Origin of the sequence: Arthrobacter sp. efr-133-TYG-118 (assembly GCF_030209755.1) — a bacterium.
Taxonomy (GTDB): Bacteria; Actinomycetota; Actinomycetes; order Actinomycetales; family Micrococcaceae; genus Arthrobacter.
The window spans coordinates 1-112,169 of record NZ_JARVRH010000002.1; the positions used below are offsets into that span (position 1 = coordinate 1).

113 protein-coding genes, 1 pseudogene and 1 riboswitch (1 of these 115 running past the window's edge) are annotated in these 112,169 nt (G+C 63.3%); of the genes and pseudogenes, 43 read left to right on the forward strand and 71 right to left on the reverse strand.

What is annotated here, in order from left to right:
• Positions 1 to 84 precede the first annotated feature (84 nt).
• Positions 85 to 1,077 carry an SDR family NAD(P)-dependent oxidoreductase gene (locus QRN59_RS00825; protein ID WP_284980655.1) on the reverse strand — a complete coding sequence of 331 codons (993 nt, stop codon included), beginning with the start codon at positions 1,075 to 1,077 and terminating at the stop codon, positions 85 to 87.
• A gap of 48 nt (positions 1,078 to 1,125) precedes the next feature.
• Positions 1,126 to 2,337 carry a molybdopterin-synthase adenylyltransferase MoeB gene (gene moeB / locus QRN59_RS00830; protein WP_284980657.1) on the reverse strand — a complete coding sequence of 404 codons (1,212 nt, stop codon included), beginning with the start codon at positions 2,335 to 2,337 and terminating at the stop codon, positions 1,126 to 1,128.
• A gap of 85 nt (positions 2,338 to 2,422) precedes the next feature.
• Between moeB and QRN59_RS00835 the strand changes: the two genes are divergently transcribed.
• From QRN59_RS00835 to QRN59_RS00845, 3 genes are read left to right on the forward strand one after another with little or no spacing between them, the layout of a single operon-like run.
• Entirely contained in the window at positions 2,423 to 3,079 is a 657-nt protein-coding gene (locus QRN59_RS00835; RefSeq protein ID WP_502871003.1) for a TetR/AcrR family transcriptional regulator, read from the forward strand.
• Positions 3,080 to 3,129: 50 nt separating this feature from the next.
• Positions 3,130 to 3,354 (forward strand): DUF3107 domain-containing protein, encoded by a 225-nt coding sequence (locus QRN59_RS00840; protein WP_059387503.1) that lies wholly within the window; start codon positions 3,130 to 3,132, stop codon positions 3,352 to 3,354.
• A gap of 36 nt (positions 3,355 to 3,390) precedes the next feature.
• The gene (locus tag QRN59_RS00845; protein ID WP_284980658.1) at positions 3,391 to 3,693 is read left to right on the forward strand and encodes a hypothetical protein; all 303 of its coding nucleotides are present in this window, start codon (positions 3,391 to 3,393) and stop codon (positions 3,691 to 3,693) included.
• Between the two features lie 49 nt (positions 3,694 to 3,742).
• Here the strand turns inward: QRN59_RS00845 and QRN59_RS00850 are convergent, their stop codons facing one another.
• The 4 genes from QRN59_RS00850 to thiO all read right to left on the reverse strand — a co-directional run bounded on the left by QRN59_RS00850 (position 3,743) and on the right by thiO (position 6,489).
• Complete coding sequence (locus QRN59_RS00850; protein ID WP_284980660.1) at positions 3,743 to 4,075, reverse strand: 4a-hydroxytetrahydrobiopterin dehydratase; 333 nt, start codon at positions 4,073 to 4,075, stop codon at positions 3,743 to 3,745.
• A 60-nt stretch (positions 4,076 to 4,135) separates the two neighbouring features.
• Entirely contained in the window at positions 4,136 to 4,942 is an 807-nt protein-coding gene (locus QRN59_RS00855; protein WP_284980662.1) for a thiazole synthase, read from the reverse strand.
• Positions 4,943 to 4,945: 3 nt separating this feature from the next.
• Positions 4,946 to 5,182 carry a sulfur carrier protein ThiS gene (thiS, locus tag QRN59_RS00860; RefSeq protein WP_269992862.1) on the reverse strand — a complete coding sequence of 79 codons (237 nt, stop codon included), beginning with the start codon at positions 5,180 to 5,182 and terminating at the stop codon, positions 4,946 to 4,948.
• Positions 5,179 to 6,489, reverse strand: coding sequence for a glycine oxidase ThiO (gene thiO / locus QRN59_RS00865; RefSeq protein WP_284980664.1), 1,311 nt, complete (start codon positions 6,487 to 6,489; stop codon positions 5,179 to 5,181). Before thiO ends, thiS begins: the two co-directional genes overlap by 4 nt.
• A riboswitch (TPP riboswitch) is annotated at positions 6,481 to 6,600 on the reverse strand. (Overlaps the previous gene by 9 nt.)
• A 26-nt stretch (positions 6,601 to 6,626) precedes the next feature.
• Here thiO and thiE point away from each other — a divergent pair.
• The 4 genes from thiE to QRN59_RS00885 all read left to right on the forward strand — a co-directional run bounded on the left by thiE (position 6,627) and on the right by QRN59_RS00885 (position 11,750).
• Complete coding sequence (thiE, locus tag QRN59_RS00870; RefSeq protein ID WP_284980666.1) at positions 6,627 to 7,316, forward strand: thiamine phosphate synthase; 690 nt, start codon at positions 6,627 to 6,629, stop codon at positions 7,314 to 7,316.
• 37 nt (positions 7,317 to 7,353) lie between these two features.
• On the forward strand, positions 7,354 to 8,868 hold the full coding sequence (locus QRN59_RS00875) for an RNB domain-containing ribonuclease (protein WP_284980668.1): 1,515 nt from the start codon (positions 7,354 to 7,356) through the stop codon (positions 8,866 to 8,868).
• Between the two features lie 288 nt (positions 8,869 to 9,156).
• Positions 9,157 to 10,878 carry a DEAD/DEAH box helicase gene (locus tag QRN59_RS00880; protein ID WP_284980670.1) on the forward strand — a complete coding sequence of 574 codons (1,722 nt, stop codon included), beginning with the start codon at positions 9,157 to 9,159 and terminating at the stop codon, positions 10,876 to 10,878.
• Positions 10,879 to 10,886: 8 nt separating this feature from the next.
• On the forward strand, positions 10,887 to 11,750 hold the full coding sequence (locus tag QRN59_RS00885; protein ID WP_284980671.1) for a DNA-methyltransferase: 864 nt from the start codon (positions 10,887 to 10,889) through the stop codon (positions 11,748 to 11,750).
• On the opposite strand, the gene QRN59_RS00890 is transcribed toward QRN59_RS00885, so the two are convergent.
• Positions 11,747 to 12,592 carry a PHP domain-containing protein gene (locus QRN59_RS00890; protein ID WP_284980673.1) on the reverse strand — a complete coding sequence of 282 codons (846 nt, stop codon included), beginning with the start codon at positions 12,590 to 12,592 and terminating at the stop codon, positions 11,747 to 11,749. The two genes, QRN59_RS00885 and QRN59_RS00890, sit on opposite strands and share 4 nt — an antisense overlap.
• Positions 12,593 to 12,672: 80 nt before the next feature.
• Here QRN59_RS00890 and QRN59_RS00895 point away from each other — a divergent pair, with 80 nt between their 5' ends.
• A complete protein-coding gene (locus tag QRN59_RS00895; protein ID WP_284980675.1) occupies positions 12,673 to 14,256 on the forward strand; it encodes an aminopeptidase P family protein in 1,584 nt (527 codons plus the stop codon).
• 85 nt (positions 14,257 to 14,341) lie between these two features.
• Here QRN59_RS00895 and QRN59_RS00900 read toward each other — a convergent pair whose 3' ends face one another.
• Complete coding sequence (locus QRN59_RS00900; protein ID WP_284980677.1) at positions 14,342 to 15,187, reverse strand: YflT domain-containing protein; 846 nt, start codon at positions 15,185 to 15,187, stop codon at positions 14,342 to 14,344.
• Positions 15,188 to 15,263: 76 nt separating this feature from the next.
• Here QRN59_RS00900 and QRN59_RS00905 point away from each other — a divergent pair, with 76 nt between their 5' ends.
• Genes QRN59_RS00905 through QRN59_RS00915 form a run of 3 tightly spaced genes read left to right on the forward strand, consistent with a single transcriptional unit; the run spans position 15,264 to position 18,374 of the window.
• Positions 15,264 to 16,547: a magnesium transporter MgtE N-terminal domain-containing protein gene (locus QRN59_RS00905; RefSeq protein WP_284980679.1), complete on the forward strand. Its 1,284-nt coding sequence runs from the start codon at positions 15,264 to 15,266 to the stop codon at positions 16,545 to 16,547.
• Between the two features lie 49 nt (positions 16,548 to 16,596).
• Positions 16,597 to 17,235: a DUF1003 domain-containing protein gene (locus tag QRN59_RS00910; RefSeq protein ID WP_284980828.1), complete on the forward strand. Its 639-nt coding sequence runs from the start codon at positions 16,597 to 16,599 to the stop codon at positions 17,233 to 17,235.
• A gap of 11 nt (positions 17,236 to 17,246) precedes the next feature.
• A complete protein-coding gene (locus tag QRN59_RS00915; RefSeq protein ID WP_284980680.1) occupies positions 17,247 to 18,374 on the forward strand; it encodes an Mrp/NBP35 family ATP-binding protein in 1,128 nt (375 codons plus the stop codon).
• A gap of 3 nt (positions 18,375 to 18,377) precedes the next feature.
• Here QRN59_RS00915 and QRN59_RS00920 read toward each other — a convergent pair whose 3' ends face one another.
• The 3 genes from QRN59_RS00920 to sigE are packed head-to-tail and all read right to left on the reverse strand — an operon-like array spanning position 18,378 to position 20,355.
• Complete coding sequence (locus tag QRN59_RS00920; RefSeq protein WP_059387493.1) at positions 18,378 to 18,761, reverse strand: twin-arginine translocase TatA/TatE family subunit; 384 nt, start codon at positions 18,759 to 18,761, stop codon at positions 18,378 to 18,380.
• A gap of 31 nt (positions 18,762 to 18,792) precedes the next feature.
• Complete coding sequence (locus tag QRN59_RS00925) at positions 18,793 to 19,674, reverse strand: hypothetical protein (RefSeq protein ID WP_284980682.1); 882 nt, start codon at positions 19,672 to 19,674, stop codon at positions 18,793 to 18,795.
• 36 nt (positions 19,675 to 19,710) lie between these two features.
• Entirely contained in the window at positions 19,711 to 20,355 is a 645-nt protein-coding gene (gene sigE, locus QRN59_RS00930; RefSeq protein WP_234748318.1) for an RNA polymerase sigma factor SigE, read from the reverse strand.
• Between the two features lie 259 nt (positions 20,356 to 20,614).
• Between sigE and QRN59_RS00935 the strand changes: the two genes are divergently transcribed.
• Positions 20,615 to 21,247, forward strand: a complete 633-nt coding sequence (locus tag QRN59_RS00935) for an O-methyltransferase (protein ID WP_028264931.1) — start codon at positions 20,615 to 20,617, stop codon at positions 21,245 to 21,247.
• Positions 21,248 to 21,322: 75 nt separating this feature from the next.
• Here QRN59_RS00935 and QRN59_RS00940 read toward each other — a convergent pair whose 3' ends face one another.
• The 4 genes from QRN59_RS00940 to QRN59_RS00955 all read right to left on the reverse strand — a co-directional run bounded on the left by QRN59_RS00940 (position 21,323) and on the right by QRN59_RS00955 (position 24,201).
• Positions 21,323 to 21,490 (reverse strand): DUF3117 domain-containing protein, encoded by a 168-nt coding sequence (locus tag QRN59_RS00940; RefSeq protein ID WP_009357720.1) that lies wholly within the window; start codon positions 21,488 to 21,490, stop codon positions 21,323 to 21,325.
• A 230-nt stretch (positions 21,491 to 21,720) separates the two neighbouring features.
• Positions 21,721 to 22,992: a putative hexosyltransferase gene (locus tag QRN59_RS00945; protein WP_284980829.1), complete on the reverse strand. Its 1,272-nt coding sequence runs from the start codon at positions 22,990 to 22,992 to the stop codon at positions 21,721 to 21,723.
• 35 nt (positions 22,993 to 23,027) lie between these two features.
• Positions 23,028 to 23,363: a DivIVA domain-containing protein gene (locus QRN59_RS00950; RefSeq protein ID WP_284980684.1), complete on the reverse strand. Its 336-nt coding sequence runs from the start codon at positions 23,361 to 23,363 to the stop codon at positions 23,028 to 23,030.
• A gap of 37 nt (positions 23,364 to 23,400) precedes the next feature.
• Positions 23,401 to 24,201 (reverse strand): LOG family protein, encoded by an 801-nt coding sequence (locus QRN59_RS00955; RefSeq protein ID WP_059387487.1) that lies wholly within the window; start codon positions 24,199 to 24,201, stop codon positions 23,401 to 23,403.
• A 235-nt stretch (positions 24,202 to 24,436) separates the two neighbouring features.
• Between QRN59_RS00955 and QRN59_RS00960 the strand changes: the two genes are divergently transcribed.
• The 4 genes from QRN59_RS00960 to QRN59_RS00975 all read left to right on the forward strand — a co-directional run bounded on the left by QRN59_RS00960 (position 24,437) and on the right by QRN59_RS00975 (position 27,709).
• Complete coding sequence (locus QRN59_RS00960; protein ID WP_284980686.1) at positions 24,437 to 25,192, forward strand: amino acid ABC transporter ATP-binding protein; 756 nt, start codon at positions 24,437 to 24,439, stop codon at positions 25,190 to 25,192.
• A gap of 50 nt (positions 25,193 to 25,242) precedes the next feature.
• Complete coding sequence (locus tag QRN59_RS00965; RefSeq protein ID WP_284980687.1) at positions 25,243 to 26,148, forward strand: glutamate ABC transporter substrate-binding protein; 906 nt, start codon at positions 25,243 to 25,245, stop codon at positions 26,146 to 26,148.
• Positions 26,149 to 26,210: 62 nt separating this feature from the next.
• Complete coding sequence (locus QRN59_RS00970; RefSeq protein WP_284980688.1) at positions 26,211 to 26,858, forward strand: amino acid ABC transporter permease; 648 nt, start codon at positions 26,211 to 26,213, stop codon at positions 26,856 to 26,858.
• Positions 26,855 to 27,709 carry an amino acid ABC transporter permease gene (locus tag QRN59_RS00975; RefSeq protein ID WP_284980689.1) on the forward strand — a complete coding sequence of 285 codons (855 nt, stop codon included), beginning with the start codon at positions 26,855 to 26,857 and terminating at the stop codon, positions 27,707 to 27,709. Before QRN59_RS00970 ends, QRN59_RS00975 begins: the two co-directional genes overlap by 4 nt.
• A gap of 105 nt (positions 27,710 to 27,814) precedes the next feature.
• Here the strand turns inward: QRN59_RS00975 and dapE are convergent, their stop codons facing one another.
• Complete coding sequence (gene dapE, locus QRN59_RS00980) at positions 27,815 to 28,939, reverse strand: succinyl-diaminopimelate desuccinylase (protein WP_284980690.1); 1,125 nt, start codon at positions 28,937 to 28,939, stop codon at positions 27,815 to 27,817.
• Between the two features lie 85 nt (positions 28,940 to 29,024).
• Here dapE and dapD point away from each other — a divergent pair, with 85 nt between their 5' ends.
• Together dapD and QRN59_RS00990 are read left to right on the forward strand one after the other, a co-directional pair.
• On the forward strand, positions 29,025 to 30,050 hold the full coding sequence (gene dapD / locus QRN59_RS00985; protein ID WP_284980691.1) for a 2,3,4,5-tetrahydropyridine-2,6-dicarboxylate N-succinyltransferase: 1,026 nt from the start codon (positions 29,025 to 29,027) through the stop codon (positions 30,048 to 30,050).
• Positions 30,051 to 30,061: 11 nt separating this feature from the next.
• Positions 30,062 to 30,904, forward strand: coding sequence for a transglycosylase SLT domain-containing protein (locus QRN59_RS00990; protein WP_284980692.1), 843 nt, complete (start codon positions 30,062 to 30,064; stop codon positions 30,902 to 30,904).
• Between the two features lie 41 nt (positions 30,905 to 30,945).
• Here the strand turns inward: QRN59_RS00990 and QRN59_RS00995 are convergent, their stop codons facing one another.
• Positions 30,946 to 31,557, reverse strand: a complete 612-nt coding sequence (locus QRN59_RS00995) for a hypothetical protein (protein ID WP_284980693.1) — start codon at positions 31,555 to 31,557, stop codon at positions 30,946 to 30,948.
• Positions 31,558 to 31,620: 63 nt separating this feature from the next.
• Positions 31,621 to 32,247, reverse strand: a complete 627-nt coding sequence (locus tag QRN59_RS01000) for a TetR/AcrR family transcriptional regulator (protein ID WP_284980694.1) — start codon at positions 32,245 to 32,247, stop codon at positions 31,621 to 31,623.
• Positions 32,248 to 32,361: 114 nt separating this feature from the next.
• Between QRN59_RS01000 and galE the strand changes: the two genes are divergently transcribed.
• The gene (gene galE / locus QRN59_RS01005) at positions 32,362 to 33,375 is read left to right on the forward strand and encodes a UDP-glucose 4-epimerase GalE (RefSeq protein WP_284980695.1); all 1,014 of its coding nucleotides are present in this window, start codon (positions 32,362 to 32,364) and stop codon (positions 33,373 to 33,375) included.
• A gap of 67 nt (positions 33,376 to 33,442) precedes the next feature.
• Here galE and QRN59_RS01010 read toward each other — a convergent pair whose 3' ends face one another.
• The 3 genes from QRN59_RS01010 to fdxA all read right to left on the reverse strand — a co-directional run bounded on the left by QRN59_RS01010 (position 33,443) and on the right by fdxA (position 36,447).
• Positions 33,443 to 34,726: a citrate synthase gene (locus QRN59_RS01010; protein ID WP_284980696.1), complete on the reverse strand. Its 1,284-nt coding sequence runs from the start codon at positions 34,724 to 34,726 to the stop codon at positions 33,443 to 33,445.
• A 230-nt stretch (positions 34,727 to 34,956) separates the two neighbouring features.
• Complete coding sequence (gene dapC, locus QRN59_RS01015) at positions 34,957 to 36,105, reverse strand: succinyldiaminopimelate transaminase (protein WP_284980697.1); 1,149 nt, start codon at positions 36,103 to 36,105, stop codon at positions 34,957 to 34,959.
• A gap of 15 nt (positions 36,106 to 36,120) precedes the next feature.
• A complete protein-coding gene (gene fdxA / locus QRN59_RS01020) occupies positions 36,121 to 36,447 on the reverse strand; it encodes a ferredoxin (protein ID WP_018776555.1) in 327 nt (108 codons plus the stop codon).
• Positions 36,448 to 36,583: 136 nt separating this feature from the next.
• Here fdxA and QRN59_RS01025 point away from each other — a divergent pair, with 136 nt between their 5' ends.
• Positions 36,584 to 36,826, forward strand: coding sequence for a putative acetyltransferase (locus tag QRN59_RS01025; RefSeq protein ID WP_350225207.1), 243 nt, complete (start codon positions 36,584 to 36,586; stop codon positions 36,824 to 36,826).
• A gap of 238 nt (positions 36,827 to 37,064) precedes the next feature.
• On the opposite strand, the gene QRN59_RS01030 is transcribed toward QRN59_RS01025, so the two are convergent.
• Together QRN59_RS01030 and QRN59_RS01035 are read right to left on the reverse strand one after the other, a co-directional pair.
• Positions 37,065 to 37,874, reverse strand: coding sequence for a type IV toxin-antitoxin system AbiEi family antitoxin domain-containing protein (locus QRN59_RS01030; RefSeq protein ID WP_284980698.1), 810 nt, complete (start codon positions 37,872 to 37,874; stop codon positions 37,065 to 37,067).
• 202 nt (positions 37,875 to 38,076) lie between these two features.
• On the reverse strand, positions 38,077 to 39,414 hold the full coding sequence (locus QRN59_RS01035; RefSeq protein WP_284980699.1) for an MFS transporter: 1,338 nt from the start codon (positions 39,412 to 39,414) through the stop codon (positions 38,077 to 38,079).
• Positions 39,415 to 39,438: 24 nt separating this feature from the next.
• On the opposite strand from QRN59_RS01035, the gene QRN59_RS01040 reads away from it, so the two are divergent.
• Entirely contained in the window at positions 39,439 to 39,945 is a 507-nt protein-coding gene (locus tag QRN59_RS01040) for a helix-turn-helix domain-containing protein (RefSeq protein ID WP_284980700.1), read from the forward strand.
• 1 nt (position 39,946) lies between these two features.
• Here the strand turns inward: QRN59_RS01040 and QRN59_RS01045 are convergent, their stop codons facing one another.
• The 7 genes from QRN59_RS01045 to QRN59_RS01075 form a co-directional block, all read right to left on the reverse strand.
• A complete protein-coding gene (locus QRN59_RS01045; protein WP_284980701.1) occupies positions 39,947 to 40,327 on the reverse strand; it encodes a hypothetical protein in 381 nt (126 codons plus the stop codon).
• Positions 40,328 to 40,362: 35 nt separating this feature from the next.
• On the reverse strand, positions 40,363 to 42,291 hold the full coding sequence (typA, locus tag QRN59_RS01050) for a translational GTPase TypA (RefSeq protein WP_284980702.1): 1,929 nt from the start codon (positions 42,289 to 42,291) through the stop codon (positions 40,363 to 40,365).
• A 295-nt stretch (positions 42,292 to 42,586) separates the two neighbouring features.
• Positions 42,587 to 44,299: a dipeptide ABC transporter ATP-binding protein gene (locus QRN59_RS01055; RefSeq protein ID WP_284980703.1), complete on the reverse strand. Its 1,713-nt coding sequence runs from the start codon at positions 44,297 to 44,299 to the stop codon at positions 42,587 to 42,589.
• 11 nt (positions 44,300 to 44,310) lie between these two features.
• Complete coding sequence (locus QRN59_RS01060) at positions 44,311 to 45,261, reverse strand: ABC transporter permease (protein ID WP_284980704.1); 951 nt, start codon at positions 45,259 to 45,261, stop codon at positions 44,311 to 44,313.
• Positions 45,262 to 45,268: 7 nt separating this feature from the next.
• Entirely contained in the window at positions 45,269 to 46,198 is a 930-nt protein-coding gene (locus QRN59_RS01065) for an ABC transporter permease (protein WP_284980705.1), read from the reverse strand.
• 133 nt (positions 46,199 to 46,331) lie between these two features.
• On the reverse strand, positions 46,332 to 48,014 hold the full coding sequence (locus tag QRN59_RS01070; RefSeq protein WP_284980706.1) for a peptide ABC transporter substrate-binding protein: 1,683 nt from the start codon (positions 48,012 to 48,014) through the stop codon (positions 46,332 to 46,334).
• Between the two features lie 424 nt (positions 48,015 to 48,438).
• Positions 48,439 to 50,286, reverse strand: coding sequence for an ABC transporter ATP-binding protein (locus QRN59_RS01075; RefSeq protein WP_284980707.1), 1,848 nt, complete (start codon positions 50,284 to 50,286; stop codon positions 48,439 to 48,441).
• 79 nt (positions 50,287 to 50,365) lie between these two features.
• On the opposite strand from QRN59_RS01075, the gene QRN59_RS01080 reads away from it, so the two are divergent.
• Positions 50,366 to 50,992, forward strand: a complete 627-nt coding sequence (locus QRN59_RS01080; RefSeq protein ID WP_284980708.1) for a PH domain-containing protein — start codon at positions 50,366 to 50,368, stop codon at positions 50,990 to 50,992.
• A gap of 24 nt (positions 50,993 to 51,016) precedes the next feature.
• Here QRN59_RS01080 and QRN59_RS01085 read toward each other — a convergent pair whose 3' ends face one another.
• The 4 genes from QRN59_RS01085 to QRN59_RS01100 form a co-directional block, all read right to left on the reverse strand.
• Complete coding sequence (locus QRN59_RS01085) at positions 51,017 to 52,111, reverse strand: ABC transporter permease (RefSeq protein ID WP_284980709.1); 1,095 nt, start codon at positions 52,109 to 52,111, stop codon at positions 51,017 to 51,019.
• Positions 52,108 to 53,649, reverse strand: a complete 1,542-nt coding sequence (locus QRN59_RS01090; protein ID WP_284980710.1) for an ABC transporter permease — start codon at positions 53,647 to 53,649, stop codon at positions 52,108 to 52,110. The genes QRN59_RS01085 and QRN59_RS01090 overlap by 4 nt, the downstream gene beginning before the upstream one ends.
• A gap of 176 nt (positions 53,650 to 53,825) precedes the next feature.
• Positions 53,826 to 55,601: an ABC transporter family substrate-binding protein gene (locus QRN59_RS01095; RefSeq protein ID WP_284980711.1), complete on the reverse strand. Its 1,776-nt coding sequence runs from the start codon at positions 55,599 to 55,601 to the stop codon at positions 53,826 to 53,828.
• 577 nt (positions 55,602 to 56,178) lie between these two features.
• Positions 56,179 to 57,945 (reverse strand): GNAT family N-acetyltransferase, encoded by a 1,767-nt coding sequence (locus QRN59_RS01100; protein WP_284980712.1) that lies wholly within the window; start codon positions 57,943 to 57,945, stop codon positions 56,179 to 56,181.
• An 84-nt stretch (positions 57,946 to 58,029) separates the two neighbouring features.
• Between QRN59_RS01100 and QRN59_RS01105 the strand changes: the two genes are divergently transcribed.
• The 4 genes from QRN59_RS01105 to QRN59_RS01120 all read left to right on the forward strand — a co-directional run bounded on the left by QRN59_RS01105 (position 58,030) and on the right by QRN59_RS01120 (position 60,940).
• The gene (locus QRN59_RS01105; protein WP_284980713.1) at positions 58,030 to 58,809 is read left to right on the forward strand and encodes an alpha/beta fold hydrolase; all 780 of its coding nucleotides are present in this window, start codon (positions 58,030 to 58,032) and stop codon (positions 58,807 to 58,809) included.
• A 92-nt stretch (positions 58,810 to 58,901) separates the two neighbouring features.
• The gene (locus QRN59_RS01110; RefSeq protein WP_284980714.1) at positions 58,902 to 59,594 is read left to right on the forward strand and encodes a histidine phosphatase family protein; all 693 of its coding nucleotides are present in this window, start codon (positions 58,902 to 58,904) and stop codon (positions 59,592 to 59,594) included.
• A gap of 24 nt (positions 59,595 to 59,618) precedes the next feature.
• Positions 59,619 to 60,173, forward strand: coding sequence for a DUF3090 domain-containing protein (locus QRN59_RS01115; RefSeq protein WP_284980715.1), 555 nt, complete (start codon positions 59,619 to 59,621; stop codon positions 60,171 to 60,173).
• Positions 60,173 to 60,940, forward strand: coding sequence for an SCO1664 family protein (locus QRN59_RS01120; protein ID WP_284980716.1), 768 nt, complete (start codon positions 60,173 to 60,175; stop codon positions 60,938 to 60,940). The genes QRN59_RS01115 and QRN59_RS01120 overlap by 1 nt, the downstream gene beginning before the upstream one ends.
• 60 nt (positions 60,941 to 61,000) lie before the next feature.
• Here QRN59_RS01120 and ychF read toward each other — a convergent pair whose 3' ends face one another.
• On the reverse strand, positions 61,001 to 62,086 hold the full coding sequence (gene ychF, locus QRN59_RS01125; RefSeq protein WP_284980717.1) for a redox-regulated ATPase YchF: 1,086 nt from the start codon (positions 62,084 to 62,086) through the stop codon (positions 61,001 to 61,003).
• A 122-nt stretch (positions 62,087 to 62,208) separates the two neighbouring features.
• On the opposite strand from ychF, the gene QRN59_RS01130 reads away from it, so the two are divergent.
• Entirely contained in the window at positions 62,209 to 63,426 is a 1,218-nt protein-coding gene (locus QRN59_RS01130) for a DNA recombination protein RmuC (protein WP_284980718.1), read from the forward strand.
• Positions 63,427 to 63,480: 54 nt separating this feature from the next.
• On the opposite strand, the gene QRN59_RS01135 is transcribed toward QRN59_RS01130, so the two are convergent.
• Entirely contained in the window at positions 63,481 to 64,566 is a 1,086-nt protein-coding gene (locus QRN59_RS01135; protein WP_284980719.1) for a 4-hydroxy-3-methylbut-2-enyl diphosphate reductase, read from the reverse strand.
• Positions 64,563 to 65,441 carry a hypothetical protein gene (locus QRN59_RS01140; RefSeq protein WP_284980720.1) on the reverse strand — a complete coding sequence of 293 codons (879 nt, stop codon included), beginning with the start codon at positions 65,439 to 65,441 and terminating at the stop codon, positions 64,563 to 64,565. The genes QRN59_RS01135 and QRN59_RS01140 overlap by 4 nt, the downstream gene beginning before the upstream one ends.
• Positions 65,442 to 65,798: 357 nt before the next feature.
• On the opposite strand from QRN59_RS01140, the gene xseA reads away from it, so the two are divergent.
• Both xseA and QRN59_RS01150 read left to right on the forward strand, forming a co-directional pair.
• Positions 65,799 to 67,073: an exodeoxyribonuclease VII large subunit gene (xseA, locus tag QRN59_RS01145; RefSeq protein ID WP_284980831.1), complete on the forward strand. Its 1,275-nt coding sequence runs from the start codon at positions 65,799 to 65,801 to the stop codon at positions 67,071 to 67,073.
• 3 nt (positions 67,074 to 67,076) lie between these two features.
• Entirely contained in the window at positions 67,077 to 67,319 is a 243-nt protein-coding gene (locus QRN59_RS01150; protein ID WP_284980721.1) for an exodeoxyribonuclease VII small subunit, read from the forward strand.
• A 20-nt stretch (positions 67,320 to 67,339) separates the two neighbouring features.
• Here the strand turns inward: QRN59_RS01150 and QRN59_RS01155 are convergent, their stop codons facing one another.
• The 7 genes from QRN59_RS01155 to QRN59_RS01185 all read right to left on the reverse strand — a co-directional run bounded on the left by QRN59_RS01155 (position 67,340) and on the right by QRN59_RS01185 (position 73,712).
• On the reverse strand, positions 67,340 to 68,194 hold the full coding sequence (locus tag QRN59_RS01155; protein WP_284980722.1) for a polyphosphate kinase 2 family protein: 855 nt from the start codon (positions 68,192 to 68,194) through the stop codon (positions 67,340 to 67,342).
• A 50-nt stretch (positions 68,195 to 68,244) separates the two neighbouring features.
• The gene (locus QRN59_RS01160; protein WP_059387460.1) at positions 68,245 to 69,465 is read right to left on the reverse strand and encodes a pyridoxal phosphate-dependent aminotransferase; all 1,221 of its coding nucleotides are present in this window, start codon (positions 69,463 to 69,465) and stop codon (positions 68,245 to 68,247) included.
• 171 nt (positions 69,466 to 69,636) lie between these two features.
• Positions 69,637 to 70,581, reverse strand: a complete 945-nt coding sequence (locus QRN59_RS01165; RefSeq protein ID WP_284980723.1) for an ABC transporter substrate-binding protein — start codon at positions 70,579 to 70,581, stop codon at positions 69,637 to 69,639.
• Complete coding sequence (locus QRN59_RS01170) at positions 70,578 to 71,324, reverse strand: ABC transporter permease (protein WP_284980724.1); 747 nt, start codon at positions 71,322 to 71,324, stop codon at positions 70,578 to 70,580. The genes QRN59_RS01165 and QRN59_RS01170 overlap by 4 nt, the downstream gene beginning before the upstream one ends.
• On the reverse strand, positions 71,321 to 72,031 hold the full coding sequence (locus QRN59_RS01175; RefSeq protein ID WP_284980725.1) for an ABC transporter permease: 711 nt from the start codon (positions 72,029 to 72,031) through the stop codon (positions 71,321 to 71,323). The genes QRN59_RS01170 and QRN59_RS01175 overlap by 4 nt, the downstream gene beginning before the upstream one ends.
• Positions 72,031 to 73,116, reverse strand: coding sequence for an ABC transporter ATP-binding protein (locus QRN59_RS01180; RefSeq protein WP_284980726.1), 1,086 nt, complete (start codon positions 73,114 to 73,116; stop codon positions 72,031 to 72,033). Before QRN59_RS01180 ends, QRN59_RS01175 begins: the two co-directional genes overlap by 1 nt.
• A 137-nt stretch (positions 73,117 to 73,253) precedes the next feature.
• Entirely contained in the window at positions 73,254 to 73,712 is a 459-nt protein-coding gene (locus QRN59_RS01185) for an NUDIX hydrolase (RefSeq protein WP_284980727.1), read from the reverse strand.
• A gap of 56 nt (positions 73,713 to 73,768) precedes the next feature.
• On the opposite strand from QRN59_RS01185, the gene QRN59_RS01190 reads away from it, so the two are divergent.
• Entirely contained in the window at positions 73,769 to 74,812 is a 1,044-nt protein-coding gene (locus QRN59_RS01190; RefSeq protein ID WP_284980728.1) for a pirin family protein, read from the forward strand.
• Positions 74,813 to 74,924: 112 nt separating this feature from the next.
• Here the strand turns inward: QRN59_RS01190 and QRN59_RS01195 are convergent, their stop codons facing one another.
• Both QRN59_RS01195 and QRN59_RS01200 read right to left on the reverse strand, forming a co-directional pair.
• Entirely contained in the window at positions 74,925 to 75,827 is a 903-nt protein-coding gene (locus tag QRN59_RS01195; RefSeq protein WP_284980832.1) for an N-acetylglucosamine kinase, read from the reverse strand.
• Positions 75,828 to 75,942: 115 nt separating this feature from the next.
• Positions 75,943 to 76,917: a LysR substrate-binding domain-containing protein gene (locus tag QRN59_RS01200; RefSeq protein WP_284980729.1), complete on the reverse strand. Its 975-nt coding sequence runs from the start codon at positions 76,915 to 76,917 to the stop codon at positions 75,943 to 75,945.
• A 65-nt stretch (positions 76,918 to 76,982) separates the two neighbouring features.
• Here QRN59_RS01200 and QRN59_RS01205 point away from each other — a divergent pair, with 65 nt between their 5' ends.
• Positions 76,983 to 78,299: an MFS transporter gene (locus tag QRN59_RS01205; protein ID WP_502871004.1), complete on the forward strand. Its 1,317-nt coding sequence runs from the start codon at positions 76,983 to 76,985 to the stop codon at positions 78,297 to 78,299.
• A 6-nt stretch (positions 78,300 to 78,305) separates the two neighbouring features.
• Here QRN59_RS01205 and QRN59_RS01210 read toward each other — a convergent pair whose 3' ends face one another.
• A complete protein-coding gene (locus QRN59_RS01210) occupies positions 78,306 to 79,469 on the reverse strand; it encodes a trans-sulfuration enzyme family protein (RefSeq protein WP_284980731.1) in 1,164 nt (387 codons plus the stop codon).
• Positions 79,470 to 79,600: 131 nt separating this feature from the next.
• Between QRN59_RS01210 and QRN59_RS01215 the strand changes: the two genes are divergently transcribed.
• Entirely contained in the window at positions 79,601 to 80,104 is a 504-nt protein-coding gene (locus tag QRN59_RS01215) for an Lrp/AsnC family transcriptional regulator (RefSeq protein ID WP_284980732.1), read from the forward strand.
• Positions 80,105 to 80,134: 30 nt separating this feature from the next.
• Here the strand turns inward: QRN59_RS01215 and QRN59_RS01220 are convergent, their stop codons facing one another.
• The 3 genes from QRN59_RS01220 to QRN59_RS01230 all read right to left on the reverse strand — a co-directional run bounded on the left by QRN59_RS01220 (position 80,135) and on the right by QRN59_RS01230 (position 82,354).
• A complete protein-coding gene (locus QRN59_RS01220; RefSeq protein WP_284980733.1) occupies positions 80,135 to 80,362 on the reverse strand; it encodes a 2-nitropropane dioxygenase in 228 nt (75 codons plus the stop codon).
• Positions 80,359 to 81,024, reverse strand: a complete 666-nt coding sequence (locus QRN59_RS01225) for an ArsR/SmtB family transcription factor (protein WP_284980734.1) — start codon at positions 81,022 to 81,024, stop codon at positions 80,359 to 80,361. Before QRN59_RS01225 ends, QRN59_RS01220 begins: the two co-directional genes overlap by 4 nt.
• A 91-nt stretch (positions 81,025 to 81,115) precedes the next feature.
• On the reverse strand, positions 81,116 to 82,354 hold the full coding sequence (locus QRN59_RS01230) for an MFS transporter (RefSeq protein ID WP_284980735.1): 1,239 nt from the start codon (positions 82,352 to 82,354) through the stop codon (positions 81,116 to 81,118).
• A 168-nt stretch (positions 82,355 to 82,522) separates the two neighbouring features.
• Between QRN59_RS01230 and QRN59_RS01235 the strand changes: the two genes are divergently transcribed.
• From QRN59_RS01235 to zapE, 4 genes are read left to right on the forward strand one after another with little or no spacing between them, the layout of a single operon-like run.
• On the forward strand, positions 82,523 to 83,083 hold the full coding sequence (locus QRN59_RS01235) for an Lrp/AsnC family transcriptional regulator (protein ID WP_284980736.1): 561 nt from the start codon (positions 82,523 to 82,525) through the stop codon (positions 83,081 to 83,083).
• A 9-nt stretch (positions 83,084 to 83,092) separates the two neighbouring features.
• Positions 83,093 to 83,518 carry a DUF1761 domain-containing protein gene (locus QRN59_RS01240; protein WP_284980737.1) on the forward strand — a complete coding sequence of 142 codons (426 nt, stop codon included), beginning with the start codon at positions 83,093 to 83,095 and terminating at the stop codon, positions 83,516 to 83,518.
• Between the two features lie 18 nt (positions 83,519 to 83,536).
• A complete protein-coding gene (gene corA, locus QRN59_RS01245) occupies positions 83,537 to 84,532 on the forward strand; it encodes a magnesium/cobalt transporter CorA (protein ID WP_284980738.1) in 996 nt (331 codons plus the stop codon).
• Complete coding sequence (zapE, locus tag QRN59_RS01250) at positions 84,532 to 85,062, forward strand: AFG1/ZapE family ATPase (protein ID WP_284980739.1); 531 nt, start codon at positions 84,532 to 84,534, stop codon at positions 85,060 to 85,062. Before corA ends, zapE begins: the two co-directional genes overlap by 1 nt.
• A gap of 83 nt (positions 85,063 to 85,145) precedes the next feature.
• Here the strand turns inward: zapE and QRN59_RS01255 are convergent, their stop codons facing one another.
• Positions 85,146 to 85,292, reverse strand: coding sequence for a lmo0937 family membrane protein (locus QRN59_RS01255; protein ID WP_284980740.1), 147 nt, complete (start codon positions 85,290 to 85,292; stop codon positions 85,146 to 85,148).
• A gap of 116 nt (positions 85,293 to 85,408) precedes the next feature.
• On the opposite strand from QRN59_RS01255, the pseudogene QRN59_RS01260 reads away from it, so the two are divergent.
• Positions 85,409 to 86,002: pseudogene (locus QRN59_RS01260) on the forward strand (TetR/AcrR family transcriptional regulator C-terminal domain-containing protein); the annotation flags it as partial.
• Between the two features lie 32 nt (positions 86,003 to 86,034).
• On the opposite strand, the gene QRN59_RS01265 reads toward QRN59_RS01260, so the two are convergent.
• The 5 genes from QRN59_RS01265 to QRN59_RS01285 form a co-directional block, all read right to left on the reverse strand.
• Entirely contained in the window at positions 86,035 to 86,541 is a 507-nt protein-coding gene (locus tag QRN59_RS01265) for a hypothetical protein (RefSeq protein ID WP_284980741.1), read from the reverse strand.
• A gap of 215 nt (positions 86,542 to 86,756) precedes the next feature.
• A complete protein-coding gene (locus QRN59_RS01270) occupies positions 86,757 to 87,287 on the reverse strand; it encodes a ferritin (protein WP_284980742.1) in 531 nt (176 codons plus the stop codon).
• A 41-nt stretch (positions 87,288 to 87,328) separates the two neighbouring features.
• Positions 87,329 to 87,697, reverse strand: coding sequence for a fluoride efflux transporter CrcB (crcB, locus tag QRN59_RS01275; RefSeq protein ID WP_284980743.1), 369 nt, complete (start codon positions 87,695 to 87,697; stop codon positions 87,329 to 87,331).
• A complete protein-coding gene (locus tag QRN59_RS01280; RefSeq protein WP_284980744.1) occupies positions 87,694 to 88,194 on the reverse strand; it encodes a fluoride efflux transporter FluC in 501 nt (166 codons plus the stop codon). The genes crcB and QRN59_RS01280 overlap by 4 nt, the downstream gene beginning before the upstream one ends.
• Complete coding sequence (locus tag QRN59_RS01285; RefSeq protein WP_284980745.1) at positions 88,191 to 88,727, reverse strand: universal stress protein; 537 nt, start codon at positions 88,725 to 88,727, stop codon at positions 88,191 to 88,193. Before QRN59_RS01285 ends, QRN59_RS01280 begins: the two co-directional genes overlap by 4 nt.
• A gap of 106 nt (positions 88,728 to 88,833) precedes the next feature.
• On the opposite strand from QRN59_RS01285, the gene QRN59_RS01290 reads away from it, so the two are divergent.
• Entirely contained in the window at positions 88,834 to 89,568 is a 735-nt protein-coding gene (locus tag QRN59_RS01290) for an SOS response-associated peptidase (protein ID WP_284980746.1), read from the forward strand.
• 1 nt (position 89,569) lies between these two features.
• Here QRN59_RS01290 and QRN59_RS01295 read toward each other — a convergent pair whose 3' ends face one another.
• The 12 genes from QRN59_RS01295 to QRN59_RS01350 all read right to left on the reverse strand — a co-directional run bounded on the left by QRN59_RS01295 (position 89,570) and on the right by QRN59_RS01350 (position 103,564).
• Positions 89,570 to 89,839, reverse strand: coding sequence for a hypothetical protein (locus QRN59_RS01295; protein WP_139359719.1), 270 nt, complete (start codon positions 89,837 to 89,839; stop codon positions 89,570 to 89,572).
• A 128-nt stretch (positions 89,840 to 89,967) separates the two neighbouring features.
• Positions 89,968 to 90,108, reverse strand: coding sequence for a hypothetical protein (locus QRN59_RS24595; protein WP_284980747.1), 141 nt, complete (start codon positions 90,106 to 90,108; stop codon positions 89,968 to 89,970).
• 11 nt (positions 90,109 to 90,119) lie between these two features.
• A complete protein-coding gene (locus QRN59_RS01305) occupies positions 90,120 to 92,315 on the reverse strand; it encodes a gluconokinase, GntK/IdnK-type (RefSeq protein WP_284980748.1) in 2,196 nt (731 codons plus the stop codon).
• Complete coding sequence (manD, locus tag QRN59_RS01310) at positions 92,305 to 93,534, reverse strand: D-mannonate dehydratase ManD (RefSeq protein ID WP_059387443.1); 1,230 nt, start codon at positions 93,532 to 93,534, stop codon at positions 92,305 to 92,307. The genes QRN59_RS01305 and manD overlap by 11 nt, the downstream gene beginning before the upstream one ends.
• Before the next feature lie 118 nt (positions 93,535 to 93,652).
• The gene (uidB, locus tag QRN59_RS01315; RefSeq protein ID WP_284980749.1) at positions 93,653 to 95,110 is read right to left on the reverse strand and encodes a glucuronide transporter; all 1,458 of its coding nucleotides are present in this window, start codon (positions 95,108 to 95,110) and stop codon (positions 93,653 to 93,655) included.
• A 388-nt stretch (positions 95,111 to 95,498) separates the two neighbouring features.
• On the reverse strand, positions 95,499 to 96,821 hold the full coding sequence (locus tag QRN59_RS01320) for a mannitol dehydrogenase family protein (RefSeq protein ID WP_284980833.1): 1,323 nt from the start codon (positions 96,819 to 96,821) through the stop codon (positions 95,499 to 95,501).
• Between the two features lie 86 nt (positions 96,822 to 96,907).
• A complete protein-coding gene (uxaC, locus tag QRN59_RS01325; RefSeq protein ID WP_284980750.1) occupies positions 96,908 to 98,314 on the reverse strand; it encodes a glucuronate isomerase in 1,407 nt (468 codons plus the stop codon).
• 88 nt (positions 98,315 to 98,402) lie between these two features.
• Positions 98,403 to 99,449 carry a LacI family DNA-binding transcriptional regulator gene (locus QRN59_RS01330; protein WP_284980751.1) on the reverse strand — a complete coding sequence of 349 codons (1,047 nt, stop codon included), beginning with the start codon at positions 99,447 to 99,449 and terminating at the stop codon, positions 98,403 to 98,405.
• Positions 99,450 to 99,576: 127 nt separating this feature from the next.
• Positions 99,577 to 100,743, reverse strand: a complete 1,167-nt coding sequence (locus QRN59_RS01335; protein WP_284980752.1) for a Gfo/Idh/MocA family protein — start codon at positions 100,741 to 100,743, stop codon at positions 99,577 to 99,579.
• 24 nt (positions 100,744 to 100,767) lie between these two features.
• Positions 100,768 to 101,628, reverse strand: coding sequence for a sugar phosphate isomerase/epimerase family protein (locus tag QRN59_RS01340; RefSeq protein ID WP_284980753.1), 861 nt, complete (start codon positions 101,626 to 101,628; stop codon positions 100,768 to 100,770).
• Between the two features lie 40 nt (positions 101,629 to 101,668).
• A complete protein-coding gene (locus QRN59_RS01345) occupies positions 101,669 to 102,676 on the reverse strand; it encodes a Gfo/Idh/MocA family protein (protein WP_284980754.1) in 1,008 nt (335 codons plus the stop codon).
• Positions 102,677 to 102,718: 42 nt separating this feature from the next.
• Positions 102,719 to 103,564: a sugar phosphate isomerase/epimerase family protein gene (locus QRN59_RS01350; protein ID WP_502871005.1), complete on the reverse strand. Its 846-nt coding sequence runs from the start codon at positions 103,562 to 103,564 to the stop codon at positions 102,719 to 102,721.
• A gap of 222 nt (positions 103,565 to 103,786) precedes the next feature.
• Between QRN59_RS01350 and QRN59_RS01355 the strand changes: the two genes are divergently transcribed.
• The 3 genes from QRN59_RS01355 (at position 103,787) to QRN59_RS01365 (ending at position 106,979) form a co-directional block, all read left to right on the forward strand.
• A complete protein-coding gene (locus QRN59_RS01355) occupies positions 103,787 to 104,743 on the forward strand; it encodes an MFS transporter (protein WP_284980756.1) in 957 nt (318 codons plus the stop codon).
• Positions 104,744 to 104,907: 164 nt separating this feature from the next.
• Entirely contained in the window at positions 104,908 to 105,471 is a 564-nt protein-coding gene (locus QRN59_RS01360; RefSeq protein ID WP_284980757.1) for a gluconokinase, read from the forward strand.
• A gap of 62 nt (positions 105,472 to 105,533) precedes the next feature.
• Complete coding sequence (locus tag QRN59_RS01365) at positions 105,534 to 106,979, forward strand: GntT/GntP/DsdX family permease (RefSeq protein ID WP_284980834.1); 1,446 nt, start codon at positions 105,534 to 105,536, stop codon at positions 106,977 to 106,979.
• Positions 106,980 to 106,991: 12 nt separating this feature from the next.
• On the opposite strand, the gene QRN59_RS01370 is transcribed toward QRN59_RS01365, so the two are convergent.
• A complete protein-coding gene (locus QRN59_RS01370) occupies positions 106,992 to 107,636 on the reverse strand; it encodes an NADPH-dependent F420 reductase (protein ID WP_284980758.1) in 645 nt (214 codons plus the stop codon).
• 93 nt (positions 107,637 to 107,729) lie between these two features.
• Positions 107,730 to 108,869 carry an App1 family protein phosphatidate phosphatase gene (locus QRN59_RS01375; protein WP_284980759.1) on the reverse strand — a complete coding sequence of 380 codons (1,140 nt, stop codon included), beginning with the start codon at positions 108,867 to 108,869 and terminating at the stop codon, positions 107,730 to 107,732.
• A gap of 220 nt (positions 108,870 to 109,089) precedes the next feature.
• Here QRN59_RS01375 and QRN59_RS01380 point away from each other — a divergent pair, with 220 nt between their 5' ends.
• The gene (locus QRN59_RS01380; protein WP_284980760.1) at positions 109,090 to 109,530 is read left to right on the forward strand and encodes a VOC family protein; all 441 of its coding nucleotides are present in this window, start codon (positions 109,090 to 109,092) and stop codon (positions 109,528 to 109,530) included.
• Positions 109,531 to 109,668: 138 nt separating this feature from the next.
• Here QRN59_RS01380 and QRN59_RS01385 read toward each other — a convergent pair whose 3' ends face one another.
• Entirely contained in the window at positions 109,669 to 109,821 is a 153-nt protein-coding gene (locus tag QRN59_RS01385; RefSeq protein ID WP_284980761.1) for a Rid family hydrolase, read from the reverse strand.
• 734 nt (positions 109,822 to 110,555) lie between these two features.
• On the opposite strand from QRN59_RS01385, the gene QRN59_RS01390 reads away from it, so the two are divergent.
• Positions 110,556 to 112,169, forward strand: partial view of a DEAD/DEAH box helicase gene (locus QRN59_RS01390; RefSeq protein WP_284980762.1) — the start only. The gene runs 2,532 nt beyond the window's last position; 1,614 of the gene's 4,146 nt are visible here — the first part of the coding sequence; the start codon lies at positions 110,556 to 110,558; its stop codon lies off the right edge, out of view.

A 112,169-nucleotide genomic window follows, 5' to 3' on the forward strand; every position in this document is an offset into this window, starting at 1 on the left:
GATCACCAGGACTGGACATAACAGGATTATGTCCAGCGGCAATGACCAAGAATGAGCATGTCCCTCTGTGGTGACTCGCGAATCCTAGGCGAAGGCGTTGACGCCCGTCATTTCGGCAGACACAGCCCACAGCCTTATTGCGGCTTCCGGATCCACTGCGTGCGCATCCACTCCCTGGTACCGGGCGAGCGGCGAGGCCGGGTCCGTGGGCTTGGCGATGTCGCAGTCTTCGCAATACACCCCGCCCATGCCGGCCAGGGCAAGGGACGTGGCTGCCCACGTGGAGGTGGCGGCACCCTGCTCCGGAGTCTTGAAACCCTCCCGGACATTGCCCGCGTCGTCCATCCAACCCGCGGCGACCATCTCTTCGCGGGGCAGGTAGCGCTGGAGCTCGGTCATGATGCCACCAGGGTGAACTGCGAAGGCCCGTACCCCAGAGGAGCGGCCGAGGCGGTCCAGCTCGACGGCGAACAGCGCGTTGGCCGTCTTTGCCTGGCCGTAGGCCTTCCATTTGTCGTAACCGTTCTCGAAATTGATGTCCTCGAAACGGATGGGCGAGAGTTTGTGCCCGGTGGAGGACAAGGACACGACGCGGGCCGAACCGGAAGCTGCCAGCGCGGGCCACAACGTGTTGAGAAGCGTGAAGTGTCCCAGGTGGTTGGTGGCGAATTGGGATTCCCAGCCCGGACCCACGCGTTGTTCCGGGCTGGCCATGATGGCCGCGTTGTTGATCAGTATGTCCAGCGTGGGGTTCGATGCCAGGAAGCGTGCCGCGAAATCCTTCACTGCTTCCTGGTCGGCCAGATCCAAGGTTTCCACGGTCACTTGCTCCGGTGCCAGGCCTGCCGCGGCGAGGACTTCCTTGGCGTGTTCGGGACGCCGGGCGGGAACCGTGACTGCGGCTCCCGCGGAGGACAAGGCCCTCACCGTTTCCAAACCAAGCCCGGAATAGCCACCCGTGACAATTGCCGTCTTACCGCGGAGATCCACTCCCGCCACAACGTCCGATGCCGTGGATCCGTGGCCGAAACCGGATCCGATGGGGTGTTGCGGTGTGGCCATGGATTCCTCGCTCATATCGGGACCTTTCGTGTTCACCAGCACAGTTTCAAAAGCACAGTGGGTTCAGTAGACCGGTTTGCCGGGCTCGACGTCGCGCACCCACGCCAGGATCCCGCCGTCGAGGTGGCTGACCCGGGTGTAACCGGCGCGCTGCGCGGCGGCGAGCACCGCAGCGGACCGGGTGCCGCCCTTGCAGTGGAACACGATCTCCTTGTCCTGCGGCAATTCCGTCCAGGCCTCTCCCGCCAGGATGCGTCCCTGCGGGATCAGCACCGAACCGTCGATGTTCACAATCTCGTGTTCACCGATCTCGCGGACGTCCACCAGTTCAAAGTCGCGTTCCCCCGCCGCGCGGGCCTCTAGCATCCCGGAAAGTTCGGTGGCCGTGACGGTCGGAACCGAATCGCCTGCAGGCGCCGGGGTGATGCCACAGAAAGCTTCGTAGTCGGTCAATTCGGTGATCGGCTCGGCCTCAGGGTCTTTCGAAACCTTGATTTCGCGCCAGCTTCCGCCGAGCGCGTCGAAGAGCGCCACGCGTCCCAGCATGGAGCGCCCGACGCCGGTGATCAGCTTGACTGCCTCCGTCACCATGAGCGAGCCGACAGCGGCGCACAGCATGCCGAACACGCCGCCCTCGCCGCAGGACGGGACCGAGCCGGCAGGTGGGGCCTCGGGATAGAGATCGCGGTAGCTGGGGCCATGCTTCTCCCAGAACACGCTGACCTGGCCGTCGAAGCGGAAAATGGATCCCCACACGTACGGTTTGCCGAGAATCGCGGCAGCATCGTTGACTAGGTAACGGGTGGCGAAATTGTCTGCGCCATCCAGGATGAGGTCGTAGCCGGAGAAAATCTCCAATGCATTGGAGGAGTCCAGGCGGACGTTGTGCAGTTGCACGTTGACCAGCGGATTGAGTTCCTGGATGGCGTCACGGGCCGATTCGATCTTCGGCCGTCCGACATCGCCCACGCCGTGGATGATCTGGCGTTGCAGGTTGCTGAGGTCGACGTCGTCGTCATCCACAATTCCGAGCGTCCCCACCCCGGCGGCAGCGAGGTACAGCAGGGCGGGAGAGCCCAGTCCGCCGGCCCCGATCACGAGGACTTTTGCGTTCTTGAGCCGGCGCTGACCGGCCGCTCCGATTTCGGGAATAATGAGGTGGCGCGAGTACCGTTCCACCTCTTCGGTGGTCAGTTCCGCGGCCGGTTCCACGAGTGGCGGCAGTGCGGAAGAAGGAGAAGACGGCAACGTTTGGGCAGCAAAAATAGTGGCCATACTCCAAAGTATGCCTGCCGCTGCCGCCCGGTCATATTACTGCGCAGTATTGTGGTCATAACTGCAAAGGAAAGGCGGCAGACAAGTGGCTGAGAGTGCACGTACCAAACAGGAGGCGCAGGTCAGGCAAGATCGGACCGGTTCCCCGCGATCGGCGAGGCTGCCACGCGATGAGCGCCGGGCCCAGCTCCTGAACGCTGCCTTGGAAGTCTTCGTTGCCAACGGCTTCCATGGTGCAGCGATGGACGAAATCGCCGAGACCGCCCATGTCAGCAAGCCGGTGCTGTACCAACACTTCCCGTCCAAGCGGGAGCTTTACATGGCCCTCCTCGACAGCCACCTGGCCATGCTCACGGACCAGATGCTCACGGCGCTGAACTCGACATCGGACAACAAGGAACGCGTCCAGGCCGTCATGCGTGCCTACTACCGTTTCATCGCGGGCGATGACCAAGCGCACCGGCTCGTCTTCGAATCCGATCTCATCAATGACCCCGACGTCAGCTCCCGACTGGAGACTTTCAACCGCACCTTCGCCGACGCCGTCGCCAAGGTCATCGCCGAAGACACCAAGCTGCCCCCGCTGGAGGCCCAACTGCTGGGCCGCGGCCTGGCCGGAATGGCGCAGGTCAGCGCCCGGTATTGGCTCGAAACCGACGGCGATTTGGACCTCGATGTTGCCAGCGACCTGATCTACCGTTTAGCTTGGCGCGGAATCAGTCGCTTCCCGAAAGAGTCCTAGACTACAAATAGAGGACTGAGTAATTTCTTGATTGGCTGGGAGGCCCCGCTGTGGAAGTAAAGATCGGCATTCAGAATGTTGGCCGTGAGATCGCGCTTGAGTCCGCTCTCGATGCCGAGGCTGTTGCCAAGATCGTGAGCGAGGCCATCGCCAATGGCACGGACCTGCGCCTGACCGACGAAAAGGGCCGCCAGGTCATCGTTCCCGGCAACGTCCTCGGATACGTGGAGATCGGCGCCGAGGAAGTTCGCCGGGTCGGCTTCGGCGCCCTCTAAGCAAGACGCAAGAACACCAGCGAGCCAGGAGTCCGCATGCTCTCACTTGTCATCGTGGCGCTAGCCACCATCGCCTCAGGCTTCATCGTCTGGGGAACTGACAAACACCGTGGCACGTACGGAATCACCCTGCCCGCCGGCGTTTCAGTGGCCGTCGCCATGCTGAGTTGGATGATCTTCATCCAACTTGGCTTTGGCTACCAGCCTGGCGTGACGTGGATCCCGTGGGTGCTGCCCATCATTCTGGGTACCTTGGCTGCCGCGGTGGCCTCCTTCTTCCTGGGCCGCCATCGGACCCGGCACAACACCGCCCAGCTGACTGCGGCCCTGCGACTCTAGCTGGAGCTGCGACTCTAGCGAGCCTTGCGGCTCTAGCTACAAATCCGGCTCATGGCGTGGCTTCGGGTTCGGCCACTGCCCCGGCTTCCGCGGCTGCTTCGCTGGCGCTCGTGGCCGCCCGGATGTCTCGAGGGGTCACCTCGCTCCCGGCGTCATGGGAGGTGTAGCGGATGAACACCCGGTTGTACCGCCAGTCCAGGTCCGGGTGGTGGTTCTGCTGCTCGGCGATGCGCCCGACGGCGGCGATCAGCTCCAGTGCGGCGGCCGACGTCGGGCATTTGTAGACGGTGACGAGGCCGCCCAGGCGGTACCGCCAGTCCGGCAACGCCGCCAGCGCGTCGTCGATCGCGGACCTGGTGAGGATGTCATCTTTGCCGGCCATGGGGCGCTCCTTCGCTGACGTGGAATTCGCAGGAATCCCCGAAGCGGCCGGCGTTGGCCGCTAAAGGAACTCGGCCCGGCCTTCCATCGCCGAGGAGGCCAGTGCGTGTTCCCGGCGCGGGATGCGGCCTGCCTGCTTCGCCAGCCTACCGGCGATGACCGCATGTTTGAAGGCCTCGCCCATCTGCACCGGGTTCTGCGCGCGGGTCACCGCGGTGGCCAGAAGCACGGCGTCGCAGCCGAGCTCCATGGCGAGTGCGGCGTCGGACGCGGTGCCGATGCCGGCGTCGAGTACTACCGGCACCGAAGCGCGGGACACAATCAGCTCGATGTTGTGCGGATTCAGGATGCCCAGGCCGGTGCCGATAGGCGCGCCCAGGGGCATCACCGCTGTGGCTCCGAGGTTTTCCAGGCGAAGCGCCAGCACGGGGTCGTCGTTGGTGTAGGCGAAGACCTTGAAGCCGCGGTCGACGAGTTTCTCCGTTGCATCCACGAGCTCCACGGCATCAGGCAGCAGGGTCTGTTCGTCGGCAATGACTTCGAGCTTCACCCAATCCGTTTCCAAGGCCTCCCGGGCAAGCTCGGCTGTCATGACAGCGTCCTTGGCAGTAAAACAGCCGGCGGTGTTGGGCAGGACACGGATGCCATGGTCCACGAGCAACTGGAACAACGAACCTGTTTCCGTCGGGGAGTACCTCCGCATGGCAACGGTGGTGAGTTCGGTGCCGGAAGCCAGCAAGGCTGCCCCCAGGCCGTCCAGGCTCGGGGCTCCGCCGGTCCCCATGATGAGGCGCGAGCCGAACTCGACACCGTCGATCACCAGCGCGTCGGTTCGGGTGCTTGCTGCTTGGGTGCTTGCTGTGGTCATCGTTCAGCCTCCTTGTACTGCGGTAACGATTTCGAGTTCGTCGCCCTCTGCGAGCGCGGTGGCAGCCCACTGGCTGCGCGGCACCACTTCGGAATTGCGTGCGACGGCGACGCCGATCTTGCGTCCGTCGGCCGCCTGGCCGCTGGAGTCCACAACCCGTCCGGTGATGTGGCTGACGAGGGTGGTGACGGACGCGTCGTCACTCAGTGTGTGGTCTGCGCCGTTCAATTTGATGTTCATGCGTGGTCCTTCGGAAGGGGATTTGAGGAATCGGCAGATGGGCCGCCTGTTGAGGCCCGTGCCGCTGCATGCGGGCGGGAGAAGCGGTCCGGACGGAATTTGTTCCACCGGGGATCGACGGTGCCATCCATGAGTCCGACGCAGATTTTCGCCGCTGCCGGGGTGAGGAGCACGCCATGGCGGAAGAAGCCGCTGGCTACGATGAGGCCGGGCACGGTTCCTTCCCTTTCGTCACCTTTCACCCGGCCCAGCAGCGGTGCGTTGTCCGGTGTGCCCGGACGCGCCCGCGCAGTCGTTTCCAGGAGTTCCAGTTCGGCCACAGCCGGGACAAGTACCTGGGCGTCGCGGAGCAACTGGTACACCCCGCCGGCTGACACCGGGTTGGCCGATCCCCCGGACGCCGACAAGCCGTCTTCGCGTTGCGTCGCGCCGATCACCACGGTCCCGTCGTCGCGGGGGACGATGTAGACGGGCACTCCGCGCACCATTCCGCGGACCGTGGCGGTGACAAGGGGTCGCAGGTGCTCCGGGACGCGCAGCCGCAGTATGTCTCCGTACACCGGACGCAACGGGAGCGACAATCCATCCGGCAGGCCGTTCAAGCGGGCGGCATCCAGTCCGTTGGCAACCACTGTTTCGGTGGCGAGCACTTCGATGCCAGAGTCCAGCAGAACCCCGACGACGCGCCCGTCCTCCCACAGGAGGCCTGCCGCGGTATCCTGGACCGCAAAACCGCCCTCGGCCCCCGCAATCCAGCTGGAATCGCCGGGCTGGTGGTCTGCGAGCGCGCCTAGAATCGCAGCGGAAAGCCGGCGCGGATCCACTTGGTGGTCGCCGGGGATGTCGAAGGCACACGAAATCTGCGGGCTCAACAGCGGCTCACGCTCCCGGGCCTCGCGCAGCGGCACGGATTCCACCGCCAGGCCGTTGGCCAGCTGGACATCCCGGAGGTCGGCGAGCGCCCGGCGGTCCGCAGCGTCCGCGCCGACGGCGAGGGTCGGCGTCGTACGGTAACCCGTGCTGCGTCCGGTGCTTGAGCCGGTCACATTGCGTTCGAAGTCCGGCCACAATGCCGACGATTCGAGCATGAGCTCCAGGAGGTCCTCTTCCTGGTAATGCAGTTCGCTGACGGGCGCCAACATGCCCGCCGCCGCGAAGGTGGCGCCGCTGGCCGGTGCGGGATCTATCAAGGCAACCGAGCGGCCGGCCCGGCGGGCTTCCCACGCGATGCCGAGGCCAATGACACCGCCTCCGACCACCGCCACATCTGCGTGCAGGGGTCCGTGTTGGGTATTTACTTCGTCCATGGAGTCCTTCCCTACGCCGGTACTAGCCGGATCAGGTCAAGCGGTCGGCGCTGAAGCCCTCTCAGCCGCGCGGCGATTGTGACTGCCGCCGCGGCTCCCGCGGTACCAGCCCAGTTTAGAGGAACTACTCTGTTTCCATGACCCCGCACGATGTCCACACCACCGCCCGCCTGTACCTCTGCACCGACGCCCGGAAGCAACAGGGTGATTTTGAGCAGTTTGTCGATGCCGCATTCGAGGGCGGCGTGGACATCATCCAGCTGCGTGACAAGACGATTGAGGCGGCCGAGGAACTGGAGCTCCTGGAGATCCTGCAATCCGTGGCGCACCGTCACGGCCGTCTCTGGGCAGTCAACGACCGCGCGGACGTGGCGTCCCTCTCCAGCGCACCGGTGTTCCATATCGGCCAAAAGGACATTCCGCTGCGCTCGGCCCGGAAGCTGCTCCACGACCGCACCATCATCGGCCTCTCCACGCACACGCCGGATCAGATTGACGCAGCCATCGCGGCGTCGCCTGGCCGCAGCGGCCTGGACTACTTCTGCGTCGGGCCCGTGTGGGCCACGCCCACCAAGCCGGGACGTTCCGCCGTCGGGCTCGATCTAGTGAAGTACGCCGCCAACGCGGTGAAGCAGGCAGACGAAGAGACCGTCGGCGGGGTTGTGCTCCCCTGGTTTGGGATCGGCGGCATCGATCTCAGCAACGTGGAAGCAGTAGTGCAGGCCGGCGCCAGCCGCATCGTGGTGGTCCGCGCAATCACTGAGGCGGAGGATCCGACGGCGGCAGCCCGGGCACTCCTGGCTGCCTTGGACGCAGCGGCGGCCTAGCGAGACGCCGGAAGATTTTGGAGTTACCCTGACTTTCGTGTCACATCAGCGGTTAGCCCCGAATGTCAGTGAAACGTCGAACCAGCTCGCGGAAGCGCTGGCGGCGCTTCGGACTGAACTCGAGCTGCCCGCAGGTTATCCCGCTGAAGCGCTGCGGGACGCCGAAGCCGCGGTTTCCGGACACACCCTGCCGGCGCAGGACTTCACGGACGTTCCGTTCATCACGATCGACCCCGCCTCTTCCACGGATCTCGACCAGGCCCTCTTCATTGACCGGTCCGGCGATGGTTACAGGGTTCTCTACGCCATCTCCGATGTGCCCTCCTTTGTGCCCCCGGGAGGCGCGCTCGACGCCGAGACCCGCCACCGCGGGCAAACGTACTATGCCCCGGACGGCCGCATACCGCTGCACCCCGAGATCATCAGCGAGCATGCCGGGAGCTTGCTGGCCGGCCAGACGTGCGGCGCGTTCGTGTGGGACTTCGAACTCGATGCCGAGGCGGAGTTCCGCACCGTCTCCGTGCGTCGGGCAAGCGTACGGAGCCGCGCCAAGCTCAACTACAAGGGCGTGCAGGGGGAAATCGATTCCGGAACGGCAGATCCCGTCCTCCAGCTGCTCAAGGAAGTCGGGCTCAAACGGGTGGAACTCGAACGCCGCCGCGGCGGGGCAAGCCTGAACATGCCTGAGCAGGAAATCGTCCAACTGCCCGACGGCGAGGGGTACAGGATCGTCGCGGCACCCTCGCTGCCGGTGGAGGATTGGAACGCCCAGATTTCGCTCATGACCGGGATGGCCGCCGCCCAGTTGATGCTCGACGGCAAAGTGGGAATCCTGCGTACCATGCCCGCCCCCGACGAGCGCTCGCTGCTCCATTTCAAACGGCAAACGGGGGCACTCGGGAAGCCCTGGACCGAGGGGACCAGCTATGGAGAGTACCTGCGGACCCTCGACGCAAAGGACCCCCGGCAACTCGCCATCCTCCATTCAGCTGGGCTGCTTTTCCGTGGTGCCGGCTATACGCCGTTCGACGGCGAGGTGCCGGGCAGCGTCATGCAGTCAGCCATCGGGGCACCGTATGCCCACACCACCGCGCCGTTGCGCCGGCTTGTCGATCGTTTTGTGCTGGTCATCTGCGAAGCACTGAGCACTGGAACAGAGATCCCTGCATGGGCCCGGCATGCTTTGCCGAGCCTGCCCGAGATCATGGCGTCATCCGACCAGCTTGCCGCCAAAATGGAGCGCCTGGCCCTGGACACCGTGGAGGCAGCGCTCCTTGTCAACCACATCGGACAGGAATTCGACGCCGTCGTGATTTCCGGATCGAAACCCGCCAAGAACAACGGAAACGGCAACGGCAACAGCACCAACGGCAACAACGGCAATGGGAATGGGAACGGAGCCCCGCACGGCCCTTACGGCATCGTCCAGATCGCCGAGCCCGCGGTCACCGCCCGTTGCGACGGCGAAATGGAGTCGGGCACGAAGGTGCGCGTGAAACTGCTCGACACGGACATTGCCACCCGCCAAATCACCTTCGAACTGCTCCCGTAGCGGACTCCATCCGCAGGCCCGGGGCCGCGATCCGGGGATTATCGCCCCCAGACGCTAGACTGGGTGAGTAGTAATGGATGCCCGGTCGTTGATTCAGTTAATTTTTTGACATCAACAAGCCCGCCCCTACGCGATCTTGAGATACACCAGCTGGTCCCCAGTGCCAGTATTTAGATAGCCCGCGATCGGCTTCCACTGGATTTGCTTGCGCCCATCCGTGCTCCGGAACGGCCCTGCCACAACCGTTGAGCACGCAGCGCAGCCCAAATGAATAAGGAAAACTCCACTGTGAGTGAATTGCACACCCATGAAGTTCTGACAGACGGAACCGAAACGATCGAACCCGAGGAGACCATTTCCTCGGACGAAACACCCCACGAGATCGCAGAAAAGACCTTCGCCGACTACAACGTCCGCGCCGACATCGTTGAATCCCTCGCCGACGCCGGAATCACCCACCCGTTTCCCATCCAGGCCATGACCCTCCCGGTCGCCCTGGGCGGTCACGACATCATCGGCCAGGCCAAGACCGGTACCGGAAAGACCCTCGGCTTCGGCATTCCGGCGCTGCAGCGCGTCGTCGGACCGGACGACGCCGGCCACGACAAGCTCGCTGTCCCGGGTGCACCCCAGGCCCTCGTGATTGTTCCGACCCGCGAACTCGCTGTTCAGGTTGCCAACGACCTGCAGACGGCATCCCGGAAGCGTAACGCCCGCATTGCCACCATCTATGGCGGCCGCGCCTACGAGCCCCAGATCGAAGCCCTGCAAAAGGGCGTCGAGGTTGTTGTCGGTACGCCCGGCCGTTTGATCGACCTCTATAAGCAGAAGCACCTGAACCTCAAGAACGTTCGCATGGTGATTCTCGACGAAGCAGACGAGATGCTTGACCTCGGTTTCCTTCCGGACGTCGAGACCCTGATTGCCGGCACACCCGCCGTCCGCCAGACCCTGCTCTTCTCCGCCACCATGCCTGGCCCGGTCATCGCCATGGCTCGCCGCTACATGACGCAGCCCACGCACATCCGTGCCGCCGACCCGGACGACGAAGGCCTGACCAAGCGCGACATCCGGCAGCTCATCTACCGGGCCCACAGCATGGACAAGGTCGAGGTCGTCGCCCGCATCCTGCAGGCCCGCGGCCGCGGCCGGACCATCATCTTCACCAAGACCAAGCGCACCGCAGCCAAGGTTGCCGAGGAACTCGTGGACCGCGGCTTCGCGGCCGCCGCCATCCACGGTGACCTGGGCCAGGGCGCCCGCGAGCAGGCACTCCGTGCCTTCCGCAACAACAAGGTGGACGTCCTCGTGGCGACCGACGTCGCGGCCCGCGGCATCGACGTCGATGACGTCACGCACGTGATCAACTACCAGTGCGTCGAAGACGAAAAGATCTACTTGCACCGCGTTGGCCGCACCGGCCGCGCAGGCAACAAGGGCACGGCCGTGACGTTCGTCGATTGGGACGACATGCCGCGCTGGGGCCTGATCAACAAGGCGCTGGGCCTGAGCTACCCGGAGCCCGTCGAAACCTACTCCTCATCGCCGCACCTTTTCGAGGAACTCGACATCCCCGCGGGCACCAAGGGCCGCCTGCCCCGCGACAAGCGCACCCTCGCGGGCGTCGACGCTGAGGTCCTGGAAGACCTGGGCGAGACCGGCAAGAAGAACTCCCGCTCCGGCGGCGATTCCGGGCGTGGACGCACGGGCCGCGACGGCGGGCGTGATGGTGGCCGTGAAGGGGCACGCCGCGGTCCCAAGTCAGGCGACGCTCCGTCCCGCGAAGGAGACGGTGAGGGCGGACGCAGCCGCACCCGCCGCCGTCGTCCTTCCGAAGGCGACGCAGCCCCCGCTGAAGGTTCAGTTCAGTCTGCCGAGCCCCAATCCGGGCAGGCACAGTCCGGCGAGGGCGCGGACAAGCCGTCCCGCGCACGCCGATCCCGCACCCGCCGCCGCAACGGCGAAGTGGTGTCCGCTTCCGGTGCATCCGGCGAGAGCACCGAGGCTTAACGGCCTCAATGACTGACACTGTTTGGGCGCCGGACGGCAGCAATTTGGTGGTTCACGCGGACAACGCGGATTTCCTCCCGACGCTGCCGGACGGCGCCTTCACACTGATTTACGTGGACCCGCCCTTTAACACGGGCCGGGTCCAGAGCCGCCAGGAAACGCGCATGGTCCGCAACGCCGACGGCGACGGCGACCGCGTCGGCTTCAAGGGACGCTCCTATGACACCATCAAGGGCGCCCTGCACAGCTACGACGACGCTTTCAGCGACTACTGGTCTTTCCTGGAACCCCGGCTCGTGGAGGCCTGGCGACTGCTCGCCGACGACGGCACCCTGTACCTGCATCTGGACTACCGCGAGGTGCACTACGCCAAGGTCATGCTGGACTCGATCTTCGGCCGGGAGTGTTTCCTGAACGAGATCATCTGGGCCTACGACTACGGCGCACGTGCCAAGAACCGCTGGCCCACCAAACACGACAACATCCTTGTGTACGTCAAGAACCCCGCGAAGTACCACTTCGACAACGCCGAGGTTGACCGTGAGCCGTACATGGCACCGGGCCTCGTGACGCCGGCCAAGAGGGAACTTGGGAAGCTTCCCACGGACGTTTGGTGGCACACCATCGTTTCCCCGACCGGCCGGGAAAAAACCGGCTACCCGACGCAAAAGCCGGAAGGCCTGGTCCGGCGGATCGTCACCGCGTCGAGCCGGCCAGGAGACTGGTGCCTCGACTTCTTCGCAGGCTCTGGAACGCTCGGTTCAGTCGCGGCGAAACTCGAGCGCAAGTTCGTGTGCGTGGACCAGAACGCCCCGGCCATCGAAGTGATGCGGAAGCGCCTGGACGGCAAGGCCGCTTTCTACCCCAACTAGCGGACCACTGCACTCCCCGTGCCCAGCTCCTCGATGCGGGCCAGGACATCGGGGGCCGTCAGGTTCTCCCCGAGCAGATTGGGCTTGCCGGTTCCGTGATAGTCGGACGAACCGGTCATGAACAAACCGTGTTCGGCAGCCAGGCGGCGCAAGAACACACGGCCTTCCTCCGGGTTGTCGCGGTGCTCCACTTCCAGCCCCAGGAGGCCGGCGTCAATCATTTCCCGGTAGGTCCGTTCGCCGACCACCCGGCCGCGGGCCGAGGCCACCGGATGTGCGAAGACCGGGACACCGCCGGCGGACCGGACGAGCTCGACGGCGAGCGCCGGGTCCGGGGCGTAGTGCTGCACGAAATAGCGCGAGTGCGAAGTCAGGATCGCCGTGAACGCCTCGGAGCGGCTCGCCACCGCACCGGCCGCCACGAGGGCGTCGGCGATGTGGGGCCGGCCCACAGTGGCACCGGGAGCCACATGATGGATCACATCGTCCCAGCTCAAGGGGTAATCCTCGGCCAAGAGCGTGACCATCCTTTTTGCGCGGGTGAGCCTCGCGTCTTTCGCTTTGGTGATTTCCTCGAGCAGGCCTGGGTGTCCGGGATCATGGAGGTAGCTCAGCAGATGGACGCTGATCCCCTCCCGGGTCCGGCACGAAATCTCCATCCCCGGCACGAAAGCCACCCCGAATTCCAAGGCGGCGACGGAGGCCTGCTCCCATCCGTCAGTGGAGTCGTGGTCGGTCAAGGCCACCACATCCAGACCCGCAGCAGATGCGGAAGCGATCACTCCCGCGGGAGCCTCGGTCCCGTCGGAAACATTGGAGTGCGCGTGCAGGTCGATCTTCACTTTCCAAGCGTATTTGATGAGGGACGGCTTGGACCGTTGCGCCGCTGGCCTAGTATCGGCCTTGATGGGACTATTGGACGGTGAACGATGCAGATAACACCCAAAACGGTGAAGCCACAGCCTCCCAGCCCCTGGAGGAGCGCGTCAACAACCGCTCCCAGCGGCCCACATCCGATGCCTTCAAGGCGTTCATGGCCAGCAATTGGGCGCCAGCGCCGCAGGTGACCCCTGCGCGTGACGCCGTCGCAGACCATGCCGCCACGCGTCGTCGGGCCATCTCCGACAAGTTCGCGGGCCTACGCCTCGTCCTACCGGCAGGCCCGCTCAAGGTCCGCTCGAACGATTGCGACTACCGCTTCCGCCCCCACTCCGGCTTTGCCCACCTCACGGGCTTGGGCCTGGACCACGAGCCCGATGCCGTGCTGGTCCTGGAACCTGTCGAGGAAGGAACCGGCGACGACGGCGGCAACCACCTCGCGACGCTCTACTTCCGTCCGCTGGCCGGCCGGGACACGGAACAGTTCTACGCCGACTCGCGTTCCGGTGAGTTCTGGATCGGCGCGCGCCCGACGCTCGCCGAATTCGAAGCGCGCCTCGGGCTCAGGACGGCGCACCTCGACGAACTCGAGATGGCCATCACGAAGAACGTAGGTGCCCCGGAAATCGGTGGCATCTCCATCCGCCTCGTCCGTAAGGTCGACGAAAACATCGATGCCCTCGTGGACACCGCCCGCTACAACACAGCCAAGGATCCGGAAAACCTCGACCTCGGCGAACTCGATGCCCTCGACGAACTGCTCAGCGAGGCGCTCTCCGAGCTGCGCTTGCTCAAGGACGCCTGGGAGATCGAGCAAATGAAGATCGCCGTGTCCGCGACCGTGGAGGGTTTCGCCGACGTCGTCCGCGCCCTCCCGCGCGCCATGACCCACCACCGCGGCGAACGCGTCATCGAAGGCGCCTTCTTCGCGCGTGCCCGTGAAGAAGGGAACGAGCTCGGCTACGACACCATCGCGGCTGCCGGAAACAACGCCACGGTGCTCCACTGGACCCGGAACACGGGCAAGGTCAACGCCGGGGAACTCGTGCTGCTCGACGCCGGTGTGGAGGCCGATTCCCTCTACACCGCCGACGTCACGCGCACCATTCCCGCCAACGGAAAGTTCTCGGACGTCCAGCGCAAGGTCTATGAAGCCGTCCTTGACGCCGCGGACGCCGGATTCGCGGCAGCCCGGCCGGGCGCGAAGTTCCGCGACATCCACACCGCCGCCACCACCGTCCTCGCCGAACGGCTTGCCGAGTGGGGACTGCTGCCGGTCTCCGTGGAGGAAGCCATCAGTGCCGAAGGCCAGCAGCACCGCCGCTGGATGCCGCACGGTACCAGCCACCACCTTGGCCTGGACGTCCACGACTGTGCCCAGGCCAAGCGTGATCTCTACCTGGACGGCGTACTCACCGAGGGCATGGTGTTCACCATCGAACCCGGGCTCTACTTCAAGAACGAGGACCTCGCCATTCCGGAGGCATACCGCGGAATCGGCGTCCGGATCGAGGACGACATCCTGATGACGACAGACGGTCCGGTCAACCTCAGCGCCGCTCTCCCCCGCAAGGCCGACGACGTCGAGTCCTGGATGGCGGGCATCTACCAGGACGCCGAAGCGTAACCACTGAGCCAATCGCAAGAGGAGGGCTACCGGAATGTTGATCCGGTAGCCCTCCTCTTTTGCTCATTCCCGGCGATAGGAACTTTTACTGCTTGGCCGGATCCTCACCGTTGGCTGCTTGCTCGCCGGTTCCGGGTTCGTTCACTCGCACACCGTACTGCGGCCGTCCGTCCGGAAGATCCGGGTAGCGAACGCCGGCGGTCGGCCGCGCGGCCGCGGCCGGGGTTGCGGTCGCGGCTGGGGCCGGGGCGTCCGCAACAGGCTGGGCGGGCTCGCCGGCCGTTCCTTGTCCGGCTTCGGGTCCACGCTGGCCATAGGGGTCCTGCCAGGACGCTGGACGTTCCGGAGCCGGGCCCTGTGGTGCATTCGGATGGACCGGCGGGTTCCGGTAGTCCTGCGGCGTGTATGCCTGCGGCGGCCGGCCGAAGGCTGCCTCGGAAGGATTCATCGGCAACTGGTGAAGGAGACGGCGGGCTTCGTGGGATGCCTCAAGCGCGACAATGACGTCATAGTTCGTTGCCACTACCTGGCTGGTGGAGGTGAAGTCCCGCTTCCCGCGCTGAGCAGCGTAGGTGACGATCCCGAAGAGCATGAAGAATGCCGCACCCATGAGAACCGACGTCACGATCGAGAAGGGGCCACCGGCCGGGGTAAAGAACGAAAGCATGACGCCCACGAACAGTCCGAACCACATACCGCTCAGAGCGCCGGACAAAGCGACCCGAGGGTAACTGAGCCGTCCCGTTACCCGCTCCACCATTTTGAGGTCGTTTCCGACAATGGAGACATGCTGGACGGGGAACTGCTGGTCGGCAAGATAATCCACCGCCTTCTGGGCATCGAGATAGGAAGTGTAAGAGCCCACGGTGTCGCCCTTGGGGACGCTGCGGGATTCCTCCGTGGCCTTAGGGGCACCGAAAATGTTCGCCATACCCCCATTCTGTCCCATACACATGTGAACCGGCTGAAATTCAGCTAAAAGAGAGCAGACTCGGTAGCCTGTAAGGGTGAGCACAAATCCTTCACGCATCTTTGTTGCGCGCTTGCTCGGCCTCGACGTTTTCGACCCCCTGGGCGATCGCCTGGGCCGGCTGCGCGACGTCGTGGTGCTCTCCCGCGGCTTGCGCGGGGCCCCGCACGCAGTGGGTATCGTCGTCGAAGTTCCGGGCAAGAAGCGCGTCTTCGTTCCCATGACGAGGCTGACGTCCATGGACCAGAGCCAGATCATCTGCACCGGCCTGGTCAATCTGCGTCGCTTCCAGCAACGCGGTGCCGAGCAGCTGGTGGTCGGCGAGCTGTTTGACCGCAAGGTGACACTCAAGGACGGCAGCGGCGACGCCATCATCGAAGACATCGCCATGGATCAGCAGCGCAACGGTGACTGGCTGGTGTCCAAACTTTTCATTCGACGCGGCACGTCTACCTCCAGGCTTCGGGGGCTGCGCCGCGGTCACACCCTGCTGGTGGACTGGGCGGAGACACTGCAGGGCTCCGAGAACGATCCCCAGGGCGCAAGCCACTTCGTTGCCACGCACGAGGACCTCAAACCGGCCGACTTTGCGGACGCACTCCAGGAGATGTCGGACAAGCGACGGATCGAAGTGGCCAGCGAGCTCCAGGACGAACGCCTCGCCGACGTGCTCCAGGAATTGCCGGAAGAGGACCAGGTAACCCTCCTGTCCGCCTTGGACAACGAACGCGCAGCCGACGTACTGGAAGAGATGGACCCGGACGACGCCGCAGACCTGTTGGCAGACCTGCCTTCCGCGAAGGCCGAGGAACTGCTGCTCCTGATGGAGCCAGACGAGGCTGACGACGTCCGCAGGCTTCTGCAGTACGACGAAGACACTGCCGGCGGCCTCATGACCCCGGTCCCCGTCATCCTGCCCCCGGAAGCTACGGTCGCTGAAGCGCTTGCCCATGTGCGCAGCGAGGAGCTCTCCCCCGCCCTGGCCTCGGCCATCTTTATCTGCCGCCCGCCGCTGGAGACCCCCACGGGACGTTTCCTCGGCGTCGTGCATATCCAGCAATTGCTCCGCAGCGCCCCGCCCGAACAGCTGGGCAGCATCGTGGACAAGAACCTCGAGCCGGTCTCCGACCACGCCAGCGTCAGCGAGGTCAGCCACACCATGGCCTCCTACAACCTCAACTCCCTCCCGGTCGTGAATAGCGCCGGTCGCCTGGTAGGGGCGGTGACTGTTGACGACCTCCTAGACCATTTGCTCCCGGACGACTGGCGAACCCACGAAGACGGAGCCCCGATCAGGAAACTAGGAGGCCGAATTGGCTGAGAAGCCCACCAGCGGGGGGCTGGACACCCCGCTCGAGCTGCGTTCCCGCATGTTGCCGAATTTCGGCAGCGATCCCGATGCCTTCGGCCGATTTGCCGAACGCTTCGCCCGCTACATGGGTACGGCGAATTTCCTGTTCTACATGACGATCTTCGTGATCGTCTGGATCGCGTTCAATGTTGTTGGCTTGTTCGGCTTCCAATGGGATCCCTACCCGTTCATCCTCCTCAATCTTTTCTTCTCCACGCAGGCCTCCTACGCTGCGCCCCTGATCCTGTTGGCCCAGAACCGCCAGGACGACCGGGACCGCGTGACAATCGAGCAGGACCGCGCCCGTGACGAGCGCAATCTGGCGGACACCGAATACCTGACCCGTGAGGTCGCGGCTCTTCGTATCGTCCTGCGCGAGGTCGCTACCAGGGACTACGTGCGTGCCGAACTCCGCTCGCTGCTGTCGGATCTGCTCGAAGCTCAGGAAGAGATGGGCACGAACAATCGCGATGGCTCGAACAATGGCGAGAAAGCCAAAGACAAAGCCAAGGACAAGCGCGACAAACAGCGTAGTCCCCGTACACAGCAGATCCCGAAAATCCACCCTGCGCATTCCAGCGCCACCCAAGCAGAATCCGGACTCTCAACAGTCGGCACCTCGCCGAGCCCCGGTTCCCCCGCCCAGCCTGAAAGCTGAACATCCAAGCCATGAGCACACCATCTGTCGAGGCCCTCAACGCTGCCTTGGCAACCGTCATCGATCCCGAACTCCGCCGTCCCATCACGGAGTTGGGGATGCTGGATTCGGTAGAGGCCAGTCCGGACGGAACCGTCCGGGTTGCGGTGCTGCTGACCATCGCCGGCTGCCCCCTGCGTGAGACGATCACGGCCGACGCCACCGCTGCCCTTGCGAGGGTTCCGGGCGTGACGGGCGTCGAGGTCGAGCTCAAGGTGATGACGCAGCCGCAACGCGACGCCCTCAAGGAACGGCTGCGGGGTGCCAGCGGACAACGCGGAATCCCCTTCAACGAGCCCGGCTCCCTGACCAAGGTCTTCGCAGTGGCCAGCGGCAAGGGCGGTGTAGGAAAGTCCTCGGTCACCGTCAACCTTGCGTGTGCCCTTGCTGCGCAGGGCCTGCGCGTGGGAATCGTCGACGCTGATGTCCACGGTTTCTCCGTCCCGGCGCTCATGGGAATCACGCAGCAGCCCACACGGGTGGACGACATGATCCTTCCGCCCGTGGCCTTCGGCGTGAAGGTGATCTCCATTGGAATGTTTGTTTCCGGAAACAAGGCGGTGGCCTGGCGGGGCCCCATGCTCCATCGTGCACTGGAACAATTCCTTACGGACGTCTATTTCGGCGATCTGGATGCCCTGTTCCTGGATCTTCCGCCAGGCACCGGCGACATCGCCATCTCAGTGGCGCAGTTGCTTCCCAACGCTGAAATCCTCGTGGTGACCACCCCGCAGGCCGCGGCAGCGGATGTTGCCGAGAGGGCCGGAACCATCGCAACGCAGACCGGCCAGAAGCTTGCGGGAGTCGTGGAGAACATGTCCTTCCTGGAGATGCCCGACGGCGGCAGGATGGAATTGTTCGGAAGCGGCGGCGGGCGGGTGCTGGCTGAGCGGTTGAGCGCCGCCGTCGGAACCGACGTTCCGCTGTTGGGACAGATCCCCTTGGACATCCGTCTGCGCGAAGGCGGAGACGCTGGCCGGCCCGTAGTGTTGACGGCTCCGGAGACGGCCGCCGCACAGGCACTTCAAGGCATCGCGGACAAACTCAACGCCAAGCCGCGCGGCCTGGCCGGAATGTCCCTCGGGATCCAGCCGAAATAGCTCTTAGGTGGCCTCAGCGTCGAAGGGCGCCTTTTCACCGACGGAAAGCCGTTCAACAACCCGCTCGGGAGCTTTCGTCGGGGTGTCCACGGCAGCAACAGCGACAGGCGCACCATCGCTGACGGGCTTCGTGTCGTCGTCGAGCAGCGCTTCCTTGATGATCCGGCGCGGATCGTACTGGCGCGGGTCATACTTCTTCCAGTCGACTTCATCGATGTCGATGCCGACTTCTTCCTTGATCTGTTCACGGGCACCGGACGCCATGCGCCGCAGTTCCTTGACCAGATTCGTCAGCTTCCGCGTGTATTCAGGCAAACGGCTGGGACCGATCACGATGACGCCGATGATCAGCAGGATGAGAAACTCCGAGCCATTGATTCCAAACACGTATCGAAGATTACCTTGTCCGTTGGTCCGCTCAGAAACCCGCAAGGCCCGCCAGGGCATGGAGTCCCCGTTGCAGCCGTTCATTCCAGGTCTCCGCACTGATTTCGGCGGGCCGGGCAACCACCAGCGAATCGCCCGCCTGCACGAGCTCAGGAACTGCCCCCGCAGCCTGGTTGGCAGGCATGTCGGAGGAATAACGCAGCACGGCCACCGGCGAGGAGTAGACGGCTTGCCATGGGGCCCCCTGGGTGATGGAGAGTTGGGTCCCCGAAGCGCCGCTGCCCTCCAAGTGCTGCTCCACCAGGGTGGCGTGGTGGTCACCGTCGCTGAGGTGCAGCTCGACGGCGGGGTGCCCGTCCTGCATCAATGCCCGGGCGGAAACCACGTGGTATCCCATGCTTGCCATCTCGGGACATGCCCAGCCGTCTCTCCGCAGTTCGGACAACTGCTGCTCGCTCAGGCTCACCGTCCCGGCTACGCTGACGGGCAGGCTCAACTGCGAACCTGTCACGGGGAGTTGCTCTCCGGCTTTTCCGGGCACGGTTGAACTGACCAGGGTCCGGACTTCCTGCTCTCCGCGGTTGGATGCCTGCGGCGCAACTTCACCGCCGACCGCATAGGCTGCAACCGCCAGGATTCCGGCACTCACGGCGAGTCCGCCGGCCGCGGCGCTGGCAAGCCGGATGCCGTGCCACACGCTTCGCTGAGGCGCAGGGCGCTCCGGAAAATCGGATTGCGCCAACCGCTGGGTGTGTTCGATCAGCCTGTTGGTGAAATCCTGGCTGGCCTCGGGTACGGCGGCACTGCGAAGCCGTTCAAGGTATTGGCGTTCCCGCAGTACCGCGGCGTGGCATTCAGAGCATTCCTGCAGGTGGCCCGGGGCGCGGCTGTGCCGGATATTTCCCCGAGTCAAAGCACCGCGTCGTCCTTTCAGCAAACCCATCGGCGACTAAAGGAGACCGGCGATGCGCGGCATCTTGAGCCGGGGCTTGCGGGCTTGGACTGGACGCGGATCCCGGTGCGCCAGCTTTTCACGGAGCATTGTCCGTCCGCGGTGGATGCGGGACCTGACGGTCCCCAGTTTTACGTCAAGTGCTTCGGCAACTTCGTCGTAGGAGAGGCCTTCAAGATCGCAAAGCACGACGGCGGCGCGAAAGTCCGGGGGGAGTTCCTCCAAGGCGCGCTGGACGTCGAGATCGAGGTTGTTCAGCTCGAAGCTCTGCTCGGGACCGGGTTCATGCCCGGGCAGCCGGGATTCGGCGTCTTCGGCCAAGGCATCGAAGCGTATGCGGCTCTTCCGACGGGCCTGGTCAAGGAAGAGGTTGGTGGTGATGCGGTGCAACCAGCCGTCGAGTGTGCCTGGCTTGAAGTTTTCGAGCGAACGGAAGACCCTGACGAAGACTTCCTGGGTGAGGTCCTCGGCGTCGAACTTGTTTCCAGTGAGCCGGTAGGCAAGGCGGAAGACCTTGGCGGAGTGATTCTCCACCACTTCCTCCCAGCTTGGCCTGACCCATTCCTCGGCCGGAGGGGCCGTGTCTGTGGAACCCAGGACTGCTGCCGTTGTCTGGACTGGCGCAGCACTTGATGCCCGCATCGTCCGCTCCCCTCAAACTGTTTGTCATCCTGCCGGTCACTCAGGAGTTCGTTGCCGGCCCTCGCTTGGATGGCTGGATATATATCATCCCAGTCTTGCCTGAGATTTTGCTGATCACAGGCAGGCTTTTCCCGCAGAGCGAACATCGTGCCGAGGACACGCGGGAAGACACAGAATTGCGGGCCGCAGGCGTCCGGGCCGGGCGGCCCGTAGCCAGTAGTCTGGAAGCAATACCCCTCTGCCTGGAAAGCGAACCCCCATGAGTGCCGACAAGTCAACCAGCTGGTCCTATGCAGAAGATCTGCCTGCCGAGGACGACGTGTTGCTTCGCGCCCGTGAACGCTCCTTCGAGCTGGGCGTTACTCCTGTGAGCCCCGGCGTCGGCGCCGTCCTGACAGTCCTGGCCGCGGCGTCGAAGGCACAGACTGTTGTAGAGGTCGGCTCCGGGGCAGGCGTCTCAGGCGTGTGCCTGCTGCGCGGCCTCAGTCCCCAGGCTGTCCTGACCACTATCGACGTAGACGTCGAGCACCTCAAGGCCGCCCGAGAGGCCTTCCTGGAATCCGGCAGTCCGGCAAACCGGACCCGGACCATCTCAGGCCGTGCAGCCGATGTCTTGCCGCGCCTCACCGACTCCGCTTACGATCTCGTGTTCATCGACGCCGACAAACCCAACTTTCCCGGTTACGTTGAGCAAGCCATCCGGCTGCTCAAGTCGGGTGGAACACTGGTCATCAATGACGCCCTGGACAAGGACAAGGTTTCCAACCCGGCTGCTAGGGACAGCACCACCGTCGTGTTGCGACAGATCGGCAAGGCCATCCGCGACGACGAGCGGCTCTCTTCGGCGATGCTTCCCACCGGTGACGGCTTGCTGGTGGCGGTAAAGAAGTAGTCGGCCAGCCATCGCTTTCAGGCTTAAACATGAAAGCAGGGCGCCGGCTCTTCTGCCGGGCCCTGCCCAGTGAATCTATTCGGTAACGCCTACGAGGCATTCCTTGAGGTTCGCCGCCTCTGCTGCGTTGAGCTCGACCACCAGCCGTCCTCCGCCTTCGAGCGGCACACGCATGATCAGGCTGCGGCCCTCTTTGGTTACTTCCATAGGGCCGTCGCCAGTACGTGGTTTCATAGCCGCCATTAGGAAAATCCCCTCCAGTTGTCCCAAATCCCGCCAACCCGGCCGGGCTGGCTCCGCGTGGAATATACGGCGTCGACAGTCATGGCAGTTCAGTCGTCGTCGCCGGGCACCCGAGAGTGCCTTTGTCCTTGCTTGTGTCCATTATCTCGTAATTACCCGCCCGTAGCTAATTGATGGACTTTTCCCGGCGGGCCGCGATCGCGCCTGAACAGGCGAAAGGACGCGCGACATCACGGCGGGTAGTCGCCGCCGCCCGGCAACTGCGCCCACGCCCACAGCCAGACGATCCATACGATCTGGAGGAGGAAGAACATGACCACCACGGTGCCGCGGTAGGCCTTCGAGCGGGACAACCAGGCCGCGCTGAGCGCCAGGGGGAACAAGGGCAAGAGCATCCGGAACGTGCTCGTCTGGGGGTGCAGGAAGACCAGAAGGTAGCCCATGTAGCACGTGCACCACAGCCTCAGTTCGGTGCCCAGGGCCCGGACTGGTTTGCTCAACATCAGCAGGGCAAAGAGCGCCACGAAGACAAACGGCGCCAGAATACCGAGCACTGGTCCGAAGAGCATCTGACCAGTCTCGAACCATGGCTTGAACGGAATGAGGTCGGCCCCGCGCCAAACAGTCTCTGTCTTGGTGTAGGCCAGCGGATCCCTCGTGACCGCCCAGGCAATGGCCGGCCACGCGAGAGCGCCCGCGACGCTGACCACCACAAGCGCGGCCAGCGATCCAATGTCACGGAGCGTCGGTGCGGCGTCTGTCGGCACGGCGTCTGTCGGCACGGCGTCTGTCGGCACGGCGTCTGTCGGCACGGCGTCCGGCCCTGGGCGGCGACCGAACCTCTTCCACAGGTGGTGGAGCAGGAGCAGCCCCGCCATGGCCGCGAAGGGCACGCCTGTGGGCCGCGACAGGCACATGAGCAAGACCACCGGCATCGCGCCGAGATACTTGCGTCGCACCACTAGCAGAAGCGAACCCGCCAGCAGCAAGGTATTGAGCGATTCCGCATAGGGGACCTGCAGGATGGCCGAGACCGGGAACATCGAGAAGAAAGTCAGTGCCCACAGCGCCGTGCTGCGCCCGGCGAATTCCCGGAACAGTTTGTAGACCACCATGGCCGCCCCGAGCCCGGCCACCACGGCAATGACTGTCAGGGCCGGCAGAGTCGCCAGTCCAGTGAGAGCACCGAGGGCCCTGGCAAGGTAAGGGAAGAGCGGATAGAACGCCCAGGAATTCTCGGCGACACCGCCGTTCGCATCGACCGGCAAAACAGACGGATAACCGTTGTTTGCTGCTTCGGCGTACCAGCGCCCGTCCCATATCGTGATGAAGTTCCAGTAGTCCGGTGCTGGCGGAAACCACGGATTGACGCCTTGCTGCAATGCTGCAGCCATGAAGATACAAGCGCTGACAAGTCTCGAGGCGATGTAAACAAGGGCGACCTGGACCCACCACGGCCAACTCGCGGCGTGGGCTCCGACGCGGCGCAGCCTTCGGGCCAGGGACCCCTTCGGGGACCGCGTTTCGACTGACGGGGTCACTCTTTTGGTTCTTCCTGGTTCCCGGCTGCTTCAAGGGCCTGTTTCAGCCGTTCGATTTCCCTCTCTTGGGAGGTCAGCTGATCCCGCAGTTCATCGAGCACCTCATCCACTTGGTCCATCCGGTAACCCCTCAGACCAAGGGCAAAGCGCACGCGGTCGACGTCGGACGCCTTGGCTCCGGCCGGTAACAGAACCGGCGGCAGGTTCGGAACGGGTTCATCCAAACCGGCGCCGGTGTCGCGGCTGGACCTCGCCATTCCGGCACCGAGGAACAACACGGCACCGATGACGACAATCGCGAGAAAGACCAGAAAAAAGCTCACAACAACCATCGTGCCAGACTCAGCTGAGAGCTCAGCGCCGGCAAGGCTACTCCGGGCGCTGGTCGCCGTTGGTCGAGGGCGGGCGCGGGATTCCGTGCAGCACACGGTGAACGGCGTCCGCGGGATCGTCCACAAGCTGGATAAGGTCCAGGTCCTTTGCGGAGACCATGCCTTCCGCCACCAGGGTCCCCTTGATCCATTCGATCATCGGGCTCCAGAAGTCGACCCCCAGAAGGACGATCGGGAACGATGTCACCTTGCGGGTCTGCACCAGGACCATGGCTTCAAACAGTTCGTCCAGGGTTCCCAGGCCGCCCGGCAGGACGATGAACCCTTGCGCGTACTTGACGAACATGGTCTTTCGGGCGAAGAAGTACCTGAAGTTGATGCCAAGATCCACCCAGCGGTTCAGGCCTTGTTCGAAGGGCAGCTCGATTCCCAGTCCAACGGAAACGCCGTTGCCTTCGACCGCTCCCCTGTTGGCGGCTTCCATGGATCCCGGGCCACCGCCTGTGATTACGGCGACGCCGGCTTCGGCCAGGTGGCGGCCGACCTGCACGCCCATGTCGTAATAGCCGGTGCCCGGCTTGGTGCGGGCCGAACCAAAGACACTGACAGCGGGGCCGAGCTCAGCGAGCGCACCGAATCCTTCAACGAATTCGCTCTGGATCCGCAGGACCCGCCACGGGTCGGTGTGAATGAAGTGGTCGGCTCCCCTCGTGTCCAGGAGTCGCTGGTCCGACATCGGCATGGCGGCCTGTTTGCGCCGAAGCTCCAAGGGTCCTTTGTGCTTGGCGGGCGGCTCTGCGGCTACGGCCGGAGCTGACGCTGCCGATCCGTTGCTCATCGCCTTGCCATTGGCGTCTGGACTAGGAACTTGGGGCTGGCTGGTACTCATTGACCTAGGCTAGCGCGGATGGCGGCTGCTGCCGTTCCGGCGTGGCCCTGTTGTTTGGGGTGTTGGGTGTCCTGCCCACCATTTGCTGTCAGATACCTGCAAAGCAGGTATCTGTTGAATCACGATCTGCGGAAGTTGCTGTGAGCTGGCTCATCTTGAATCATTTCTTCGCTAGATTCGTCCCATGACTATTCAAGCCGCCAGCGATGCCCTCGTCTCTCTGAATGGCGTTAACAAGCACTTTGGTCAACTGCATGTCCTGAAGGACATCAACCTCCAGGTGAAAAAGGGTGAGGTTGTGGTTGTCATCGGGCCGTCGGGCTCGGGCAAGTCCACGCTGTGCCGGGCCATCAACCGCTTGGAGACCATCGATACAGGCGAGATTTCGATCGATGGCAAGAAGCTGCCCGAGGAAGGCAAGGAACTTGCCCTCCTCCGGGCCGACGTCGGGATGGTCTTCCAATCCTTCAACCTTTTCGCCCACAAGACGATCCTCGAGAACGTCACGCTGGGACCGATCAAGGTCAAGAAACTGGACAAAGCAACCGCGGACAAAGACGCCATGGCGTTGTTGGAGCGGGTTGGCGTCGGGCAACAGGCACCCAAGATGCCAGCACAGCTGTCCGGTGGCCAACAACAGCGCGTGGCAATTGCCCGGGCTCTCGCCATGAAGCCGAAGGTCATGCTGTTCGACGAGCCGACCTCGGCACTTGATCCGGAAATGATCAACGAGGTCCTGGACGTCATGGTCCAGCTGGCCAAGGAAGGCATGACCATGATCGTGGTCACCCACGAGATGGGCTTTGCGCGCAAAGCTGCCGACCGCGTTGTCTTCATGGCCGACGGCCAGATTGTGGAAGACGCCAAGCCAGAGGAATTCTTCACTAATCCCAAGAGCAACCGTGCCAAGGATTTCCTCTCCAAACTCCTGACTCACTGACACTCACCGCACCCAGGCCGCGGGGGTGGCCGCACAATGAAAGGAATATCATGAAGGCTTTTATCACCCGGAGGACAACCCTCCTGGTCGCTGCAAGCGCGGCGCTCGCTCTTTCCCTGAGCGCATGCGGTGGCGGTGGGGGTGGGGGTTCCACCACTGCGCCAAGCAGCGAGTCCGCGCCGTTCACGGTGGCCCAGAACGTGTCCGTTACGGGCAGCCCAACGTTCGACACGATTAAATCGAACGGAAAAATCAGGATCGGCGTCAAACAGGACCAGCCTGGCCTGGGCTTCAAGGACGCCGCGACCGGCGAGTACAGCGGTTTTGACATCCAGATTGCCCAGTGGATTGCGGCATCGCTCGGTTTCTCCAAGGACAAGATCGAGTACAAGCCAATTCCTTCGGCCAACCGCGAGTCCGCCATCACGAACGGCGACATCGACTACTACGTCGGCACATACTCCATTACTGACAAGCGCAAGCAACTGATTGATTTCGCCGGTCCCTACTTCGTGACAGGTCAAGGCCTGTTGGTCAAGAAGGACAACACGACGATCAACAGCGAGAAGGACCTGTCCGGCAAGAACGTCTGTTCAGCCACGGGCTCAACTCCCATCCAGAACATCAAGGCAAACTTCCCAGGCACCAAGACCACCGAGTTCGACACGTACTCGCAGTGTGTCGAGGCGCTCAAGAGTGGCCAGGTCGATGCTGTGACTACTGACCAGGCAATCCTGATCGGCTATGCCTCCCAGGACACCGATAACCTCAAGGTCGTCGGCCAGCCGTTCACCGTTGAGAAGTATGGTGTGGGCTTGAAGAAGGGCGACACCGCCTTCCGCAAGTTCGTGAACAAGATGTTCACCGATGGCGGCTCCGTGTGGCAGAAGATCTACGACTCCACGCTGGGACAGTCCGGCACCAAGGTCACCCAGCCCGCAGTGGACAACTACTAAACCCATGTCGAGGGGGCGGCCATTGTCCGCCCCCTCGAATATCGGCTGAAAGCGACCATTCTGTGAATACGCTGCTGAATAATTCGGACCTTTTCATCACAGGGTTCCGGAACACCCTCATACTTTTCATCGTTGCAGGCATCTTTGCGCTGATCCTGGGCACCATCGTGGCGGCGCTGCGTGTTTCTCCGATCCCTGCGATGCGCGCCGCGGCCACGTTGTATATCAACGTTGTGCGCAACACCCCGTTGACGTTGGTCTTGTTCTTTTTTGCCTTGGGCTACCCGAAGCTCGGCCTCGTGGAAATTGATTTCATGACCGCCGCAACCGTCGGCCTGAGCCTGTACACCGCCACTTATGTGGCGGAGGCTGTGCGCTCCGGCATCAACACGGTGCCTGTCGGTCAGGCCGAGGCCGCGCGGGCCATCGGCTTGCCGTTTACGCAAACCCTGACGCTGGTGATCCTCCCCCAGGCTTTCCGCGCCGTCATCCCGCCCATGTTCAGCGTGTTCATTGCATTGCTCAAGAACACCACCGTGGCTGCGGGCTTCTCGGTCGCCGAAGCGGGAGCCATCCGATCGAATCTTTCCGAGCGCGGTGAGCCTGCCATGGCCGGGCTGCTCTGGGTCGCACTCATCTTCGTTCTGATCGTTTTCATTCTTTCCTTTGTCCAGCGGAAGCTTGAAAAGAAATGGAAGGTGGCCCGATGAGCTCGGTCCTTTTTGACGCGCCGGGCCCAAAGGCCCGCGCACGCTACCGGATTCTCGGCGTCGTGACCGCTTTGGTCATTATCGCCATCGTCGGATTCATCGTCCTTCGCTTCGCCCAAAGCGGCCAGTTCGATGAGAAGAAATGGCACTTGTTCACGTTCCCGCTGGTTCAGCAGACCATCATCCAATCGGTGGGTGCCACGCTTTCCGCGTTTGCCACGGCGGCCGTGTTCAGCCTGGTGCTGGGTGTCTTCCTGGCCTTCGGCAGGCTGTCCGACCGTAAGTGGATCAGCTTGCCCTGCTATGGGTTCACGGAACTCTTCCGTGCCATTCCTTTGCTGATCCTCATGATGATCTTCTACTACGGGCTTCCTCCGCTCGGCGTCCAGGGGATCACGCCCTTCACGGCAGTCGTTGCAGGCCTGGTCCTCTACAACGGATCAGTGCTCGCTGAAGTCTTCCGTGCCGGCATCGAATCGCTCCCCCGCGGCCAGAGCGAGGCTGGCTATGCCATCGGATTGCCGAAGAGCGCGGTCATGACAAACATCCTGCTTCCGCAGGCAGTCCGCTCAATGCTCCCGGTGATCATCTCCCAGCTCGTGGTCATCCTCAAGGACACCGCATTGGGCTTCATCGTGACCTACAACGAGATCCTCTTCCAAGCGAAGTACTTCGGAAGTCAGGCCCAGTACGGTTCGCCCATCATTCCTTCCGCGATCATCGCCGGTGTCCTGTACGTCGGAATGTGCCTGATCCTGGCTGGAATCGCCAAATGGCTTGAAAGCCGGATGCGCCGCAACGTCAAAGTGGCGAAGGTGGTCAAGTCGGAAATTGTGGCAATCGAGGGCTGAATAGCACCGACTTCCCGACATCGTGGGTGTGGCCTGTGGGCTTGGTTCCGGAACCAAGCCCACAGGCCACACCCACGATTTGAAGCAAGAGGGACGTCTCAATACCTAGTCAGCCAGCCACGACCGCAGTGCACGGAGGCACTCACGGATGGCGTCGGCGTCGACGTGTTCGTTGTCTTTGTGCGCCAGAAGCGGATCGCCCGGCCCGAAGTTGACCGCCGGAACGCCCAGCTCGCTGAAGCGCGCGACGTCGGTCCAACCGTATTTGGGTTTGGGCTCGGCTCCGACGGCAGCAACGAAGGACGCGGCGGCCGGGTGGTTGAGGCCGGGCCGCGCTCCAGCGGCGGCGTCGGTGCGGACGACGTCGAAGCCCTCCAGTAGTTCGCGGACATGGGCTTCGGCCTGGTCCGGGGTCTTGTCCGGCGCGAAGCGGTAGTTGATCTCCACGACGCAGCGGTCCGGGATCACGTTGCCCGCGGTGCCGCCGTTGATCTTCACGGCATTGAGGCTTTCCCGGTAGTCCAGCCCGTCCACGTTGACTGTGCGCGGTTCGTAGGCTGCCAGGCGGCTCAGGATGGGCGCGGCAGCGTGGATGGCGTTGCTGCCCATCCATGCCCGGGCGGAGTGCGCCGCTTCGCCGGTTGTGGTGGCCTCGAAGCGGCTCGTGCCGTTGCAGCCGCCTTCCACCGTGCCGTCGGTGGGTTCGAGCAGGATCGCGAAGTCCCCCTCCAGGAGATCGCCATGGTTCCGGACCAACCGGCCGAGGCCGCTCTTGACCGCTTCAACTTCCTCATGGTCGTAGAAGACGAAGGTGACGTCTTTGCCTGGCTCGGCGCCGCCGTCGAACATTGTTGCGGCGAGCGCAAGCTGCACCGCGACCCCGCCCTTCATGTCAGTGGCTCCGCGTCCATACAAGTTTCCCGTCCCGGGGACACCGGACTCCCATGTGGCGGGCACAGTGCCGAGCGAACCTTCCACCGTGGGCAACGGCACAGTATCGAGGTGGCCGGCCAGGATCACCCGCTCCGGGCGTCCCAGCTCGGTCCGGGCAATGATGGCGTCGCCATCCCGCACAAGCTGCAGGCCCGGGATTGTCCGGAGGGCGGATTCAACGGCGTCTGCAAGCGCGGCTTCGTTGCCGGACACGCTGTTGATGTCCATCAGCGCGGCGGTCAGCAGCGCAACGTCTTGCCTGATGTCAAGAAGGATTGGGGTAGTTTCAACAGTCACCTCTCCACTGTATCCGAGCCAATTGCGACCCCTTCGGTCCACACACGGTTTCAAGGGAAGCAGTGGCTCTCGATAGACTTGCGCCATGACTGAAACCGCTGCCTCTGCCGCTCTCGATAGCGCTTCTGACAACGATCGTTCCGCCTATGGCTTTGGCCTGGCAACCATCGCCGCCTCCGACGCCGGAGAAGCGACAGTGCTGGACGTATGGTTTCCGGCGCCGGCACTGGGCGAAGCGGCCGCATCCCTACGGGCCGTGGAGCACGCCGACGAGTCGCTGACCGCACTCGCGGCCGAAAGCCACGACGCCGACCGCCGGACCGAACAGAAGGTGGTCTTCGCCCAGATCAACCTCGACGAGGCCCCCGCGGACACCGTTGACGCCTACCTGCGCCTCCACTTGCTTTCGCACCGCTTGGTCAAGCCCAACAGCATCAACCTGGATGGCATCTTCGGCAAGCTCCCCAACGTTGTGTGGACGAACTTCGGTCCGGCCGCGGTGGACGGCTTCGAAGTGACCCGTGCCCGCCTGCGAAAGCGCGGCGCCGTCACGGTCTACGGAGTGGACAAGTTCCCCCGCATGGTGGACTACGTCATTCCCACCGGCGTCAGGATCGCCGACGCCGACCGGGTCCGCCTGGGCGCCTACCTCTCCGAAGGCACCACGGTCATGCACGAGGGCTTCGTGAACTTCAACGCCGGCACGCTCGGCACCTCCATGGTGGAAGGCCGCATCTCGGCAGGCGTTGTTGCCGGTGACGGCACCGACGTCGGTGGCGGCGCCTCCATCATGGGAACCCTCTCCGGTGGCGGCAAGGAAAAGATCTCCCTGGGTGAACGCGTGCTCCTGGGCGCCAACTCCGGCGTGGGCATCAGCATCGGCGATGACTCCGTGGTTGAAGCCGGCCTCTATGTCACGGCTGGAACCCGCGTGCGCATCCCCGGCCCGAAGGACGCCAACGGCGAGGACACGAGCAGCATCATCAAGGCTGTTGAGCTCTCCGGCGTGCCGAACCTGTTGTTCCGCCGCAACTCGACCACTGGTGAAGTCGAGGTACTCCCCCGCAAGGGCCAGACGGTGGAACTCAACGAAGCCCTCCACGCCAACTAGCTGATATCTGGATGCGCCGTCTCCGACGCACCATCATCTTGTTACTGGCTCTTGCCTTGGTGGCTGGTGCCATCTATGCCGTGGTGACTGTGCTGCAGCGCTCCGAAACCTTGGTTACGGAGCGCTGCGTCGCCGTCGTCGGCTCGGACTCATACGAATTGGCGACGGACCAAGCCGCGAATGCCGCCCTCATCACCGCCATTGCGGTGCAGCGGGGGCTGCCTCCGCGCGCGGCCACGATCGCTGTGGCCACCGCCATGCAGGAATCCAAGCTTCGCAACATCGGCCACGGTGACGAGGTGGGTCCCGACTCGAGGGGACTATTCCAGCAGCGCCCCTCCCAAGGGTGGGGCACCGAGGCCGAAGTCATGGACCCTGTCTACGCGACAAATGCCTTCTATGACCACTTGGTGAAAGTGCCCGGCTACGAAACCATGGCGATCACTGATGCGGCGCAAGCGGTCCAGCATTCCGCGTACCCCCAGGCATACGCGCAGCAGGAAGCGATGGGCCGGGCGTATGCGTCGGCGCTGACGGGACATTCCGAAAAGGCCCTGGACTGCACGCTCCGCGCCGCGGACACTTCCGGTGACCCGAGCGCCGCTGTGGCGGCCATGACGACGGCGTTCGGCGCCCTGCCGGCCGTGGCACAGGGCCGCAGGGTCCAGTTGAACATTACCGGTGCGCAGGCGTGGGCTGTGGCCCAATGGGCAGTGGCTAATGCCAAGGACCTCTCCGTGACGCAGGTGGACGTGGCCGGAGCCAGCTGGAACCGGCAGGACCACAAGGGCTGGCAAGATTCAGCGGCAGCATCGGGAACCGTGACCATCACGGTTTCAGCTCCGAAGACGTAAAGCCTGGCAGGGGCCACACCGCGGGCGGCAGGCCGCGGGCGTCAGACCAGTAGTTCAACCACCGGCTGGACGTAGCTGCGGAATATCTCCGGCTCGGACAAGAGCCTGTGGCTCATGATCATTTTGTCCGGCTCAAGGTACCAGGCCCGTGGCTCGTTGAGCGGCAGTTCGATGATGGTCAACTGGAAGTCCCGGGAGCTCCGTCCGACTTCGAGCAGCCGGTCCTCCACCATGTCCCCCAGAAGCAACGTGGCGCCGCTCGCTTCGCGTTCAGCTTCCAGCTTTTCGTACTCTTCAAGACGTTCACGGGCCCATGTAAGGGCGGCCCCGAAGTGGGCCTGCAGAACCCGCCGGAGGGCGGGCGAGTTGCCGAAGGCACTGAATCCCGGGGGTGAAAGCTCCGGAGCGGCATCCGGATATGCCCTCAACAGCTGCTCCCACCAGGCCTCCCACTCTGTCTTCAGGGCCGGCACCCCGCCTACCTCGGCGGTGAGGTGCGTGTGGTCCGCCTGTCTGACTTTGGGTGTGGCGTGCGACAACGTCGGCGTACCAGCTCCGTCCAATCCAGCAACGTCTCTCAGATACAGGGCAATGAGCATCGGCCCGGAGGTGTCCATTGTGATCCGCCACCCCTGACCGCCTGTGTCATGCATCCGATTGCCTCCCTTGGCAGGTGCCCGCTCAGAGTTCCAGTCTATTCCCGATGAGCCTTGACGTTAACGGTTGGACGGGAGTGCAACAAGAGTGTCCAGATGCGCGGTCAGAACGTCGCGGCAGACCTCGGCTGTCATCCACTCAGGCTGCAGCAGGGCATGCATGCACAGTCCGTCGAGGGTCGCCAGGAGTCGCTCGGCCTCGGTCACCAGACGCTCCTGGACGGATCCGCCGTCGGGCATCAGCTGCATCACCAAGCGGCCGACCACGGCGGCCACGGCTCGGTGACTGCGTGCGGCAACTTGTTCGAGTACGGGCCGGATCCGGGCCGCGTGCCGGAATGCCATCCAGACGCAGGCGTCGACGGCCAGTTCCTCGTCGAGCGGAAGGAATTGACCCAGCAGGGTTAACACGGCGGCGTCGTGTTCCGTCGAGCCCGTCTCCAAGGATTCGACGACGGCGAACGCTTCCTCAAGCCGCCCGGCAATCCTGTCGACGACCACCGCAAAGGAATGGACCAGCAGTTCATCGCTGCTGGCAAAGTAGTGCCGGACGGAGCCAACGGCAAGTCCGGCTTCGTCGGCCACCTCCCGCAAGGAGGCACGCTCAAGGCCATCCGAGGCAATGATCCTGAAGACGGCTTCGACTACTTCCTGGCGCCGGGCTTCGGCATCAACAATCTTGGGCACAAATCTTTTTAGCACGAACGTGCTTGAACCGTGCCGTCCGGCGCACGCGAACCGCGGGACTGTGGCCTACGCAACACTGCGCGAGCCACGCCAAGTTCGGCTAGCGTTGCTTGCATGAGAATTCTTGTCACAGGTGGCACCGGCTACATCGGATCGCACACTGTCCTGTCCCTGCTGGAAACCGGACACGAAGTAGTCGTGGTGGACAATCTCGTGAACTCAAGCGAAGAATCCCTGCGCCGCGTTGGTGAACTGGCGGGAAAAACAGCGGCGTTCCATAAAGTGGATCTGGTGGACGAGGCCGCCCTTGAGGCTGTGTTCGACCAGCACAGCATCGACGCCGTCATCCACTTCGCCGGGCTCAAGGCGGTTGGCGAATCCGTGCAGGAACCCCTGAACTACTACTACAACAACATCGTGGGGACGTTGAACCTGCTCCGCGCCATGGACAAGCACGGGGTCCGCTCGATCGTGTTCAGTTCCTCGGCAACGGTGTACGGCGAGCACAACCCCATCCCCTACATCGAGAAGATGGAGATCGGGGCGAACAACCCCTACGGCCGCACCAAGGAGCAGATCGAGGACATCCTCACGGACCTCGGCGCCGCGGACGAGCGCTGGCACATCGCCTTGTTGCGCTACTTCAACCCGGTGGGCGCACACCCCTCGGGCAGGATCGGCGAGGACCCGCAGGGCATCCCGAACAACCTGGTTCCGTACATCGCCCAGGTTGCCGTCGGCCGCCGCGAAAAGCTCATGGTCTTCGGCGGAGACTACGACACCCCGGACGGCACCTGCCTGCGGGACTACATCCACGTCGTCGACCTCGCCGATGGCCACGTCGCCGCCCTGGACTACGTTGCGGAGCGCCCCGGGGTGCACCGCTGGAACCTCGGCTCCGGGAAGGGCACGTCCGTTCTGGAGATGCTCCACGCCTTCGAACAGGCCGTGGGCCACCCGCTGCCATACGAGATCACGGGACGCCGCGCCGGAGACCTGCCCGCGTTCTGGGCCGATGCCTCCTCAGCCTTGGCGGACCTGAGCTGGTCCACCACGAAGACCGTGGACCAAATGTGCGAAGACCACTGGCGCTGGCAGAAGAACAACCCGCTCGGCTACAGCTCTTAAAGCAACGCGGGGTCACTTACGGCCGATAATGTCCCTTGGGACGGACCGTAAGTGACCCCGCGTTGAGTTAGATCGCCGGGTAGTCGCGCTCCGGCTCTCCTGTGTATAGCTGCCGCGGACGGCCGATCTTCGTCTGGGGATCATTGATCATTTCGCGCCACTGGGCGATCCAGCCGGGGAGTCGGCCGATCGCGAACAGCACAGTGAACATCTTCTCGGGGAAGCCCATGGCCTTGTAGATCAGGCCGGTGTAGAAGTCGACGTTCGGGTAGAGCTTGCGCTGGATGAAGTAGTCATCGGCCAGGGCCTTCTCTTCGAGGCGCATCGCGATGTCCAGGAGCTCGTCGTTGCCGCCGAGCTTGCCCAGGATCTCGTGTGCCGTCGCCTTGATGATCTTCGCGCGGGGGTCGTAGTTCTTGTAGACCCGGTGTCCGAAGCCCATGAGGCGGACGCCGTCCTCCTTGTTCTTGACCTTCTCCATGTATTCCTCGGGCTTGACGCCGTCGGCCTGGATCTGGCGCAGCATCTTCAGCACCGCTTCGTTGGCCCCACCGTGGGCGGGACCGAAGAGAGCGTTGATGCCTGCGGAAACGGAAGCGAACAGGTTCGCGTTCGACGAGCCCACAAGGCGGACGGTCGACGTCGAGCAGTTCTGCTCATGGTCGGCGTGCAGGATGAGCAGCAAGTCCAGCGCCTTGACGACGACGGGGTCCAGCTCATACTGCTCTGCCGGCAGGCCGAAGCTCAGGCGCAGGAAGTTCTCCACGAGGTTCATGGAGTTGTCCGGGTACAGCATGGGCTGGCCGATGGACTTCTTGTGGGCGTAGGCCGCAATGACCGGGAGCTTCGCCATAAGGCGGATAGTGGAAACTTCCACGTGCTCCGCGTTGAACGGATCCAAGGAGTCCTGGTAGAACGTGGACAGCGCGGAGACGGCCGAAGAAAGCACCGGCATCGGGTGCGCGTCACGCGGGAAACCGCCGAAGAAGCCCTTGAGCTCTTCGTGGAGCAACGTGTGGTGGCGGATCCGCTGGTCAAACGCGTCCAGCTCGGTGGGGGTGGGAAGGTTGCCGTAGATCAGCAGGTAGGAAACTTCCAGGAAGCTGGAGTGCTGGGCAAGCTGCTCGATCGGGTAGCCGCGGTACCGCAGGATACCGGCGTCGCCGTCGATGTAGGTGATTGCCGACGTGGTGGCGGCGGTGTTCATGAAGCCGGGGTCATAGGCGACGGCGCCCGTCTGCTTCAGCAGCTTGGAAACGTCGTATCCTTCGTTCCCTTCTACAACCTTGATCCGCGGGAGCTCGAGCTCTCCGCCGGCATGGCGCAGGGTAGCGCTGGTGGTCTCAGTCATGGAGTCCCCTTCATGAGGCTCTTGGCCTCGGTCGAAAGCTTGATCCAACCAACATCTGGTGACTCCAGCCAGGAGTCTGCAGGTACAGACACCATCGGCCGAACTGCCTTCGTGGAGAAAGCCACCATTGATAGTCAGTTAAAAGCTACCGCCAGTAAGCGGGACAAACTAATCCACAAGCTACGGTTACTGGCGGAATGACGCGGCCTGTGCGGCAAGTCACAGGATTGTTACCGAGCGGTGTTCAAACGCTCCACGGCCGCATCGATGCGTTCGTCCGTGCCCGTGAGCGCCACCCGGATGAAACCATTCCCGGCGTCACCATAGAACACTCCGGGCCCGACGACGATCCCCAGGTCAGCGAAACGCTGAACTGTGTCCCACGTCGCCTCGCCCGCGGTGGACCACAAGTACAGGCCTGCTTTGGACTCGTGGATCTCCAGGCCGAAGTTCTGCAGTGCTGGAAGGAGGCGTTCGCGGCGGCCGCGGTAGAGATCCTTTTGGGCGAGCACGTGGCCGGCATCGCCGAGCGCGATGCGCATCGCTTCCTGGACCGGGTACGGCACGATCATGCCGGCGTGCTTGCGGCTGTTGACCAGATTCGCCACGATCGACGAGTCGCCGGCCACGAAAGCGGCGCGGTAGCCGGCCAGGTTCGACTGCTTGCTGAGGGAGTAGACGCACAACAGGCCGTCCGTTGACCCTCCCGTGACGCGCGGGTCAAGGACACTCGGCACTGCCTCGCCGCCACGCTGGGCATCCCATTCGCCCCAGCCGAGCTCGGCATAGCATTCGTCCGACGCCACGACTGCGCCGATCTCGCGCGCCTGGGCCACGATCTGCCTGAGTGATTCGATGTCGCGGACACTGCCTGTGGGATTGCCCGGGGAATTGATCCAGATGAGCCGGACCCTGGAGCGGGTGGCCGGGACCAGTTCGTCCAGGCTGTCCGCGGCGATCGCAGTAGCCCCTGCGAGCATGGCGCCGATGTCGTAGGTCGGGTAAGCCACAGTGGGGCGGACCACGACGTCGCCTGCGCTGAGTCCCAGCAGGAACGGCAGCCAGGCCACCAATTCCTTGGAGCCGACGGTTGGCAGGACGTCCCGCGGATCGATCCCGGGGACCCCGCGGCGGCTGGCAAACCAGTGGGACACGGCCTCGCGAAGAGCCTGCGTGCCGTGAACCGTTGGGTAACCGTGGGCGTCGGCTGCCCCGGCAAGTGCCTCGCGGACCAGCTGCGGCGTGGGATCCACAGGGGTGCCGATGGAGAGATTGACTGCCCCGCCCGGGTGTTCCGAAGCCTTGGCCACGTACGGCGCCATCGCTTCCCAAGGGTAGTCGGGCAGGTTGAGGCCGAAAGCGGGTGCCGCAGAAATCAAAGGAAGCAACCGTTCTTAGTGGTCTTGGTTCTGTGGAGGCAGCGCGGCGATGAAGGGGTGGTCCTTGCCGGTGTTGCCGATCTTGGCAGCTCCGCCAGGGGAACCGAGGTCATCGAAGAACTCGACGTTGGCCTTGTAGTAGTCGGCCCATTCCTCCGGGGTGTCGTCCTCGTAGTAGATGGCTTCCACCGGGCATACGGGTTCGCAAGCTCCGCAGTCCACGCACTCATCCGGGTGGATATAGAGGGAACGTTCGCCTTCGTAGATGCAGTCAACAGGGCATTCTTCAATACACGCCTTGTCCTTGACGTCCACACACGGCTGCGCGATTACGTAGGTCACGTCCCTTGCCTCTCCACAGTTGTCCCGGACAATTTCCGGGTAGTACCACCGACCGTATGGCCGGTACATCGAATTCTGAGCCTATTATCCCCCAGCCGGAACTCAGCAACCTAGCCGGGCGTCTTACTATGAACTGGTGAATCTGCCCCGGCCCCAGGATTTCCTGCTCAATACCGTATCCGGAACACGGGTAGTTGTCCGATACCGGCTGGACAACGGCTTCACCGACGCCCTCGGCTACCTGCTCTCCGTCACCGAGGGTGCGTGCACCATCCGTACCCGGCGGTCCGACGTCGAGATCCCGATGGCCCTTGTAGTGGCGGCAAAGGAGGTCCCCCCTCCGCCGCCCCGCCGGGGTGCACGAACAGCCCGCGAGTAATCCCGCGCTCCCCTGCCCGCCCCCACCCACTGGACATGCCCCCTGCCCGCTCGAACCACTGGACATGCCCCCTGCCCGCTCGAACCACTGGACATAGCGCCAATATGCCCATTCTTGGCTCTCAGGGCAGAGCATGTCCTGCGGCAGCGCAGGCCCGGGCGAGGGACATGTCCGTTCCTGATGAGCAGCGATGGGCATGTCCCTTCGGACACGGGTGAAAGTTGGCCTATGCGGAAGCTCACGCGGCTCGGTCGAGAGACCTCAGAGTGTCTCGCACCATCGCCACAAATTCCCGAGGCCGGTTCTTCACCATCGAATAGCTCACAACCAAGGTAGGGACGCCCAACCGGGTGGTGACATTCCACCGACGGCGGTCCTCTTCGAAGCTCGGCATATCCATGTGGAAACCTGCTCCGTCGGTTTCAATCCCCAGTCTTCCGTCGACCATCAGGTCCAGATGACCCATGCCCGGTATGTTCACTTGCGACTCAACGTGGAACCCCGCTTCGCGCAGGAGGTACCTGGCGATGCATTCGATAATCGACTGTGACTGGGGAACGATCCGCGACACGAGCCTCCGCTCACGTGCGTCGTTCCGCCCGCCGAGCCTCGTCCTGATCGCCGTGAGCGGTAGCCTGCCAAGGGCCACGGCAGATTCGGCAATGACCAGGCCATCCAGATCCGGCAAGCAACGCAGGGCCTGCACGACTGAGTCCATCAAGGTGGGCGGGGCCGCGGATCTATGGCAGACAAAACCCTCGTACTTTCGACTGTGCGGGACCGCCACGTGGGGAAATCGAGGGGCATCCATGACCCATAACCCGGACAGCTCGGCCGTGGAGATGCAGGCCGGTTCCGCGGGAAGGGACCGGATGGCCTGCAAGCCGGGATCGGCACCCGGCACCGCATAGACCCCTCGCGCCACGCGGAGAATCCGCCCGCTCGCCAAGGCGGATTTCAGCTGGAAATGCGACACCCCGGCCGCAGCGAGATGCTTAGCCCGCGCCACGCCGTCGTAGTCTGAAATGACGTCACTGATGTTCACCATGCGCCCCATCGTTCCGGCGAAAGCGGTAGGTGCGTAAGGCCCAACATTGGCTATGTGGAAAACATCCAGTCCATTCATGCGGTCAAACGTTGGATGTGCGCCCACGTCACCGCAGAGCATGCGCCACGTTGGGACCAAGGAATGCGCATGTTGCCATTATGTCCAGTGCTGCGGGCCAAGGAGGGGCATGTCCCGAGGAGGGTCAGGCCCCGCGCACCCCGTCCGGCAGCCTGCGCATTCCCCACAGCGGAGAGAACAGCACAGGCGCAACAAAAACAACGCTTCCGGCCAAGCCGATCCACAACGTCGGGACGAGGCCAAGGTTCTCGGCCAGGAGGCCTGAGGCAAGGGCTGCGATCGGCATGAATCCCCACACCACGAAGCGAATGGAGGCATTCATGCGCCCCAGGAGCCGGGGAGGACACACCCGCTGCCTCATGCTCAACTGCATGATGTTGTACACCAGGACTCCGAAAGCGAACCCGAACTCGGAGACGATGAGCATCACCAGGGACATCCATCGTTCGGGGGCAAGCACGCACAGCGGAACCAGGAGAAGGAAGACCGAACTAATCATCGACGCCACGGGAATAACGGTCCCCTCGCCGATCCGGGCGGCGAACCTGGGCGCGGCAACCGCGCCGATGAGTCCGCCGACCGCCCCGACCGCCATGATGAGGCCCATGCCCTCCGGACCGAGTTCCAGCTCACGAAGGACCAGTACAGGCATCAAGGTGAACGCGATCGTGGTGAAGAAGTTGACCCCGCCAGTGCAGGCCACAATCCTGCTGATCAACGGATGCCTGACTACAAAGACCAGGCCTTCGTTGATTTCGCTTGCCAGTGGCTGCCGATCCTTCGAGGGCACGGGCCGTTCCGCATCGCGCGTCCTGAGCAGGAAGACGGCCGACAGCAGATACCCCATTGCCTCCCCGATGAACAACACCGGGGCGGACACGATCGCCAGCAACGCACCGCCCGCCGCGGGACCCCCGATCCGCGCGATCTGGGAGGTGGCTTCCAGCTTGGAGTTGGCCTGCGGCACTTTCGCTGCATCCACGAGAACAGGAACGTAGCTCTGATAGGAAACGTCGAAGAAGACCGTTGCGGCCCCGACGACGGCGGCTACGGCATACAGGTGCCAGATCTGCAGGGTGCCGGCCCACCAGAGCATTGGCACGGTCGCCATCGCCGCGGTCCGGACCAGGTCCGCCACAATCATGGTGCGACGCTTGAGCCAGCGGTCCACCCAGGCTCCCGCCGGCAAACCGATCAGCAGGAAGGCCGCAAGACCGGCGGCATTGAGTGCCCCGACCTCGAACTCACTGGCGCCGAGCAAAGTCACTGCGAGGACGGGAAACGCCAATTGCCCCAGCTGCGCCCCGAGCTGGCTGACGGCCTGCCCCGACCAGAAGGTAATAAAGTTCCGGTCCCGCCAGAGCGAGGCGGCGTGCTGGGCTGTGTCAGCTTGCAGAGCATCGTCAGTGGTCCCGGCATTCACCCGCCCAGTTTCCTGCAGTGATTGGTATATGTCAATCACTCTGGGATGGCTACACTGGCCACCATGACGGAACACGAGCGGGAGGACAGTGACCTGGTGGCCAAGGGCCGCGCCTTGAGCTCGCCCCTGCGCCTGAGGATTCTCCGGCTGTGCCTGCACCACGCGCGCACCAACAAGGAGATTGCCGGGCTGTTGGACATCAACCCGGCGTCGAGCCTGCACCATGTCCGGACCCTGGTGCGCACCGGTTTTCTCGTGCCGCAGGAAGGTCGGAAGGGAAAGAGGGGCGCCAAGGAAGTGCCGTACATCGCAACCCGCACCTCGTGGAGCACTCCCGTGAACGACATTTCCCCGGTCCTGATCGAAACATTCGTCCAGGAAACCCGCGGGCTCGCACCAGAGGACATCGACGTCTGGCGGCTTGGCGTGAAGTTCAACGCCGCACGGCAGCAGGAAATGATGGGCAAGCTGCGGGCGGTCGTCGAAGAATACATGCGCCTTCCGGCAGACGACGACGGCGAGGCCACCTCGCTCTTGATCGCCCACCACCGGGACCCGAGCGCAGACTAAGCTAACCGCGGGATGGACGCGTGTAGCGCCGGCACCACAAGAGCATCACAAAAGTGATGCCCGCACTCCCGTAGACCCACACATTTCCGGGCACATCCGCGACGATCAGCTGCTTGCCCGTTCCACCCATGGACAGCAGGCCAACGGTCGCGTAACAAACAATGCCCACTACCGCCGTCGGGAGCAAAGACCGCGACCACGCACCCAGCAGGAGCTGGAGCGATGCAACCAGGAGCAATGCCGCTACGGTGCCCCAATAGACGTCGACGCCGGCAAGGAGGAGCGTCTGTCGGTGCAGTGCGGTGCCTCCAAGGGCAGCAAAAAGAGCCACCGGAACAGCCGCGGCAATGCCGCGTGCTGTTCCGGTGGCTCCCTTATTCAATGCGTCAGTCCGTTCAGTACGCAGTCAGTGCAGCATCAGACCTTGGCGCGGGCGCGGGTAGCTTTGGCGCGCTCGTTGGCGTCCAGGATCAGCTTGCGGATACGGATGGATTCCGGGGTCACCTCAACGCACTCGTCTTCGCGGGCGAATTCGAGGGACTCTTCGAGGGTGAGGTCGCGCGGCGGCGTCAGGTTCTCGAAGGTGTCGGAGGAAGCGGCACGCATGTTGGTGAGCTTCTTTTCCTTGGTGATGTTGACGTCCATGTCGTCGGCGCGGGAGTTCTCCCCGACGATCATGCCCTCGTAGACCTCGGACGTGGGCTTCACGAAGAAGGAGCCGCGTTCCTGCAGGTTGATCATGGCGAAGGGGGTGACGACGCCGGCGCGGTCGGCAACCATCGAACCGTTGGTGCGGTATTCGATGGGGCCCGCCCACGGCTCGTAGCCTTCGGAGATCGAGGAGGCGATGCCGGCGCCACGGGTGTCCGTGAGGAACTTGGTGCGGAAGCCGATGAGGCCACGTGCCGGAACGATGAATTCCATGCGGCACCAGCCCGTGCCGTGGTTGGCCATGTTGGTCATGCGGCCCTTGCGGGCGGCCATGAGCTGCGTGACCGCACCGAGGTACTCTTCGGGAACGTCGATGGTCATGTGTTCCATCGGCTCGTGGATCTTGCCGTCGATGGTCCGGGTGACAACCTGCGGCTTGCCGACAGTCAGTTCGAAGCCTTCACGTCGCATCTGCTCCACGAGGATGGCCAGCGCAAGCTCGCCACGGCCTTGGACTTCCCAGGCATCCGGACGCTCGGTGGGCAGAACCTTGATCGAGACGTTACCGATCAGTTCCTTGTCCAGGCGATCCTTCACCTGGCGGGCGGTAACCTTGGCGCCCTTGACCTTGCCGGCCAGCGGGGAGGTGTTGATACCGATGGTCATAGAGATCGCGGGGTCATCCACCGTGATGAGCGGCAGCGGCTGCGGGTTCTCGGCGTCGGTCAGGGTCTCACCGATGGTGATTTCCTCGATACCGGCAACAGCCACGATCTCGCCGGGGCCGGCCGAGTCGGTCGGAACGCGGTCGAGGGCTTTGGTGGCCAGGAGCTCGGTGATCTTGACGTTCTTCAGTTCGCCGTTGGCGCGCGCCCAAGCGACGGTCTGGCCCTTGCGGAGGGTGCCGTTGTAGATGCGCAGGAGTGCGAGGCGGCCGAGGAACGGGGAAGCGTCCAGGTTGGTGACGTGCGCCTGCAGGACACCGTTCGGGTTGTAGGTCGGCGCCGGGATGTGCTCGATGATCGTCTTGAAGAGAGGTTCGAGATCCTCGTTGTCCGGTGCCGAGCCGTCAGCCGGCTGGTCCAGGGAGGCGCGGCCGACCTTGGCTGCGGCGTAGACCACGGGTACTTCCAGGATCTTGTCCAGGTCCAGGTCCGGAACCTCGTCCGCGAGGTCGGAGGCCAGGCCAAGGAGCAGGTCCATGGACTCGTGGACAACCTCTTCGATGCGGGCGTCGGGGCGGTCGGTCTTGTTGACCAGCAGGATGACGGGCAGGTGCGCGGCAAGGGCCTTGCGGAGCACGAAGCGGGTCTGCGGCAGCGGACCTTCGGAAGCGTCGACCAGGAGAACCACGCCGTCCACCATGGACAGGCCGCGCTCCACCTCGCCACCGAAGTCAGCGTGGCCGGGGGTGTCGATCACGTTGATGGTGATGGTCTCGCCATTGGACGACGGGCCGTTGTAGGCAACCGTGGTGTTCTTGGCGAGGATGGTGATGCCCTTTTCGCGCTCCAGGTCACCGGAGTCCATGACGCGGTCTTCCAGGTGGTTGTGCTCGGCGAAGGAGTTGGTCTGCTTGAGCATGGCGTCGACCAGGGTGGTCTTGCCGTGGTCAACGTGGGCCACAATCGCGACGTTGCGCAGATCACTGCGCGATGCAGTGGCCGCGGCGGTGTTGGTGGTGGTTTCAGACATGCGTAATGGCTCGATTCAGTGGTGAAGTCAGCTGTTGTATCGCGACATTTCCAACCGGAACGCACGACGGATTAGACCCTTTGACACAGGGCACCTTCATAGAGTCTAAACGCTGTGGTATTTATTGGCCTAAAAATCACCCCCAAGGCTGCCGAATTGTGCCCTTCATCACAATCGGCCGCGGGATCCGGGACAAGCCGGAACAGCAAAAGAGCCGGGACCACTTCCCCCCACGGAAGTGGTACCGGCTCTTCTTCCCGCCTCTGTGGCACTCAGCCGACGGGCGGCAGGCCCGTCAGGCCACAACGGGCGGCAGCATCAGGCTGGCACCCGGGATCGCGTGAAGCAGGGCCTTGGTGTAGTCCTGCTGCGGCGAATCGAAGACGTCGTCGGTGCTGCCGGTCTCCACGAGCTTGCCCTTCTGCATCACGCAGACATGATCGGCGATCTGCCGCACGACCGCGAGGTCGTGCGTGATGAAGAGGTACGTCAGTCCGAGATTGGACTGCAGCTCGGCCAGAAGGTTCAGTACCTGGGCCTGCACCAAAACGTCCAGGGCGGAGACCGCCTCGTCACAGATGATCACTTCGGGGTCGAGGGCCAGGGCCCGCGCGATCGCGACACGCTGCCTTTGCCCGCCGGACAGCTCGTTCGGGTACCGCTGCATGGTGGACTGCGGCAGCGCCACCTGGTCCAGGAGCTCCCGGACCTTCTTCTCCCGGCTGACCTTGTCACCGATCTTGTGGGTCCGGAGCGGTTCCTCGATGGTCCTGAAGATGTTGTACATCGGGTCGAGTGAACCGTACGGGTCCTGGAAAATCGGCTGGACGCGGCGCCGGAACTTGAAGATCTCCCGGCTGTTCAGGGTGGAGGTGTCCACGCCGTCGAATACGATCCGCCCCGACGTCGGTGCGAGCAGGTTGAGGACCATCTGGGCCACCGTGGACTTGCCGGAACCCGACTCCCCCACGATCGCCGTCGTCGTCCCGCGTTTGACGTTGAACGAGACGTTGTCCACCGCTTTGAAGTCCGTTGCCTTGCCCACTCCGGAGCGCAGCTTGAAGACCTTGCTGAGGCTTTCGACCTTCAGGACGTCGTCTGACAACGCCTTTTCGACCACAGCTTCGGTGGGCGCGAGGAGTTCTTCCGTCTGGATTCCTTCGGCCTTGGCGGCCTGGATCCTCCGGGAAGCCAGCGACGGCGCCGAGGCCACCAACCGCTGGGTGTAGGGGTGCTGCGGGTTACGAAGCAATTCGAGCGAAGGACCGGCCTCCACCACGTTGCCGCGGTACATGACCACCACTTTGTCCGCACGCTCGGCAGCCAGGCCAAGATCGTGGGTGATGAGCAAGACCGCCGTGCCGAGCTCCGCCGTCATGGTTTCGAGGTGGTCCAGGATCTGCCGCTGCACCGTGACGTCCAGGGCCGACGTCGGCTCATCCGCGATCAGGAGCCGCGGCTGGCAGGACAGGCCGATGGCGATCAGGGCCCGCTGGCGCATGCCGCCCGAGAATTCGTGCGGGTACTGCTTGGCGCGGCGTGCGGAGTCCGGCAGCCCGGCTTCGCCCAGGACGCGGGCGACGTCGGCAGGACCGCTGGGCTTGCCGTTGGCGCGCAGTGTCTCGCGGACCTGGTAGCCGATTTTCCAGACCGGGTTGAGGTTGGACATCGGATCCTGCGGAACCATGCCGATCGTGTTGCCGCGCAGCTCGATCATGCGCCGTTCCGGAGCATCGGAGATGTCCTCGCCGTCGAGCAGGATCTGCCCGCCGGAAACCCGGCCGTTCTCCGGCAGGAGGCCAATAGCGGCAAGCGCCGTCGTCGACTTTCCCGAACCGGACTCCCCCACAATGGCGACGGTCTCGCCGGGCATGATGGTCAGGTGGGCGTTCTTGACGGCCTGGAATTCGCCGCTCGCCGTCTGGAAGGAGATGGCGAGGTCCCGGATTTCCAGGAGCGGACGCTCTTCGGTTCCGGCTTCGTCGATGGTGATGTTGGACGTTGTCATGATTGCCTCCTTCATCGCTTGCGGCTCTTGGGATCAAGGGCGTCACGCAGCGCGTCGCCAAGCATGATGAAGCTCAGGACCGTGATGGACAGTGCGGTTGCGGGGAACATCAGCACCTCGGGGTTGGTGCGCAACGTGTCCTTCGCCGCGGAAATGTCGTTACCCCAGGACATGATGCTGCCGGGCAGGCCAATGCCAAGGAAGGACAGCGTTGCTTCCGTCACGATGAAGACGCCAAGCTCCATGGTGGCCAGGACGATGATCGGCGCGAGAGCGTTCGGAACGACGTGCCGGACCAGCGTACCGATCTTGGAGACACCGAGCGAGCGTGCGGCAGTGACGAAATCCGCGTTGCGGACCTCGATCACGGCACCGCGGGTGATACGGGCCATTTGCGGCCAGCCGAGCATCACGATGACCACGACCACCGTGAAGACGCTCTTGTTCTCGCGGAAGAAGGGGAGCTGGGTAACTACCAGCGCACCGAGGACCAAAGGCAACGCAAAGAAGATGTCGCCGATGCGGGCAATGATGGTGTCAACCCAGCCGCCGAAGAAGCCTGCCAGCGCGCCGAGCGTAACTCCGATGATCAGGACGAAGATGACGGAGACGACGCCGACGGTCAGGGATGCCTGCGTGCCGTGGATGACGCGGGAGTAGATGTCGCAGCCCTGGAAGGTGAATCCCAGGGGGTGGCCGGCCGAGGGGCCCGCCAGGGAGTCGCCCAGCTGGCAGTTGTCGTTCGGGGCTGTCTGGGTGAACAGGCCCGGGAAGAACGCGACGACCAGGAGCAGCACAATCATGAGCGCCGAGATGATGAAGAGCGGCCGACGGCGGAGCTTCCGCCAGGCATCCGCCCACAGGCTCAGGGGTGCTGCGTCGACCTTGAGGGTATCTGTCGCGAGCAGCGGTGTCTCGTCGATAGGGGCAACGTAGTGCTCGATCTGACGGTTACTTTTCATAACGGATCTACTTTTCATAGCGAATCCTGGGGTCAAGCCAGGCGTAAAGGAGGTCCACCAACAGGTTGGCGGCAACGAAGACCAGTACCAGCACGCTCACGATGGCGACGACGGTGGGGCCTTCGCTGCGGATCACGGCCTGGTAGAGCTTCTGGCCGACGCCGGGCACGTTGAAAATGCCTTCGGTGACGATCGCACCGCCCATCAAGCCACCCAGGTTCGCGCCCAGGTAGGTGACCACGGGAATCATGGAGTTTCGCAGGATGTGGGCCAGCACCACGCGGGGGCGGGAGAGGCCTTTCGCGGTTGCGGTGCGGACGTAGTCGGCGTTCATGTTTTCAATGACCGAGGCCCGGGTGAGGCGCAACACGTAGGCAAAGGACACGAGGCCAAGGACTGCGGCCGGAAGGATCAGGGTGCCCCAATCCGCGTTGGATCCAACGGTCGGCTTGGCCCAGCCGAGCTGCACGCCAACGACGAGCTGAAGCACGAAGCCCAGGACGAACGTCGGGACGGCGATGACCACGAGGGAGGCGACCAGCACGGTGGAGTCGAAGATCTTCCCCTTGCGCAGGCCGGCAATCAGGCCGAAGGCCACACCGAAGACAGCCTGGATGGCAAGGGCCTCGACGGCGAGCATCGCGGTGACCGGGAAAACGCGGCCAAGGGTGGCGGCGATTGGCTGGCCGGTGAAGTCCACCCCGAGGTTGAACGTGAAGAGGTTCTTGAGGAACAGGCCGTACTGGACCCAGAACGGCTGGTCGAGGTTGTATTGCTGGCGCAGCGCGGCAATGACCGACTCGCTGGGCGGCCGGTCGCCGAATAGGGCGCGGATGGGGTCGCCCGGGAGGGCAAAGACCATGAAGTACACGAGCAGGGTGGTTCCCAGGAATACGGGAATGACCTGCAGCAAACGCCGGAGGATGTACTGGGTCACAGCAACGGTTCCTGGGCGCTCTTGAAAATGTGGGGATTCATTAGGGACAGCTTTCGTGCCGAATCAAGGCATGGGGGCCCGGTTTGTGGCCGGACCCCCATACGCTAACGAGCTTGGAACGAGTCCAGTAGGACTACTTTGCGGTGATGTTGTAGTACAGCAGGACGCCGTTCCAGCCGGAGTCGACGTTGCTGACGTTCTGGCTCCATACAGCCTGGCGTGCCTGGTACCACAGGGGCAGGTTCGGGAGGTCCTTGAAGAGGATTTCCTGTGCCTGGGTGAACTTCTTGTTGGCGTCGTCCGTGGACTTGGACGCCAGGCCCTCGGTGAGCAGCTTGTCGAACTCGGGGTTGCTGTAACCCTCGTAGTTGGCACTGGCACCGGTCTTCAGCAGCGGGCCGAGGAAGTTGAACAGCGACGGGTAGTCTGCCTGCCAACCGGCGCGGGTGAAGCCCGGGAGGGTCTTGGCCGTGCGGAGGTTCAGGATCTCGGCGAACTTGGCGAACGGCTGGCCTTCTGCCTTGATGCCGAGGTTGTTCTTCAGGTTGTTGGCAACGGCGTCAATCCATTCCTTGTTGCCACCATCGGTGTTGTACGCGAGCTGAAGAACCTTGTCCGCGGGCCACGGGCTCATGGCGTTTGCCTTTGCCCAGAGGTCCTTGGCCTTCGCGGCGTCGAACTTCAGAACGTCGGAGCCGGTCACGTTGGCGTTGTAGCCGTCAATGGACGGAGACGTGAAGTCCTTTGCCGGAATACGGGTGCCGCTGTAGACAACCTTGGTGATTTCGTCGCGGTTGATGGCCATCGAGATGGCCTGGCGGCGGAGCTTACCGGCGTCTCCCTGGAACTCAGGCAGGTAGTTCGGGATGTTCAAGGTTGCGTTGCCGGCGTAAGCCTTGTTCAGGCTGTGGTCCGGGAAGTCCGTGGTGTAGGTCTTCAGGGCGTTCGTCGGCAGGACGTCGGTAACGTCAAGGTTGTTGGCCTGGACGTCCGTGTAAGCCGGAGCCGGGTCGGTGTAGAACTTGAAGGTCACGCCGCCGTTCTTGGCCATACGGGTGCCCTGGTAGTCCGGGTTCTTGACGAGGGCGATCTGGCTGTCGTGCTGCCAGGCACCCTTGGCGGCCATCTTGTACGGGCCGTTGCCGATGGGGTTTTCGCCGAAGGCCTTCGGGTCCTTGAGGGCGTCGGCCGGGAGCGGCATGAAGGCGGAGTAGCCGAGGCGCTGCGGCCAGTCGGCCTCCGGCTGTGCCAGCTTGACCGTGATGGTCGAATCGTCCTTCAGCACCAGGCCGGACATCGTCTGGGCGGTCGGTGCGGGAGTCGACTTTGACTTGCCGTCCGCGCCCTTGGTCTTCGTGACGGCGCTGACTGCGTCGTAGCCTTCGATGGATTCGAAGAAGCTGCTGCTGGACTGGGCGTTGGTGCTCAGTGCGGCGAAGTTCCAAGCATCAACGAAGCTCTTGGCAGTGACTGCCTCGCCGTTGGTGAACTTGGCGCCCTTCTTGACCTTGATGGTGTAGTTCTGGCCGTCGCTCGTGTCAATGGATTCCGCGAGTGCGTTCACGGACTTGCCCCTGGCGTCGTAGCTGGTCAGGCCTTCGAACAGGAGGTCGACAACGCGGCCGCCGTACACCTCGTTGGTGTTGGAAGGGATCAGGGGGTGCTGGGGTTCATTGCTGTATGCGGTGATGATTTTGTTCGGATCGCCGGCAGCGGTCTGGCCACTGCTTCCGGAGCCAGAGCTGCCGCATCCGGTGAGGGCAAGTGCGGCGACTGCCAGCAAGCCAAGAGCTTTGGAAGTGCGCGAAAAACGCATTCCGCCTCCTAAGGATTCAGGGGGATGGGTCGGGGCAACTCATAGCTGCCCCCGGGGCCAGGCACAGAATTATCCTGTGACGCGGCCTACATGGATGTGTAATCCTAACCACACCTTGTCCGAAATATGGAATCCCATTGGCATGAACAACGAAGTGTGCTCTTGACAGTTTTAGTAATGAAGCAGTCATTTCAAGTAAATGAAGCGGTCATTTCACGTAATGGGTGTTTCATTGCTACACTCGACATGCCTGACCCTTGTTTTTCCCCGGAATGTAGGGCTTTTTCAGGCACCCCGAAGAGGGACAACGGAGACACCCAGCGCCTCAAAAAACACGAAAAGAGCCCCCGCCGGCCAATGGCCACGGGGACTCCTTTGCGGTTGCGACAGCGAGTACGTGCCGCCGGGAATGCCTCCCGGGTTGCTACTCGATCCCGGCGGCCATGAGCTGGGCGCGCAGTTCCCGGCGCTCGCGCTGCTTCTCAGGGTCCGGAAGGGGTACCGCAGCCAGCAGCCTCTGCGTGTAAGGCTCCTGCGGATTGCGAAGGATCTGTTCCCGGGTGCCCTGCTCCACGATCCTGCCGCGCTGCATCACGCAGATCCGGTCTGCGAGCACATCAACCACGGCGAGGTCGTGCGTGACGAACAGGCACGCGAATCCCAGCTCCCTCTGCAGGTTCTGGAAGAGTTCCAGGACCTTTGCCTGTACCGAAACGTCGAGCGCCGACGTCGGCTCATCAGCGACCATGAGCTTGGGCTGCAGCGACAGCGCCCGGGCAATGCCGACGCGCTGCTTCTGGCCGCCTGACAATTCATGCGGATACCGGTTGCGGTAGCCGCGCGGCAGTTCCACCTGGTCCAGGAGGGTCTCAATCCGTTTCTGCAGATCGACGCCCTTCGCGACCCCGGCGAGGTACATCGGCTCGCCGATACTTTCGCCGATGGGCAGCCGCGGGTTCAACGACGACGACGGATCCTGGAACACCATGCCGATGTCCCGCCGCACTTCGTGCAATTGCTTTCCATTCCGCTTTGCAGCGGAAATGTCCTGACCCACAACACGCATGCTGCCTGCGGCTACCGGCAAGAGTCCGACGGCGGCGCGTCCAATGGTCGTTTTGCCCGATCCGGACTCCCCAACAAGGCCTACCACTTGACCGGGGTAGATCACGAGGTTGGCTTCCTCGACGGCGCGGAATGCGGGAACCCGGCCCTGTTTGGGGTACTCGATAGCCACGTCGATCAGCTCAAGCACGGGCTCACCCTTGGGCTTGGCAGCTTCTTCTGCCGCTGTCTTCAAAGCAGCCTGGTTCTCGAGTTCCCTCCGGACCAGCTCATCGTGATCGACCGATTCCAGCTCCGTATTAGTTGCCGCAGCCAATGCTGCGGTCACGTCGACGTCGGCCGTGTCCGCGCCCTGCCCCAGATGGGGAACAGCGGCTAGCAGAGCTTGTGTGTATTCGTGCTGCGGGTTGGAGAAGATCTGTTGCGCAGTACCGCTCTCTACGATGACGCCCTTGCGCATCACCGCAATGCGATCGGCGAGGTCGGCCACCACGCCCATGTCGTGGGTGATCAGGACGATGGCACTGTCCAGCTTGTTGCGCAGGTTGCGCATCAGGTCCAGGATTTCGGCCTGGACAGTCACGTCCAAGGCAGTAGTGGGTTCGTCTGCGATCAGGAGTTTAGGATCACAGGACAATGACTGCGCGATCATGGCTCGCTGCCGCTGGCCGCCGGAGAGCTGGTGAGGATAGGACTTGAAGGCCTTCTCGGGGTCTGGCAGCTCCACCAGGTCGAGCATGCGCACGGCCCGCTGCCTGGCTTCATCAGGGGAGATCGAGTTGTGCAGCCGGATCGTCTCCACTATCTGCGCACCCACGGTGTACACGGGGTTGAGTGCGGTCATGGGCTCCTGGAAGATGACCGCGACGTCCTTGCCCCGGACTTCCCGGATATTGCCTGACTTGTCACCCAGTAACTCCTTGCCCGAGAGCTTGACACTCCCCCGAACCCGGCTGTTGCTGGGCAGCAAGCCGAGCAGGGCCATGGAACTAGCACTCTTGCCGGAACCAGACTCGCCGACGATCGCGAGGACCTCGCCGGCCCTGACCTCGTAGTTCAGTCCGATGGCGGCAGGGACCCATTTCTTGTCGACACCGAAGTCGACGCTGAGATCGCGTACTTCCAGGACCATGGCCCCGCGCGCGCTCTTGTCCGACTCGGTCTCGAGGTGGGTAGCCTCCGGTTCGGGGCTGGCGTTGTCAGTCATGTTGGGTCTTCCCTTCCACCCGGGCCACCCTCCAAGGGGTGATTAGTGAAGTAGCCCGGAATCCTGAATTATTAGGGGCATGAGCAGAGCGCCGTATGCCGGAAATGTCGAAATCTTCAAGGCCCGCACCAGCAAGATGTTTGCTTGGATCTGCTGGGCAGTTGCCGTTTTCGGAGTTGTCGTTACGCTCGTGGCAGCCGGGCCGCGCGCCCTTCCGGGCACCACTCCCCTGCTCTTCATAGCGTTCCTTGGCTGGTTGCTTTTCTGGCGCCCGGTAGTGGTGGTCAGGGATTCCGGCGTCGCGCTGGAGAATCCCTACCGGACCATCGATGTTCCGTGGGACGCCCTGGTGCAGGTTGATACCCGCTTCGCCCTCACCCTCGTGACGCCTCACAAGAGGTACCCGGCCTGGGCTGCTCCCGCGCCGGGAATCTGGGGCGGGCGCAATGCCCGCCCCGAGCACCTCAAGGGACTCCCGGGCACCACCTACGGCCCCGGCAGCTCGGTTCGCCCCGGAGACCTCAAGAACACCGATTCGGGTGCCGCAGCGGTCCTCGTCCGCACCCGCTGGCAGGACCTCGTAGAAGCCGGACGCGTAGAACCCGGCCGGGCTGAGGACGCTTTGGTGACGGTCGCCGTCGGATGGTTCCGGATAGCGGCAACCGTGGCCCTGGCCGCGGCCAGCTACTGGGCGGTCTTCCTTTAGGAGGTTTCCCTGCACGGGTAGCACTCAGCTGCCTTTCGAGGCATCGGCAACCGGCGCCGTCGTGCTGGAGTGGCGCGCTGTTTCGACGGCGGTCTTGGCTTTGAACTTCTTCTGCCGCGGATCGAACGCGTCCCGCAGTCCGTCGCCGATGAAGTTGATGCTCAAGCAGATGAGGATGATGAACAGGCCGGGGAACCAGAACAACCACGGCCTTGTGGCGAAAGCTTCTTGGTTTTGCGCAACCAACAGGCCGAGCGAGGTATCGGGAGCCTTCACGCCGAGGCCCAGGTAGCTGAGGGCGGTCTCCAGCAGGATCGCTGCGGACATGGTCAGCGTCACGTTGACGATCAACACACCGACGGCGTTCGGGAGGATGTGCTTGAAGATGATCCTTGCGTTGGAGGCTCCGGAGATCCTGGCTGCGTCTACGAACTCCCGCTCGCGCAGGGTCAGGAACTCACCGCGGACCAGGCGGGCGAGGCCCACCCAGAGGACGAAGCCAAGGAAGACGCCAAGAATGACGACGCCGTTGTTGGAAGCGAATCCTGCAATCCAACTGCCTTCATCCCTGCGGTTGGCAATCTGGCCAACCACGGCCGCAAGGAGCAGCACGGGGATGATGATGATGACGTCGGTGAGGCGCATGAGGACGGCTTCCACCCAGCCGCGGAAATAACCGGCAAGGCCGCCGACGATTGCGCCGACCGCACCCGCGATGGCGCCGATCAGGACCATGACAGTGATGGACTGTTGGGCACCGCGCATGGTCATGGCAAACAGATCGCGTCCAATCCTGTCCTGGCCGAACGGGTGCTCTCCCCAGGCAAGCGGCCACAACGACGACGTCGGGACACCATCGTTGACGAGGGGCGAAACATCCACGTGGTTGTACTTCCACCACCCAGGGATGCCAAAAGCACCCACTGAAGTGAAAGCGAGCAGGAAGATCGCAGCGAATACTGCGAGCCCGATCAAGGCACCGGTGTGGCCAAAGAACCGTTTACGGACAATCTGGCCTTGGCTGAGGCCACCGGTAACTTCGATGCCGGCCTCGGCCCGTGCTGCTTCGGCAAGCGCCTGTTGTGCCAGAATTTCTTCCTCTTGGGTTGGCTGGCTCATGCTTTGATCCTTACGCGTGGGTCGAGAGCGGAGTAAGCGAGGTCCGCTACGAGGTTGAAGACCATTGCGGTGATGGCGACGCACAGGAAGACGCCCATCACCGGGTTCACGTCGGAGCGTTGCAGTCCGTCAATGAAAAGGAAGCCCATGCCGCGGACGGAAAACACCGATTCCGTGATGACCGCACCACCTATCAATGCGCCGATGTCGAACGCGACGATCGTCGCGATGGGTATCAGGGCGTTCCGGAACGCGTGGCCCATGATCACGGACCGTTCGCTCAAGCCCTTCGCCCGTGCTGTCCGGATGTAGTCCATGTTCATGATTTCCAGCATCGATGAGCGCGTGAACCGTGTGTAGCTGGCCAGGGAGACCAGGATCAGGGCGATCGTGGGCAATACGAGGTGGGTGAGCGTATCGGTGGACATGATCCAGAAGTCACCCTGGATGTTCGGGGTTCCCGCCCCGATGGTGGCGATGGGACGCCCACGAACCCGGCTGTTGTTGAAGTACGACGGCCATGCCTGCATGAAGCGGTCCAGGACCACGAGCGCTCCGACCAGGAACGCCGTGATAGCGGCGGCACGCATTGACTGTCCACGGTCGAAACCGCCCATGAAGTACCCGACGGCCACGCCAACAAGGACGGTGGCGATGCCAAGGAGGAATATCATGAGCCCGGTCGCGTCATTGAGCAACGGCTGGACAGCGAAGTAGGCGATCACGCCGATGCCCACAACAATCAGGCTCGATTGCAGGGCCTTGCGGTTCTTGAGCCCTGAAACCAATACCGTGACTCCGAAGGCAATTCCCACTCCAAGAATGGCGATGATGACGGGACCCAAACCTGGATTGCGGAACCACTGAGTCAGGGAGAAGTAGAAAAGGATAAGGGAGACAGCCGCGAAGACCGAGCCGCCGACGATCAGTCGGCGTTTGGCCGCTCCACCGACGACTACTGCGGCGATGACGCCGAGAACGGCACCGATCCCCAAGGCCACGGCAGGCGGTATTTCCGGATTTCGAAGGAAGTCGTTGAAGCCGATGGCACCGAATTCCTTGAGGAGGACGGCCACCCAGAAGATCGGCAGCGAGAAGAACAGGAACGCCATGAACGTCACGCCGTAGTCCAAGGCGCTGTACTGACGGAGGGCGGTGACGATGCCGAGGGAGATGCCGATCAGGATGGCCAGGACTGTGGCGCCCGTGACGAGCGTGAGCGTTTGAACCAAGGCAAAGCCGAGAGCCTCCGTAATTGGTTGTCCGGCGATGTTCTTGCCAAGGTTGCAGGCGTTTCCAAACGGCACAACACATTGGGCCGCACCGCCAAGCCATTTGAAATAGCGCAACGGCGGCGGAGTGTTGAGATCAAGCAGATTGATGCGGGCATCCATCAGCGCTTGCCGGTTCGGCGCGCTGCTGGCTCGGAATTCTGCCAGGGGATCTCCGGACGACGCTGTCAGGAGATACACCAGGAACGATGCTCCGAGAAGAATGAATGCGGCGGTAACCAACCGCCGGACAATATAGGTCAACATGGTGAGGAACCTCGAAATCCAGGCCCGGGTTCGCCGGCGCCCATCGCAGAATCGTGCCCGTTCCTTGGATGAGGTTGTGGGAAGCGGACAATATGCCGGTGCACCAACCAAAGCGCCGGGACCATGATACGTCGGTCCCGGCGCCTTGGCAGGTAATTTAGCTCAGCGAGCAAGGTTTACTTCTGAGCCCACTCCCAGAAGTTCCACCAAACACCAGTCTGGTTCGGCATGAGCTTCACGCCGGTGATGCGGTCGCTGTATGCGTCCACGTTCACTGACTGGAAGAGCGGAACACCGTAAGAGCTGTCCCAGATCTTCTTGTCGATCTGCTTCTGGAGATCGTCCTGCTTGCTGCGGTCGGTGGTGACCACGAGCTCCTCCATCAGCTTGTCCGCATCGGTGTTGCTGAACTGGTTGAAGTTGTTGCCACCAGCGGTCTTGAAGATCTGCGGAACACCGGAGACTCCGACACCCGGGTTGATCCACCCGAAGATGGTTGCGTCATAGCCGCCCTTGCCCAAGGCCTTGCCCCAGTCAGAGGCGCCCAAGCCGCCGTCGACGATCTTGAAGCCAGCCTTGGTGGCGGATTCGCGGATCAGCGAGAAAGCGTCAACACGGTTCGGGTTGTCCTTGTTGTACATGATGCGGATTTCCGGAGTCGCACCGTTCAGGAGCTTCTTGGCACCATCAATGTCCACGTCCTGGAAGGCCGAGGAGCCATTGTTCTTGGCGGAATCAGCGTACGCGGCCTGCTGGGGAACGAAGATCTGGGAGTCCAGCGGCTTCGCATTCGGATCAAGCTTGCCGATGATCTTGTTGACGATGTCCTTGCGGGGCACCGTCTTCATGAAGGCGGTACGTACGTTCTGGTCGGCCAGCGGACCCGAGAAGTTCAGGTCCAAGTGGTCGAAGGCCAGCTGGTTGCCCTGGTCGACGGTAACGCCCTGGCTGGAGAGTGCCTTCAACTGGTCGAGGGTGTCCGCAGAAGCCTGCGGGGCAATGATGTCCGCCTCGCCGTTCTTGAGGGCCTGGACCTGGGCCGGCGCCGAGCCGATGTACCGGACGGTGATTTCGTCAAGGTTTGGAGTCGGTCCCCAGTTGTAGTCCTTGTTGCGGACCATGGTGAGGGACTGGTCCTGGTTCATGCTCTTGACGATGTAAGGACCGTTCGAGAGGAACAGGGTCGGGTCGGCGGGAAGCGTCTTCGTATCGAAGCCGGTGTTCCACATGTCCGACATTGCCTTCAGCTTCGGATCCGCGGGAAGTGGTGCCTTGGAATCTCCGCGCGGCTTGCTCTTGAAGAAGTCAATCAGGGCCTGGGTGTCCTTCAGGCCGGCCTTCTGGGCGAGGACGTGGGCAGGAACGTCAATGCCGGGACCACCAAGCACGATCTCCCAGTCGGCGAAAGGCTTGGAGTACTTGAGCGTGAGGGTCTTGTTGTTGTTGCTGATCTCCGGAAAGTCCGTCAGGCTGAGGCCCGTGTTGTCGCCAGCGTACGAGAAGTAGGACGTACCCGTCTTGGCCTTGGAATCAGCGTCATCGTAGTAACCGGAGAAGGCCGCCCACTGCAGGAGGAGGTCAGCTGCGGAGACCGGGGTGCCGTCAGACCACTTCACACCGTCGTTGATGGTGTACTTGACGGTCAGCGGGTTGTCCGAGACCTTCTCCATCTTGCCGAACTTGTCGTTGTGAACGACGTTCAGCTTGTTGTCGATGTAGTAGAAGCCCGAGTGCGTTGCGTAGCTGACCTTGGAGTTGATGTCAGTATTGCCGTCGGCTGTGTTGGGATTGAACGTGTTGAAAGCGTTGACCTCGACCACAGTGGCCGTGCCACCCGTCTTGGCGGCTCCGGTGGATGGGGTATTGCCACCGGAATTGCCGGCACAGGCGCTCAGTGCGATCGCGGCGATTGCCGCGATACCCACTGCTTTGGAAGTACGTCCGAAACGCATTCCGCCTCCTATTTTTTGAGTGGAAAAAGCCGGCGCTGTTGACTCCGGCAGACTGCCACAACCCCCTCAGCAGGCTTGTGGCTGGTCTCACATGAGCAGTAGCCTAGCGCCCGGAACGGATGTTTGGGTCCAAAGTTTCCCGCCGGTAAAGTTTGTTATCGAGATGCAATCATTGAAGGACGTCCTAGTGGTTCCGTAATCCACGCCAACATGACATAAGCCACGATTCAAGGCGAACAGGGGCCTATGTCAGTTAATTCCCCATCACTGAACCCTCCAGGCCGGGAGAGACCGCGTGCGCCGCTGGCAGGGTGCAGGGGGTATTCAGGCCTCGTCTTGGGTTTAGGTTGAGGCGTATGAGCGAGAAATTCACTTATGAGGCCGGTCCCCGTGATAAAGGACGCAGCGAGGGCGAGGTATCGGACTTCCCGGAGATTCAGCCGGGCGGAGAGTACCAATGGTCTGGTTTGGCACACGGCCAGCCTCTAGCCGACGAACCCGCTCGTGAGTCCGACGACGGCGAGTCCGCGACCGTAGTCTGGTACCCGAAACCGACTAGCCCGATCTGTGTGGACTTCTATATGCGCCGTTTCAGTCCAACGTGGGCAGTCCGATATCCGAGTCGGGCGTAGAAGGCTCGAGCCCGCTCCCGTGCCTCGTCCGTGGTCACCTGTGCCAGTTGCGCCCCACGCGCACGCCCAAAATTGTGTGCCCACTCGAGCATCGCGGTGCCCAAGCCATGTGAGCGCTCCGCGGCCGCAACTCGAAGTCCCTCGATCTGTAGTCGGGAAGAACCACCCCGGGAAAGACCTGGAATGACGGTCAATTGCATCGTGGCAACGATGCGATCGGCATCATCGCGGACAACCCCCAGATAGTTGGAACTGTCGCGAACAACCAGGTTGTAGGCCGCCTCGTATCGTTCGAGCTCGACGCACTCACGATCGGGACCGAACTGATCATCAGACAACAGCGCGGCGATGGCTTCGACATCGTCGCGACTCGCGCGTTCCAGCCTGAAGGTCCGGCCCGCCACCTGCAGCAGTCCTTGAACCGACGATCGCGCATCTGCCTGCAAACGAGCGACCAGCAGATCAAGCCATCCGCCGACGTTGGCTCGAGCCTCAATGGTGTCGGGATAGCGGCATCTCAAGTGCAGACCTGACTCGTCCAGGATGAACCAAAGCATGACGCCGTCGGTGTCGATTGTCGCGCTCACATAATGGGCATCGAGTCCGACAGAGTCGATTCGCACCGGCAGTCTGCGCAGGTCCAGCCAGGAGATCGCGAACATACCAGGAGCTACGGGCATGCCGCCCCATGGAGCCAGGACGTCCGCGAGCGGCCACGAGCCAAGCTGCACAGCCTCTTTTACCGCGGCCGCCGCGGCGCGCGGCTCGGCGACTGCCGACTCAAGTACCGAATTAGTAATGAACCAGCCCACTGAGTCATGCCAGTTGTCGTCGAAGCGGCTGTGCACGGGAAAAACGGCCCGCAGCGGGGATCCTGCCAACTCGTGGGTCACCGCTGTCATCGCAACAACAGCGAGCGCGAGCGTCGAGACACCGTCGTTGCGGGCCTGGGCAGCAAATGCGGCACCGTCATCGAGATCGAAGACATCGCGAACTTCTACACGCTCGCGCTGCGGATCGGGCGCACCCAGGGGCAGTGGGAATTGCGGCATGACGCCGCCGCTTTCACCGATGATTTCTTCCCATCGGTGACGCACATGGTCCGGCGCCGCATTCCGATCCAACAGTGCTTGGGTGTGTTCAACAAATGCCGGCGCTGCCCCAGGCAACAGTTCACGGCCGGCCCTCCCGGCATCGAGCGCGGACAGCAGGTCTCGCGCGAGCACCAGCATGGACCACATATCGACGTGGGCGTGGTCGGCCGCAATCACGACGGTGAGTCCAGCAGCAGTCTCCAATACGCACAGCCGGTGTGAGGGCTGTTGGTATGGCGAACATGCGGCATCGAGAATGTCCCGCACCGCGTCATTGACTGCCTGGCCGGGAGATACCTGATGCTCCACCCAGGTTCCCGGACCAATTTCAATTTCGTAAAGCTCCGGATCACCATCCGCACCGGGCACGAATGCCGTTCGCAGTGTGCCATGACGGGCGACGACAGCGAGCCAGGCATCGGCGATTGACTCACGACGGGTGGGTGAAGGCAACCGAAAAGACAATGCCATCCAGGAGCCGGGGCGGTCGCCTGCCCCCACATGGAGCCGCTGGTCAAAGGACACTGGAAGACGTCGGTCGAGCGCAGACACACTGACGTCGTAGCCCCAAAGTCGTCCAAACGGGAGGCGCAGGTGCGTGACGTTGGTCAGCCGCATGGCAGTATCCTATCGCCCCGGATAGCCTGAATGTTCAACGCGGCCACTCGACGTGACGCGGTCAGTCACGAAACGAGGAGCCTGATGCCCACTTTCGAGGTTCCCGGAGCCGAGCTTGCGGTTGCTTTGAGCGACGAAGGTGGACATCCGGTTGTCCAACTGCATGGCCTTACCTCAAGCCGCGCGCGCGATCGGGTGCTCAACCTCGACCTCGGTCGAGGGCTTAGTGGAACTCGACTTCTGCGGTACGACGCACGCGGCCATGGCCGGTCGACGGGGCGGAAGGTTCCCGAGGAATATCAATGGCAAACCCTCGCCGATGACCTCCTGCGACTGCTCGATCACTGGTTCCCGGGCGAACGTGTCCACGGAGTTGGTCCCTCCATGGGTACCGGCACACTCCTGCATGCCGCTTCCCGCGAGCCAGACCGCTTTACTGGGCTCACGCTTATGGTGCCACCCACCGCGTGGGAAACCCGGGCTGCACAGGCTGCAAACTACCGGGTTGCCGCGGCGTTGATCGAGTCTGTAGGTGTCGGGGCATTCCTCGCCACCACTCGCGGAGCAACACCGCCGCCGGCCACGGTCGGTGCGCCGGAGACGGTGCCCGACGTCGCCGACGCCCTCTTGCCATCGTTGTTTCGAGGCGCGGCACTCAGCGATCTGCCTGCTCGGGAAGCCGTCGCGCGAATCGACATACCGACGACAATCTTGGCGTGGGTCGATGATCCGGGCCACCCGCTGTCAACCGCGGAATCCCTTGCCGCACTGCTCCCCCAGGCAACGCTGACCGTCGCCCACAGCCCGGAAGACGTCGAAACCTGGCCCAATATTCTGAGCCAGGATGTCGCCCGTCGGGGCTAAGCGACGATTCGCTCGAATACTTGCTCACAGTTAAGCGGAACGAGACCCGCTACGGTTCACACCGCGATCGGGCGGGTGGTTAGGCTGGGTGGATGGCGACAGTTATCCTCGTGCGGCACGGCCGCACCACAGCCAATGCCACTGGGCTGCTGGCCGGTCGGGCCGCCGGCGTCAACCTGGACCAAATCGGGCGCGACCAGGCGGCTCTGACCGGAGACCGGCTCGCGGCCGTGCCCTTGATCGCGGTGGTGTCGAGCCCGCTTGAGCGTTGTCAGCAGACCGCCCAACTCATCCTCGATCGCCAGACGGGCACGCCGTACGCGCCGGTCGAGCCCGATCTCATCGAGTGCGATTACGGCCAGTGGCAGGGCCGCACGCTGAGCGATCTCGCGTCGGAGGATCTGTGGCCGGTTGTGCAGTCCCAACCGTCCGCCGTCGTCTTTCCCGGCGGTGAATCCATGGCCGCCATGCAGGCTCGGTCGGTGGCAGCGATTCGACGCCACGATGCAGCCTTCGAAGCCGAGTGCGGGCCAGGAGCCGTGTGGGTGGCAGTGAGCCACGGTGACATCATCAAGTCAATCCTTGCCGAAGCGCTCGGCATGCACCTTGACCTGTTCCAGCGTATTACCGTGGGCCCCGGCTCCGTATCGATCGTGCGCTACGGCGCTAGTGGGCCCAGCGTCCACGCGACCAACACCGACGCGGGTGATTTGTCGTGGCTGTCAAACGGCATCCATTCTGGCGATGCGCCGGTCGGCGGCGGTGCAGGGCAAAACGCACCATAAGCCTCATGTGCCTAGAATACTGACATGCCTACACGTGTTCACGAGTTTGCCTGGCCTGACCGGGTCGTCGTGGGCACCATCGGCCTTCCGGGGGCCCGAACGTTCTACCTGCAGGTGCGCGCAGGGACGCAGATCGTGAGCATTGCCATGGAGAAACAGCAGTCGGCCCTGCTCGCGGAGAAGATCGACGAAATTCTCGACCAGCTCATCACCCTCGAAGGCAACCCCTTCAGCGTCCCCACGGGCACTCCCGTTGAACTTGTCGACAATGACCAACTCGATACCGTTCAGGAGCAGTTTCGCACCGGCGCCATGAGCTTGGCTTGGGACCCAACCACGGCACAGCTCGTACTAGAGGCCTACCCCATCACCGATGTCGATGCTGATGACAACGACGCACCGCTTGATGAGGACGGCGCCAACGTGCCCGAAATGCTGCTGGTGCGAATGCCGGTCGGCACCGCCCGCGCATTCGCCAAGCGCACCCGCGAGATCGTGGGCGCCGGGCGTCCGACGTGCCCGCTCTGCGGTTACCCCATAGACGCCGACGGGCACATCTGCACCCTTCCCGAGGCCTGATGCCGACGCCGGACCTAGTGACCGCCGAGCTGACGCTCACCGGCCGTATCACGACGGCTTCAAACGCTACATTTCTTGGCCGCATCGGCGACGTGGTGGTCGTCTATAAGCCGATAGCAGGCGAAACTCCGCTGTGGGACTTTCCCCACGGCACCCTGGCGCACCGTGAGGTGGCCGCCTACCTTGTCTCGCAGGTCTTCGGCTGGGACATCGTGCCACACACCTGGCTGCGCGATGGTCCAATGGGCAAAGGAATGGTGCAGCTCTGGCAGGAGCAAGACCCCGCCCAAATCGCCGTGAACCTGGTCGCGACAGACCACGTGCCGAAGACGGGCTGGAAACACGTTCTCGAGGGACAAGATGAGAACGGACGGATGGTCACCCTCGTTCACGAAGACTCGCCAGCGCTCAGACGCATGGCGGTGTTCGACGCGGTCGTCAACAACGCCGACCGCAAAGGCGACCACATTCTTGCCATGACGGACGGACACCGTCACGGCGTGGACCACGGGCTCACCTTTCACCGTGGCCACAAGCTGCGCACAGTGCTGTGGGGATGGCTGGGAGACCCTCTAACCCCCGAGGAACGCGACGGCATCGATCGTGTCAGCAAAGGACTCCACGGTGAGCTGGGCCGAACCCTGGCGGAATTGCTCAGCGCCGAAGAAATCGCATCGCTCGCCGCGCGCTGCGCACGGTTACGCCTGGCAGGACGGTTTCCGGCTCCGAGCGGTGCGGCGTCGGCAGTGCCCTGGCCGCTGTTCTAAGCACGACTGCACTCCTCGGGACACTCCAGGACCGACTACTTCTTGCCCGGGCCGCAGAGGTTAGACGTTGAAGCGGAACTCCACCACGTCGCCGTCGGCCATGACGTATTCCTTGCCTTCAATACGGACCTTGCCGCGGGACTTGGCCTCGGCCATGGATCCGGCGTCGATAAGGTCATCGAAGGAGACAACTTCGGCCTTGATGAATCCGCGCTGGAAATCCGTGTGGATAACTCCTGCAGCCAGGGGCGCGGTGTCGCCTCGGTGGATGGTCCAGGCACGGGCTTCCTTGGGACCCGCTGTGAGGTAGGTCTGTAGTCCGAGCGTGTGGAAACCGACGCGTGCAAGCTGATCGAGGCCGGATTCGTCCTGGCCATTCATCTCGAGCATTTCGCGGGCTTCTTCCTCGTCGAGTTCGACGAGGTCGGATTCCAGCTTGGCGTCAAGGAAAATGCAGTCGGCCGGCGCCACCATGGCACGCAGTTCCTCTTGCTTTTCGGGGTTGCCCAGGATGCCTTCGTCCGAGTTGAAGACGTAGATGAAGGGCTTGGCCGTGAGGAGGCTGAGTTCCTTGAGGTGCTCCATCTCGAGCTTGTCGCTCTTGACTGAGGAGAAGATCGTGTCGCCACGTTCCAGCACGACCTGGGCGGCCAGGATTGCTGCGAGTTCCGCGGCTTCCCGCTTCTTGATCTTGACTTCTTTTTCGATCCGGGGAATGGCCTTTTCGATCGTCTGGAGATCGGCCAGGATCAGTTCGGTGTTGATCGTCTCAATGTCCGAGCGTGGATCGACTTTGCCGTCGACGTGGACAACGTCGGGGTCATCGAAGACGCGGATGACTTGGGCGATGGCTTCGGCTTCGCGGATGTTCGCAAGGAACTTGTTGCCCAGGCCTTCGCCTTCAGAGGCGCCCTTGACGATTCCTGCGATGTCAACGAACGAGACGACGGCGGGCAGGAGGCGCTGCGATCCGAAGACCTCCGCCAACTTCTGCAGGCGCGGGTCCGGGAGGTTGACGACGCCGACGTTTGGCTCGATGGTGGCGAACGGGTAGTTCGCGGCCAGCACCTGGTTGCGGGTCAGTGCGTTGAAAAGAGTTGATTTGCCGACGTTGGGCAGTCCGACGATGCCAATAGTAAGAGCCACGAGCATTGATTCTACCCGTTGTGTGCCCTTCTCCGCTTTGCGGGGGGAACCCAGGACCGGACGCCCGGGTGCCGTGAGCCGGCTTCGCTATATTGTCCGACCCCTATGCCAAGGTTGGAGACATGGATGGTTTTGCAGTAATACTCGCTTTGTTCATGCTTCTTCTCGGAGCGGCCGCCGGGGTGGTGGCTGGCTTCCTCCTGTTTAGGCGCCGCACTGCCGCGCTTGAAGAAGATTTCGACGGCGTCTCCGCCCGGCTTGCCGCGGTAAACGCCCAGTTTGCCGCCGCCGACGCCGAACGCCGGCTTCTGTTGTCACAGAACCGTGAACTGAACGAGTCCAGGAACCAGGATGGCAGTGTGTTGCGCGCCCTTGCCCCTGTTGCCGAGAAGCTAACGGCCGTCCAGCAGCAGGTCTCGCTTCTGGAGCGGGATCGTTTGGAGCAGTACGGCCAGCTTGCCCAGCAGCTCCAGGAAGCCCGACTGTCCGATGAACAGCTCCTGCGCTCCACCCACGCCCTGGCCTCGGCCCTTCGGTCGAACAGCGCAAGGGGCCAGTGGGGTGAAGTCCAGCTGCGCCGTGTGGTGGAGGCCGCCGGCATGCTGCGTCACGTCGATTTTCACGAGCAGGTGCATTCCGCGTCCGCCGACAACGCCATCCGGCCGGACCTCGTGGTCCAGTTACCGGGTGGAAAGCAGCTGGTGGTGGACGCAAAGGTTCCGTTGGCGTCCTACCTCGCCGCCCAGGAACAGGGCAACACGAGGCACCTGGCAGGGAACGGCGAGCAGTCTGTGGGCAACGCCGCGGATGCTTTGCTCCTCGCGCACGCGAAGGCCCTCAAGTCCCACGTGGATGCCCTGGGGTCCAAGAAGTACTGGGACATCCCCGGCAACTCCCCCGAACTGGTGATCTGCTTCCTGCCCGCGGAATCCATCCTGGCCGCCGCACTCGAAGCGGACCCCGCCCTCTTGGACCACGCCTTGTCCCGGAACGTAGTGCTCGCGTCCCCCGGCACCTTGCTGGCAGTTCTTAAGTCCGTCGCCTTCACCTGGCGCCAGGACGTCTTGACGGACAACGCCCGGGAACTCTTCGAGCTCGCCCGGCAGCTGTACGAACGGATGGGCACTCTCGGCGACAACGTGGGCAAGCTGGGTTCATCGTTGAAGACCTCGGTGGATCGCTACAACGCACTCGTCGGAACCCTGGAAGCACGCGTCTTGCCGACGGCACGGAAACTCAATTCAATGGACACCGACGGTCTGGTGTCACCGTCCGCAGTGGAAGCAGTGCCGCGGGCGCTTGCCGCACCCGAACTGATCGAAGGCGAATCCGCGGCCTAAGACCGGCCTAGTAGGGGTCCGGGCCGGGCACAGGGTGCCGCGCCCGGACCGGGACTACGACGTTGGGCGGCTCCCGCGTCCGCCCAAGGCGCGTGTGACGTCTCCGGCTTCCTTGAGGGTGGCGCGCAGTTCCTTCGGCAGGGAGAACAGCAGGTCTTCTTCCGCCGTCACCACCTCTTCAACCGCACCGTAGCCGTAGTCGGCCAGTAAGCGGAGAACGTCCTGGACCAGGACTTCGGGGACGGAAGCGCCGGAGGTGACGCCCACGGTGGCGACGCCTTCGAACCAGCTCTCGTCGACCTCGTTCGCGAAATCGACCCGGTAGGAGGCCTTGGCGCCATACTCGAGCGCCACTTCGACGAGCCGTACGGAGTTGGAAGAATTCGCAGATCCCACCACGATCACGAGGTCAGCCTGCGGGGCAATCTTCTTGATGGCCACTTGCCGGTTGGTGGTGGCATAGCAAATGTCGTCGCTGGGCGGATCCTGCAATGTGGGGAACCGCTCCTTGAGCATCCGGACGGTCTCCATGGTCTCGTCGACGCTCAGGGTGGTCTGTGAAAGCCAGATGGTCTTCTCCGGATTGCGCACCGTGACCTTGTCCACTTCGTGCGGACCATTGATGATCTGGATGTGGTCCGGGGCTTCGCCCGCCGTTCCTTCCACTTCCTCGTGACCGTCATGGCCGATGAGGAGAATGTCGTAGTCTTCCTTGGCGAAGCGGACGGCTTCGCGGTGCACCTTGGTGACGAGGGGGCAGGTGGCATCGATGGTGCGCAGGCCGCGGTCTTCGGCCGACTGCACGACAGCCGGGGACACGCCATGGGCTGAGAAGATCACGAGGGCGCCTTCGGGTACCTCGTCCGTCTCTTCGACGAAGATGGCACCCTTCTCCTCCAGCGAGGTGACCACGTGTACGTTATGTACGATCTGCTTGCGAACGTATACGGGTGGCCCATAGTGTTCCAGTGCCTTCTCCACTGCGATGACCGCGCGGTCGACACCTGCGCAGTATCCGCGGGGAGCCGCGAGCAAGACTCGCTTGGGGCCGGAGACCGGAGCGGCGGCCAGCACCTCCCCCGGCGTCCGGCGCCTACGCGGGACAGAGGGCATCGGAATGGAAACTGCTGAGCTGGTCATCCCTCCATGCTACCGGCAGCGTTCGCACGCACGCTCGGCCCGGCCTTGCGTGAGAAGATCGCACCGAGCAGGCCAAGAAGCGCAAGCACTCCCGCGGCAATCCACGCGATGGTGATCCAGCGGGTGAAATTGTCGACCGATGCCGCCACCAACTCCCGCGCGAAAAGGCCGCCTGTGGCGGTTCCGCCCAAGCCCGCATCTCCTGCGCCCTTCAGCACCGTCGTAGCCACTTGCCACAGCGCTGCGACTGCGGCCAAGCCCAGTCCGGCGAACAAGACAAGCACGCCCCTGCGTTTCGCGGCAAGCAGCCCCAGGACAAACAGCAGGACGGCGCCAAGGCCTGGAATCCACCACATCGGCGCGTACGCGGCGATCGCGTCTACCTGCTGGCGCTGGGCAGGGCCTCCGATGTTGATCAGCGTGGAGTCCGGCGTCGCGATGGGGAGGCCGGTTGCCGCGTGCAGCCGGTCAGCAGCCAGCTTGACCAAGGGCCCGACGTCGAGCACCAAGGACGTTCCCGCGGTCGAGTTCCCGGGGCCCGCATTGCCTGCGAAATTCAGTTGGTGGCTCCGGCGTACGGTTTCATTCCACGCTTGCGGGTATTCGGGCCACGTGGACATTGCGGTGGCCGCATCCTTGAGGAAAGTGGCGCCAAGTTGCTCCACCTGCGCCGGCAGATTGATTTTGGATTCCAGGCTTGCGACGGCGGTGGCCGCCAGGCGCGACTGGAATGCTTGGTCCTTCCCGATCGAAGAGGTGAGCGCCACAAATCCGTCTTCCCTGACGATATTGGCCTCCGTCCAGGCCATAGGGACAGCGATTCCTGTGAGCAGAAGGGCAAAGATCACTGCGATTGCAGAAATGAACGTACGCAATGGATTCCTCAAGTTTGAAGTACCGCAATACCAGGCGGGGCGACGACGAGTAAATGTCGGTCATGCATGCTACAAGGTATGGATAGAGTTGGAAGCCTGCCACCGTCTTTTCGATAGCAAAATCTTTTCGGTAGCAAAATTTCAGTAGCACTGACAGCAGCAGTGCTTCCTGCACCCCTTAGCAAAGTACCAGCGAGGACGGAACCATGCACCAGCCACCAGCAGGAGGCTACCCGCGTGTCCCATGATGCTGTACCGGGCGGCGCGCCACGGGCGTTGCCGATTTCTGGATTCCCAAACCGGGAAGCCCAGGAAGAAGAGCCCGCCGGAGGAGAATCCACGAAGGCAGAGTCGACCCTGCCCGCGACGGCGTCGGAGACAAGTCCCGACAATCCTTGGCCGCTGCAGCTGCTATCCCGCAAGCTCAAGACCCACATAGAACGGGCCCCGGCCGCGTGGATCGAGGGCCAGGTCATCGAACTCAACCGTCGCGGCGGCAGCGCTTTCGTGACGCTGCGGGACACCGACGCCGAAATCTCCTTGCCCGCGTCGCTGTGGTCCAACGTCCTGGACCGCCAGAAGATGCCGCTCGAGCGTGGCTCACGCGTCGTGGCCTTGGTGAAACCTGAATTCTGGCTCAAGACCGGTCGGCTCAACATGTCGATCAAGGACATCCGTCCCGTCGGCCTCGGCGATCTCCTCGCGAGAATCGAGCGCTTGCGCCAGGCCCTTGGCGCCGAGGGGCTGTTTTCAGACTCTAGGAAGAGGCGGCTGCCCCTGCTCCCCCACAGGATCGGGCTCATCACCGGCCGCGATTCGGACGCCAAGAAAGACGTCCTGCGCAACGCGGCCCTTCGCTGGCCCGCCGTCGAATTCGCCGTCCGGGAGGTCGCCGTCCAAGGTGTCACCGCAGTCGGTCAGATCCTGGCTGCACTTAAGGAACTCGACGCCGATCCGCACGTGGATGTAATCGTGATCGCCCGCGGTGGCGGAGCCTTGGAAGATCTGCTTCCATTCAGCAACGAAGATCTGGTCCGGGCAGTATCCGCAGCGGCCACTCCGGTAGTCAGTGCGATCGGCCATGAAGCCGACCATCCCATCCTGGACGATGTCGCCGACCTTCGCGCCTCCACGCCCACCGACGCCGCGAAGAGGATCGTCCCAGACGTCGTCGAGGAACTTGCAAGGGTACGTCAGGCCCGCGAGCAGCTACGCCGCGGCGTGGGACGCCTCGTGGACCGCGAAACGGACCGACTCCACGCGCTGAGATCACGCCCTGTGCTGGCGTCCCCCGAGGGAATGGTCACCGCACGGGAAGAGGACGTCGAACGGCTCCGGAGACATGCCCACACCGCGGTAAGTTCCGCAGTTATCCGTGCACTTGACCAGGTGCACCACCTCCGTGCACAGGTAAGGGCATTGTCTCCCCAAAAAACACTGGACCGCGGCTACGCCGTGGTCCAGGTTACGGGAGCGGACGGGGTCGGCCACGATGTCGTCCGGAGCCCGGACCAAGCCCCTGACGGTACGGAGTTGACCCTCCGGTTGGCGGAAGGCCGCCTTGCCGCCGTGTCTTCCGGAGCCGCCGCAGCTGCCGGACAACCTAGCAAGCACCAGCAAAATGAGGACTAAGAAATGACAGCAGAAAACACATCCCCTGCGGCCGAGGCATCCGCTGAGGACCTGGACGCTCTCAGTTACGAGGAAGCCCGTGAGCAGCTCATGGCTGTGGTTGGCCGCCTTGAAGCCGGCGGAGCAAGCCTTGAGGAATCACTCGCCCTCTGGGAACGCGGCGAGGCTTTGGCAAAGCGCTGCGAAGAGTGGTTGGAGGGTGCCCGCAGGAGGCTGGCCGCCGCCCGGAGCGAGAACGAGCAATAGCGAGGATTTGCAAAGGCCCCTTAGGATTGGACGGCCATCGCCCGTTCCGCCGACACGTCAAAATCGGCTTTCGGCCAGCTCAGGTCCAGCTTCCCGAGGGCCTCGAGGAGAAGCTCCTGGACCGCGATTCTCGCAAACCACTTCTTGTTTGCTGGAACCACATACCAGGGCGCCACATCTGTTGATGTTTTCTCGAAGACCCGTTGATAGGCGTCCATATAGGAATCCCAAAACGCGCGTTCCTTGAGATCGTCCGTGCTGTACTTCCAGTGCTTGGACGGGTCATCCAATCGCGCCAGCAGGCGCGTTTTTTGTTCATCGCGGCTGATGTTAAGCATGACCTTGACGATCGCCGTGCCTTGTCCGGCGAGGCGTGCCTCGAACTCGTTGATGGCCGCGTAGCGCCGTTCCAGTTCAGCGTGATTGGCCCAACCGTGCACTCGGTGTATCAGCACGTCCTCGTAGTGGGATCGGTCAAAAACGCCGACGAATCCGGCGTCGGGCAAGGCCCTCTCGACCCGCCAGAGGAAATCGTGGGCTTTCTCCTCGTCCGTTGGAGCCTTGAACGGAGCAACCTTGACACCTTGGGGATCCATTGATCCGACGACGTGCTCAACGATCCCGCCTTTGCCTGCGGTATCCATGGCTTGGAGGATCAACAGCACACGTTTGGAGCTGCCAAATTTTCCCTCGGCAAAGAGCATCTCCTGCAGCACGTCCAAACGACCGTCCTGCGCTTCCAGCAAGGCGACGCCGTCAGGCTTCTTGCCCTTGTAGCCGGGCGTCGATCCGGGGTCTACTGCGTCCAGCGAGAATCCTGGCCCGGCCTTCAAGATCGTGGATACCTGCTTGGTAAACTCCTTGATCCCGGCCATGTCGACGTCCCCTCTGGTCCGGCCGCATTCGTCGCGGCTTGCACAACAGGCTAGTTGCCTTGGTACCGCCCAAGGAAGTCCGCCATGCGGCCAATCGCTTCTTCAATATCCTTCACGTTCGGCAGGGTCACCATGCGGAAGTGGTCAGGACGCACCCAGTTGAAGGCCCGTCCGTGTGAGACGAGGATCTTTTGCTCCTTGAGAAGGTCGAGCACGAATTTCTCGTCGTCGCGGATGTGATAGACCTCGGGGTCCAACTTCGGGAACAGATAGAGGGCACCCCTGGCCTGTTGTGTGCTGACGCCGGGTATGGCGTTGAGAAGATCGTAGGCCTTGTTCCGCTGTTCAAGGAGCCTGCCGCCGGGCAGGATGAGATCGTTGATGCTCTGATGGCCACCGAGGGCGGTCTGGATGGCATGCTGCGCGGGCACGTTGGCGCACAGACGCATGTTGGCCAGCAGGTTGATGCCCTCAAGGTAGTCCGCGGCGTCCTTCTTGGGTCCGGAGATGGCCATCCACCCGGCGCGGTAGCCACACACCCGGTAGGCCTTGGACAATCCACTGAACGTCAGGCAGAGCACGTCGTCGCCGGTGAGTCCGGCAAGATTCACGTGGACCGCGTCTTCGTAAAGGATCTTCTCGTAGATCTCATCGGCGAACACCACAAGGCCATGCTTTTCGGCGAGGGCCACGATCTTCTTGAGGGTCTCCTCCGGGTACACGGCACCCGTGGGGTTGTTGGGGTTGATGACCACGATGCCCTTGGTTTGAGGCGTGATCTTCGATTCCATGTCCTCAAGGTCGGGCTGCCAGCCTGATTCCTCGTCGCACAGATAGTGGACCGGACGTCCGCCGGCCAGTGCCACCGAGGCGGTCCAAAGCGGGTAGTCGGGAGTGGGGATAAGGATCTCATCTCCCACTTCGAGCAAGGCCATGAGCGACATGGTGATGAGCTCGCTGACGCCGTTGCCAAGGTAGATGTCGTCAACGTGGATATTTTGGATGCCGCGGGTCTGGTAGTACTGCGAGACGGCGGTGCGGGCAGAGAAAATTCCGCGTGAATCGCTGTATCCCTGGGCATGGGGCAGATGGCGGATCATGTCCACCAATATCGCGTCCGGCGCTTCGAATCCGAACGGTGCCGGGTTTCCGATATTCAGTTTGAGGATGCGGTGACCCTCTGCCTCCATCTGCTGGGCGGCCTGAAGAATCGGTCCACGGATGTCGTAAAGGACATTATGAAGCTTGGTGGACTGCTTGAATTCTGCCATTCATCAAATATGCCATACCGGGGATGTACTTCAGTTGAGACATCACTCACATTCACGACGACGGCGGCGAGGCCCCCAAAAGGGTTCCTTGCCGCCGTCGTCCTTTGCAGGGGCCTCCGCCGCCGAGGGTTCCCTGGACGAGCGGAGCGAGGCGAGGGAGGCGGTGGGGACTTACTTCACGATCCCTTTGTCCTTGAGCCAAGCGGCCGCAGCGTCCTTGGGGTTCTGCTTTTGGTTGCCGCTGACTGCCCGGTTGAGGTTGATGAGGTCGTCCGTAGTGAGGATCTTGGATACGTTGTTGAGGGCTGCCTTCGCCTTGTCCGTCATCTTGGCCATGTTGTACAGCGGGAGGACCTGCTGGGCCTTGAAGTTGTTCTTGGGATCATCCAGTACCACCAGGGCGTTGTCCTGGATGGACGGCGTGGTGGTGTAGATGTCGGCAACCTGGACGTCGTTGGAAAGCAGGGCCTGCAGCGTGAGGTTACCGCCGCCGTCGCTAAACGGCTTCAGGCCCTTGAGCACGCAGTTGTAGTTGGCTTTGAGGCCCGGGAACCCATAGGCGCGGGTCTCAAAGGTTGCCGGTGCCGCCATCGTGAAGTCCCCACAGACCTTGGCCAGGTCTTCGATGGACTTGAGCTGGTACTTCTCCGCCGTGGCCTTCGTGACAACCATGGCGTCCTTGTCTTCAGCCTTGGCGGGGTCGAGCACTCCCAGGCCCTGTGGAAGCTTTCCGGGCAGCGCCTTGTAGACGTCATCAGCCGAGACTTGCGTGGCGTTGGCATCCAGGTAGGACAGCAGGTTGCCGGAATAGTCGGGGGCGAGGTCGATCGAACCGTCTTGCACGGCCTTGAAGTAGATTTCGCGGGATCCGATATTGGGCTTCGTGGTAGCGGTGACGCCGGCGGCGTTCAGTGCTCCGGCGTAGATTTCGGCGATGACCTGGCTCTCGGGGAAATCTGCCGAGCCCACGGTGAGCGAGCCGCCGGCCCCGGAGGGGGCGCTGGTGGACGGGGTGGACAGCGGGCTGCCGCCACATGCGCTCAGAGCAAGCGCAATGCCGACTCCGGCCGCTAGGCCGCCGAGCCCGCGGCGGGTCAGGGTGACGGGTTGCTTCATGCGGTACCTCCTTGAACGGCAGCCCCTGCTGGTGCGGCGGCTGCGAGATCTCCGGCGGCCTTGTGGCCGCCGTTGGAATCGGTGGAAAGTCCGGGCGGGAGGAGGATCCTCTGCGCCATGGCCAGAATGAGGTCGACGGCGATTGCCAACGCCGCGATGAGCAGTGACCCGCCGAGCATGCGGGGGAAGTCCTGAAGGACCAATCCGTCAAAAAGATAACGCCCCAAGCCTCCCAGCGGAAGGTACGCCACCACGGAAACCGTTGCGATGACCTGGAGGACCGCCGTGCGGATGCCGCCGAACATGACCTGGAGTCCGTTGGGCAGCTCCACGCGGAACAAGATCTGGAGTTCTGTCATGCCCATGGCCCGGGCTCCATCAACCACCGTTGGATCGACGCTCGAAATCCCGGCGTAGGTCCCGGCCAGGAGAGGCGGCACCGTCAAGATGACCAGGGCCCAGACGGGAGGCATGAGTCCGCTTCCAGCCAACAGCGCAAAGAGGACAAGCAGGCCGAGGGTGGGGAGGGCCCGCAAGGCGCCGGCGAACGCCACGGCCACGACGCGTCCGTGTCCCGTGTGGCCGATGAAGAGGCCCACCGGCACCGCGATGGCCGCGGCAATCACCAAGACCAGCCCGGAGTACTGCAAGTGTTCCAGGAGCCTCGTGGCGATTCCGCCGCTTCCTGACCAGTGAGCCGGATCCGTGAGCCATGCAAGGGTGTCAACGAAGATATTGCTCATCGGCTTGCCTCCGCGTGCATCCGGGCATCTGCGATGAACTCCCCTGCTTTGGCATCTTGCTTGGCGGTGACCGCACCGGCCCGAGTCCAGGGCGTCAGCAGCTTCTCCAACAGGACCAGGAACGTGTCCATGATGAGGGCCAGGAGGAGAATCGCGATGATGCCGACCACCACCTCAGTGACGAACGAGCGCTGCAGTCCATCGGTGAACAGCATTCCCAAGTTCCCGACCCCCAGGAGTGCGGCGACGCTCACGAGGGAGATATTGCTGACGGACACCACGCGCAGGCCCGCAAAAAGCACGGGCAGGGAAAGCGGAAGGTCGATTTGCAGGAACCGTGCGGTCGGTTTGAACCCCATCGAGACTGCCGCCATGCGGAGGTCGTCGTCCACGGAATCGAAGGCGTCCATGGCAGCCCGCACCAGCAAGGCGACGGCATACATCGTGAGGGCAACCACGACATTGAGCGGATCCAGGATCCGGGTTCCCAAGATCGGCGGCAGGATGATGAAAAGCGCCAGGGAAGGAATGGTGTACAGCAGGGAACTTCCCGTGGTGACCACGGCCCTGAGGGTACGGTTCCGCCGGGCCAGTTGCCCCAAAGGCACCGCAATGAGCAGACCCAAAACCATGGGAATCAAAGCCAGGACAAGGTGCTCGCCGGCCCGCTCGAAGACGATGCCGCTGTTCGCCAGGAACCATTCCATCAGGGGGCGTCCTCCCTGTTGTGCCGGGTCTTCTCGATGAGCGCCAGCACTTCATCGGCTTTGAGCACGCCGGCGAGCTTGCCGGCGTCGTCCACCACCACGCCAAGGCCCGAAGGTGAGGACAAAGCGGCGTCCAGCGCCCGGCGGAGCGTATCCCCGCGCCGGAACAAGGAGCCTCCGGGAATCAGGCCGGCACCGTCGCGCGGCGAGGCCCATCCCATGGGCCGGGAGCCGCCGTCGAGCACCAAGGCCCATTCGCCGCTGCCCTCGGCAACGTGCGGGGCCTCCACCGTCTTGACCGGATGCACCGGAACAGCGTCGGCGCCGTTGAAAGAAAGGTGCCTGAATCCCCTGTCACGGCCCACGAACGAGGCTACGAAGTCATTGGCGGGCGCCCGGAGGATCTCTTCGGGTGCCGCGTATTGCGCCAGTTTGCCGCCGACGGCAAAAACGGCCACTTTGTCGCCGAGCACGGTGGCTTCATCGATGTCATGGGTGACGAAGACAATCGTCTTGGCCAGTTCGCGCTGGAGCCGGAGGAGTTCCTGCTGGAGTTCGTCACGGACAACCGGGTCCACCGCGCTGAAGGGCTCATCCATGAGCAGTACGGGCGGGTCCGCTGCGAGCGCGCGGGCTACCCCGACGCGCTGCTGCTGGCCGCCGGACAATTGGGATGGGTACCGTTTGCCGAGCACCGACGCCAGCCCGACGACGTCGAGCAGCTCTTCCGCGCGTTTGCGGGCTGCCGCCCTGGAAACGCCGTTGAGCCGCGGAACGGTGGCAATGTTGTCCAGTACCGAACGGTGCGGCATGAGTCCCGAAGACTGCATGACGTAACCCATGGATCGGCGCAACTGGGCGGCCGGCTCGTTCGAAACATCCTTGCCTGCCACGGTGATGGTGCCCGAGGTGGGCTCTACCATACGGTTGATCATCCGCAGGGACGTGGTCTTTCCGCAGCCCGAGGGTCCGACGAATACGGTGATGGCACCTTTGTCGATGGACATGCTCAATCCATCAACAGCGGGTTGTCCGCCCTGATACTGCTTGGTGACGCTCTGGAACTCAATCATGGCTTCAGCCATTCCGGGGCTTACCTAACTTTTCGGGCCGCAAATATCAACGATGGAAATCAATCAACAGCGAACTGATGTTCTACAGCCTAACCAGCACCACCGACGATGTCAGCGCAGGCGCGAAGACCGTAATGATTCGGCAATGCTCAGGGCGTGGGCAGTTTTCCGTTGAGGGGCCGCTCACTGTGCAGGCGGAGGCCGATATCGACCAGGGACACCCGGTTCAGTCCGGGAACCTTGCCCAGCGGGACCCAAGCGGCGTGGGTAGTGCTGCCGTCTATCTCGTGGGTCAATTCGCCGCCCGTGATGCTTGCCTCGTAGACCAGCCGGATTGCCTGGAAATCACGGCCGGATCCGTCCAACCGCTCCTCACCCGGCCAGTGGCCGACGTCGATGCCGAGCATCGCTCCGATGTCGGCGTCGTACCCGGTTTCCTCCTGGATCTCGCGGCGGCAGCCGTCCACGGGATGCTCCCCCAGGTCCAGGCCTCCGCCCGGAAGGGTCCAGCCCTCTTTGCCGTCTTGCTTCCAATAGGCCAAAAGGATTGCTCCGTCGCGGATGACCACTCCGTACGCGGCCGGGCGGGTGTCGAACTGGATGCTCATGGAGCCAGCCTAGGCCTAAGCTGGAGGGAACACTGTTCAGCACATGGAGTTGTATTGTGACCAACTTGGAAACGGCCCCGTCACAGGAAGTCTGCCCCGCCGGACATCCCGGGCAAGGACCCTTTGTTCAGCTCTGGCCGGCCCGCGAGGTTCCCTTGGGCGGCGTACGGGCCATGAATGTTTCCCGCACCCTCCCCCAGCGCGGTATGCCGACGGTAGGAGCCTGGTGCTTCCTGGACAGCTTCGGCCCGGACCGCGTCGCTATGAGCGTTCTTCCCCATCCGCATATGGGACTGCAGACGGTCACGTGGCCGCTCCAGGGCGAGGTGCGGCACCGCGACAGCGTAGGCAGCGACGTCGTGGTCCGTCCCGGACAGTTGAACATCATGACGGCCGGCCGCGGCATTTCGCATTCCGAGTTCGGCGTGCTGCCAGCAGGACTTCACCCGGACGCGCCCGACGCCGGCACCCTCCTGCCGCTGTCCCGGGGCCTCCAGTTATGGGTTGCTTTGCCCGACGGCGTAAGGCACCGGGCGCCGTCGTTCGAGCAGATCGTCGACCTGCCGGTGGTCGCCACGGACAGTTTCAGGGCCACGGTGCTCGTGGGCGAATTCGCCGGACAGCGCTCCCCTGCCATCATGTACAGCCCGATTGTCGGCGTCGAAATCTCAGCCTCGGGCCCGATCGAGCTGCCGCTGAACCCCGAATTCGAGCATGCGGTCCTGGTCCTGGACGGCTCTGCGGTGATCGACGGCCAGGAAGTCGACCCCGGTCCCTTGGCCTTCCTCGGCATGGGCCGGGAAACGCTCCGCCTTGAGGCGGCTCGCGGAACACGCTTCATGCTTCTAGGCGGTGAACCCTTCGAAGAGGACATCCTGATGTGGTGGAACTTCGTGGGCCGTACGCATGAGGAAGTGGAGCAGGCCCGCGAAGACTGGGAAGCCCAGGCGCTCCTGAGTGACGACGACGCCCGCGCTTCGCGGTTCGGCTGGATCCATGGCCACGGGCCCGATGCCGGAGTTGAAGCCGGGCGCATCCCCGCACCGCCCATGCCGGGCGTCCAGCTCAAGCCGAGGTCCCGGAACAGGGCTGTGGAGTAGAACCCACAGCCTGGCGATACACATCAGGACTGGCGACACAGGAATTCCCGCGTCGCCAGTCTTTCTCCGAGTCCGTCGGCCATTTGCGCGTCGCCTATGAGCCAGTGTCCGGCTACGGAAGCTCCGCGACAATCCGCAGCACACCGAAAACCGGTTCCTGGTCCAGGACCCGGACATCGGTGATCCCGTGTGCGGCCAGTCCCGCCCGGAAAGCGGACTGCAAGGGCTCGACGTTCATGCCGAGCCCGCCGCCCAGAATCACCGGTCCGGGGAGGCCAAGCTGGCGAACGGCCTGCGCCGCCAGCTCCGCGAGATCCCGCCCTGCCTGGTCCAGCAGTTGGCGGCTGATCTCGAGCCCTTCGAGGGCGGTCTCCACTACGGCGCTTGCGCGCTGGGCCCAGTACCTACGGTCGGTGTCCTCCGAATGGAACAGTGCGATGAGTTTGTTGGGATCGTCCACCCCGCAGGATTCCAGGAGGGCCGCTGTGAGGCCGTCCGGTTCCAGCCCTTTGTTCATCCGGCGGAGGCTGTGACGCACTGCCTCCCGGCCCAGCCAGTAACCGCTGCCCTCATCGCCCAGGAGAAAGCCCCAGCCGCCGGCACGGGCTTCCTCCCCCTCGGCGTTCTTTCCCCAGGCCGCGGATCCAGTCCCGGCGATGACAGCCACTCCCGTGCTGGCCCGGCCTGCCGCCAGTAGCAGGCGGGAATCGTGGACCACCGTGACCTGTGCGCCCGGGACATGGGGTTCGATCAGTTCGGCCAGGGCGCGGGCATCGGCGTCAGTGTCGATTCCGCCTGCGCCGGCGAGGACGCGGTCCACGTCGCCGCCACCGATCATGGCGAAGAGCTCGGCAAGATTCTTCGCCGCCGTCTCCCGGCTCACGTTCTGGACGTTGGAGCTGCCCGTGCTTTCGTCGCGGACCGGCTTGCCGTCCTCGAAGCGGACACCGTGGGTCTTCGTGCCACCGATGTCGAGCCCGATGACCGTTGCCGCGACGGAGCCGTTACCCTGCACAAGTCCGCGGGCAGTGCCCTCGGCGGCGCCCGATACCAATCCGTCGTCGGGCCCGGGGGTCGTGTTTTCTGCAGTCTCCACGTCCAAAAGCCTAGCGCGGGCGCACCGGGTGGATCTATTGGGTTCCGGATCGCGCTTTGACAAGTCCTGCGAGCAGCCCCGGCCCTTCGGAAAGCACGAGTTCGCGGAAAAGCCTTACGGGGTCCGGTTCCTTGCGCCGTTCACGCCAGGCAATCCCTATCTCCCGGTATGCGAGTTCCGAGTCGAGTGATACTTCCACCCACCCCAGGTCCGTGGAATCCAGGACCCCTTGGGGTCCCGGCCCTAGTCCTCCCGGCGGCAGGATGCTGTAGCCCAGTCCAGCGGACACGAGCCCGCGGATGGTGTGCGAGTCCTGGCTCTCGAAAGCGACCCTCGGGCGAAAGCCCGCGTCCCGGAAGATCGCGTCGGTCAGCGAACGCAAGCCGAAGCCGGGCCCCATGGAAACGAACGGCTCATGCTTGAGCTCGTCGAGCCGCACGCTGGCCCGCCGGGCCACCGGATGGCGGTGATGGAGCACCAGCCGCAGCGGCTCGCGGTACAGCGCGGCCGAGCCGATGTTCCTGCCCGGAGCCGCCACGGGTGCCGTCAAGGCGAAGTCGGCGTCACCGGCGATGAGCGAATCAAGGCAGGCGGCACGCGCTCCTTGGCTGAGCTCGAAGGCCGTGGAGGGGTGCCGGCTCCGGAACGCGCTCATGAGCAGCGGCAACGTGGCCTCGCCGAAAGTGTGCTGGAAGGTCACCCCGATTCGGCCGCGGACAACATCGGATTCGTGGCGGACCACGTCCAGTCCCGCCTGGAATTCCGCGAGCGCCGCTTCGATGTAGGGAAGCAGGGTCTTGGCGGCCGGGGTCAGGCGGACTCCGCGGCCTTCACGGATAAGGAGTTCGGTCCCGACGACGGCGCTTGCCCGGGCCAGCGCCCGGCTCACCGTCGATTGGGGTACTCCGAGCAGCTCGGCCGTCTCGGTGACATGTTCTGTCCGGCCAAGCTCAGCCAGCAGTGGCAGCAACGGCAGTAGCTGGACCAGTTGCTTGTGTTCGATGTCCATGCCTGTCCGTCCTCAGATCGACCATTTCAATATCATCCATTTTGGCTATCAATCTTAAGTGAATCATGCATTGGAATCATCACTTCGGGTCGCCCTACTGTGGAAAGGTGAGTAGAAGCGCAGCATCCACGAGCCCCGCAGAGTCCGATTGGGAAGGCCATCTGAAGGGCTCCGCTGCCTACCGGCGGATCCTGGCCGGCCTGGCCCTCGCTGGAGTGGCCACCTTCGCGCAGCTGTACTCCACCCAAGCCGTCTTGCCACTCATGGCGAACGAGCTGCACATCACGGCGTCAGAGGCAGCGCTCACTATTTCCTTGGCCACGGTAGGCCTCGCGGCAACAGTGTTGCCCTGGTCCTTCGTCGCCGACAAGATCGGCCGCGTGCGTGCGATGGCCATCGGAATCGCGGCAGCCACGGTCCTGGGCCTGCTCGTCCCCCTGGCCCCCACCTTTCCGCTTGTTCTCGCTCTGAGGGCACTGGAGGGCATGGCCCTGGGCGGTATTCCGGCGATCGCCATCGCGTACTTGAATGAAGAAGTCAACAAAGTACACGCCGCGCTGGCCGCCGGCAGCTACGTAGCAGGCACGACCCTCGGCGGACTCGCCGGCCGTTTGCTCGCCGGACCCATCGGTGAAGTGTGGGGTTGGCGGGCCGCGGCCTTCGCCGTTTCGATCCTTGCGACAGCATCGGCAGCCCTGTTCCTGCTGCTGGTCCCGAAGCCGCGCCGGTTCACACCCAGTTCCGCTGGAGGTTTCCGCGGGGCAATGAAGACGTTGGCGGGCCATTCTTCGAATCCTCGGCTGCTGGCCCTCTATGTTCAAGCGTTCCTGTTGATGGGTGGTTTCGTGGCCGTCTACAACTACCTCGGATTCCGCCTCCATGCCGCGCCCTTCGGACTGCCCGCCACCGTGGTCAGCCTGATTTTCCTGGCCTATTTGTCCGGAACCGTGAGTTCCCGCTGGGGAGCCGGATTGTCCATGCGCTTCGGCCGCCGCACGGTCATGCTCGCCGGAATCGCGACCATGACCGCCGGCCTGGGACTCACCTTGTGGGACAACATCGCCGCGGTTCTGGCGGGCTTGGTTGTCTTCACCGGCGGCTTCTTCGCCGCGCACAGCATCGGAGCAGGCTGGACCGGGACCATCGCGACGAGCGGCCGCGCGCAAGCAGCGTCGTTGTACAACCTGTCCTACTACCTGGGTTCCAGCATTATTGGCTGGGCCGGCGGACTCGCCTTCCAGGCTTTCGGCTGGAGCGCACTCGCCTGGACGGTCATCGGACTTGGGTGCACGACGGCGGTGATCACCGCCGTCGTGCACCGATCCCCGGTGCGCCAGGTCGCCGTCGTCGGCTCCTTGGAACCAGCCGGACAGGGAAAGTAGCAGTCGCTACCGGGTGGACTCGATAGCCTGGACCAGGTCATCGATGATATCGGCCGGATCTTCCAAGCCGATGGAAAGCCTGAGCATGCGCGCCTGGGGCTTGGCCTCCGGGGCCACCGGGCGGTGGGTCAATCCGGCCGGGTGTTGGATCAGTGTGTCGATTCCGCCCAGAGACACTGCGTGCGTGATGAGGCGGACTGCGCCGGGAATGCGCTCCGCATGCTCGGCCGATTCAAGCTCGAAAGAGACCAACGAGCCCGGACCGCTCATCTGCGTACCTACCAAGTGCAAAGGATCGCACTCGGGAAGCCCCGGGTAGTACACCTTGGCGACGAGTTCGTGGCCTGCGAGGGCTGCCGCGATCTTGTGGGCGTGGTCCTGTTGGGCCCGTACCCGGATCGGGAGGGTGGCCAGGCCCCGGTGCAACAGGTAGGCGGGCCACGGAGTCAGGATGCCCCCGGTCACGGCACGGACCCGGCGCAGCCGCGTGGCCCACTCCGCGCTTGTTGCCACCACGCCGCCCATGGCATCGCCGTGGCCGCCCAGGAATTTCGTGGCGCTGTGGAGCACCATCGCGACGCCGTGCTTGAGTGGCTGCTGGAGGATCGGCGTGGCAAAAGTGTTGTCCACGAGAACCGGAACGTCTCCGGCGTCGGCCACCAGGCGGTTAAGGTCCACAAGGTCAAGGCTCGGGTTCGCGGGGGTTTCGAGCACCACCAGGCCGGTGTCCGGACGAAGGGCATCCCGGACGCCGTCGGCCTTGACGAAGGTGACTTGGTTGCCAAGCAGGCCGCTGGCCAGAACGTGGTCGGTGCCGCCGTAGAGTGGCCGCACCGCGACCACGTGCGTCTTCCCTTCTGATTGGGCGGCGAGCAGCACGGCGCTGAAGGCTGCCATCCCTGAGGCAAAACCGACGGCTTGCGCTGCACCTTCGAGCGCAGCTACGCCGTCTTCGAACCTGGCTACCGTAGGATTCCAGAGACGCTGGTACACCGTGCTCTGACCGTCGAGGGGCACGCCGCCCGTGGCCATCTGCTCGTAGGCGAGGCCGCCATCGTGAACAGAGGGCAGCGGCGCGGTGGTTGAAAGGTCGATGGGAACGGCGTGCACGCCTTGCTCCGTGAGTCCTGTCCGGCCGGCGTGGACTGCGAGTGTGTCTATGGCTGTCACTGCTCTCCTTGAATTATTCACCGTTGAATTTGGTCAGTATCTGGCAATAATTCGGAGATTGACAGTGCAAATGAATGGATTGAGCGGAAACTGGCACCTATGATGAACAGACAGCACTTTCAGGAGGATCCGTGACCACCACCCCGAAGAACGTTCGGCCCGTCGGCATCAGCGAGCCCCTGGATGCGATCGACGAACGCATCCTCGCGGCTTTGGTTGACGATGCCCGGATCTCCAACAAGCAGCTGGCCGAACTCGTCGGAATTGCTCCGTCAACGGCGCTCATGCGGACGCGGTCACTTTCCGAACGCGGCATTATCGAGGGTTTTGAAGCCGTCCTCAGCCTCCCGGCAATCGGCCGATCGGTCCAGGCCCTGATCGCCGTGCGCCTGCGCGCCCATGACCGCGACCAGATCGACCGCTTCACGGCCCGGGTTCCCGCCCTCCCTGCAGTCATCTCCACGTTCCACACTTCGGGCTCCGTGGACTACCTGCTGCACATCGCCGTCGCCAACACCGACGACCTCCGCGACTGGGTCCTGGACAACCTCGCCACGGACCCCGTAGTGGGCCACACTGAGACCACTTTGGTCTTCGCCCACATCCAGGGCAACCACGGGCCGCTGCCGGAATAGCGGTTGACCTGGCGGGTGATTCGACTTAGCTCAGTGGCGCGGCTCGAGGCCGGAGTGTGCGGCCCCAATGGCGTCCTGGCGGAAATCACCGAGTTCCTGCCGGCGCGCGAGTGCGGCCCGCTGCATGGCCAGGTCGGCCGGAGGAATGTAGCGCCTGCGCTCGGCCCACGAAACCAGGCTGGTTCCGATTCCGGCGGCTGCCGACTCCAGCATGGAGGGCCGGCGGTAGGTGCTGCATGGTGCGGTGGCAGTGCTCATGACTTTTTCCCTTCGGTGGCTGCTGCGTGCGACTTGGCGTCGCGGGATTTCTTGTCTCCGGCCCACGCCGGGACGCCCAGGATCGGGAATGCGTTGAAATGGATCTGCACGGGGCGGGCATCGTCCGCCTCGGGTTCGCTCCGGATCTCCTCCAGAAGATTGCGGGCGAAGGCTTCCATGGAGCGGGCGTAGCGGCCGAGCTGCTCGGCCGACATCCGGGCGTTGGCCGTGTTGACGATGGCTGCGTCGAGCCAGTCTTCGTCCAAGGAGTCCATGCCGTGTGCCATGAAGTCCGCGAGAACGGCCTGCCTGCTGCGTTCGAACTCGCGGGTTACCAGCCGCGATGCCTCCTGCGTTGCCGGTGAATGTGCCAACTCGGGCGAAGTGATCTGGATTGCTCCCCTGGGCCGCTCCCACCACCGCTCCCGTGCTGTCCCCTTGCCTTGGACCTCCTGGACGAAGTCGAACTTGGCAAGTTGCCGCAGGTGGTAGCTCGTGGCGCCGCTGGATTCATCGAGCAGTTCGGCCAGGCTGCAGGCGGTCTGCGGCCCGTAACGCGACAGCATCTCGAGGATCTGGACGCGCAGGGGGTGTGCGAGCGCTTTGAGGGATGCCGTATCGACCTTGCGGACGGGGAATTCAGGCTCTTGAACCTTGTCCATGCCGGAAACGCTACTCTTGCAAAGAAACCTTTGCAAGACTTTCTTTGCAAATCAATCTTTGCGAACTTGGGCTCGTCAGGGGAACCACTGGTCAGCCCTTGCGGAGCACCCTGCGGAGGGATACGACAGCGAGCACCGTGGCTGCCAGCCCGCACACCACAGTGAAATAGCTGGCAGCGGCGCCCAGCCCGATGACCGAGGCAGCCAGGCCCAACCCGATGACCGGCACAGCGCTGCCAAGGTAGGTGATGACGTAGACGGTGCTGATGATCTGGGCATGCCGGGACGCTTCAACCTTGCTGGCAACGTCATTGAACACCAGCCGGAAGGCGATCCCCTGCCCTACCCCTGCGCACAGGCTCGCTGCCACCAGCAGCACCGGACTGGACAGGGATGCCGCCGCGCCGACCAGCACAATGGAAACTCCCAAGACCGCCAATCCGGCGGGCACGGCGAAACGGCCGCGGACGGTCAGCAATTGGCTGAGCGCGGACGCTCCGAGCGTCAGTCCGGCGAGCAGACCGGTCATGGGGCGGGATTCGGCGTGCACGACGACGGCGAAGTAGCCGGGCGCGAGCGAAAGGCAGAATCCGAACACGGCAAAGCTGAGGAATCCCACGCTTGAGGCGAGCCAAAACGCTCCCCTGGCTTCCCGCGATACGGAGGGACGTCGCGGCGCGAGCACCGTGTAGGGGCGCGGGCCTTCGGCAGGCCGGATCGCCGGGCGTGCTTTGAGAAGCCACAGCGGGACCAGCAATAGGAGCAGGACGGCCGCGTGAATGAAGAACGGCGTTGACGTGGCACCCGGGAGCAGCGAAAGCAGTCCACCGATGGCGGGACCGGCGGCCACCCCTCCGGAGGAAGACAGCAAAGTGAAACGGGAAGCCCACTCGGGCCGGGACGGAAGCAATTCACGCAGCGCCGCCGAGCTCGCTCCGGTGGCAAGGCCCACGGCAACGCCCTGGAGCATCCGGCCGGCCGAGAGCATCAAGAGGTTGTCAGCGTTGGCGAAAACCAGGCCACCGACCAAGCCCACGAGGACAGCCAGCACCAGTGCCGCACGCCTGCCGATATGGTCCGACCAGTGGCCGGCGAGCATCAGCACAGCCACGAGTGCCAGGACGTAGCTTGCAAAGGCAACTGTCACGCCCAGTGAAGTGATTCCCAGTTCTGCCTGAAGCAGCGGATACAGCGGACTCGCCAAGTTGGCACCGACCAGCAGTGTGAACATGACGGCGCCGGCCAGGACCAGCCGTGCCGTGGTGGAAGCATCCCAGCCCCAGCGCCCGGCCGTGGCCTGGCGCATGCGCAGTTCGCTAAAGACAGTCATTTCCGTGCCTTCGCCTCAGCGGCCATCACGGAACCTGGCCTTGTGGGCCGGGACTGGACGGCCCAAAATATTGATGGCAATAGGATGCCGCAAGCCAGCCAGATAGATCAGATGTCCATGAAAGAATTGATCAGAATAGTCAAGATTGACGTCCACTGATGACCACAAATGAGCCGGAGTGATGATTTGAATACCCTCGATCCGACGGACCTGAAGATCCTGCTCGGGTTGATCCGTGATCCCAGGGTTCAGATCGGCGAACTCAGCGAGTCCCTGGGGATTGCGCGCAACACCGCCCAATCGAGGATGCGGCGCCTGGTCCGCTCGGGCGTACTGAACGACGGCGGTCGCGAGGTCGACCTCGAAAAGGTGGGTTACGACGTCGTCGGCTTCGTGACGTTGGAGGTGACCCACCGGGAACTCGACGGCGTGATCGGAGCACTGCGCCGCATCCCCCAGGTCCTTGAGGTGCATGAAATTTCAGGGCGGGGAGATCTCTTATGCCGGGTGGTGGCCACCGACACGCACAACCTGCAAACCGCGCTTCGCTCCATCCTCAGAACCAAAGGCGTCATCCGCACCGAGACGGTCCTTGCCCTGCACACCCATATCCCCTACCGGACAGAGCCGCTCATAGGCAGGCTCGTGGACGCGGCCGGGACCGCCGGCGCCACGAAACGGGTCAAAACGCAGGTTTCCACCGATTCGCCGGTCAGGGAAGCCGACTAGGATTCCAGAATGGATTGGCTCTCTTCTCTTCAGCACCTCAACTGGCTGGCGATACTCCTGGCCTTCGTTTCCAGCATGGTCATCGGATTTGTCTGGTACATGCCGGCGGTCCTCGGGAGACGGTGGATGCAGGCTATTGGCAAGACGGAGGAAGACCTCAAGAAGATCGACGGCGGCGCAGGAATCTGGATCCCCATGATGGTGGCCGCAGCACTCACGAGCATCCTGCTGGCCGTCCTCATCGGGAAGCTGGGCGTGCAGGGAAGCCTTGCCGCCGGTTTCTTTGCGCTAGTGATTGCGGCCGTCTTCCGCGTCGGCGGCCACGTCATCCACAACGGTTTTGCGGGCAGGCCGTCCGCCGTGACCCTCATCGACTCCGGCCATGACATCGTGGCCCTGACTATCGCCGGGTCAATCATCGGGGCGTTGCAGTAACGGGAGGAGAATAGCCTCGTGACCATCATTGACAATGCCGTCTATGTGAACGGTATCCGGACCGCCACTCCGGGAAGCCTCGAGCAAAGCGTCGAAACGCTGGCCGCCCACGGCGGGATGGTGTGGATTGGACTGTACCGGCCGGACGAGACGGAAATGGCGGCAGTTGCTGCCGAGTTCGGCCTCCACTTGCTAGCAGTCGAGGACGCCGTCAACGCCCACCAGCGGCCCAAGCTGGAACGCTACGACAACAACCTCTTCACAGTCCTCCGGCCTGCGCGATACGTCGACGCTACAGAGACCGTGGAGTTCGGTGAGCTTCACATCTTCACGGGGAAGAACTTCGTCGTCACGGTCCGGCACGCGGAAACTCCCGGGGTGGCCCAGGTCCGTCGCGATCTGGAAAAACAACCGGAACTGCTGCGCCATGGTCCAGAAGCTGTCCTGTACGCATTGTTGGACCGGGTGGTGGACGACTACGGCCCTGTGATCTCGGGGCTGGAAAACGACATCGACGAGATCGAGGACCAGCTCTTCGGCGGCGATCCCCTGGTTTCGCGGCGCATTTATGAACTTGCCCGCGAGGTCATCCAGTTCCAGCGCGCAATCAACCCGCTCCCGGACATGATGGCCTCCCTGAAGCGCGGGTTCGTGAAATACGGAGTCGACATCGAGCTGCAGCGCAAACTCCGGGATGTGGAGGACCACGTCGAACAAGTAATCTCCCGCGCCAATGGGTTCCGCGACCTGCTCCAAAACGCCCTGACCCTCGACGGGACCCTGACCGCGAACCGGCAAAACGAGGCGAGCGCGGCACAAAACGAACAAACCAAGAAGATCTCCTCGTGGGCCGCGATCTTCTTTGCACCCGCATTCGTTACCGGGCTCTACGGCATGAACTTCGACGTCATGCCTGAGCTCCATTGGCCATTCGGCTATCCCATGGCGCTGGGAATGATGGTTGCCGCGGGCTTTATCATGTATGTCATCTTCAAGCGGAAGAACTGGCTCTAATGGCTCCCGGACAGGAGGGCTTCAGCAGGGGCAAGATCATCACTCCAGGAACGCCGGCGCAACTCGGAGCCTTCGGTTTGTTCCAGCCGGTGAAGTCACAAGAGCGGATCCTCACCCCCACAACGCAACGGCTCACCGTCAAAATGGCTGACGACATGCTCTGGGTCAGTTTCGCGGAACTGTGCGGCGGCCTCATGTCGACGGCGGACTACGCGGCTTTGGCCGAGGACTACGGAACCTGGGTGATCGACGGCGTACCCTCGCCAACGATCGAGTCGACTGCCGGGTCCGCACCGGCCTGGCAACGGTTCAGCAATGTGATGGATGTCTTGTACGACCAGGGCATCACGCTGTTCCTGGTGGGCCAAGGCCCCTTGGACTGGGACCTGGCCGGTGTTCCGGCCCTGGACCCGGCCCACCGGATCGGCGCCCAGCGCGTTGATCTGGGCCGAATCGCAGGCCGCCTGTCGCTCCTGGGCCGGGTGGAAGCCCCGGAGCCTTTTGAAGAAGTAGAGGCCGGGGGCAGCTGATCGCCGGTTCCGGCGAAAGGTAGGCCCTGGAATCCGCCCCCTCCGGAACCTAAGCCCAGGAGGGGGCGGCGCGGCAGTTGGACCTAGACGCGTGACCTGCCACGGATGAAGTGGAAAATCAGAACGACGACGGCAATAACCAGAAGCAGGTGAATGAGCCCGCCGCCGATGCCGCCGATAAAGCCGAGAAGCCAGAGAACGGCGATAATGATGGCTATCCAAAGCAACATGTGAGTCTCCTTGTTTGTTTGCGTGCCCCGGCCGGTGGCCTAGGGCATTCATTAGTAAGTATACTTACTAATGAAGGTAAGTGGGTCAGTCAGTGCGGTTTTTCCATTTGGAAGCCACCATGCGGCGTCTGGGGCAGGAACTGGGCCGGGATCCGATGAGTCTCTACCGGTACGCCGCCAATCGGGCCGCGCTCCTGGACGGAGTGACGGAGCTGGTCCTGAAGGAGCTTTCCATCTTCCCGGACCGCCCGGATTGGCAGGCACAGCTGCGGCAGATAGCCCATGACCTGCGCCTGTTGGCGCTCCGGCACCCAAACGTGGTGCCACTGCTCGTGACCCGCCCGCTGTCGACCCCCTTGGGCCTGCGCCCGCTGGGCACGCTGCGCCCGCTTGAGCAGATCCTCTCGTTGCTGATCGACGCCGGGTTCGCCCCGGCCGATGCGCTGCACGTCTACCGGGCTTACTACGGGTTCCTGTACGGCCACACCCTCAATGAACTGCAGGAATTCATCGTGGATCCGGACGAAAACGAAGCGCTGCTACGCCTTGGCCTGCACCGCCTGCCCGCGAAGGAATTTCCCCGCCTCCGCGCCCTTGGCCCGGTGCTCGCGGACTACGACGGCGCGGCCGAACTGAACCATGGCATCAGCATCCTGCTCGCCGGACTCGCAGCCGCCCTCGTCGGCGAGAAAACCAATCCCAAACACTGAGCGGCACATCTGCGGTGGGTCGGAGCCAAAGGCTAGCCGGCACGGAGGCCGCGCGCGTCGAGAGTGGCAACGGCCGTCGTCGGGCCGCCACAGTCTCGGCCGTCCGGGTAGGTAGTCGTTGGCTTGAGCCTCGCATGGCTCATGCCGATCGATGAGCCAGAGGTGTTGGTGCCCGATGTCGTGAGATCGAGCGGGTGGTCGTTGATGCTGGCCTCGATACGGACGTCGATGCTTCCGTCCGCCATGCGCAAGGGCACCGCTCGGGGCGCACCGGGCGGGGTCGGCAGGGGAATGGGACCGGGTGTAAGCGGCGTCAAGGCGTTGATGGAGAAGCTGTGGCACGTGCCGTCCTGGCACATCTCGATGCCGAGCGTTGCGAGGGTCGCGGCGCGCTCTGCGGTGACATGCAAAGTCACCAACGAGCCGTAGCCGACAGCCGGGCACACGCTGGGGGATCCACATGACAGGAAGAGCGGCGCCCCGACGGCGAGTACGCCAAGAACCCAACAGACGCGACCTACCGGACCGAAGCGATGCATCGGGGCCCCCTTACCAGAGTCATGGTAGGTCCCCGTGGCATCCTGCGGAAGAGCAAGGCCCCCGTCATGCTCGACGGATGCCGACGAACTCCGCAACGAAGAGCGCGTGCACGTTTAATGGGCGCGGGATCCGTCTGGTAACTGGAACTTTGGCGTGATTTCCTCCTGTTCAAGAATAAGGAAAGCCATCATGTCCGTTTCCGAAACCGGACACCCTAGATCGACCCACCTGCGGTGGGCGGCGCGCCGGTGTCGTTCCCGCTATCGCCGACTTGTTCCCGGGCGACATAATTCTCGAGGTCGAAGAGGTTGTCCGCGCGCTCCGCGATATTCAGCAAAGTAGTCATCGAGGCCACTTCTTCGACCTGCTCCTTCAGGAACCACAACATGAATTGCTCGCCGAGGGGATCATTCTGTTCCCTCGCTGCCCGGAAGAGTTCCTCAATGTTGCGGGTGACTTCTTTTTCCTGGGCCAGCGCCAAGGCAATCGGTTCCCGCACGTCGGCAAAGTCGTTTCGGACGGCCGGAACTCCCGGAATCTCGACCGGCTGATTGCGGTCCAACATGTACTGGACCATCATCATGGCGTGGTTGCGTTCTTCCAATGACTGCCGGTAGAAGTGTGCTGCAAGCTGCGGTAGATCCTGGCCATCAAAGTACACCGCCACCGCGACGTACTGCTGGGACGCAGCGAACTCGTTTCCAACCTGGGCGGACAGGAGCTCATTGAATGTCTTCTTTGCCATGCGCCCGATCCTACCTTCGGCCTTTGGCTGCGGACAGCGCCTCAGAACAACAGGACCAGCCCGACGCCGGCCGCCGAGGCCCCGACGCATGCCGCCATAGTGCCCACTCCGTTGAGGAGGGCCAGTCCGGTCCGGCCGCTCTGGACAAGCCGGACGGTTTCCAAGCTTGCCGTACTAAAGGTCGTGTACCCGCCGAGGAATCCTGTGCCGAGAATCAGCTGAAGGGATTCGGGAGCCTGATGTGCCATGACCAGTCCCGCCAGGATCCCCATGAGCAGCGACCCGGAGACGTTGATGAAGATAGTGCCCAGCGGCAGCGCCGTCCGGGCCCAGGAACGGACCACTCCATCCACTATGAAACGGGCAGCCGCACCTGCGCCGCCCGCGAGCGCTATCAGAAGGAGGGTCATGGCTGAGCCTTCTGCCCCTTTTGGGCGGACTTGTGGCGGAGCGCCCCAAGCCAAATCCCCAGGGTCGTGGCCGCGACACCGCCTAGGAGGCTGGCTACCAGGTACCAGATAGCGTCCATCCCGCGTCCTGCTCCGATGAGATGCACAGAGTCCAGCGCCAGGGTGCTGTAGGTGGTGTATGCCCCAAGGAAGCCACTTCCAAGGCCCAAGCGGGCAATCCGGCGGAGACCGGCGTCGGGCCCGCTCCGGGAGAGTGCTTCGAGGAGCCAGCCAAGCGCGAGCGCGCCGGACAGATTGATGAGCAGGGTGGGCAGCGGCCACGCGTTTGGCGCCGGAAGGGCCATGCCAAACCCGTAGCGGCTCAAAGCCCCCAGGATTCCGCCGGCGGCGACGAGCAGAACGAACCGCCCGTGCAAATGAAGCGGGCGGTGCGGGTGCCGGTCCGGGGGTGTCGTCTGGGATTTGGCTCCCGGCGGGGCGGTGCTGCTTTCCTTCATTGATCCCTGCTTGGGTCGTGACGGCCCAAGGGAACCATGAGCACGGGGCAGTTTTGGCGATGTGCCAGATGCAAGGCTACCGATCCGGTGACCAGTCCTTCAAACTTCGGGCCGAGGCCATGTTCCTTTGTTCCCACGACGATCATGGAAGCGTTGATGCTCGCCGCATAACGGCCCAGCGAACGGGCAGGCTCACCGGCGAGCGTCACAAAGGTCCACCGCACGCCCGTTCCGTCAAGTTGATCCGCGATGCGGGATCGGAGCGACTCCGAGATGGCCGCTGCGTCGTCGTCGATTCCGTCTGGGTCGATCGGCTGGGCCGCCAGATGCCCATCCCGGTCCCCTGCAGCCGGGAAGCTCGTGACGTCAGCGAACGCCAGGACCAGTTCCAATCCGGCGCTGAGCGCAACTTCGCCGGCCTTCTCAACCACCGTGACAGGCTGGTGCGGGAGCACCCCTGCCAGCACCGGCCCGGTCAATCGGGCGGGGCCGCCCTTGGCCGGCGGCGTTTCCTCGCCACGGGGGTTGCTCATGGGGCCCTCCAATTGTCCGGATTGTCAGGATGCGGGTTCTTCCATCTTGCTCCAGTATGGGCTTCTACGGCTGGCGTTGTCCCAAGAGCTAAGCGAGAATGTCGATATGTGCGGTCGGTTCAGTGTCGGGTTCGAAGCGGGCTATCTCTCGAGGAAGCTCGGTGCCGTGCTGCGCGGTGATACCGACTACCCTTCGCCAACGCTCCAGATCAACCCAACCGACCCCGTGGTCTTTCTGCGGGGACGGGCTGGAGACGGTTCAGTCGGACGGGAGCTCGCGGCCGGACGGTGGGGCTTGGTTCCAACATTCTCCAAGTCCTTCGATTCGAAGGTGCCCACCTGGAATGCGCGTTCGGAAACCGCCGGGGCAATCCCGGTGTTCAGGGCGTCCCTGCCCAAATGGCGGGCTGTCGTTCCGGCCTCTGCCTACTACGAGTGGAAGAAATCGGGGCCTGGCCGCAAGGATCCCAAGCAGCGCTACATCGTCGAACCTCAGGATGAGCTGATTACCTTCGCCGGGTTGTTTGCGCCATGGCGCGACGAAAGCATCGAGGACAAGTCCGCACCCGGCGCCTGGCGTTTGTCCTGCTCGATCCTGACCATGGATTCCCCTCCGGAAGGCGTACACAAGAGACTCCACAATTTGCATGACCGGATCCCGGTTCCGATCTCTGCAGACATGATCGACGATTGGATCGACCCCAAGGAAACCAGGGGCCAGGCCCTGCTGGACGCCGTGCTGGGCGATGCGTATGGCCTGGCGTCGTCATGGACGATGAGGCCCGTGGAACTCGTGGAGGACAACACCAAGTTGGTGGACGTCGCGAATCCGGCCGCCTGACTCAACGTTCGTATCGCAGCTCGGCCCTCACGTCCGTATCCTTTAGCCACGTCAATCTGGTGGCCGATCCAAAGGGATTCGGCCACCACTGCACCAGGACCTTGCCCTCCGAGGTCCGGGTGACCATGGCCGGAACATATTGAAGGTACTTCGGCCAAACGAGCTTGGCGATGACGGGCACCCTTGAAACGGTTGACAGCGGTTCCGTTTGACGCGGAGGCGGGGCACCGACTGAATTCAACGGCGCGGGATATTCGGGCTGGTCAGGCATGCCCGAATACTACTGCGAGGCATCGACAATATGGAGGTCAGGAGATTCGAACTCCTTAACCCCGTCATTTCAGGGCACCGGGCGTGCGGCGGCCACTTCCCATGCCGCTGGGAAGTGGCCGCCACAGCCTAAAGCCGGGTGTCGAACGAATCGCAGAACACGTTCTCGTTGAACGTTCCGTGGAACCCGGACTTGCCCTGGATTTTCTGGATGGTAGCCCGAATGGCCTCGCGAGTCCCTGCATGGGCGTTGATGGCCGTCTTGACCATCGGCACATCGATCAAGTGGTTCGGCGGTTCAGCGAGACGAACACCGTGGGGACTTCCGTGACGTACCAAGGGATTTCCGCCGCCATAGGGCTGGACCACTTGATGCGGATCGCAGCCTCTTGGGCGAAGCCCAACACGCAAGCGAAGACAAACGCGGCATCATACTTGTCCGCATAATCGCCGGTGGCTTCGTCGGAGATGACGCTCATGAAGTTCACGCCCGACTCCCCCGCAGCTTCGCGCTGTTCCGCCGTCTTGAAGAGGTGGACCTCGAAACCGGCGATCTCAAGTTCTTCCTTGACCGTATCCAGATAGGCCAGCGGATCCGCCCTGGTGAAATCGGAACCGCCGGAGATGCCATACAGGCGAATCCGCTTGTGGGTTTCCGGCGTGATGGGCAGATTGCCGGCGGTGTCCTTGATCAGGGTGACGGTCTTGTCGGCGATTTCGGCGGCGACGGCGAGGTGCGCTTCGCTGCCGATCAGCCGCAGCGCCTCAGGCGACGGCGTCAATTCTTCCGGCAGTTTCTTGTGCAGCCCCAGGCTGGCCTTCAACCCCAGAATCCGGCGCAGTGCGTCATGCAGGCGCTGATCGGTGATAACGCCGGATTTGTAGCCGTCCATCATGTACTGGAAGTCCTCCGCCGGGTTGCGGAAGAACAGGAACATGTCGCAGCCGGCGGCGATAGTGGCTGGAACGAGGTCTTTGCGCTTCTTGGCCTGGGTAAGGCCGACCATTTGCGATGCATCAGTGAGGATAAGGCCGTTGAAGGCGAGCTCGCCACGGAGCAAGTCCTGGAGAAGCTCCGGAGCGAGGGTGGCGGGCAGGATGTCCCTGTCCTCCGTCCCCGGACGGAAATGCCGTGTGAGCTCAGGCGCCCCGATATGTCCGACCATGATGGATTGGACCCCGTGGCCGATCATTTCCCGGTACACGTGCCCGTAGCTGGAATTCCATTCCGCGTACCCGAGCGTGTTGTACGAAGTAACGACGTGCTGGTCCCGTTCGTCCACGCCGTCACCCGGGAAATGCTTGATGGCGCAGACAGTGGGCGATTCACTGATGCCGTCGAAGTACTCCTTGGCGCGCTCCACGACGATTTCCGGTGCGTTGCCGAAGGCCCGGGTGGAAATGACCGTGTTGCGCCAGTTGTAGTGGATGTCCACGATCGGCGCGAAGGCCCAGTTGCAGCCCAATGCCGCGGTTTCAACACCGGCCACCTGGCCCATTTTCCTGGCGATGGACTTATCCGGGTGGGAACCGGCCTGCAGGTGGGTCGACACAAAAGTTCCGTCGTCGCAGCTTCCGGCTCCTCCCATTTCCGGGTTGGAGGCTACCAAAAGCGGGATGCGCGTTTTGGACTGGGCATAACGGATGTGTTGCTGGACAGCCGCGGACGGACCCGGCCTGTACCGCATCCCCCCAACGTGATATTTCTCCAGCACGCCGTCGAGGTACTCGGGCGAGTAATCGTTGTTGTGGTTGATGAAGAGCTGCCCGATTTTTTCCTCGAGGCTCATGCCGCGGATAGTGGAGTCCACCCACGCAACGGCGTCGTCGTCGAGGTTGAACGGCGCCGACCGGAGGTCGACGTCGAACTGGCGCGCTTGGGTGCCCACGGCACCCGCGGGGCGGCTGCCCGCCGGAGCTTTGGAACCTGCGACGGCGGCAATCCCGGCCAGCGCTTCCGCGACCACCTCGCTTACCGGGACGGCGATGTCCACGACGAACCCGGCCTCGTCGGCGTCGAGCGGTTCCAAGGTGGCGAGCTGCGAATCAAGGAGGGCAGGCGGCATGAAGTGGCCGGAACGCCCTTCTGTCCTTTCCCTCAGCACCTCTTTGCTGCCGTGCAGGTGCAGGAAGACGGTGTCCGGGGCTTTCTCACGAATGGCGTCACGGTAGCTGCGCCGGAGGGCGGAGCAGGCGAGAACCAGCCCGCCGTCCCCGGCGTTGGCGAGTTCAGCGCCGACCGTCGCAAGCCACGGCCACCGGTCTTGGTCAGTCAGCGGGGTTCCGGCAGCCATTTTGGCGACGTTTTCCACCGGGTGGAGCGAATCGCCGTCGAGGAACGGAACTCCCAGCGCTCGCGCCACGAGGTCTCCGATGGTTGTCTTGCCGCAACCGGAGACGCCCATGACCACAATGCGCCGCGGCTTTTCCGCGGCTGCGCCCAGGTCGCCGGCCATGCCCATGTTCCTACCAGTCATGAACGGTGCCGTCCACGAGGCGGTTGTACGGAAGGTAGGCCTGCTGGTACGGGAAGGAGTTGGCGGCTTCTTCGTTGAATTCGACGCCGAGGCCCGGCTTGTCCCCCGGGTGCAGGTAGCCGTCGGTGAAGGTCATGGACTGCTCGAAGACCGTGTTGGTCTTGTCCGAGTGCTGCATGTACTCCTGGATGCCGTAGTTGTGGATGGCCAGGCCCACGTGCAGCTGCGCGGCGAAACCGACAGGGGAAATATCGGTGGGGCCGTGGAAGCCGGACTTGATCTGGTACTGGGCGGCGAAGTCCATGACCTTCTTCAGCGGCGAGATCCCGCCGAAGTGCGTGGACGCGGCCCGGACGTAGTCGATGAGCTGTTCCTTGATGAGGGTCTGGAAGTCATAGACCGTGTTGAAAATTTCACCGATCGCCAGTGGCGTGGTGGTGTGCTGGCGGACCAGGCGCAGCCCTTCCTGGTTTTCGGCCGGGGTGCAGTCTTCGAGCCAGAACAGGTCGTACGGTTCCAGCGCTTTGCCGAGCTTGGCTGCCTGGATGGGGGTCATGCGGTGGTGGCCGTCGTGCAGCAGCGGGATTTCCGGGCCGAATTCGTTGCGCACGGCCTCGAAGACTGTGGGCAGGTGGCGCAGGTAGGCGCGCGTGTCCCAGTCCTCTTCCTGCGGGAACGCGCCGCGGCCGGCGGGTTCGTAGTCGTAGCGTTCCCCAGAGGCCTGCGCCTGGGCGGCGACGCCGTAGACGGCCTTGATGCCCGGGATGGCGGTCTGGATGCGAATGGACTTGTAACCCAGTTCCAGGTGCTCCCGGACCGAGTCGAACAAGGACGGGATGTCCGCGCCCGAGGCGTGGCCGTACGCGCGGAGCCCGTTGCGGGAGGCGCCGCCCAGGAGCTGGTAGACCGGCAGCCCGGCCACCTTGCCCTTGATGTCCCACAGGGCCATGTCGACGGCGGCGATCGCGGCCATCGTGACCGGGCCGCGGCGCCAGTACGAGCTGCGGTACAGGAACTGCCACGTGTCCTCGATGCGGTGCGGGTCCTTGCCGATCAGCAGCTGCGCAACGTGCTCCTTCAGGTACGCGGCCACGGCGAGTTCACGGCCGTTCAGGGTCGCGTCGCCGATGCCGGTCACGCCGTCCTCGGTGGTGATCCGCAAAGTCACGAAGTTCCGGGTGGGGCTGGTCACGAAGACTTCAGCGGCAATGATTTTCACAGCTGGTCCTTTCAGGGTTGCTGATCGAGGGCTGGCCTGGCCCGGATGCGGCGTGCACCACAGAGCAGGTAAAGACGATCTTAGGATGGATGACAATTATTGGCAACCGGTTGCAGTACTATTTCGCGGAGATTTTTTCTGGTCCGGCGGTTTCCGCCGTGGTTTCCAAGACGGTTTCCGAGGTGGCCCTCACAGTGGGAGTCGAGACGGCGCGTTCCCCGACCAATGGCTCCGCGTCGGATGTTTCCAGGGCTCGACGGGTCTTGATTTCGCCCAGGATCTGGGCATGGAACGCGTCGGTCAGCTTGTACTTGGCCATGACAACAATTGCGAGGATGGTCATGATGGCGGGCAGCGCACCTGCGGCAAACTGGATAGCCTGCAGCGATTCGGCGGTGTGCGTCGTGCCGGACTTGTAGCCGCCGGCCGCGAGTGCGTATGCGGCAAGGGCGCCGCCGACGGCCTGGCCCGTCTTGCGGGTGAAGGAGAACAGGGCGTACGTGATGCCTTCAGTCCGGACACCGGTCTTCCATTCGCCGTATTCCACGGTGTCTGCCTCCAGGGCCCACACCACGATGTTGACAGCCATGACGCCAAGCATGCTCAGGAGCAGACCGGAGAACCCGATCCAGACCATGGAGGCCGGAGCGAAAAAGACGATTGCGCCACCGATGATGGCGAGGAACCCGGCGGCCACGTAGATGGTCTTCTTGCCGAAGTTTCGGACCAATCTCGGCATGAGCGGAGCGAGGGCAAAGGTCACCGCCAATTGAACGACGGAGAGGACTGCGTAGAGATCCAGCCGGCCGAGGACGTCACGCAAGTAGTACAGCTGCACCGAAGACAGGGCCATGTAGCCGGTCAAAAAGAGGAAGGAGCTCAGGCACAGCATGAGCAAGGGACGGTTGGTCTTGAGTGTCGCCATGCTTTGCTTGAACGAAACCTTGGGCACCGCCCGGTGGACCCGCTCTTTGGCGGTCAGGAAGGTGAAGAAGTACAGGACTGCGCCAATCACGACGAAGACCAGGGTGATGATGGTGAACGTGGACTGCAGGTTGGCGCCGGGCTTGATCAGCGGAGCTACGAAAATGCCCAACGCGGAACTTACCAAGAGGGCGCCCACCATGCGGGCAGAGCCCAGCTTTGCCCGCTCCCCCGGTTCCTGGGTCATCGCGCCGGCCAGCGAGCCGTACGGGATATTGACCAGCGAGTAGGCCAGGCCCAGGGCCGCGTATGTCACGTAGGCGTAGAGCAACATCCCCGTTTCGCCGATCTGCGGAATGGAGAAGGCCGCGACACTCAGGAGCAGCAACGGGATGGAGCCGAACATGATGAATGGGCGGAATTTTCCGAAGCGCTTGCTGTAGGCGCGGTCAACCAATCGTCCGGCAAAGACATCGGCAAAAGCGTCGAAGATCCTGACAGTGAGCAACAGGGTCCCGGCGGCCGCCGCAGATATGCCCGCGACGTCGGTGTAGTAGACGAGCAGGAACATGGTGGCAGTAGTGAAGGCAAGGTTGTTGGCGGCGTCGCCAGCCCCATAGCCTAGGATGCTGAGTTTGCTGAGCTTGTTCATTGCGGGCTCCTTTACCCTTGCCGGTACCCCATGTTCCGGCTTGCGATGATGGAAAGGCTTCGGCCGACCAGGCCTGAAATTGTTGAAGCTTGATGTAATTCTAATCACCTTGGCAATCATTCGGCAAGCGGTTGCCAAATGTTTCCATAAACCTTTTGCCTTCAGGGCGGATTCGTCAAAGGGGAGCGAGCGTCGGAGGAAAGTGCCTTAAACGTGAGCGAGCGTCGGAGGAAAGTGCCTTAAAGGTGAGCGAGCGTTGGTCCTGCCAAACGCTCGCTCACATATATCGCGTGTCCACCAAACGCTCGCTCACATATACGGGCCCACACGACGGCGCCCGTCACCTTCACGTGGAAGGCAACGGGCGCCGTCGAACGTGCCTGGTGGATTAGCTGAGGTTGCCGGCGGCCGCGAAGGTCTCGGCCAAGCCCTCGATGAGGTCCACGATCGCCGCGTCGGCAACCAAGTCCGGATCAACGAGGCCGAGCAGGGCCTCGAGCCGGGCGCGGCCCGTGAGGAGGTTCGCGGCGGCGATGTCTGCCGCCTGCGGGTCCTGGAGACCGGTAACCGTGGCGGTGTAGGCAGACCAGGCCGCGATCATCCGCGCAGCCGCTTGGCCGCTGCGGCCGGCGGCGCGCTCGGCGCGGAGGACGGGTAGCGCCCGCATGCGCAGCTTGGCACTGCCATCCATGGCTATCTGGGCCAGATGGTGGGCGATCCGGGAATTCCCGAAGCGTTCCAGGAGGGCGGTCCGGTACTCCGGGAGGCGCAAGTCCTCACCGCGCAGGTTGGCAGCGGCCTCGTCCCAGAAGTCCTCCACCGCCTGTCGGCAGAAATCGTCAACGAGGGCTTCGGCCACGGTCTTGTGTCCGCGAAGCTGGCCGGCATAGGCGAGGAGCGAATGGGCGCCGTTGAGAAGCCACAGCTTGCGGTTCTCGTACGGCTCGATCTCGTCCACGAAAACGGCGCCCGCGTCTTCCCAATGCGGGCGTCCAGCCGGGAAGTCCCCGCTGAGGACCCAGTTGCGGAAGGGCTCGGCGACCACGGGCGATTCGTCGCGATATCCGCAGGCCGCAGCGACGGCGTCGACATCGGCGTCCGTCGTCCGCGGGGTGATGCGGTCAACGGAAGTACTGACAAAACTGACGTTGGCGTCGATCCAGGCGGCGAGTCCGGCGTCGAACGCCTTGGCCATCCCCATCACGGCGCTTCTGGCTACGGTTCCGTTGTTGGAGAGGTTGTCGCAGCAAACCACGGCGAGTGGACCGGCGTCGGCGTCCCGGCGCGCGGCGAGGCCGAGCACGAGGCGTCCGAGCGGCGTCGTCGGCTTGCCCGAAGAAGAACCGTCAGCGAGCACGGCGAGGTCCGCGACGACGTCCGGCGCTTGGTTGTCCAACTTGCCGTCGGCCCCCAGGCGGTAGGCGGCCTCAGTGATCGTGAGCGTAATGAGCGAAGTCAGCGGGGCGGCGACAAGCTCGACAAATCGCCCGACGTCGGCACCGTCATCAGCCTCGACAATGCTGCCAATGACTTCGAAAGAATCACCCGTGTCCGAACGCTCCACCAGGGTGTACAGGCCGTCCTGGGCGGCCAGGACTTCTGCGGCGTCCGGGCGGCGGCCCGTGAAGGAGGCGATGCCCCACTCCGCCGCGTCGCCGGCATGCTGGGTGTACCACGACTGGTGGGATCGGTGGAAGGCACCCAGTCCCATGTGCACAATGCGCACCGGGGCTTTGCCGATGGGCCTGATGGCACGGCTCAGGCGGGGAACATCCGCGGTTTGCTCGGGTTCGTTGCTCACAGCTTGAAGACCCTTCGGGGTGAGGAGTCGACGACGTCGACGATGATTTCGTGGGCGCGGTCTTCGCTGACACGATGCTCGGCCACGAGGCGGGCGAGGAAGGATGCTTCGATCCGGCGGGAGGCGTCGTGCCGGGCCGGGATGGAGCAGAACGCGCGGGTGTCGTCGATGAAGCCCGAAGACCGGGAGAAGCCGGTGGTCTCGGTGACGGCGGAGCGGAAGCGGAGCATGGCATCCGGCGCGTCGAGGAACCACCACGGCGCGCCGAGGTACACGGAGGGGTAAAACCCTGCCAGGGGCGCCAGTTCGCGGGAGAACACCGTCTCGTCCAGGGTGAACAGCACCAAGTGGAAGTCCTTGGCCGTGCCGAAGTCCTGGAGCAGGGGCCGGATGGCTTCGGTGTAGTTGGTGGCGAACGGGATGTCGTGTCCGGTGTCCGCGCCGTAGGCCTCGAAGGTGGGCTGGTGGTGGTTGCGGAAGGAACCCGGGTGGATGGTCATGACCAGGCCGTCTTCGACGGACATCCTGGCCATCTGGTACATCATGTGGGCTTCGAAGGTGTTGCGGTCCCCGGCCGTGGCCTTGCCGGCACGCGCAAGCTCGAAGATCCGCTCGGCTTCGCTCCGGTCCAGCTTGAGCGTTGCCGGGGTGAGGACACCGTGGTCCGCGGACACCGCGCCATGGTCCACGAAATAACGACGGCGGTTTTCCAGGGCCTTGATGTAGCCGGTGTAGCCGGTAGCGCCGTCGCCGGCGGAATCCACAAGCCGCTCGACGTTGGCGCTCCACGCCGGGTGCGCGATGTTCAGGTAGGCATCCGGACGGAAGGTCGGCAGCACCCGGCCGTTGAAGGAGGGGTCCTCGGCGATGGCCTTGTGGCTGGCCAGGCTGTCCAGGGGATCGTCAGTGGTGGCCAGGACCTCGATGTTGAAGTCCTTGAAAAGCTGGCGGGGACGGAAATCGGGCTCGACGAGCTTGGCGGCAATGGCGTCGTAGCTTGCGTCGGCAGTCATCTCGCCAAGGTCTGCGCCGAGCTTGAACACGCTTTCGAACTGCGTGCGCAGCCAGTACCCGGACGCGGTGCCTTCGAAGAGTGGCCAGGCCTGGACGAAAGTCCGCCAGATTTCCCGCGATTCGGAGGGATTGGCGCCTCCGGAGAGCAGCTTGTCCATGGGGACTCCGCTGGCGTGGATCAGCCGGGTGACGTAGTGGTCCGGGCTGACCAGAAGCGCGGCCGGATCAGGGAACGGGGTGTTGTGCTCGATGACGGCGGCGTCAACGTGGCCGTGCGGAGAGATGATGGGCAGGTCCTGGACGCGCTCCAGCAGGGAGCGCGCAATGCGGCGCGTCCCGGGATCCGCGGGCAGGAGCCGGTCAGGATTGGCTGCGATCGACTGTGACATAGCTCAATTTTCGGCCGGAAGAATCAATCTGTCAACCGGTTGCCAACTATTGCCATGTCGTTGCATCTCCTCCCGGGATCGTTTGAACCTAGGCGATCAGCCGTCCGCTGGAGCCGCGCACCACGAGCTCCGTGTCTACCCGGACTGCTCCCGCGGGCCCATCGTGGCCTAGCAACATGTCCAGCAGAAGGGTGGCAGCGCGGGAACCGCACTCCCCCAACGGCGACCTCACCGTAGTGAGCGGCGGCGTCGTGAAGTCTGCCCCGAAGATGTCGTCGAAGCCCACAATGCTGATCTGGTCGGGAACGTGAATGCCGGCGGCCTGAAGCTCCTGCATGAGGCCTATGGCGAGGAGATCGTTGTAGGTGATCACCGCCGTCGCACCGCTCGCCAGGACGTCGCGCGCTACCTGGCGGCCGCCGTCGACGGTTGGCTTTGACGATTCCAAGCGGACCGCCGCCAACTTGTACCAATCGCAGGCAGCTTGGACGCCTTCCCAGCGGCGCCGCGACATCCAGGACTGCGGCGGCCCCGCAACATAAGCGAGCTGCTGGTGGCCGTTGGCAGCAAGGCTCCGCACGGCCTGGCTGATCCCTTTGTTGACGTCGGGGACCACGCACGGCACTCCCTCTATTTCTCGATTGATCACAGCCACCGGCTTGTCCGCGGCCAAGGCCCGGATCTTGTCGTCGTCCATGCGCGGGCTCGCCAAAATGAGGCCGTCCACCGTACTCAACATCCTGCGGGCCGCAATGAGTTCGGTTTCAGGCGACTCCGCAGACTCGGCCAGCACCAGGGTGTAGTCCCGGGCGGACCCCGTGGTTTCCGCACCGCGGATAATGTCGAAGAATGTCGGGTTGGTGATATCCGCGACGATCAGTCCGATCGTCTGGGTGCGGCCGGTGGGAAGTGCCCGGGCGAAGGGGTTCACCTGGTAGTTCAGCTGCTCGGCGGCATCCTCGATGATCTTCTGGGTCTTGGCACTGACCCTTCCCGGCTTGCTCAGCGCGCGCGAAACCGTGGACGGGTTGACTCCCGCGAGCTTCGCGATGTCGTAGATGGTGGGCGAGGATCTCTCCCCGCGTCCACGTTTGGCGGGGAAAGTTGCTGCTCCGGAATTCGTCGCTTCAGTCACCGCTCCATCGTAATCTGGCATGGCAACAAAAAGCAGGACGGTTGCCAGACCATTCGGCCGGCGACCGCCCTGCTTAAGTGCCCTGCTTGAGTGCCCTGCTGAGGTGCGCTGCCGAGGCGCTGATAATTTACGAGCGCTCGGCGAACTTGCCTTCTTCGCTGATGCGCTTGTTGAGCTCGCGCATGTACTCCTCCTCGTCGAAGTCGAGGGAGACCTCCCTGCCGGTCCAGCTCGACAGGTGGATGGCGTTGGCCAGCCGGACGCCTTTGATCCCGTCCGAGCCCGGTGCCAACAACGGAGTGCCGTCCAGGATGTTGGCCGCGAAGTTCTCCAGGACGCCTGCGTGCTGTCCGCCCCAGGCCGACTCGAACTCGATGACCTCGGTGGTGTAGTAGTCCTCGGCCTTCAATTCGCCCATGAAGAGCTTGCGGACATCGTCCATGTCCATGCCGTCGCTGAGCTCCCGCTCGGGCTTGACCAGTCGGGTGACCGTGGCGGTCTTGCTGTTTTCCACCACGATCTTGCCCTGGTCGCCCAGGATCTCGAAGCGGTCCGTGCCCACGAGGTCGTGCGTGGCCGTCACGAAGACGCCGGTGGCGCCGTTGCCGTAGTCCACGACGGCCGTGACCTCGTCTTCGACGGCGATGTCCCGGCGGAATCCGTACGCCACCTTGGAGTAGACGGACTTCGGCACGCCGCAGATCCATTGCCACAGGTCGAGCTGGTGGGGTGCCTGGTTGACCAGGACACCGCCGCCTTCGCCGCCCCACGTGGCGCGCCATTCGCTGGAGTTGTAGTAGCCCTGGGGACGCCACCAGTTGGTGATGATCCAGTTGGTGCGGCGGATGGCGCCGATCTCGCCGTTGTCGACGATCTCCTTGAGCTTTTTGTAGAGCGGGTTGTTGCGCTGGTTGAACATGATGCCGAAGGAAAGCTCGGGCTTGGAGGCCGCGAACTCATTGAGCTCCTTGACCTGCTTGGTGTAGACACCTGCGGGCTTCTCCACGAGGGCGTGGATATTGCGCTTGAGCGATTCGATGCCCATTTCCGGGTGCAGGTAGTGGGGCACGCAGGTGACGATCGCATCGACGTCGCCGCTTTCAAGCATGGCGATGTAGTCGTCGTAGAAAGGCGCATCAGGGTACCGGGAGGCCGCCAGTTCCTTCTTTACCGGATCGGTGTCGCAGATAGCGCCGATCACCATGTTCGGAACCATTCCGTCAGTGATGAACTTGGCGTACGTGCCGCCCTGCTGGCCCAGGCCGATGATGCCAAGGCGTACTTTCTTGCTCATGAGTGGATCTCCGTTGTTGTGGGATTAGAAGAGGTCTGCGTGGCCCATGGCCACCAGGTTGTCGTAGGAAGTCTGCAGTGCTTCCCACACGGTGCGGCCGTAGAGCTCGTCCTGCTCCACGAGCAAGTACTCCGCGCCGGCAGCCTGGGCCGCGGGAATGATGGACGGGAAGTCCAGGTTGCCTTCCCCCACTTCGGCGAATTGGACCACGTTCTTGAACTCGGCCATGAAGCCCCCGAAGTCCCCCGTTTCCAGGAGCCCGAAGGCTTGCTCCGGCAGCTCGCCGATCCGGTAGTCCTTCAGGTGCACCATGGCAGTGCGTCCGGCGTATTTGGCCAGGGTCCGGACAGGGTCCAGTCCGCCGCGCTGCACCCAGTGCACGTCGATCTCCATGCCCATGGCCGGAGAGTTTTCGGCAATGATGTCGAGCATGTACTTGCCGTCGAACTTCGCGAACTCGATGTGGTGGTTGTGGTAGTACAGGCCGATGCCGTGTTCCCGGAGGTTTTCGGCGTATTCGTTGGCTTGCTTCGCGAAGTCCACCACTGCGTCGATCGACTTCATGGCCGGGAACGGCATCATGCCAATCCGCAGGAGGTGGGTGTCCAGTCGTTTTGCGTCGTCAACGATCTTGTCGAAATGGTCCTTGAGGGAGTCGCCAGGCATTCCCTTCGGCGTCTCCATGGCGACCGAAAGGGCCGCGATGTCCATGCCCAGTTCGCTGCGCGAACGGTCCAGTTCGGCAACGTTTTCGGGGGTCATCGGGATCTGGGAGATCTCGACGGCGTTGTACCCGATCGCGCTGACCTTGCGGAGCGTTTCAAACGCCCCTGCTTCGGCAAAGCTGCCCTTCAGCATCATTGCCTGCACGCCAATTTTGGCCACTTTGTCCTCCGTTGGTTCCGGGCCCTCATGGGCCGCGTGGTTAGCCCACCTGCCCGGAGATCTCCGGGTAGCTCTGGGCATAGATGTCTTTGACGATCCTGAGTGACTTTTCGGCTTCCGCGGGGCTGATCCAGAACGGAGCAGGATCCCCGAGCTTGGCGTAGAAGTCCTTGATCAGGAGTTCGTGGGATACGCCCCAGTACGCACGCCCACCCGATTCCAAGGCACGTTCCGGGATAGTTTCCACGGTGCCGTCGGCGTAGCTGACACTAAGGTCGCCCCGGAGGCTGAGCGTGGCCTTTTCGGTCACGATGTCGAGCGTCACCGGTGCGTTGGTTGCGTTGGCCAGGGTCGCATAGAAGACGCTGGTGGCACCATTGGCGTGCCCGGCAATGAATTCCGCCGTATCTTCCACCTCGATCACGCCGCGGAGCGAGCGCGTGGAGGCGTGGCCTTCCACCTTGGTCACGTCACCTACCAGCCACTGGAGCAGGTCCACCGTGTGGATGGCTTGGTTCATCATGAGGCCGCCGCCTCCTTCAGCCCAGGTCCCGCGCCACGGCCTGTCCCGGTAGTACTCGGCCGTCCGGTGCCACATCACGGTTGCCGAGGCGCCCAGAACCTGACCCAGCCTGCCGTCGTCGAGCAGTCTCCGCATAGCCTGCGACGTCGCGTTGTAGCGGTTCTGGAAACATACGGCAATCTTCGCCGTGCTCCGTTCAGCCGCCTCGACCAGCCGACGCCCGTCTTCAAGAGTGTGGGCGAGCGGCTTCTCGACAATCACACTGACCCCGCGCTCAAGGCAGTCCGTGGCCAGCGAGGCATGCAGATGGTGCGGGGTGCAGACATGCACGACGTCGGGCCTCACCGCATCGAGCATCTCCAGGTAGTCCGCGTACCCCGCCACGCCGTAGGCGGCCGTTGCCGTCTGGAGGCGTCCGGCGTCGGTGTCACAGACGGCCACCAGTTCAACGTCGTCCATTTTGGCGATCGCTCCGAAGTGCACGCTCGATACATCGCCGCAACCGATGACTGCTGCTGTAGGCATTCTTCTCCCTCAAAAGATGTTTTCCTTTGAACCTACAGGCCCTCAGGCGAGGGCAACACCGTTCTTGGCTGCGAGTGCCGCAAACGCGCGCGCCGCAGCGCCGAAGGCGACGGGTCCGGAGAATCCGCCCAGTTCGTGGGTGCTTGCAAGGTGCGGTTCCAGCGATGCGAAGCCGGCAAAGCCGTCGCCCTTGAGCGCGGCGATGGTGGCGTCCAGTTCGCCGTCGCCTTCACCGGCAGGCACCACTTCACCTGTACCGGCGACTGCATCCTTGACCTGGAAGTACTCCAGGTAGGGGCGCAGCACGGCATAAGCCTCCGTGTACGGCTTCACCCCCACCTGGACAAAGTTGGCGCTGTCCCAGGCAACGCGGAGCGAGGGTGAACCGACGGCCTCCATGATGTCCAGGACTCGCTCGGGCGTGTCGCCGTAGATGCCCTTTTCGTTTTCGTGCAGGAGCACGACGCCGGACGCGGCCGCCTCGTTCGTGAGTGCGGTCAGGCGCTCCATCACTGAGTCGCGGATGTCTTCGTGGCTCTGCCCTTCGGCCCGGTAGAAGGAGAAGATGCGGATGTATTTGGTATCGAGGCCCTTGGCCACCGAAATGATTTGCCGCAGCCGGGCGAGCTCATGTTCCACGGGAACGCTGACGTCGATCTTGCCGATGGGGCTCGCGACCGCGGAAACCTTCAGGCCCTTCTCGTCCAGGATGGCCTTGAGCCGCTCGACTTTTTCCGGCTCGAGTTCCGAAACGTTGGTGCCCCATGCGCTGCGCACTTCGATATGGCTGGCACCGAGGGCTTGCAGTACGGCGGCCTGGACCGCGGGATCGGGATCTACTTCGTCGCCGAAACCGGACAGGCTCCACACGGCATTGGTTTCAGTCACGGAAATCTCCTTTGGATCCGTTCGCCCGCACGGCGGCATATGGCGCCAAGTGGTCGTTCACGGGCATGCGTTCGCCTCGAGTCTAACCAGCTTGGCTTTCATTGACAACCGATTGCCAAATATTGGCAACTTGTCGGAGTGGCAATGAGGCTAAAATCGGGTCGACTGGTTTGTTTCGCAAGAGCGGTGTCCGTAGCCTCAAACACGGACAGGGGACCTATCATGACTGATCAAATAGCGCGCAGCCAGACAAAGCTCTGGAATCGCGACTTCAGCACACTGTGGTGGAGCGAAGCCGTATCGTTCTTCGGAAGCCAGCTCACCCTATTCGCGATTCCCATCGTGGCGCTCCAGATCCTTGACTCTTCCGCCTCGGACGTCGCGTGGATCAACATGGCAGCAGGACTGGGAACCGTGGTCTTTCTCGGGCTGCTGGGGCCCTGGACAGACAAGGTGCGCAGGACGCGGTTCATGTCCCTGATGTCGGGACTTCGAGCACTGGTCCTCAGCACGATGGCAGTTCTGTTTCTCATGGGAAACCTTTCACTGCTTGCCCTCGTGATTGCGGCTTTCCTGGTGTCGGGCTTGACCGGGCTCTACGACAGCGCCTTCGCAGCCCTTCTCCCGAGCGTCGCCCATCGTTCCAAGCTGACGACACATGCACTGCGGACTGGATCCATGACACCAGCCGAGATCGGAATCGCTGGAGCAGTCGGTGGAATCATCAGCCTGCTCTCCATGATGGCTGCACCCTGGGTCTGGGACAGGTTTCGGCCTGTCCGGGCACTCATGGCAACTTTCATGCTCCCAGCTCTCGCAGGCCTCGGCATGCTTTTGCTCACGCCTGGACAAGACGTCGCGAACGTACTTCTCCTCGGGCTTTCGCTCGGTTTCTGGGCGTCTTGCGTGATGGTCAACATCACCGGAACCGAAACACTCAAACAGCTTCTTATTCCCCACGAAGCCCTCGGAAGATTCTCATCCGCCAGCAGGGTCCTCACGTGGGGTATCGACCCGATCGGCGCCGCTCTGGCCGGTGTTCTGGCCCTGTTCCTTCCGACCGGTGCCGTACTCGCCGCGGCGAGCTCCGGCGTCGTGATTTCGGCTTGCTGGATTGCCGCCTCCGGTGCCGTTCGAGAATTGCCCCTCCTGTCCGAGATCGAACCGCGCCCCGAATAAGCGCCGTCAGGCCCCCGTCCGGGCAGGGAAATTTCCAACGGCGATCGCAACCTGGGTCCGTGGGGCCGTCACTGGTCACGGCAGCATCGGCGCTGCAAATTCCCGGGGAGTCCGGCTGCGATTAGCTATGGCACAGAGGCCCACGTGCTGCCAAGATGGGCTCCATGGACCCTCTGGACATGGCGCCACTCCCTTTGGCCGAACCGGTTGTGCTGGTTGTCATGGGCGTTTCGGGCTCCGGCAAGTCCACGGTTGCCGCGCTCCTCGCGGGGCGGCTTGGCTGGGCCTTCGAAGAAGGCGACGCCTTGCATCCCCAAACAAACATCGACAAGATGGCAGCGGGACATCCGCTCACGGATGAGGACAGATATCCCTGGCTGGAGAAGGTCGCCGAGTGGGTCGACCGGAGGCTGGATCAGGGGGAAAACGGCGTCATTACTTGTTCGGCGCTCAAACGGTCTTACCGGGACATCATCAATCGCCGAGGTTCGGGCGTTGTCTTCGTTTTTCTTTCCGGGACCCCCGAGACCATCAGCGCACGGTTGGCCGAACGCCACGGCCATTTCATGCCCGCCAGTATGTTGGGGAGTCAGTTCGCGGACCTTGAGGAGCTGTCCCCGGGTGAGCCCGGAATCCGGATCGACGTTGGTCCGGGGCCGGGAGTGATTGCCCAAGAAATCATGGACAAGTTCGGCCTGCGGCCGAGCGGAACAGGACGAGAACCATGAACGGAATCTCCATCCTCGACAGGACCTTCGCCGGGGTCGCCACCGACGCCACCACGGACGCGATGCATCAACCGTGGACCGGCCACGACACCCAAGTCCTTGTGGTGGCGGCCATCGGCATCGCGATAGTAGTCTTGCTGATCGTCTGGGTAAAGATGCATGCTTTCCTGGCCTTGAGCATCGGCGCCCTCTTCGTTGGCATTGCCTCGGGAATCGCCTTGGACAAGGTGACCACGTCCTACGAAAACGGCGTCGGCGGCGTGCTGGGCTACGTCGGCGTGCTCATCGCGTTGGGAGCGATGCTTGGCAAACTCTTGGCCGATTCCGGCGGTGCGGACAAGATCGTGGACACACTTCTCCACGGCCGGCCTGCAACGCTGCCGTGGAAGATGGCGCTGATCGCCGGCATTATCGGTATTCCCATGTTTTTCGAGATCGGGCTCGTGCTTCTCATACCCGTCGTGATGCTCGCCGTGCACCGTTCCAAGGGCCCGGCGATGCGTCTTGGCATTCCGGCCCTGGCGGGCTTGTCGGTACTCCACGGTTTCATCCCACCGCACCCGGGCCCGTTGGCCGCGATCGGCATCCTCCACGCCAATGTCGGTGTGACTCTTGCCTTTGGCCTGCTGATAGCGATTCCAACCGTCATCATCGCGGGTCCCCTCTTTGGCCGTCTCGCCGCCCGGATCGTACCGATAGGAGCTGCAGGCGCTGGCCTGGCCGTCACCGTCGGAGCCGGTGAGAACGCCCAGTCGGCTAGTTCCCAAGGCCCCGGCGCAAAAGCCGCCGGTTCGCGCGGCGAAGCGCCGGTTGGCAAGGCACAGGATCCACAGGCAACGCGCAGCCCGTCCTTTGCCTGGACCCTGGTGACCCTGCTGTCGCCGTTGGTGCTCATGCTGATCAAAGCCGGGGCGGACATTTGGATGGACAAGAGCGCCGCGCTCCGGCCCTTGTTGGACTTCATCGGCGATCCGGTCTTTGCGCTGCTCGTCGCGGTGCTTCTGGCCATGGTGACTTTTGGTACGAGGGTAGGCTTCTCCGCCTCGACCCTGACGAAGAAGATCGGCGAGAGCCTGTTGCCGATTGTCGGGGTCATGCTCATCGTCGGCGCGGGCGGCGGCTTCAAGCAGGTGCTCGTCGACGGCGGTACTGGAACCGCGATCGCCAAGATCGCGGTAGCTGCCAGCCTGTCGGCCCTGGTGCTGGGGTGGATCATCGCAGTGCTGATTCGCCTCGCCACCGGTTCGGCGACTGTTGCTACGGTGACGGCGGCCGGCATCATCGCACCCCTGGCGACCGGCTTGTCGCCGGCTCAGCTAGCGCTGGTTGTACTCGCCATCGGTGCCGGATCGCTGTTCTTCTCCCATGTCAACGATGCCGGCTTCTGGCTGGTCAAGGAATACTTCGGGCTGACAGTAGGGCAAACGATCAAGACCTGGTCGGTCATGGAAACGATAATTTCCCTCGTGGGATTCGGATTCACACTGCTGCTATCCGTTTTCGTCTAGCCAGGACGGGGCCTAGAGTGCGGCACGCGCCTCGTCGGCGTTCAAAAGCCTTCCACCGAGCCCACCATTCTGGTGGAGGTCGCCTCGCATCAGCTCCAGCCTGCCGGCCGCCTCGATTCCTCCGGCCTTGACCGGATCAAAGCCAGCGGCCCCAATGAGCCTCTCCACCGTTTCAGCCGCCGCGTCGTCGTCGGTTGCGTAAAACAGGACTGCCCGCCTGGATGGCCGGTTTGCTGCCGAACCCAGCGCGTCGGCGCCCAAGGTGCCGAAAGCCTTCACGAAATGCGCGCCGTCAGGGAGCAGATTTGCCACGATCGAGGCTGCCGATTGGCCCTCCGGCAGCGTAGTGGTGTAGCCGCCGCGGCCATCAGGCCCGATCGGGTTGGTCGGGTCGATTACCACCTTGCCGACCAGCGCCTCGGACAATTGGGAGATGAGTTCCTTCTCAGTGTCCAGCCACACGGCCATCAGGACAGCGTCAGCTTGTGCCACGGCATCGGCGACGCTTGCCGAACTCGCCAACGCACCCAGCTCAGCGGCCAACGATTCAGCATGGGATTGATCGCGGGCCGCCAAGACGACCGACTCGCCGCCCTGAACAAGATGGCGGGCGACCCGGGACCCGATGTTGCCGATTCCAATAATTGCAGTTGTCACGTCAACCTCCGTGCGCGCCTTCATCTCAATCATAGGCGGAGTTGGGCGTCAGAGCTGGGGCGGATTCCTGACACAGCCCGATGGAACTGCTTCTCAGTCGGATTCCTCAGGAACGTCTGCGGACCGGTCGCCGCGCCGGATGATGCCCATTTGCTCGAGCTGGGCCGACATCCCTGCACCGTCTGGAGAGTAGATCCACGGGACCCCCGGGGTGGGCTGAGCCGGGGACTTCGATCGCCCGCCGGCGAGCACCGCCTCGCCGACGGAAAGCTGGCGGATCGCGATGGCCCTGACGTTCTGCGGATGGCGTTGGGCGAACTCGGCGTAGATGGCCTCGTCGTGCTGTCCGTCATCACCAACCAGTAGCCACTTAACGCCGGGGAACTCAGCCGCGAGGCGTTCCAGAGATGTCCTCTTGTGCTCCTTGCCGCTGCGGAACCAGCGGTCAGGCGTGGGACCCCAGTCGGTCAGGAGCTTGGGACCGGCGGGATACAAATTGCGGGACAGGAACCGCGATAGGGTCGGTGCGACATTCCAGGCTCCGGTCGACAGATACACCACGGGAGCCGAGGGCGCCGTCCTTACGATCCGCTCGTACAACACAGCCATGCCCGGCGTCGGGGTCCTCGCGTGTTCGTCGAGGACGAAAGTGTTCCAGGCGGCTAGGAACGGACGGGGCAGCGTGGTGACCATCACGGTGTCGTCGATGTCGGAGACGACACCGAAGTCTGCATCGTCAGCGACGATCCGCACTGGAGCCTCCACGATGCTGGATCCCCCGGATTGCAGGGTGATCGTATGCCAGCCGGCGTCGAGGGCTACGGGGATATGCGCGTCGACCACGCCTCCGCGGTCCGCTTCGACGTCATGGACAGTGCCTGCGACTGTCACGCGCACGGCGGCGTGTGCCACGGGCGCACTCGTGAAATTGCGCCAGCCGCGCATTCCATCCTGCAATGGTCTGAGTGCACTTGCCTGAGCGCCAGTCCCGGTGTCCCGCGCGTCACTGCGGACAACGCGCGCCAACACCCGGACCCAGGAAGTGGTGCCGTAACCGGTGTAAGGGATGACGGTCTCCACCCGACCGCGCTGGATAGCGAGTCGCGTCTGGAACCTGAGCCAGGCATCGTCGAGTCTCAGGGCGAGATGGCGGCGCGCACGGCTCGGCAGCGTCGGGCTCCCGCTGTCAACGCTGTCGGACAGGGCGCGCGGCTTCACAGGGAGGGGACACATGCGTCCAGTCTTACATGGTCACTCTCCACGCCTACTCACAGGCCGTGCGCCAACCGGCAGGCTTGCCGGCACCCAGCCGGGCCGCCGGCCCGAATGGAATCCGTACCCCGCACGGAGTCTGCCGCGCGCGGCAGGAGCCTTTCTCCCGACGTGGATTCGCCGTAAAGTCCGCGGTAGGCTCCGTCTTGGCCGTGTAAATGAACACTTGGAGGCTTTTCCCATGTCGCGAATCATGCGGTTCGACCACGTCGGTGTCACCGTTCAGGACCTCGACCACGTGACGGCGTTCTTCGTTGGACTCGGGCTCGAGGTCGAGGGCCGGACGTTCGTGGAGGGCGAGTTCATCGACACCGTCATAGCCATCCCAGATTCCCGTACGGAGATCGTCATGCTGCGGACACCTGACGGAGGAACAGGGGTGGAGCTATCCAGCTTCGTCAGGCCGGACCCCGAGCCGGGATCACCCGCCGCGATGGCCAACGAACTCGGGCTGCGCAGCCTGTCCTTCGAAGTTGACGATCTTCAGGCGCACGTCGACAGGCTGGCCGCGGAGGGATACGGGTTGGTCGGTGGCATCGGCCAGTATGAGGGAGCCTGGCGCATGGCCTACGTGCGAGGTCCAGAGGGAATCATCGTCGCCCTGGCCGAGCGGATCAACTGACACGGCGGCTTGTAGTCGCGTCGCCGCGTCACGCCGAGCAGGTTTTCGGCGCCCCCAACGGACTGCGAGCCCGGGATTCCGGGGTTTCGGAGCAGTGTGGGCGCCAAAAAGGTGCGTGGCGTGACGCGGCGCCGAGTGCTACGGCAGGATCGCGTCGGCTTCGACTTCGACCAGAAGGTCGTCTGCTGCCAGGGCGCCGACCTCGACGACGGCGGTCACGGGACGGATGTCGCCGAAGATTTCACCGTGGACGGCGCCAACGGCGTCGAAATCTGCAATGTCAGTGAGCAAACCAGGACGCTGGCATGATCCTGGGCGGAATGACGGACCGACAACCATCCACCGAGGGCAGATGCGGACGGTGCCCGTAATGATGTTGGGCGGTGAGGGACAGCCCTCTGTCCGCGTTTTGTGGACTGAGGACGGTCAGGAGCAGACGAAGGAGTTCCATGTTGGGTGACCACCAAAAGTCAATCGCACCCTGCCTCTGAAAGCATCGGGAGGCCGCGATACTCCTGATTAAGGGTCATCGACTTATCGATGGCGGAATGTGGCTCGGAGGACCTGGAAGGCGATTCTGTCGCGTCGGTGGTCGGTAACCGTCCTTGACGGCCACCACCACAACGGAGATCTGCAAAAGCCCAGGCGCAATGATCGATGCCGGGTTGCTGATCGTAGGCTCCCGCTGGTCATCTCAGTTACGACCCATCCTTGCAGGGCATCTTTGCGAAGGAGCGCATGCCCTTTTATGGCGTGGGATTTGTACCTACCAGCATGGGTTTGATGTCTATCCGGCTGCTCTTGATTGGGCGTTCCAAGGTATGCCTGCGCCATTCGGGCTCGAATCTGTTGCGCGGAACATTTCGCGGGCGCCGTCAGATTGAGCTGGTGAGTTTCAACGGCGAATCTCTTGGCTGATTTCCGAGCTTGGGGACGCAACCCTGGGGTTCACACCTCGGATGTGACTTTCGGCGGTGGAAGAAGGCTTTGTAGTATGACCGACAACTTCGAAGGGGACGATGTCAATGAGTGAATCCGGTATGTTCAGGGCGCGAGGTACGGATCAGGCGGGGTCCGGCGATCCGTTGAATTTCTGGTTGGGAGTTGAGGCGTTCTCGCCCCAGGCTGTTCCGGCGAGGTCTCGTTCACGCAACGAGGTGCCGTTTGTTGCTGATTACGGCGCTGGGATGGTCTTGCCGTGGAGCCTCGAGGCGGAGTGGCCTGCGGCCCGCAAGGGGTATGTGTGGCAGCACGTGGTGTATCTCGGTGTTTTTGATCTGGAGTCAGCGTGGGATGTTCTTGAACCTGTACCGGTTGAGGATTTCGATGCTCGCCCGGCGCCCCGGAGCGCGGTGGCGATGGTCAATGTGGACGCGGACGGCACCCTGATCCAGGGCAGCGCAGTCTTGTCGCAGTGTGTTTGGGCGGCAGGCCGTCATCGCAAGCGCAGTCGCCTTGATGATGTGTTTGCTGATTTCGCCACTGATGAGGCCAGGTGGCTTGAGGGCCTAGACGATCTGGTTCTTGCCCGGGGTATCGGAGTTGGTGCGGATTCGGCTGAGGGCTTTGCCAGCCGCCCGGTTTCTCTTGACGATCTTCGGGTTGTTCTTGGCTTGTCCTTGGAGACGACAGGGACAGCGGGGCTGCTCACCTTGGATGGGGATCCTGTTGGCGTGATCCGGGTTCAGAGCGAGCAGATCTTGTTGAAGAAGCGCGAGCTGGAGGCGGAACCGGGGTTTCTGAACAGTCTCTTCTCGGCCGACCTTTACCGATTGTCCCGCCAGTTGAGGCTTTCCGGTGCCACGGTCCAGTACCTGGGTCGGCATGGTGGAGCGCGGAAGACCGATGTGCGCCAGGAGCTGGCCACGGTCTATGAATCGGTGGCCCCATGCATGGTTCCTGATGGGCGGTGGCCAAGCAACCCAGAGCATTCGTTGGCCTTATCGCAGCAGTTTGCGGTGAACCGTGCGCTGGCGGATCTCGACGGCGGGGAAGGCGTCTTCTCTGTCAATGGGCCACCCGGGACCGGGAAAACTACGATGTTGCGGGACATGATCGCGGGATTGGTGACCCGTCGTGCTGTCACGTTGGCCGCCTTCACCGACCCAGCAGGGGCGTTCGTGGCCCGGCATCAGCTGAAATCAAACACAAAGTACTCGCGCACGGTCCACGAACTGCATCCGAGCTTGCGCGGATTCGAGATGGTGATTGCCTCGTCCAACAACGGTGCAGTTGAGAACATCAGCTTGGAGATTCCCTGGAAAGACGGCGACGTCATTGCCGAGGAGTTCCAGGACAACACGGCGTACTTCGCACGCATCGCCACCGAACTGCTGAATGACGGGACCCGCAAGGACCAGCAGAAGGATGAGCCCAAGAAGCAAGCATGGGGGCTAGTCTCCGCGAAACTCGGGAATTCCAAGAACAGGACAGCCTTCATTTCGACCGCCTTGCACGGTGACAGAGAACCACGCGCAGACGGTGACGCTGTCCCGGGGCTCGTACAGCTTTTGGAGAACCCACCCGGACCACACGTCTCTAGTTGGGCCGAGGCCAGGGCATCGTTCCTGGCGGCCAAGGCCAAGGTTGACCGGCTCAGGGCGGCTCGGCAGACATGCCATGAGGGCTTCCGGGACGTA

Bases quoted from the DNA above. Each gene is read 5' to 3' on its own strand.
- QRN59_RS01175 (WP_284980725.1), bottom strand. From the start codon at position 72,031: ATGGAATGGTTCCTGGCGAACAGCGGCATCGTCTTCGAGCGGGCCGGC.
- QRN59_RS01085 (WP_284980709.1), bottom strand. From the start codon at position 52,111: ATGAGCCAGCCAACCCAAGAGGAAGAAATTCTGGCACAACAGGCGCTT.
- QRN59_RS00960 (WP_284980686.1), top strand. From the start codon at position 24,437: ATGACTATTCAAGCCGCCAGCGATGCCCTCGTCTCTCTGAATGGCGTT.
- QRN59_RS01040 (WP_284980700.1), top strand. From the start codon at position 39,439: ATGACGGAACACGAGCGGGAGGACAGTGACCTGGTGGCCAAGGGCCGC.
- QRN59_RS00855 (WP_284980662.1), bottom strand. From the start codon at position 4,942: ATGACCACAGCAAGCACCCAAGCAGCAAGCACCCGAACCGACGCGCTG.
- QRN59_RS01355 (WP_284980756.1), top strand. From the start codon at position 103,787: ATGACTGATCAAATAGCGCGCAGCCAGACAAAGCTCTGGAATCGCGAC.
- thiE (WP_284980666.1), top strand. From the start codon at position 6,627: ATGACCCCGCACGATGTCCACACCACCGCCCGCCTGTACCTCTGCACC.
- moeB (WP_284980657.1), bottom strand. From the start codon at position 2,337: ATGGCCACTATTTTTGCTGCCCAAACGTTGCCGTCTTCTCCTTCTTCC.
- thiS (WP_269992862.1), bottom strand. From the start codon at position 5,182: ATGAACATCAAATTGAACGGCGCAGACCACACACTGAGTGACGACGCG.
- QRN59_RS01225 (WP_284980734.1), bottom strand. From the start codon at position 81,024: ATGGACAAGGTTCAAGAGCCTGAATTCCCCGTCCGCAAGGTCGATACG.
- QRN59_RS01075 (WP_284980707.1), bottom strand. From the start codon at position 50,286: ATGACTGACAACGCCAGCCCCGAACCGGAGGCTACCCACCTCGAGACC.
- QRN59_RS01170 (WP_284980724.1), bottom strand. From the start codon at position 71,324: ATGAGCAATATCTTCGTTGACACCCTTGCATGGCTCACGGATCCGGCT.
- QRN59_RS01105 (WP_284980713.1), top strand. From the start codon at position 58,030: ATGCCCACTTTCGAGGTTCCCGGAGCCGAGCTTGCGGTTGCTTTGAGC.
- uxaC (WP_284980750.1), bottom strand. From the start codon at position 98,314: ATGTCACAGTCGATCGCAGCCAATCCTGACCGGCTCCTGCCCGCGGAT.
- QRN59_RS24595 (WP_284980747.1), bottom strand. From the start codon at position 90,108: ATGGTCAAGACGGCCATCAACGCCCATGCAGGGACTCGCGAGGCCATT.
- QRN59_RS01070 (WP_284980706.1), bottom strand. From the start codon at position 48,014: ATGCGTTTTTCGCGCACTTCCAAAGCTCTTGGCTTGCTGGCAGTCGCC.
- QRN59_RS01320 (WP_284980833.1), bottom strand. From the start codon at position 96,821: ATGGGACTGGGTGCCTTCCACCGATCCCACCAGTCGTGGTACACCCAG.
- QRN59_RS01060 (WP_284980704.1), bottom strand. From the start codon at position 45,261: ATGAAAAGTAACCGTCAGATCGAGCACTACGTTGCCCCTATCGACGAG.
- QRN59_RS01365 (WP_284980834.1), top strand. From the start codon at position 105,534: ATGCATCAACCGTGGACCGGCCACGACACCCAAGTCCTTGTGGTGGCG.
- QRN59_RS01285 (WP_284980745.1), bottom strand. From the start codon at position 88,727: ATGAGCAACCCCCGTGGCGAGGAAACGCCGCCGGCCAAGGGCGGCCCC.
- QRN59_RS01305 (WP_284980748.1), bottom strand. From the start codon at position 92,315: ATGACTGGTAGGAACATGGGCATGGCCGGCGACCTGGGCGCAGCCGCG.
- typA (WP_284980702.1), bottom strand. From the start codon at position 42,291: ATGTCTGAAACCACCACCAACACCGCCGCGGCCACTGCATCGCGCAGT.
- QRN59_RS01080 (WP_284980708.1), top strand. From the start codon at position 50,366: ATGAGCAGAGCGCCGTATGCCGGAAATGTCGAAATCTTCAAGGCCCGC.
- QRN59_RS01135 (WP_284980719.1), bottom strand. From the start codon at position 64,566: ATGACCAGCTCAGCAGTTTCCATTCCGATGCCCTCTGTCCCGCGTAGG.
- QRN59_RS01230 (WP_284980735.1), bottom strand. From the start codon at position 82,354: ATGACTGTCTTTAGCGAACTGCGCATGCGCCAGGCCACGGCCGGGCGC.
- QRN59_RS01130 (WP_284980718.1), top strand. From the start codon at position 62,209: ATGGATGGTTTTGCAGTAATACTCGCTTTGTTCATGCTTCTTCTCGGA.
- QRN59_RS01235 (WP_284980736.1), top strand. From the start codon at position 82,523: ATGAGCCGGAGTGATGATTTGAATACCCTCGATCCGACGGACCTGAAG.
- QRN59_RS00885 (WP_284980671.1), top strand. From the start codon at position 10,887: ATGACTGACACTGTTTGGGCGCCGGACGGCAGCAATTTGGTGGTTCAC.
- QRN59_RS01240 (WP_284980737.1), top strand. From the start codon at position 83,093: ATGGATTGGCTCTCTTCTCTTCAGCACCTCAACTGGCTGGCGATACTC.
- uidB (WP_284980749.1), bottom strand. From the start codon at position 95,110: ATGAACAAGCTCAGCAAACTCAGCATCCTAGGCTATGGGGCTGGCGAC.
- QRN59_RS01380 (WP_284980760.1), top strand. From the start codon at position 109,090: ATGTCGCGAATCATGCGGTTCGACCACGTCGGTGTCACCGTTCAGGAC.
- QRN59_RS00965 (WP_284980687.1), top strand. From the start codon at position 25,243: ATGAAGGCTTTTATCACCCGGAGGACAACCCTCCTGGTCGCTGCAAGC.
- QRN59_RS01180 (WP_284980726.1), bottom strand. From the start codon at position 73,116: ATGGCTGAAGCCATGATTGAGTTCCAGAGCGTCACCAAGCAGTATCAG.
- QRN59_RS01255 (WP_284980740.1), bottom strand. From the start codon at position 85,292: ATGTTGCTTTGGATAGCCATCATTATCGCCGTTCTCTGGCTTCTCGGC.
- QRN59_RS01270 (WP_284980742.1), bottom strand. From the start codon at position 87,287: ATGGCAAAGAAGACATTCAATGAGCTCCTGTCCGCCCAGGTTGGAAAC.
- QRN59_RS00935 (WP_028264931.1), top strand. From the start codon at position 20,615: ATGAGTGCCGACAAGTCAACCAGCTGGTCCTATGCAGAAGATCTGCCT.
- QRN59_RS01220 (WP_284980733.1), bottom strand. From the start codon at position 80,362: ATGAGCACTGCCACCGCACCATGCAGCACCTACCGCCGGCCCTCCATG.
- thiO (WP_284980664.1), bottom strand. From the start codon at position 6,489: ATGGACGAAGTAAATACCCAACACGGACCCCTGCACGCAGATGTGGCG.
- QRN59_RS01115 (WP_284980715.1), top strand. From the start codon at position 59,619: ATGCCTACACGTGTTCACGAGTTTGCCTGGCCTGACCGGGTCGTCGTG.
- QRN59_RS00940 (WP_009357720.1), bottom strand. From the start codon at position 21,490: ATGGCGGCTATGAAACCACGTACTGGCGACGGCCCTATGGAAGTAACC.
- QRN59_RS01335 (WP_284980752.1), bottom strand. From the start codon at position 100,743: ATGAGCAAGAAAGTACGCCTTGGCATCATCGGCCTGGGCCAGCAGGGC.
- crcB (WP_284980743.1), bottom strand. From the start codon at position 87,697: ATGACCCTCCTTCTGATAGCGCTCGCGGGCGGCGCAGGTGCGGCTGCC.
- QRN59_RS01100 (WP_284980712.1), bottom strand. From the start codon at position 57,945: ATGCGGCTGACCAACGTCACGCACCTGCGCCTCCCGTTTGGACGACTT.
- QRN59_RS01055 (WP_284980703.1), bottom strand. From the start codon at position 44,299: ATGACAACGTCCAACATCACCATCGACGAAGCCGGAACCGAAGAGCGT.
- QRN59_RS01010 (WP_284980696.1), bottom strand. From the start codon at position 34,726: ATGACTGAGACCACCAGCGCTACCCTGCGCCATGCCGGCGGAGAGCTC.
- dapD (WP_284980691.1), top strand. From the start codon at position 29,025: ATGACTGAAACCGCTGCCTCTGCCGCTCTCGATAGCGCTTCTGACAAC.
- QRN59_RS01090 (WP_284980710.1), bottom strand. From the start codon at position 53,649: ATGTTGACCTATATTGTCCGGCGGTTGGTTACCGCCGCATTCATTCTT.
- QRN59_RS01360 (WP_284980757.1), top strand. From the start codon at position 104,908: ATGGACCCTCTGGACATGGCGCCACTCCCTTTGGCCGAACCGGTTGTG.
- QRN59_RS00900 (WP_284980677.1), bottom strand. From the start codon at position 15,187: ATGGCGAACATTTTCGGTGCCCCTAAGGCCACGGAGGAATCCCGCAGC.
- QRN59_RS01345 (WP_284980754.1), bottom strand. From the start codon at position 102,676: ATGCCTACAGCAGCAGTCATCGGTTGCGGCGATGTATCGAGCGTGCAC.
- galE (WP_284980695.1), top strand. From the start codon at position 32,362: ATGAGAATTCTTGTCACAGGTGGCACCGGCTACATCGGATCGCACACT.
- QRN59_RS01375 (WP_284980759.1), bottom strand. From the start codon at position 108,869: ATGTGTCCCCTCCCTGTGAAGCCGCGCGCCCTGTCCGACAGCGTTGAC.
- zapE (WP_284980739.1), top strand. From the start codon at position 84,532: ATGGCTCCCGGACAGGAGGGCTTCAGCAGGGGCAAGATCATCACTCCA.
- QRN59_RS00845 (WP_284980658.1), top strand. From the start codon at position 3,391: ATGCTCTCACTTGTCATCGTGGCGCTAGCCACCATCGCCTCAGGCTTC.
- QRN59_RS01185 (WP_284980727.1), bottom strand. From the start codon at position 73,712: ATGAGCATCCAGTTCGACACCCGCCCGGCCGCGTACGGAGTGGTCATC.
- QRN59_RS01095 (WP_284980711.1), bottom strand. From the start codon at position 55,601: ATGCGTTTCGGACGTACTTCCAAAGCAGTGGGTATCGCGGCAATCGCC.
- sigE (WP_234748318.1), bottom strand. From the start codon at position 20,355: ATGCGGGCATCAAGTGCTGCGCCAGTCCAGACAACGGCAGCAGTCCTG.
- QRN59_RS00990 (WP_284980692.1), top strand. From the start codon at position 30,062: ATGCGCCGTCTCCGACGCACCATCATCTTGTTACTGGCTCTTGCCTTG.
- QRN59_RS01120 (WP_284980716.1), top strand. From the start codon at position 60,173: ATGCCGACGCCGGACCTAGTGACCGCCGAGCTGACGCTCACCGGCCGT.
- QRN59_RS00995 (WP_284980693.1), bottom strand. From the start codon at position 31,557: ATGCATGACACAGGCGGTCAGGGGTGGCGGATCACAATGGACACCTCC.
- QRN59_RS00825 (WP_284980655.1), bottom strand. From the start codon at position 1,077: ATGAGCGAGGAATCCATGGCCACACCGCAACACCCCATCGGATCCGGT.
- QRN59_RS01280 (WP_284980744.1), bottom strand. From the start codon at position 88,194: ATGAAGGAAAGCAGCACCGCCCCGCCGGGAGCCAAATCCCAGACGACA.
- QRN59_RS01290 (WP_284980746.1), top strand. From the start codon at position 88,834: ATGTGCGGTCGGTTCAGTGTCGGGTTCGAAGCGGGCTATCTCTCGAGG.
- QRN59_RS01165 (WP_284980723.1), bottom strand. From the start codon at position 70,581: ATGAAGCAACCCGTCACCCTGACCCGCCGCGGGCTCGGCGGCCTAGCG.
- QRN59_RS01295 (WP_139359719.1), bottom strand. From the start codon at position 89,839: ATGCCTGACCAGCCCGAATATCCCGCGCCGTTGAATTCAGTCGGTGCC.
- QRN59_RS00910 (WP_284980828.1), top strand. From the start codon at position 16,597: ATGTTGCCGAATTTCGGCAGCGATCCCGATGCCTTCGGCCGATTTGCC.
- QRN59_RS00975 (WP_284980689.1), top strand. From the start codon at position 26,855: ATGAGCTCGGTCCTTTTTGACGCGCCGGGCCCAAAGGCCCGCGCACGC.
- QRN59_RS01200 (WP_284980729.1), bottom strand. From the start codon at position 76,917: ATGGACATCGAACACAAGCAACTGGTCCAGCTACTGCCGTTGCTGCCA.
- QRN59_RS00850 (WP_284980660.1), bottom strand. From the start codon at position 4,075: ATGGCCGGCAAAGATGACATCCTCACCAGGTCCGCGATCGACGACGCG.
- QRN59_RS00950 (WP_284980684.1), bottom strand. From the start codon at position 23,363: ATGGTTGTTGTGAGCTTTTTTCTGGTCTTTCTCGCGATTGTCGTCATC.
- QRN59_RS00915 (WP_284980680.1), top strand. From the start codon at position 17,247: ATGAGCACACCATCTGTCGAGGCCCTCAACGCTGCCTTGGCAACCGTC.
- QRN59_RS01205 (WP_502871004.1), top strand. From the start codon at position 76,983: ATGCATTGGAATCATCACTTCGGGTCGCCCTACTGTGGAAAGGTGAGT.
- QRN59_RS01150 (WP_284980721.1), top strand. From the start codon at position 67,077: ATGACAGCAGAAAACACATCCCCTGCGGCCGAGGCATCCGCTGAGGAC.
- QRN59_RS01155 (WP_284980722.1), bottom strand. From the start codon at position 68,194: ATGGCCGGGATCAAGGAGTTTACCAAGCAGGTATCCACGATCTTGAAG.
- QRN59_RS00955 (WP_059387487.1), bottom strand. From the start codon at position 24,201: ATGAGCAACGGATCGGCAGCGTCAGCTCCGGCCGTAGCCGCAGAGCCG.
- QRN59_RS01030 (WP_284980698.1), bottom strand. From the start codon at position 37,874: ATGGTGAACATCAGTGACGTCATTTCAGACTACGACGGCGTGGCGCGG.
- QRN59_RS01110 (WP_284980714.1), top strand. From the start codon at position 58,902: ATGGCGACAGTTATCCTCGTGCGGCACGGCCGCACCACAGCCAATGCC.
- QRN59_RS01265 (WP_284980741.1), bottom strand. From the start codon at position 86,541: ATGCATCGCTTCGGTCCGGTAGGTCGCGTCTGTTGGGTTCTTGGCGTA.
- QRN59_RS01160 (WP_059387460.1), bottom strand. From the start codon at position 69,465: ATGGCAGAATTCAAGCAGTCCACCAAGCTTCATAATGTCCTTTACGAC.